The sequence below is a fragment of the Lysobacter changpingensis genome, from assembly GCF_017308985.1.
GTDB classification, from domain to species: Bacteria; Pseudomonadota; Gammaproteobacteria; order Xanthomonadales; family Xanthomonadaceae; genus Lysobacter_J; species Lysobacter_J changpingensis.
The window spans coordinates 1132100-1243627 of the sequence record NZ_JADWPE010000003.1; the positions used below are offsets into that span (position 1 = coordinate 1132100).

Sequence of the window (111528 nt, forward strand, 5' to 3'; positions counted from 1 at the left end):
CGCCTGCGCCAGCCCGTCCGGGCTCGGCTGCACGGCGTACTCGATGCGCATGCCCCACTGCGAACCATCGCCAAGCAGCGCGCGGAACAGAGGCTGCTCGTGCGGCGTGTTGATGATCAGCACTTCGCGGATGCCCGCCAGCATCAGCACGCTGAGCGGGTAATAGATCATCGGCTTGTCGTACACCGGCAGCAGCTGCTTGCTGATGCCCTGCGTGATCGGATACAGCCGCGTACCGCTTCCGCCGGCCAGGATGATTCCCTTGCGACTCATTTGCCTACCCTCATCCCTGACCGATGCGCTCAAGACGGTAACTGCCGTCCAGCACACGCTGCACCCACGGCTGGTTGTCCATGTACCAGCCGACGGTGAGCGCGATGCCCTCGTCGAACGTCACGGTCGGCGCCCACCGCAGTTCGTTCTTGAGCTTGGAAGCATCGATCGCGTACCGGCGATCGTGACCGGGACGATCGGCGACGAAGGTGATCAGCGACTCGCGGGAGCGACCATCCGCCAGCGGCGAACGCTCGTCGAGCAAGCGGCAGATCGCCTTCACGACCTCAAGATTCTGCCGTTCCGCGTCTCCGCCGACGTTGTAGGTCTCGCCGACGCGACCAGACTCAAGGACCCGCCGGATCGCGGCGCAGTGATCCCCCACGTAGAGCCAGTCGCGTACGTTGCGGCCGTCGCCGTACACCGGCAGCGGTTCGCCGGCCAACGCGCGGGCGATGATCAGCGGAATGAGCTTTTCCGGGAACTGGTACGGACCGTAGTTGTTCGAGCAGTTCGTGGTGAGCACCGGCAGGCCGTACGTGTGGTGGAACGCACGAACCAGATGATCCGATGCCGCCTTCGACGCCGAGTAGGGCGAGTTCGGCGCATACGGGGTTTCTTCGGTGAACTTGCCCGATTCGCCCAGCGTTCCGTACACCTCGTCCGTCGAAACGTGCAGGAAGCGGAACGCGTCGCGACCTGCGGCGTCCAGCGACTTCCAGTAATCGCGCGATTTTTCCAGCAGGTTCAGCGTACCCACCACGTTCGTCTGCACGAACGCGGCCGGCCCGTCGATGGAGCGGTCCACGTGGCTTTCGGCCGCGAAGTTGACGATCGCGTCAGGACGATGTTCGCGCAGCAGGCGCTCGATGAGTGCGGCGTCACCGATGTCGCCCTGCACCAACACGTGTCGGGGATCGTTCTCAAGCGACGCGAGCGTGTCGACGTTACCCGCATAGGTAAGCGCGTCGAGATTCACGACATTGATGTTGCGCTGTACAGCTTCCAGGACGAAGTTGCCGCCGATGAAGCCTGCACCTCCCGTCACGAGCCATGTCGTCACTGAAATTCCTTATCGACTCTTGAAATACGGAAATGACCTGGACGGACTCAGAACGGAATATCGTCGTCCGCGAAATCGTCGTTGAAGCTGCTCGACTTGGCCGGCGGGGCCTCGCGACGCGGGGCGGATTCCTGGCGCGCCGGGGGACGCGACGAACGCTCGCCGCCACCGCCGCGATATTCGCCACGGCTGCCGCCGCCGCCCTCGCCGCCCGGGCGACCGCCGAGCATCTGCATCTCGTCGGCGATGATGTCGGTGGAGTAGCGCTCCACGCCGTCCTGGCCGGTGTACTTGTCGTAGCGGATCGAGCCTTCGACGTAGACCTGGCTGCCCTTGCGCAGGTATTCGCCGGCGATCTCGCCGAGCTTGCCGAAGAAGGTCACCCGGTGCCACTCGGTGCGCTCCTGGGTATTGCCATCGCGGTCCTTGCGCACGCTGGTCGTGGCCAGGCGGGCCTTGGTCACCGCCATGCCGCCCTGGGTGTACTTGGTTTCGGGATCGTCGCCCAGGTTGCCGACCAGGATCACCTTGTTGATGCCGCGTGCCATGGGAGTGCGTTCCCCTCTTCGTATGTGTGCTTCGTCTGGAGGCCGGGCACGCGGGGCAAAGCCACCGTGCCGGCAGGGGAAGCATCATAACAGCCGTCCGTCGTCCGCCACCGGCGCGAACCGGCGGCGCGGACGTCGGCAATCACATGCGCGTGAGGTCTCCGAAACGGCAGGCGAAGGCCAGGAACATGCTTGCCCGGACGTCGGACTCGGCCTCACCGGTGCGTAGGGCATAGCGCTCGCAGGCGTGGCTGAACAGGTCGGCCAGGAGCGTGCCGAAGTCCGTGGGTCCGCCTTCGATGCACGGGCAGACGGTCATGGAGAGGCTGCGGTCGACGGCCCACAGCCGCAACAGTTCGAACGACGCCGGATCCTCCTGCGCCCCTTCGGGAATGGCGAGCGCCTCCCGGGCGAGGATACGGTCCTTGTCCTTGCCACGGGCGGCGCGACTTGCCATCAGGCGATCGCTCCTTCGACGGGCCGGGCCGCACCCGTCGGGCCGAGGCGCCGCAGGACTTCGTCCAGTTCGGCATCCAGGTCGATGCAGGCGGTGCCGGTCCGCTGGGTGGTGCCGGCGACGTAGCGATCCAGCGCGTGCGCGACCGCCTCCAGCAGCGCCTCGCGCCGCGCGCCGCCGAGCAGGCGCAGGCTGCGTTCGATCAGATCGGCGTGGCGCAGCCCCGGCCATTGCGGGATGGCGACCGGGGTAACCGCGGCGTCCGCGGCGGCATTGCATCGTGTGGTCATGAAGCGTTCGCTCCGGTGGCGGGTCTGGGCGATGCGGCGCATCGAAACCACAGGTTGTGTGCGCGACCCGGCGACGTACATCGGAACTGTCCGAAAAATCCTCGCAACGAGTGCGCCCCGTATAATCCAGAGCCCCTCACTCGCGGTTCGCCCATGCAACCCAGTCCGACGACGACCCCGGCCGTCCCCGACCTGGCCACCATCCAGGCCCTGGCCCGTCAGGACATGGCGGCGGTGGACGCGCTGATCCGGCGCCGGCTCGCATCGGACGTGGTGCTGATCAACCAGGTCGCCGAGTACATCGTCGGTGCCGGTGGCAAGCGCCTGCGGCCGATGCTGCTGCTGCTCGCCAACGGTGCGCTGGGCGGACGCGAAGGCCGCGGCATCGGCGAGGACGCCCACCAGCTCGCGGCGGTGGTCGAATTCATCCACACCGCGACGCTGCTGCACGACGACGTCGTCGACGAATCCGACCTGCGCCGTGGCCGCAAGACCGCCAACGCGGTGTGGGGCAACGCGGCCAGCGTGCTGGTCGGCGATTTCCTGTATTCGCGCAGCTTCCAGCTGATGGTCGAACTGGAACGCATGGCGGTGATGCAGATCCTCGCCGACACCACCAACCGCATCGCCGAAGGCGAAGTGCTGCAACTGCTGCACGTGCGCAACCCCGATACCGACGAGGCCGCCTACCTGCGCGTGATCGAGCGCAAGACCGCGGTGCTGTTCGCCGCCGCCACCCGCCTGGGCGCGCTGCTGGCGGATGCGGACGAAGCGACGTGCGATGCGCTGCACGACTACGGCCTGAACCTGGGCTACGCGTTCCAGATCGCCGACGACGTGCTCGATTACGCCTCCGACGCGGCGACGCTCGGCAAGAACCTCGGCGACGACCTCGCCGAAGGCAAGGCGACGCTGCCGCTGATCCACGCCATCGCGCACAGCGACGCGGCTACGCGCGAGGTCCTGCGCAACGCCGTCGAGCACGGCGACACCGACGCGATGCCCGACGTGCTGGCCGCGATCCACGCCACCGGCGGCCTCGATTACAGCCGCCGCCGCGCGCACGAATACGCGCAGGCCGCCGAGCGGGCGCTCGACGGCCTGGACGAGAACGACTACACGCTGGCGCTGCGTGGACTGGCGCGTTACGCGGTCAGTCGCGATCACTGACGCGATCGCGATCTTCCGCGACCTCGGGACTCAGGCGACGCCGAGTCCCGGAATCGTGCTGATCATCTCCGGATCGAAGCCCGCCAGTTCGGCGAAGTGGCGTCCGCGCGCCACGTAATCGCGATAGGGGCCGAAACTCGGCGCGCCGGGCGACAGCAGCACGACGCCCTCCCCGCCCAGCGCCGACTTCGCCTGCGCCATCGCATCGGCGAGATCGCCGGCTTCACCCAACACGAAGCCCGCCTGCGCGGCGAGCGGTGCGAGCAGCGCATGGATGCGCGGCCCGTTCTGACCCATCGTGACGATCGACAGCGGCGCATGCGTGTGCATCGCCTCGGCGAAGTCCTCCCACGGCAGGCCGCGATCGTGCCCGCCGATCAGGATCGCCACGCGACGCGAGGCGAAACACTCCAGCGCCGCGAGGCTCGCGTGTGGTGTGGTGCTGATCGAATCGTTGACGTAGGTGATGCCGTCACGCGTGCCGATCGTTTGCAGGCGGTGCGGCAGCGGGCGGAAGCTTGCGGCATGCGGCGCGAGCGGCGCCGCGTCCAGCCCCAGCGCTTCGATCGCCGTCAGCACCGCGCACAGGTTGCCGCGATTGTGGCGTCCCGGCAGCGGCAGTGCGCGTGTGTCCATCACGAATGCATCGCCGCGGTACAGGTCGTCCCCGCGCAGATGCCAGCCGTCGGCGCGCCCGAACCAGCGCACCTCGCTGTCGGTGAGCGACGCGCCCAGCTGCGCCAGTCGCGGATCGTTCGCGTTGAGTACGGCGGTGCGCGGCCGAGCCTGCGTGATCAGGCGGAGTTTGTCCTCGACGTAGCGCTCGTGCGAGCCGTGCCAGTCGAGGTGTTCGGGAAAAATGTTCAGCGCGATCGCCACCTGCGGCCGTACCCCGCTCCCGGCCACGTCGCCGGTCTGGTAACTGGACAGCTCGATCGCCCAGAATTCCGGCGCGATGTCCGGCTCCAGTGCTTCCAGCAGCGGCAGCCCGATGTTGCCGGCGAGCGCGGTGACATGGCCGCCGGCGCGCAGCAGATGGGCGAGCAGCGCCGTCGTCGTGCTTTTGCCCTTGGTGCCGGTGACGCAGATCGTGTTCGCGGCGACGCCATCGACGCCCGCGTGTTCGGCGAACCACAGCGCCGTGCCGCCGATGAAACGCGTGCCGGCCTGCGCGGCGGCGACGGCCTCGGGCTTGTACGGGCTGATGCCGGGCGATTTCACGACGATGTCGAACGCCGAGAGCGTCGGCGCGGACACGTCCGTTTCGGCGACGAGGTTCGCATCGTGCAGCGCCGTCGCTTCCACGGCTTCGGCTGTCGAGCAGAACAGCGTCAACGGCAGCGCCGGCAATCGCGCGCGGATCGCGCGATACGCCGCGCGTCCTTCGCGGCCCCAGCCCCAGAGCGCGACCTTGCGACCGTCGAGCGAGGCGATGTCAGGCGGCGAACTGCGCACGCAGGCGTTCCCACAGGACGGCCGGGATGCGGTGCTCGTCGTCGATGACGAGCAGCGGCTCGATGGCGAGTTCGCCCGCATCCAGCTGCGGGCGGATCTCGTGCGCGAAGCGGTCGACCAACGCGTCTTCACGCCATTCCGGGCGGTCGGCCAGCGCGGCCATCGCCGCACGCGATTCGCGCCCTTCGCCGACGCATTCGAACGGCTTGTGGTTCTGGTATTCCAGCAGCGCGTCGAAGCCGGGGATCTGCGCCGGATCGTCGAGCAGGTTGCGGCCGAAAATGCCCATCAGGCGCGGCTTCGGCATGAACGGTGCGAGTGCGAGGAACACGAAGTGGCACTTCGGGCACACGCCGCACCAGCGGCTCGCAGGACGTTCGCCGAGGATGTGGAAATTCCGGTTGCAGCTGCTGAAGTGCGCGTCGTAGCGATCGGTCTTCGCGAACTGGCGCGCGACGGCGAGTTCGCTCAGCGGACGCAGCAGCGAGTAGTAATGCAGATCCGCCGCGACGTGCCGCTGCACGTATTCGCCGAACGCGCGCTCGCACGCCCAGCCCTTCGACCACTGGTGATTCACCTCGCCCGTGCCTTCGATCACGCTGCCGTAGCTGGCGGAGCGTTCGTTCGAGAACACCACCTGGTCCACGCCCAGCAGCACCGCGGCGAACACCATGATCGCCGAGTTCAGCACCGTGACCGGGATGTGCCCGTTCCACGCGCCTTCGCGGTTGTAGTCGAACAGCTGCGGCGCCAGCGCGCGACCTAGGTTGAGCGTCGGCAGGCCGGTGCGTTCGGCGCAGGCGCGGATCAGCTGCGAGCCGCCGATCCACGTCACCGTCTGTTCGACGCCCAGCGTGCGCAGCGCTTCGATGCTGACCAGCGAATCCTTGCCGCCGCCGATGGCGACGAGGGCGTGATGGCGCAGGCCGAGGGTTTTGGCGCTACCCGGAACACCATCCCCACCCAACCCGCCCCTTGCCGGGGAAGGCTCACTCACCGGGAAGTTGATCTTCCCGTGCAGGTTCAGGCCGTTGCGATAGGCGAATTCGCCCAGGCCGTTGACGTAGATCAGCTCGATCAATGCGGCGGTGTCCGCATCGTTCGCGTACGAATCGATGCGGATTTCCGACGGCACCGCCGCTTTGTAATAGCTCACGCCGGCGATCAGGTGCAGCAGGCGCAGCGCGCGCTCGGCTGCCTCGGCGCGTTGCACGTCGAGGACGAACGGCGCACCCGGCACGGTGATCGTCTCGATCATTTCCGGGCCATCGTCGAAGGCGTACACCAGCTGCGCGACGCCCGTTTGCGCGTCGAACCCGCAACGCACGAAACGGAACGCGCGGATCGCGTCGCGGTTGAATTTCCACTCACTCATTCGATTGCTTCCTCGGCCGGAAGGGCCCGCAGGTTGTAGGTGTTGGCCATCGCCATGCCGTAGGCGCCGGCGTCGGCGACCAGGATCACGTCGCCTTCGGTCGTGTCGGCCGGCAACGTGCGCCCGCGGCCGATCACGTCGCTGCTTTCGCAGATCGGACCGACGACCTCGAACACCGCCGTGCCGTTCGCATCGTCACGGCTCAGGTTGAAAATGCCGTGGTAGGCCTCGTACATCGCCGGACGCATCAACGCGTTCATGCCGGCGTCGCAGCCCACGCGGCGCACGCCGTCCTTTTCCACGACCTGCGTCGCGGTCAGCAGCAGCGCGCCGCTTTCGGCGACGAGGTAGCGGCCCGGCTCGATCACCAGCCCGTAGCGCGGATACGCCGCCTTGATTTCCTCCAGCCCCGCGCGCCAAAGCGGCAGGTCGAACTGCGGCGCTTCGGGCGTGTACGGGATCGGCAACCCCCCGCCGATGTCGATGGTCTCGATCGTGCCGATGCTATCCGCCAGGCCCGCCAGATGCGCGTACACGCCGCGCCAGTGCTGCGGATCCTCGATGCCGCTGCCCAGGTGCGCGTGCAGGCCGCTGATGCGGATGCCGAGCCTGCGCGCCTCTTCGACGAACGCATCGAAGCGCGTCATCGGCAAACCGAACTTCGCCGCGACGCCGCCGGTCTTGACCTTCTCGTGATGCCCTTCGCCGTGGCCGAGGTCGATGCGCAGCCAGATCGTGCGGTTGCGAAACACCTCGGGCCAACGCTGCAGCGCTTCGATGTTGTCGAGCGTGACGATGATGCCGCGCTCGAAGGCCGCCTCGTACTCGCGACGCGGCGCGAAGCTCGGCGTGAACAACACGCGGCTCGGCGCGATGTGCGGCAGAGTCGCGAAGACGTGGTCGAACTCGCCCTGCGACACGCATTCCAGGCCGAAGCCTTCGCCGACCAGCGTGCGCAGGATGTCCGCGTTCGGATTGGCCTTGATCGCGTAGAAGCAGCGATCCACCGCATTCGTTGCACTGAGCGAACGCGCGCGGTCGCGCACGGTGGCGAGGTCGTAGACGTAGCGCGGCGTGCCCTTCGCGGCGAGCGAAAGCAGCTCGTCGCGGCGAGCGCGCCACCACGCCGGCACGCGCTGCGGCGCACCGAACGCGATCTCGCGCCAGCTCGGGCCGAACACCGTCGCATCGCGCACCGGCATCGCGCGCGAGCGGATGAGTTCGGCGTGCAGGTGCGGCAGCAGACCTTCGGCGTCGGCCTCGTCGATGACGAAGGTGAGGTTGAGGTCGTTGGACGACTGCGAGATCAGGTGCACGTGCTGGCGGCCGAACGTCGCCCAGATGTCGCTCAGGCGATGCAGCAGCGAACGCATGCCACGACCGACCAGCGTGATCGCCGCGCACGGCGCGATGACCTTCACGCGGCAGATCTCGGCGAGATCCGCACTCAGCGCTTCGAGCACGTTCGTCGTGACCAGGTTTTCGCTGGGATCGAGCGAGACGGTGACGTTGGTCTCCGACGAACCGATCAGGTCGATCGACAACCCGTGGCGCTTGAAGCGTTCGAACACGTCGGCGAGGAAGCCGACCTGCTGCCACATGCCGATGCTTTCCATCGACACCAGCACGATGCCGTTGCGGCGGCTGATCGCCTTCACGCCCGGCACCGTCGCGGCGGTCGCGTCGATGCGCGTGCCGGGTAGTTCCGCGCGTTCGGTGTCGAGGATCGCCATCGGCACGCCGGCGTCGCGGCAGGGCGCGATCGAGCGCGGATGCAGCACCTTCGCGCCGGTCGTCGCGATTTCCTGCGCTTCGGCGTAATGCAGGCGCGTGAGCAGGCGCGCCTCGGGCACGTCGCGCGGATTGGCGCTGAACATGCCGGGCACGTCGGTCCAGATTTCCACGCGCTGCGCCTTCAGCAGCGCGCCGAAATACGCAGCCGACGTATCCGAACCGCCACGGCCGAGGATCGCCGTGCCGCCGTCGCCGTGGCGCGAGATGAAACCCTGCGTGATCAGCGCGCGCGTCGGCTGCGTGGAGAAGCGCTCGCCGAAACCCTCGCCGTCGAGGCGGCAGTTCACCGACAACCGCTGCGACCACGCGCTGGCGTTGGGCAGCGACACCGCATCGAGCCAGTCGCGTGCATCGCACCAGCCGAAGTCCAGCCCCTGCGTGCGCAGGTACGCCGCGCCGAGCGTGGACGACAGCAGTTCGCCCTGCGCCAGCACTTCGGCCTGCCAGTCGAGGGGACGCGTCGCGGCGCGCGCGTCCGTGCCCAGCGCCTGCAACGCAGCCAGGCGCTCCCCGAGCACGGTGTCGGCGTCGAGGTCGAGTTCGCTGCAGAACGCGCGATGGCGTTCGACCAGCGCGGCGATGCGGTTGTCGACGTCCTCACCGTTCGCGATCGCCTGCAGCTCGTTGGTGACGCCCGACAGCGCGGACACCACGACCAGCACGCGAACGCCCTCTTCGGACATGCGTTTTCCGGCGAGGCGTCCGATGGTGTCCCAACGGTTCCGGCGGGACACCGAGGTGCCGCCGAACTTGAGTACTACCCAGCGATTCGCTTCCGCCACTGCAACGGTTCCTTTGATGAGGTTCTGGAGTGTGTAGATGAGGAGATGGAATGTGATTGCCGCCGAAACCATGCCGGCGCGGAGCCGTCACGGAAACTAGAATGGCGCGCTCGCCTGCGCAGGCGGAGACGTCGCCGTAAACTGCGCAATTCTAGTCGAATAATCCACTCGGACCCCCGCCCGGATGACGCTTCGCCGCTACCTGCAACTGGATGTGTTCGCCGACCGGCCCGGTGCCGGCAACCCGCTGGCCGTGGTGCTCGACGCGCAGGGCCTGGACGATGCCCGCATGCAGGCGATCGCCCGCTGGACGCGGCTTCCGGAAACCACCTTCGTCTTCCCGCCCACGCAGCCGGGCTCGGCGTACCGGGTGCGCATGTTCAGCCCGCGCCGCGAGGTGCCCTTCGCGGGACATCCCAGCGTCGGCACCGCGCACGTCGTGCTGGATGCGGGCCTGGCCGAGCTCGTCGACGGGCAGCTGGTGCAGGAAGGCGTGGTCGGCACGCTGCCGCTGGCCGTGGAAGGCAGCGGCGCGACGCGGACGATCGCGGTTCGCACGCCGCGCGCGCGGGTAGTCGAGGTGGCTGAAGCCGGCGATGCGCGCTTGGCGGCGGCGCTGGCGCCGCTCGAACCCGGTGCGCTGCCGGTCGCCCTGATGGACGGCGGTCGGCGCTGGTGGCTGGCCGAAGTCGCCAGCGAAGCGGCGCTGCGCGGCGCTGCGCCGGACTGGGATGCGATCGCGCAGCTGGCCGAATCGACCGAGACGATGGGGCTCTGCGCGTTCGCCCGCGCCGATGCCGGCCGCGATTACGACCTGGTCGTGCGCGCCTTCGTCGGTGCACCGGCGCGGTTCGAGGATGCCGCTTCCGGCGCGGCCAACGCGACGCTCGCCGCGTGGCTGAAGCACAACGATGCGCTGCCCGGCCGCGATGGCCGGTACGCCGTGAGCCAGGGTCGCGAAGTCGGGTTCGACGCGCGCCTGCAACTGCGCGTGGACGCGGACGGCGAGGTGTGGTCCGGCGGCCAGGTGTGCAACGTGGTGCGCGGGACGATCGACTGGGCGTGACGTTTTTGCAGCCCGGGCAGCCGAATCGCACCCGGGGATTCATGCGCCCGACCCGGGTTCGCTCCGCTTAGCCGGATTACGACAGCAGGCGATTACTCGGGCGTGACATCCACCCGCACGCGGATCCGGTCGCCCGGGTCGTAGTTCGTGCGCGTGGTATAGGTGCGCCCGGCGTATTCGTAGGTCACGTCGTAAGCGCTCGCGCTGCGCGCGCCGTTGCGCGAGGTGTAGTAACCGTCGCCTTCGTACACCGGATCGCACACGCGCACCGTGCCGACGCGTTCGCGCTGGCTCTGGTCGTAGATCTGGCGACCGGCCATGCCGCCGACCACCGAACCGATCGCCGAGGTCGCATAGCGCGCGCTGCCGCCGCCGATCTGGCTGCCGACCGCCGCGCCGACGATGGTGCCGACGATCGTCGAGACGGTGCGCCCGGCCTGGGTGCCGCCGGATGGATAACTGCTGCCATTGCCGTAGTAGCCATCGTCGCGATAACCGTCGTTGCGGTATCCGTCTCCACCCACATAGGCCGGGCGCTCGTAGCAGCGCTGCTGCGGCGCGGCGGTTTCGTAGCGGTCGAACACCGGATCAACGCGGACCACGCGCGCGTAGTCGCTGCTGCTGGTGGAGCCGTACGCCGGATAGGAGCGCGGGTAGGACTGGGCATGGACCGGGCCGCTCGCGGCGGCGGCCAGCGCGAGGGAAACGGCGATCAGGCGATTCATGGGGAGGCTCCGGCGCCGGGAGGGCGTGCCCGCATCGTCCGGCCCGTGCCGGCAATGGGTGCTGAATCCGGGTGTCCTTGCGGACCAAGGCGCGGCGGGGTTTACCGCGCCGACAGCCAGGCCGCGGCCTGCATCGCGACCGCCGCCGCATCGCGCCCGAGCAGCGGCCCGACGTGCCCGGTCGAGGCGACCCGCAACAGGTCCGCGTCCCAGGCACGCGCCAGTTCGGCGGTGAGGTCGGGTGGGACGTCCTCGTCCTGGCTCGATGCGATGCACAACGTCGGGCACGCCGGCGCATCCAGCACCAGGCCTGCGTGCGCATGGCGCAGCACCGCGCCGGACTCGTCGCGCCATCGGCGGAAGGCGAACAGCGCGGTGGCGTCGTCCGAATCCGGCAGCGCGCGGCGCGTCGAGGCGAGGCGCGCGTTCCGCCGCCAGGGCACGCTGTCGGGCCAGTCGCGCGCGGGGAGCCGGTCGGCCCACGGCGCCGGCGGCAAGGGATTCACCAGGACCAGCGCATCGGCCGCGTCGGCGCAGGCCAGGGCGAGCAGGCCGCCCAGGCTCGCACCGACCAGTGCGCGCGGGCCGGGCACGGCTTCGAGCGCGGCGCGTACCTGCGCGGCGTAGTCGTCGAACCCGGTCGCCGCGAGTCCCGCGGCGACCGGTTGCAGGTCGGGCGCGTGGACGTCCACTGCGACCGCGGCGAACACGCGCCGCCACACGTTCCATTCCCAACCGCCTCCGCCCGCGCCGTGCACCAGCACGGCGCGGCGGATCGCCCTGGACGTCATCGACCGCGATCAGCCCTGCAACGAGGCCTGCAGCGTCACCGGAACCGACAGCGCGCGCGAGATCACGCAGCCGGCCTTGGCCGCTTCGGCGTGCTGCCGGAAGCCGGCTTCGTCCACCCCGGGGACCTTCGCGGTGACCACCAGGTTCACGCCGGTGACCGTCGGGCCGGGGTCCATGCCGGGCTCCATCGTCACTTCGGCGCGGGTCTGGATGGTCTCCGGCGTGAGGCCGGCCTTGCCCAGCACCGCCGACAGCGCCATCGAGAAGCAGCCCGCGTGCGCGGCGGCCAGCAGTTCCTCGGGATTGGTGCCCTTCTCGTCGCCGAAGCGGGTCTTGAAGGAATAGTTCTGATCGGTGAACAGACCGCTCTGCGGTGTGCTCATGCTGCCCTTGCCGCCTTGCAGGTCGCCTTTCCAGACCGCTTCGGCAATACGCTTGAACGCCATGTCGCTGCTCCTTCGTGGGGTGAAAGAACCGGCAGCCTACCCTGCCGGGTGTTAGGCGCGCATGGGGGTGGGCCGCCAGCCGGTGGCCGGCGTGAATCCGTCGCCGCTTCGCAGTTCGCCCGGCGCCGGCTTGACCACCCTTCCCCCTTGCGCGAGGCTTTCGCTCCCGGCCTTCCGGCCGGCACCCGCCATGACCGCCCGCCGAGCGCCCACCGCGCAGGCGCAGCGCCGGACAGCCATGACGGCCTTCCCACCCTCACGGGAGAAGTCCGCTCATGTCCTACAGCACACAATCCATCCGCAACGTGGCCCTGGCAGGCCACCCCGGCGCCGGCAAAACAACGCTCTTCGAAGCCCTGCTGCAGGCCGGCGGCGCACTCCAGACGGCAGGCACGATCGAACGCGGCAACACCGTGTCCGACTTCGATCCGATAGAGAAACAACGCGGGCATTCCATCGACGCCGGCATCGCGTCGATCGACCACGAAGGCATGCACGTGAATTTGATCGACACCCCCGGGTACCCGGATTTCCGCGGCCCCGCGCTGTCGGCGCTGGGCGCGGTGGAGACGGTGGCGATCGTCGTCGATGCCGCCGCCGGCGTGGAATACGGCACGCGCCGCATGATGGAGTACGCCCGCGGCCGGAACCTGTGCCGGGCCATCGTCGTCAACAAGATCGACCATGACGGCGTCGCGCTCGACGGCGTGCTGGCCGATCTTCGCGACACCTTCGGCCCCGAATGCCTGCCGCTCAACCTGCCTGCCGATGGTGGAAAACGCGTGGTCGACTGCCTGATCAACCCGCAGGGCGACAGCGATTTCGGCCCGGTCGCGGACTGGCACCAGAAGATCATCGACCAGATCGTCGAAATCAACGAGACCGTGATGGAGCATTACCTCGACATGGGCGAGGAAGGCCTGTCCGGCGAGGAACTGCACGACGCGTTCGAGCAATGCCTGCGCGAAGGCCACCTGGTGCCGGTGTTGTTCTGTTCCGCGCGCACCGGCGTGGGCATCAACGAGCTGCTCGATGCCGCCGAACGCTGGTTCCCCAATCCGGCCGAGGCCAACGCACCACCATTCGAGAAAGGCCCGGAGCGTGCGCGCATCCAGGCCTCGCCCGATGCCAAGGCCCACGTCATCGCCGACGTGTTCAAGATCGTCAACGACCCCTTCGTCGGAAAGCTTGGCGTGTTCCGCGTGTACCAGGGCACGGTGAAGAAGGACACGCAGCTGTTCGTCGACGACGGCAAGAAGCCGTTCAAGGTCGGCCATCTGTTCAAGCTGCGCGGCAAGGACCACGTCGAGATCGAACAGGCGATCCCCGGCGACATCGCGGCCGTGGCGAAAGTCGAGGAACTGCACTTCGACGCGGTGCTGCACGACAGCCACGACGAGGACCAGATCCGCCTGTCGCCGCTGGATTTCCCGCGCCCGATGTTCGGCCTGGCGGTGGAAGCGGCGAGCAAGGGACAGGAACAGAAACTCGCGACCGCCCTGCACAAGCTGGCCGAAGAGGACCCCTGCTTCATCGTCGAGCACGAGGCGGAAACCAACGAAACCGTGATCCGCGGATTATCCGACCTGCACCTGCGCATCAACCTGGAACGGCTGAAGGAACGCTACGGCGTGGAAGTGACGTCGCGTCCGCCGCGCATCGCGTATCGCGAAACCGTCAGCGGCAAGGCCGAAGGCCATCATCGCCACAAGAAGCAGACCGGCGGCGCGGGCCAGTTCGGCGAAGTGTTCCTGCGCATCGAACCGTTGCCGCGCGGCACCGGCTTCGAATTCGTCGACGAGGTCAAGGGCGGCACGATTCCCGGCCAGTTCATGCCGGCGGTGGAGAAAGGCGTTCGCCAAGTGCTGCGCAGCGGTGCGGTGGCGGGCTATCCGATCCAGGACGTGCGCGTGATCGTGTACGACGGCAAGCATCATCCGGTGGACAGCAAGGAAGTCGCGTTCGTCGCCGCGGGCAAGAAGGCGTTCCTCGATGCGATCGGCAAGGCGCGTCCGCAGGTGCTGGAGCCCATCGTCGAACTGGAGGTCAACGCGCCCGAGCAGCACATGGGCGACGTCAGCGGCGGCCTGGCGAGCAAGCGCGCGCGCATCAGCGGCACCGACAGCGTGCGTGGCAACGAGATCGTGGTGAAGGCGCAGGTGCCGCTGTCGGAACTGGAGGGCTACGCGGCCGAACTCAAGTCGGTGACCGCCGGCCGCGGACGCTATTCGCTGGATTTCAGCCACTACGAACCGGTGCCGACGAACGTGCAGCAGAAGCTCGTCGAGGCGTACAAGCCCAGGCACGAAGAGGACTGAGGCCGCTTGCTGCGCACGATCTCGATTCGTGCGCAGCTCCAGTTTCAATTCGTCTACGTCAGACGGATTTGAGAATACGCCAGGTGACATCCTGTCCATCGACCTGCGGCATCGGCACGCCATAGGCGATGGTCTGGGTTCCCACTGGCCGCTCCACGCACTCCCATACGCCGGGATACGGGCAGTGCTCACCTGTCTTTGCGTACATGCCGGGACCGCTGCGTCGGGGCACTGACTTCGCCACAGGTTCGTTCGTGTCTTCGTACTCGCCTTCCAATAGTTCGACGTAGTACCACTTGCAGGGGCGGGTGGTCGTTCCTCCAGCCACGTTCGGGTCAAACACTCCTTCTCCATAAGAGGCGCCGCCAAGAAGCGCAACAGCATCGCTTTCGTCGCGAACCTCATTGCCTTCCCAGTCTTTGATTTCCTTGCGTCGCAGGAAATCCACCGCGCCCGCGCCATCGTCCCACGGCCAGATGTGCGAGCCGCCTACTGTTTCCATCGCTTCCAGGCCCATGGCATTGAAGGTTACGGCATCCCCCAGCCGGCCACCGTGCCAGCGGCTACCGTCCTTCCGGAGGCTGCCACCTGCCCACGCAAACTGCGGCGTGCCCCATGGATCATCCTGGGGTATGTACACGCCAGTGCGAGGCGGCACCTTGCCGCTTTCTCCCTCGACGTCGGTCCGCACGCGGAACCTGGGCAGGCGTGAGAACGCTTCTTTGTGTTCGTTCCAGATGACCCAAAAGGTGTAGTCGTCCATGGTGGAATCACGTTCCGTCACATCATCGATCCGGCTGGCGTACCGATACACCAGACCGAAGCGTTCCTTGAATTGCCGTTCCTGCTCCGGCGTCAGCCACATCAGGCTGTACTCGGCCAGCATGCGGGCGCACTGGTTGGCGCCGGTGATGCCGTACACATCGCGGGAACGGGCCTGGATATCCCATAAGGTCGTTTCGCGGAATTCCACCAGCGAAGGGAACCCATAGGTGCTCCAGTTCGCGCTGGTGTCACGAGCGCCCCAACGCTCGCTCATCAGGAATTTGTCCAGGTGCGCACGGCCATCCGCCAAGGCGCTGGCGTAGAGGATCAGATCTTCCACGCGGGGCAGCAGCCCTTTCAGATACTCCAGCGACGCGAAGTGGTACATCAGCGCCACCTGGCGTTTGCGGCGTGGGCTTAGATCGGTCGGGTTCGTGCTCATCGGGTGTTCCCAAGATGGGTCAATTGGCCGGGCAACGCCGGCAGGCCGAGCGTCACATCCGGCAATTGCGCGTCGAAGTCGGTGTAGCTCCAGCCGGTCTCGAACGGCCCGCTGATGCGGGGATTGATGATGCGGACGCGCACGGACTCATACCGCGCCCGTTCTCGCGGCGACAAGGCCAGGTATTCCTGACGAGACAGTCGCGTTGCGCGCATCTGGCCGGTATGCCGGTCCACTTCGTAATACTGCATCTCGTCATACAGTTGGCCGGTGCGCGGTTCGAAGCGGTAGCCGTCCTCCGGCGTGCGCGGCAGGGCGGCATCGAACTTGATCTGCTCGTAACCGCCTTCCAGATGCAATTCTCCCATTTCAAGCTTTTCAGGCTTGAACTGGCTGGACGCCGGGCCCGCCCACACCTTGATGGACTCGCCGGGTTGCAGGTCGAACACGACGAACTGGCCGTCCGGGTTCCAGTCCGGCCACACAGCGAGATGTCGGCGCCAAGCTGTTTTTGGATCGTCTGCCTGTTGCAACCGCCTGAAGACTTCTTCGCTCACCCAGTCCTTTGCCGCAGCCATATTTCCCGGGCCCACGACACGGTAAAGGCGCAGGGGCCCTTTCAGTTCCACCGCCCGAAGCCCCTCAGCAAACGTCTTGATCTCGTCATCAGTAAGCGTCGGCCATCCCAGGCTTCGGGCATGTTCGAGTTCCGGCTTGAACTTCGCGGGCTTCACCGGCTTGAACTCCGCCGCCCCATCACTCAACCACTTCGGCCTCGGCTTCGTCTCCCGCATCAACGTCACCGCGCGCGCCTCCGGTAAGCCGCCGCGGAAATGCACGTTCCGCGTGTTGAGGATGCCGCTGCGTTGCGCCAGGTCTTCCAGTTCCAGCCGGCGGATGATCGCGTCGAGCGCATCCTGCAGCGGTTTCAGCGCGTGCTGGAGGTACTCGTCCGCCTCGCGCCGGATGCGGGCCATCATCTCCACGGTTTCGGCCGCGCGCCTTCCGACGACGGGAATGTTCGCCACCATTCCCAGCAGATTCCGCAACAACGCCATCCCCCGATCGAACGCCTGCAGCAACGCCTGCAGGTTCAGTCGCTCGCGAACCTGTCGCACATATCGCGCCAGTTCTCCGAACAGGTCGTCCCACTTCAGCGCTTTCCAGTACTTCGCCACCTCGCGACGGCGCAGGAAGGCGATGACCCACGTCATCGCTTCGTCTACCGCTTTCGCCACGGCATTGCCGCCGCTGCGACGGATGAAGAGGAAGAAGATCTTCAGCACGCCCTTGACCAGCGAGCCAAGGCTGGGGAACAACCCGATCAGCGTCAGGCCCAGCGACACCCAGGCCCAGACGTTGGTCTTGTCCTCGTTGATCTGCTTGCCGTTGGCGATCAGGTCGCGCACGTCGCAGACCTGATCCACGCCGGGGATGATCGAAATGGCGGTATCGAAGGCGACCTGACCCAGCGAGCGTTCCTGGTTGAAGTCGCCTTGTATCGCCTCCCACAACCACACGAACACGCCCTGCGTACTGTCGGCCACGCGGCCGTACTGACGCGTCATGAAGGCCAGCGCCTCGCGCAACTGATCGACGTTCAGCAGCGGGGCTTCGTTCTGCCGGTCGGCTGCGTTCATCGGCCACCCCCGCTCTTTGTCCGCGCGAGGTCTTCAAGCTGGGGAATGGCCGGTTCATCATTCGCCTTGCGCGGCTTGTACAGCACCTTCTCCACACGCTTCGGATCGATATCGTCGTGCCGCGCTTGCCCTTGCGCGTCGAGCGTGCCTTCGAGCATCGAACCATCCTTGAAATGGATCTCGTAATCGGCACCGTCGATCGGTTCACCCGTCTCCTGATCCAGGTAGTGCAGGCCGATCCAGTAGCGCCGGTCGATGACTTCGGCCAATGCCGGAACGCCGTGAATGGAGAAGTCGTTGCCGAGGCCTTCCGCATCGGCTTTGATCTGCCCCTTGAGCTGGATCTGCACGCCTTCCAGCGTGACGCCATTGCGGTCGATTCTGATGGTGCCGCCTGGACCACGGATGGTGAGCGAACCGGCCGCGGCGAGCGCGTACTGACGTGTTCGCTGCGTGATGCGCTCACCGGCTTCGATGTCGTGCTTGCCAGCGACGTTGTGTTCGTAATGCCCGCCGGTTTCGACCTTGCGGTCGGCAGCGGTTGTCTCGGTGCGGGTATTTCCGACGTCTTCGATCAGGTCCTTGCCAATGGTGACCTGCCGCGTTCGTCCGATCTCCAGCGTGTGGTCGCGACCGATGGTTTCGCGCCGGTCCTGCCCGATGCCCAGCGTTTCATCATTGCCGACGGTTTCCTTGCGGTCGTGACCGATCTGGATGGTTTCGTCGTTGCCGACGTCTTCGCTGCGGTCGTGCCCGACACGCGTGGTCTCGTCGTTCCCGACGACGATGTTCCGGTCCTTCTGCGCGTGGACGAAGATCTCTTCCTGGCCGGCTTCGTCCTCGAACCGAAGTTCGTTGTAGCCCTTGCCTTTGTGGGTGTTCGTACGAAATACGGTCCTCGCCTTGTGCTGGGGAAGCGGGTACGGCGGCCTGTTCTCCGCATTGAACGCACAAGACGTGACGCACGGTTGATCGGGGTCGCCATCGAGGAAGCTGACGATCACTTCCATGCCGACGCGTGGAATGGCCATGAAGCCGTACATGGGCCCCGCCCAACCTTGCGCGACGCGAATCCAGCACGAGTCGTTTTCCTGCCGGGTGCCCTGGCGATCCCACGGGAAGTGCACCTTCACGCGCGCGTGCTCGTCTGGAAAAATCTCTTCCCCGGGCGGGCCCACGACGTGGGCAATCTGCGGCCCGTCGATGACCGGTCGCGGCAGCGGTTTCGGACGCCACTCCATATCGCCCGGCACGGCCCGTGCGGTGTACGAGTAGCGCGTTCCGTGTTCGCCGTTCGCACCGTCTTCTTCCTGCGATACCGACTGTTCGCCCACGTGATGCATGGCGACGACGCGCCAGTCGCGGTTGAGCGGCTCGGACGGATGGTCTTCGAGCAGGAAATTCAGCCCCGGCCAGAGCCGCGCGTCGTCGCCTTCGAGTGTGGCAACCAAGGCATCGCTGCGCAGCGCCCGCAGTTTCGTCGCAGTGAATGGCCGGCCAGATTCATCCCTTTTGAATCTCCCCGGGTAGTCGTAGTGCTCGTATCGGCCTACGGCATCGCGTGCGTCGCTGCGATGCTCGAGGGAGTACCTCGGATTTCTGAAGGTATGGTCCCGCTGCACCGCTGAAGCCGGCGCAAGCTGTTGGCGCAGCGCGAAGTGCCAGAGCCGCGGTTCGACCGCCGTACCGCCGGGAAGGGCCTGATAGATCACGGCGCCGATGTCGTCGGCCCCCGGCAACGCCGGCCCGGACGGGAGCGCATCCGTCAGCACGAGCTCCGAGCGGTGCCGCGGATCGAAGTAGTAGACGATGCCCTCCTCCGCAGCGAGCCGGGCGAAATGGGCGAGATCGGCTTCGCGGTACTGCGTGCAGTACTCCCGCGTTTCGTGCGGCCGGGACACATTGAAGCGTGCATGCAGGCCGCGCTCCTTGAGTCGCAACTTCAGAATGTCCGGCACCGAAAGTTGCTGATGAATCCGGCTCCCATGCCAGAACCCGAGCCTTGCGAGCGTGGGTTCGACGCTGGCGCTGTAGCGCGTGCGTCGGAAGCCCGTTTCGGACTGCTCGAACATCGTCACGATGCCGTGCACCGTGCGCACCGGCTCGCCGTCCCGTGCAATGGTGAAGGTGACTTCGGAGTCGAGCAGCGCGTCCAACTCGACGTTGGGCTCCGGGCTGCTGAGCTCCAGCTCCAGCCGGAATGGCTGCGACAGTCCTTCGATCAGTTCGAAACGGACGACATCGAATGTCGCTCCTCCCACTCCTTCGAACTGGAATGACAGATCCGATTGCGCTGCTGCCATGCTTCGCTCCGTGATGGGAAGCCGGCAAGGTCAGTTGCGATGGCCTCTTGCGTCCATGGGAACTTTTCTTTCCTCTGCGAATGCAGGCTTCACACCGCTGTGTTCATGCTGGCCAGGACCAAAGGAGAAGCCACAATGCGACCGTCACGAAAGGTTCCGCAGGCTCTGGGGTTTGCGTTCGGCCTGTCTCTGGCCGTGCTCGTGAGCTTGCCCGCGCTGGCGCAGACCGCCCCCGGCGCCAGCCGTTCGATCCTGGCATTCCCGCGCCCGGGCGGCTTTCCCAACCCGGCCTTCCGTGTGACCTACGCGCGCGCCGACGAGGCGCCGCCGTTGATGGTGCGCACCGGAGAGAACACGTTCGAGCCGCTGTACCGGCGCACGCCCGATGGCGGCTACGCACCGGCGCGTGCGGCGGGCTACCGCATCGCGATGACGTCGTGTCCGTCGATAACGACCAGCGCCGATTACCGCTCGCGCATGATCGACCTCGCCGCCGCGGAGTGGGCGTACTTCGGCCTGCCGATCCTCGACATGGCGGTGGAACCGGCGGCGATCGTGCCGCGCGTGCCGCAGCCGTCGGGCGTGGTGGAGATCATCTCACCACAGAAGAACGCGTCCATCGGCGATCGCGTGCTGCGCCAGGCGCCGCGCCTGGGACTGTCGGAAGACGACTACGAGGTGAGCGATGCCATCGCCGGCTACTGGGCGGCGACCGGCAGCGAGGAAGCGATGCGCGTGCAGAGCATCGTCGACTACGGCTGGGACGGGGCCGGCTGGGCGATGCCGTGGTCGGCGGCGTTCATTTCCTGGCTCGCGTGCGAAGCCGGGTTGTCGACCGCGCAGTTCCGTCGCAGCGGCGGCCACATCGACTACGTGCGCGCGGCGGTGCGCGCGCGCGACGGGCAGGATCCGGAGCACGCGTTCATCGCCTACGACCTCGGCGAAGCGACGCCGGAAGCCGGCGACCTGCTGTGCACCGCACGGAGCGACAGTACGTTCCGGTCCATCGCCGACGTGCGCAACGGCAACAGTTCGTCGAACGCGCTGCACTGCGATCTGGTCGTGAAGACCGACACGAAGCACAACCGGCTCTATGCGATCGGCGGGAACGTGAACCATGCGGTCACGATGTCGGTGATCGCCACCGATGCGAAGGGCCGGCCGCTGACCGACGCCGACGTCATCGGTGCGCACCGCTGGTTCGCGGTGCTCAAGGCGCGCGCCGGCGGCAACGTCGCGCACGACCTGGACGGCACGCCGACGGTGCAGATGCTCTACCGCGATTACGCGCGCTATGCAGGCGCACGACGCGGACAGGCGCCGGTGCCTTTGCAGTCGCGCGGAGGGCGGGCAAAAGCGGACGCGACTTCGCCGTAGGTGACGTTGCGGGCTCCGTTGGCAGGAATGAAGGCGCACGGATAGGGGCGCGCGCCACTGCAACAATCCGTCCCCGTCGCCGCACACCCGCAGGCGACGAACGCCGCGTAACCTGTGCGTCCCCCTACCGGACACCCGCACGATGCATCTGTTCGACCTCCAGACCCTGCTGGCCTATGCCGCCGCCGCGCTCGTGCTGGTGCTGCTGCCCGGGCCGGGCACGGCGTGGATCGTCGGGCAGAGCCTGGCCGGCGGCACGCGGCGCGGCATCCAGGCGGGGCTCGGGCTGGAAACGGCGACGCTGCTGCACGCGCTCGCCGCCGGGCTGGGGTTGTCTGCGCTGCTGGCGACCTCGGCGATGGCGTTCGAGTTCGTCAAATACCTCGGTGCCGCGTACCTGGTGTGGCTGGGCATCAAGGCCTGGCGCAACGGCGACGGCAACACGACGCCAGCCGATCCCGAAGCGCCGAAGCCGCGCGTGTCCGGCCGCAGCGTCTACCTGCGCTCGGTCGTCACCGGCGTGCTCAACCCGAAGGTGGCGCTGTTCTTCCTCGCGTTCCTGCCGCAGTTCGTGCATCCCGAACGCGGCTGGGTGTGGCTGCAGTTCCTCGTGCTGGGCGCGCTGCTGGCGGCGATCGGCTTCTGCAACGACCTCGTGCTGAGCTTCGCCGCGGGACGCTTCGGCCGACGCTTCGCCGGTGGCGGTGGACGCTGGACGCAGCGCGTCACCGGCACGCTCTTCATCGGGCTGGGCCTGCGACTGGCGATGCAGCAGCGCGGCTGATTCCCGCGCGGCGAGGTCCGCCCGTCGGATCGTCACCCCGCGTGGACGCGCCGGCGTTAGCATCGCTGCGCGCCGGTGAGTGGTGTTGTTCATGCGGCGCGGGTATCGTCCGGGCATCCCCGTGGAGCACGAGATGAACCCGCGCCGCAATCTCCGCATTCCGTTCGCCGCCTTCTTCGCCGCCGTCTCCCTCTCGTTGCTGGCCGCCTGTTCCACCGTGGGCGCGCTGCTGGGCGACGAGGTGCGGTTCACGCCGATGCAACTGCAGCGTTCGCTCGACCGCAATTTCCCCAGGCATTACGACAAGCTAGGCGGGCTGGTCTCGCTGACGCTGATGAACCCGCGCCTGACGATCCCGCAGAACGACGACCGCCTGCGCCTGGATTTCGACCTGGGCCTGGGCGCGCTGGGCAGCGACAGCGGCAAGCCGTCCGGCCATTTCGCGCTGACCAGCGCGCTGCGCTTCGATCCGTCCACGCGCGGGTTGCACCTGCTCGATCCCCGCATCGAACAGGTCGAAGTGCCGGCGCTCGGCGGCGCGATGAACACCAGCGCACGCGCCCTGCTCAATTCCTGGCTGGGCGAATACGCACGCGAAGAGCCCGTCTACCGTTTCGACAACAGCCTGCTCGACCGCCTGGGTTCACGCCGCATCGGCACGACCGCCATCGAGAATGGCAACGTGGTCGTCCATCTGGATCAATGACGATGCTGCCGTTGCGTTTTGCCTCGCTTCTCTCCCTGTGCATCGTGATGTCGGCCTGCGGCGGCGATGGATCGCGCGCGCCCGGCGCCACCGCCGACGACACCGAAGCCCTGCCCGCCCCGGCCGGCGCGCCCGGCAGCGTGACGGGCATGCCCGATGCGCCCGGCCCCGGCCCGATCGGTCCGCCGAAGCCCGAGGACGCCGTGCCGCTGGATGCCGAAGGCAATCCGGTGTTGCCGACGGGCGAGACCGTCATGGACCCGGCCGCGCCGCTGGATCCGGATGCGCCGGGTGATCCGAACGCCCCGGCCGATACCGCAGCGACCGAACCGACGCCGCAGGACGCCGTCGCCGTCATCCGCGAGTACTACGCCGCGATCAACCGCCGCGATTTCGCCCAGGCCTATGCGCTGTGGTCCGACGGCGGCCGGTCGAGCAACCAGACGCCGGAGCAGTTCGCCGCGGGATTCGCCGATACGACGGGCGTGTCGGTCGAGATCATGGCGCCGGGACGGGTCGATGCCGCGGCCGGTTCGCGCTACATTGAAGTGCCGGTGGCGTTGACCGCGACGCATGCGGACGGTCGCCAGCAGCGTTTCGTCGGCGCCTACACGCTGCGCCGCGCGATGGTCGATGGCGCCACCGCCGAACAGCGCGCGTGGCGCATCGGCACCGCGGATCTTCGCGAGGTGGCGCCGTGATGCGGGCGGCATGAAGTGAACGATGTCCGCGACGATGCCACGCCGCGCATCGTGCTCGATACCAACGTGTGCCTGGATCTGTTCGTGTTCGGCGATCCGGCCGTCGCCGTGTTGCGCGAGGCGCTGGCATCCGGCGCGGTCACCGGCATGACCAGCGATGCGTGCCGCAGCGAATGGGAGCGTGTGCTCGCCTATCCGGTGCTGCGGCTCGACGAAGCGGCGCGTGCGGCACGGCGGGTCGAATACGACGCCGCGATGCGTGAGGCCGACGGAGCCTGCCCTCCCCACATCGCCCTGCCCCGCTGTGCCGATCCGGACGACCAGAAATTCCTGGAGCTCGCCGCCGCGTGCGGCGCGCGGTGGCTGCTCAGCCGGGACGATGCGCTGTTGAAGCTGGCGCGAAGAATGAAGCGGGATGGTGCGTTCGACATCCTTGCGCCACGGGAATGGGTGGAAAACTGGCGGCGCTGACGGAATACGGTGAGGCGGGTGGGTTCGCCTCAAAGCTCGAACCGGTAACTCAACTTCACCAGCAACTGCTCGTCGTCGCGCAGTTCCAGGCTGTCGCGCAGCACGTCGTCCACCCGTTCGGTGAACGGATCCTGCCGATACCCGCCGCGCCCGTACACGACGTAGAGGTACGACAACGGCGCGATCTCGTAGCGGTAGCGCACCTGGAAACCCAGGTTGCGCACGCTGAAATCCTCGACGTCGTCGTTCGACGCGATCGATGCGCCACCCGGCATCACGCGATACGCCTGCTCGATGCTCGCGTCCAGGCCGATGGCCTGCATCTTCACGCGCAGTTCCTGCTTGTTGGTGATCGTCCAGTCCAGGCCGGCGTCGAGCTGCAGCATGCGTTCGTCGAACTCGCCGATCAGGTTGTCTTCCTGCCACACCAGCCAGCTCGGGATGCGCTCGTAGAAGCCGCCCAGGTACACGCTGAAGGCATCGCTGATGAAATACGTGGGCTGGATGCGCAGGTTGTAGCCGACCTTGTCGTTGCCGGCCAAGCCGCCTGAGAACACCTCCGACTCCATTTCCCAGCCCCAGTCGCCCTTGCGCGGCCGTTCGAACTCGAAGTACGCGTTGAAGTTCGCCGGCTTGTCGACCACGCCGTTGCCGCGCGTGAGCAGGTCGTCCACGCCGGAGCTGTTGATGTTGATCTGCGCGTATTCGTAGCTGCCGTTGCGCAGGTTGCTTTCGCGGCTGATGCGCAGCTGGCGCTGCAGCGTGTCGCCGTGGTCGTTGTCGGTGCCGCTGATGCGCGCGCGCCAGTCCTTGGATGCGTAGCGCGACTCCTTCGGCAGATCCGTGAAGCGGCGCATCACCTGCCAGTTGAGGTAGTTGGTGCTGGCACGCTGGAGGTAGCCGAAATCGTTGATCTCCAGCTCGTTGCCGAAGTGCATCGCCAGCCACTGCTGGCGCCAGCCATGGTCCATCTCGTAGTTCACCCACACCGTCGCACCGTTGTCGTCGGTGGTGCGGCCCTGCTCGTCGATCTGGCTGCCGATCACGCGCGTTTCCACGCTTACGCGCGCGGTGGGACGCCAGTTGTGGTCCACGCCCATCACGGTGGCGGTGCGATCCAGGAACGGGCGATCGACGTAGGTCACCATCGCGCCGAGGTTCTGCTTCGCCAGGTCGCGTACCACGCGCACCGCGCCGAACGTGCGGCCGACTTCATCGGCCTCGTCGGCGGCGAACACGCCGTACTTGGTCGCGCCGATGCTGCCGTTGAGCTTCACCGCCGCGGTGATGTCGCCGGCGCCGTCTTCGTCGTCGGCCGGGCCGCCGACGCGGCGCGTGTACAGCAGCTGGCTGTAATCCGAAGGCGTCGTGAACTCGAAGATGCCCTGGTTCTCGGTGAAGAACGGGCGCTTGTCGCTGATGAAGATCTCGGTCGCGTCGAAGTTGACGACGAGGTCGTCGCTCTCCACCTGGCCGAAATCCGGGTTGACCGTGGCCGACAGCTGGAACTGCCCGTTCGGCTTCCAGAACAGGTCCGCGCCGCCGTCGAACTCGTCGCCGCCGTTGGCGATGTCGTGCAGCCCCGACACGTACGGCGTGATCGCCAGCAGCGACTGGTCGTACTGCGGCATCTCCACCGGCGCGAAATCGGACAGGAAGCGCGGGCGCGTGTAGCTGGCGCCGGGCCAAGCCGAGCGTTCGCCGGTCGAGCCGATCACGCGGTCGAGGTAGATCCTCACCGTGCGCACGCCATTCCTGCCCTCGCGCATCGGCGCGATGTACCAGGGAACCAGCATCTCCACCGACCACGACGTGTCGTCCTCGCTGACGGCGTGGCGCCAGTTGCCGTCCCAGTCGTCGTTGAACTGGTTCTCGTTGGTGATCACCGCATCGGCGATGCCGTCGGTGGACGACACGGTGAAGTTGTAGCCCGTGCGCGCGTCGCCGTCGTAATCGATCATCAGGTTGACGCGGTCGACCTGCTCCTCGAAGTCGCGGCGGACGCGCTGGCGCGTGCGCGTGTCCAGCGGCTGCTGGTTGCGGAACGCGATGGCCAGGCCTTCGGGCGTGGCGAGGATCCAGGCTTCGGTCGGCAGCGTGCCTGGTTCCAGCGACAGAGGCTGGACCTTGCGGAAGTCGGTGACGTGGCGTGCGCCCTGCCATTCGGCGGGGTCGATGCGGCCGTCGATTTCCACCGCGAAGGTGGGCATCGAGAAAACGGCCAGGATGAGGAGCAGCGTTGCGCGCATGCGGAAGGTCTTCGCGGTCCATGTGGCCCAGCGCGTCGCCCCGGCTGCGCGTTGCGCGGCCACCGGCGTTCCGTGCTGGAGATTCGGCTTCGTGCCGGCCCGCGGCGTGTCCCCGGGCGAGGCGCAGACTAAGCGGCGCGGCGAACCCTACGCAGTGGCGTGAGTCATGGCAACCCTTTCGTTCCGCGGCGCATCAGGGGATGTGGAACCCCGTCATCACGGGGCGGGCGTTACTGCATGTGCCAGCCGTGGCTGACCACGAAGCTCTGGCCGGTGAAGACGGCGGTCGGGAATTCCGCGAGGAAGCGCACCGTGCGCGCGACGTCCTCCACGGTCGTGAAGATACCGTCCACGGTGTTGCCCAGCATCACGCGGCTGACCACTTCCCCTTCGCTGATGCCCAGTTCCTTCGCCTGCTCCGGGATCTGCTTGTCCACCAGCGGCGTCCGGACGAAGCCCGGGCACACGACGTGGCTGCGCACGCCATGCTTCGCGCCTTCCTTCGCCAGCGTGCGCGACAGGCCCAGCAGGCCGTGCTTGGCCGTCACGTAGGCGGATTTCAGCGGCGAGGCCAGGTGCGAATGCACCGAGCCCATGTAGATGACCGTGCCGCCCCGCTGCGTGCCGTCGGGCCGGGCGCCGTACATGTACGGAAGCACGGCCTTGGTCGTCAGGAACGCGCCGTCGAGGTGGATGGCGAGCATCTTCTTCCAGTCGGCGTAGGCGAACTGTTCGATCGGATTGACGATCTGGATGCCGGCGTTCGACACGAGGATGTCCACACCGCCGAAGGTTTCGTTAGCGCGCGCGACACCGGCCTCGACCGCGGCTTCGTCGGCGACGTCCATCGCGATGCCGAGCGCCTCGCCGCCCTGTCCTTCGATCTCGACAGCCACCGCCTGGGCGCCCTGCGCGTTGAGGTCGGCGATGACCACGCGTGCTCCGGCGCGCGCGAGTTCCAGCGCGATCTCCCGGCCGATGCCACTGGCGGCGCCGGTGACGAGGGCGGTCTTTCCGTCGAGGACGCGGGGGATGGCGGTCATGCGGGCTCCTGGTCGATGCGTGGGGTGCGCCGACGGCGCGGACGCAGTGTGGCCATGCGTCGGCGCGGGCGCCATTGTTCGATGGTACGGGATGGGGGATTGCGGGATTGTTTCGCAGCGCCGGGGCGCTGCGGCTTGCCGGCGTTGGGCGGCGACCCGTTTCCTTTCAGCGTTTGCAGCGCGGGTAAGCGAAGCGCACCCGGGATGGAGACGCGACCGCATTCCCGGGTGCGCTTCGCTTACCCGGGCTACAAGAGCCGCGAGGCTTACGCTGCCTTGCGTCCGGCCTTCTTCGCGCCGGTCTTCGTCGCCTTCTTGCCGGCGGCTTTCTTCGAGGAAGCCTTCTTCGAGGCAGCCTTCTTCGCCTTCGAAGCCTTCTTCTTCGGCGTCTTCGGCTGCAGCAGCGTGCCGGTGCAGTTGCGCGAGCCGCAGCGGCACTCCCAGATCTTCTTCAGCTCGGGCGTGTGCTTTTCCTCGAGCGTGATGCCGTAGTTGTACGACAGCTCCTGGCCCGGCTTGATGTCGCGGATCGCCTCGATGAACACGCGGTCCTTCGTGCGGTCGTCGCCGTCGGCCTCCTCCAGCACGGCCTCGCAGTTCGGCGAGCAACTGTGGTTGATCCAGCGCGCCACGCCGCCTTCGTAGTTGGCGTCGATCACGTATTCGTCGTTCAGCGTGAACAGGAACGTGTGGCCCGAATCGGGGTCGCCGGTGACATCGTTGTCCACTTCCTCGTGGGTCCGGCGGCGGCCCTTGTATTCGACGATGCGCTCGCCCTTTGCGATCGGGGCGACGGCGAAGACACCGTTGCCGTGGATGGCGGAACGACGGGCGACGATCTTGCGGGGCATGCGGAGGTCCGGTTGGGTGAAAGCGGCCATTCTGTACGGATCGGCGCGACATCGCCATCGCATGCCCATCACGGACGCGGCCGTTGCGGTTCGATGCCGGCACGTTCGCGGAATTCGGGCGCGCCGGGCCAGCTGAATCCCGCCGCGACCGCACCCTTGGCCCCGACGCCCGGAAACCGTACAATTCCGGTACGGATTGAAAGACCCCTGCCCCATGCTCCGCGTCACCAAGCTCACCGACTACGCAACGGTCGTCATGACCGTCCTGGCCCATGGCGATGCCGCCGTGCTCAGCGCCTCCGAACTGGCCGAGCGCTCGGGCCTGGAGGCCACCACCGTGGCCAAGGTCCTCAAACCGCTGGCGCAGGCCGGTCTGGTGGAGGGTTTCCGCGGCGCGAACGGCGGTTACCGCCTGGCGCGCCCGGCCGACGACATAGGCCTCATCGAGATCGTCGAAGCCATGGAAGGGCCGCTGGGCATGACCGAATGCAGTGTCCACACCGGCAACTGCGGGCTGGAGCAGTCCTGCGGCGTGCGCGCCAACTGGCGTCGCATCAACGACGTGGTGGTGGAGGCGCTGCGCGCGGTGACGCTCGCGCAGATGCTCGCCCCGCCGCCCAACGAACCACCCCGCAGGCGCATCGACCTGCACATGGCTTGATCAGTAGGCAGCCAATGGCCACCGAAATCCTTGAAAACCGCGAGATCCACGAGCAGCTCGGCCGCAAGTACGAGGCCGGCTTCGTCACGGACATCGAATCCGACAGCCTCCCGCCCGGCCTCAACGAGGACGTGATCCGCGCGCTCTCGGCCAAGAAGAACGAGCCGGAGTGGATGACCGACTGGCGCCTGGCCGCGTACCGGCACTTCCTGACGATGCCGATGCCGCACTGGGCCAAGCTCAACATCGCGCCGATCGACCTCCAGGCGGTGAGCTACTACTCCGCGCCGAAGGCCAAGTACGCCTCGCTGGACGACGTCCCGCAGGAACTGCTCGACACCTACGAGAAGCTCGGCGTGCCGCTGCACGAGCGTGCGAAGCTCGCCGGCGTCGCGGTCGATGCCGTGTTCGACTCGGTCTCCGTCGGCACCACGTTCCGCAAGGAACTGGCCGAGAAAGGCATCATCTTCTGCTCGCTGTCGGAGGCGCTGCACGACCATCCGGAGCTGGTGAAGAAGTACCTCGGCACCGTGGTCCCGACCGGCGACAACTACTTCGCCGCGCTGAACTCGGCGGTGTTTTCCGACGGCAGCTTCGTGTTCATTCCCAAGGGCGTGCGCTGCCCGATGGAACTGAGCACGTACTTCCGCATCAACGCGATGGGCACCGGCCAGTTCGAGCGCACGCTGATCATTGCCGAGGAAGGCAGCTACGTGTCGTACCTGGAAGGCTGCACCGCGCCGATGCGCGACGAGAACCAGCTGCACGCGGCGGTCGTCGAACTGGTCGCGCTGGACGACGCGGAGATCAAGTACTCCACGGTGCAGAACTGGTATCCGGGCGACGAGGAAGGTCGCGGCGGCATCTACAACTTCGTGACCAAGCGTGGCGAATGCCGCGGCGCGCGCAGCAAGATCAGCTGGACGCAGGTCGAAACCGGCTCGGCGATCACGTGGAAATACCCGTCGTGCGTGCTGGTCGGCGATGACTCGGTCGGCGAGTTCTATTCGGTCGCGCTCACGCATCATCGCCAGCAGGCCGACACCGGCACCAAGATGATCCACGTAGGCAAGCGCACCAAGAGCAAGATCATCAGCAAGGGCATCAGCGCCGGCCGCGGCCAGAACACCTATCGCGGCCTGGTGAAGGTGCTCGGCTCGGCCGAGGGCGCGCGCAACCACACGCAGTGCGACAGCCTGCTGATCGGCAAGAAGTGCGGCGCGCACACCTTCCCGTACATCGAAGTGAAGCACCCGGGCGCCACCGTCGAACACGAAGCGACCACCTCGAAGATCAGCGAGGACCAGCTGTTCTATTGCCGCTCGCGCGGCATCGGCGAGGAAGACGCCGTGTCGATGATCGTCGACGGCTTCTGCAAGAGCGTCTTCCGCGAACTGCCGATGGAGTTCGCGGTGGAAGCCAAGAAGCTGCTGGAAGTGTCGCTGGAAGGCAGCGTCGGCTGACGCGCGCTTCGAATCACAAATCACGAATCACGAATCACGCCCCCATGCTCAAGATCGAAAACCTCCACGTCTCCGTCGCCGGCAAGGAGATCCTCAAGGGCCTCACGCTGGAACTCACGCCCGGCCAGGTGCACGCGGTGATGGGTCCCAACGGCGCGGGCAAGTCCACGCTCGGCAACGTGCTCGCCGGCCGCGAAGGCTACGAGGTCACCGCAGGTACCGTCACGTTCGAAGGCCGCGACCTGCTCGCGCTGGAGCCGGAAGAGCGCGCCGCGACCGGCGTGTTCCTCGCGTTCCAGTACCCGGTCGAGATCCCGGGCGTGAACAACACCTACTTCCTGCGTTCGGCGCTCAACGCGCAGCGCAAGGCGCGCGGCGAGAGCGAACTGGATTCGATGCAGTTCCTCAAACTCGTGCGCGAGAAGCTGGCCGTGCTGCACCTGAAGGACGAGCTGCTGCATCGCGGCGTCAACGAAGGCTTCTCCGGCGGCGAGAAGAAGCGCAACGAGATCTTCCAGCTCGCGCTGCTCGAACCGAAGCTGGCGATCCTGGACGAAACCGATTCGGGCCTGGACATCGACGCGCTCAAGGCCGTCGCCGATGGCGTCAATGCGCTGCGCTCAGCGGAGCGCGCGTTCCTGGTGATCACGCATTACCAGCGCCTGCTCGACTACATCAAGCCCGACGTGGTGCACGTGCTGGCCGATGGCCGCATCGTCGAGACCGGCGGCCCGGAACTCGCGCTCGAGCTGGAACAGCACGGCTACGCGTGGGTGAAGGAACGCATCACGCCGGCAGCGAGCGCCTGACATGAGCGCCCTGCTCGATTCCTTCGCCACCGCGTTCCAGTCGCTGGACCTGCGCGACGCCGCCGGCCTGCGCGACACCCGCCGCGCCGCGCTCGACGACGCACTGCGCGATGGCATCCCGCACGCCCGCGTGGAAGCATGGAAATACACGCCCCTGCGTGCGCTGGAGCGCCGCGCGTTCGCTGCGCCCTCGCAGGCGGTTGCGACGTTCGACGTCGCGCTGCTCACCGAAATTCCGGCGCCGCGCATCGTGTTCGTCAACGGTCGTTTCGATGCGTCGCACAGCGATGTTTCGAGCCTCCCCACCGGCGTGACCCTGCAACCGCTCTCGCAGGTACTGATCGAAGGCGAACCGCGCGACGCGAGTTTCCTCGCACGCCGCTTCGATCGAAGCGATGAGATCTTCGCGCGCATCAACGCCGCGCTCGCCGACGACGGCATCGTGCTTCGCGCCGATGCCGGCGCGCGGTCGTCGCAGCCGGTCCATCTCGTGTTCGTGGGCGCGCCGGCCGGCACCGACCAGGCTTGGCATCTTCGCCACCTGATCGAACTGCGCGACGACGCATCGCTGGTCGTCGTCGAACATCACCTGGCGAGCGGCGCGCACACCCATCTCGCGAACCAGCTTACCCACGTGCACCTCGGCGCGAACGCAACGCTGCGTCACGCGCGCGTGCAGGACGACGCGACCGGCGCCACGCTGATGGCGCGTACCGACGCCGTGCTCGCGAAGGATGCAAATTACCGCCGCATCGATCTCGAACTCGGCGCCGGCCTGTCGCGCCACGAACTCAACGCCGCGCTGCACGGAAGCAACGCGCGCCTGCACGCGAACGGCGTGCTGCTCGCATCGGGCAAGCGCCATCTCGATACGCGGCTCGGCATCGATCACGTCGGCCGCGACACGTCGTGCGAACTCACCTGGCGTGGCATGGCGGCGGGTCGTTCCAAGGCCGCCTTCCACGGCGGCATCCTGATCCGCGAGGGCGCCGACGGCACCAACGCGCAGCTGTCGAACAAGAACCTGCTGCTGAGCGAAGGCGCCGAGATCGACACCCAGCCGGTGCTCGAAATCCACGCCGACGAAGTGCAGGCCGCGCATGGCGCGACCGTGGGCCAGCTCGATCCGACCGCGCTGTTCTACCTGCGCAGTCGCGGGCTGTCGTCCGACCAGGCGCGCGCCCTGCTGACCGCGGCGTTCTGCCGCGAAACGCTGTCCGTATTCGAACCGGGCGATCCGCTGCGCCGCGCGCTGGAAGCCCGCCTCGACGCCGCGCTCGAACGCCTGGGCGCGGCCTGACTGGAGCCACGATGAACCTTCCCGCCACCGATTCGACGAACGCCATCGACTGGGCCCGCGTACGCGCCGACTTCCCGCTGCTCACGCGGCAGGTGCACGGCAAGCCGCTGGTCTATTTCGATTCGGCCAATACCGGGCAGAAGCCCGATTCGGTGATCGACGCGGTCGACGACTTCTATCGTCGCCACAACGCCAACGTGAGCCGCGCCGTGCACGCGCTCGGCACGGAGGCGACGGAAGCCTACGAAGGCGCGCGTTCGAAGCTGGCGAAGTTCCTCAACGTGCGCGCCGACGAACTGGTGCTGTGCAGCGGTACCACGTTCGCGCTGAACCTGGTCGCGTATTCGTGGGCGCTGCCGCAACTCAAGCCGGGCGACGCGATCGTGCTCACCCGCATGGAGCACCACGCGAACATCGTGCCGTGGCAGCTCGTCGCGCAGCGCACGGGCGCGATCATCAAGGTCGCGGAGATCGACGAGCGCGGTGAGCTCGACCTGCCGCAGCTGTATTCCCTGCTCACGCCCGAGGTGAAGCTGCTCTCGCTCACGCACGTGTCCAACGTGCTCGGCACGGTGAACCCCGTGCGCGAGATCTGCCGCGAGGCGCGCAGGCGCGGCATCGTCACCGTGATCGATGGTTCGCAGGCCGTGCCGCATCGTGCCGTCGACATCGCGTCGATCGGCTGCGACTTCTACGCCTTCACCGGCCACAAGATGTCGGGGCCGACCGGCACCGGCGCGCTGTGGGCGCGCCGCGAACACCTCGCCGCGATGCCGCCCTTCATCGGCGGCGGCGAGATGATCAAGGAAGTGCGCTTCGAAGGCACGGTGTTCAACGAGGCGCCGCACAAGTTCGAAGCCGGCACGCCGAACATCGCCGGCTTCGTCGGGCTGGGCGCGGCGGTGGATTACCTGTCGTCGCTGGGCATGCACCACATCGAAGCGCGCGAGCAGGAACTGCTGGCGCACTTCAACGAAGCGCTCTCGACGGTAGAAGGCCTGCGCATCTTCGGCCAGGCGCGCGAGAAGGCCGCGGTGGTGAGCTTCCTCGTCGAAGGCGCGCATGCGCACGATCTGGCGACGCTGCTCGACCTGGAAGGCGTCGCGATCCGTTCCGGCCACCATTGCGCGCATCCGCTGATGCAGCACTTCGGCGTACCGGCGACCTGCCGCGCGTCCCTGGCGTTCTACAACACGCACGAGGAAATCGAGGCGTTCGTCGCGGCGCTGCGGAAGGTTCGCCGGCTGCTGGGATGATTTCCCGCGTCGCATCGGATGACAGCATCGCGACCAGGCCGGAAAATGGGCCTGCCTCCCACCGATCCGACCCCACGCCATGACCGCACAGCCCCTGCAATTCCGCCGCGCCACCCACGCCGACATCGACGCGCTCGTCGCGCTGATCGAATCGGCCTACCGCGGCGACACCAGCAAGCAGGGCTGGACCACCGAAGCCGACATGCTCGGCGGTCGCCGCACCGGGCCGGACGACGTGCAGGCCTGCATCGATCGCGCTCGCAGCGTGATCCTCATCGCCGAACGCGACGCGCAGCTGCTCGCCTGCGCGCACGTGGCCGACGAGGACGGCGCCGGTTATTTCGGCATGTTCTCGGTGAATCCCGCGCTGCAGGGCGGCGGCATCGGCAAGCAGGTCATCGCCGAGGCCGAACGCGTGGTCCGCGAGGAGTGGGCCCTGCCTGCGATGCGCATGGCGGTGATCGACATCCGCGATGAACTCATCGCCTTCTACGAACGCCGCGGTTACCACCGCACCGGCATCAAGAAGCCGTTCCCGTATGGCGACGAGCGCTTCGGCCTGCCCAAGCGCGACGACCTGCGTTTCGAGGTGCTGGAGAAGGCGCTGTGAGCGAGAAGCCGTGGGTGTTCGTCTGCGCGACCTCGCAGCTGTTGCCGGGTGAGCAGACTGTCGCCTGGGACGGCGACACCGCCATCCTGGTCGTCAATTACGACGGCGATTACTACGCGCTCGAGGACAAGTGCTCGCACGAGGACTTCGAGCTGTCCGCTGGCAACTACGACGGCGACGAGGCGACGATCGAATGCGTCCTGCACGGCGCGAAGTTCGACGTGCGCGACGGCCGGCCGCTGTGCGCGCCGGCTTACGAGCCGGTGCCCAAGTTCCCGGTGAAGGTCGACGACGTCGGCATCTGGACGCGGGACGATCGCGGCTGACTCCCGCGGCTGGCCCCTCTCCCACCGTCGATCCGCTTGTGTAGCCCGGGTAAGCGCAGCGCACCCGGTGCCCCTCACGCTTGGACCCGGGCATTGCCAATGGCCGCCCGTTCTTCCGCCGCAGGCGGATGGGTCTTGGAACCCTGCGGGTGAAGCCCCCGGGTGCGCTTCGCCTGCCCGCGCTAAGCGCCCTGCTTGTCGTCGCGCCGCTGCGCGCCAGGCGCCGTTCGGCCGCTCGCGTTCACTTTTCGTTGCAAATGAGAATATCTCTCATTAACATCTGACCCGAACCGCGGCCGCGCCGCACGCCTATTCGGGAAACCCATGTCCAACAGGAAGTTCGTCGTTTCGCCGCTCGCCGGCGCACTTGCACTCGCGGTGGCCGCGCCCGTCATGGCCGAGCCGGCGGGCGAGCCGGCCGATGCACGCAACCTCGACAAGATCGAGGTCCACGGCGAGTACGTCGAAAAGCCCTCCTCGGTGAAGTACACCGAGCCGCTGCTCGACACGCCCCAGACCATCACCGTCGTCACGCGCGACGTGATGGACCAGCAGAACCTGATCGGCCTGCGCGACGTGCTCAGCACGCTGCCGGGCATCACCTTCGGCGCCGGCGAAGGCGGCGGTGGTTACGGCGACAGCATCACCCTGCGCGGCTTCAACGCGAACAGCGACATCACCACCGACGGCGTGCGCGACAGCGCGCAGTACTCGCGCACCGACAACTTCAACCTCGACGCGGTCGAACTGGTCAACGGCGCCAACTCGGTGTACTCGGGCGCGGGCTCGGTGGGCGGCAACATCAACCTGGTGAGCAAGACCGCGCGCAGCGGCGACTTCACCGTGCTGCAGGCCGGCGCCGGCACCGACAGCTTCGGCCGCCTCACGGTCGACAGCAATACCGACCTCGACAACGGCGCGGCCTTCCGCATCAACGCGATGGTCCACCAGAACGACGTGCCGGGCCGCGACTACGAGAACTTCGAACGCTGGGGCATCGCGCCCTCGGTCGCGTTCGGCCTGGACGGCGACACGCGCTTCACCGCGAGCTATTTCCACCAGAGCGACGACAACATCCCGCAATACGGCGTGCCGTACTACCCCGCGTTCGGCGGCGGGCTGCCGGGCGTCGATCCGGAAAACTACTACGGCTACCACAACATCGATCGCCAGAAGATCGACGTGGACATGATCACCGGCGTGTTCGAGCACGATTTCAGCGAGAACACCACGCTGCGCAGCCTCGCCCGGTTCCAGCAGGTCGAACAGCTGAGCATCGTCGACCCGCCGCAGGGCACGTGGTGCCTGCCGGCCGGTTTCAACCCGTCCACCGGCCTTGCGTGCGACACGCCGGACACCTACCAGCCCAGCGGTCCGCGCGGCCTGAGCCGCGACACGAAGAACACGCTGGCGATCAGCCAGACGGATGTGGTCTCGCGCTTCGCCACCGGCTCGGTCGAGCATTCGCTGGTCGCCGGCGTGTCGTTCTCGCGCGAGGAATACGACCTCGACAGCGGCAACCTGTTCCGCACACCGGCCGGCGCGCCGGTGCCGCTGCCGCCGATGTCGGTGAGCGATCCGTTCTCGGTCTACACCGGCCCGATCAACTACCTGCGCGCGAGCATCGCCGAAGGTTCGCTCGACAACCAGGCGATCTACGCCTTCGACACGCTCGAATTCAACGATCGCTGGATGCTGAACCTCGGCGCGCGTTACGAGCACAACGAAGGCGAAACGGTCACCACCACCTTCAACACCGTCGCCGGCAGTCCGGAACTCGGCCAGCCCACCGCGTACACGGTCGCGCGCAACTCCGACGACCTGTTCTCGTACCGCGCCGGCCTGATCTTCAAGCCGGCGCAGAACGCGAGCCTGTACCTGGCCTATTCGAACAGCAAGACGCCGTCGAAGGCCTCGGTGAACGGCTCGTGCACCGCGACCAGCACCACCGGCACGGCGAACTGCAACGTCGATCCGGAAACGGCGGTGAACGTCGAGCTCGGCGCGAAGTGGGACATCAACAACCGCCTGGCGCTGACCGCGGCGGTGTTCCGCAACGAGCGCGAGGAATACAAGGTCGCCGATCCGGGCAATCCGGAGAACCCCAGCGGCGAACAGCAGCTCGACGGCACCGCGCGCGTGGACGGCGTCGCGCTCGGCGCGGCCGGGCGCATCACCGATGCGTGGTCGATCTTCGCCAACGTGACGTGGCTGGACAGCGAAGTGATCCAGGGCGTGTCCGACTTCTGCAAGGCGAATCCGGGCGGGGCGTGCAACAACACGCCGGAGAATCCGGACCCGCTCGCCGGCCTGCCGATCAGCGGCACGCCGGAGCGCTCGGGCAGCCTGTGGACGACCTACGACCTGGCCCAGTGGACGTTCGGCTACGGCCTGACCTACGTGGGCAGCTACGACGTCTACACCGGCAACGGCGCGAACATCGCCGAAGCCAAGGGCTACACGGCGCACCGCGCGATGGTGGGTTTCGACGTCAACGAACGCCTCGCCTTCCAGCTCAACGTCAACAACCTGTTCGACAAGACCTACTACACGCGCATCCGCAACAACGGCTGGGCGACGCCGGGCGAGGCGCGACAGGTGGTGTTGTCGGCGGTGTACAGGTTCTAATCGCGGTCCATCCAGGCAACGCGACGCCCGGCTGCCGGGCGATCGCATCGAAGGAACCCAGATGCTGCTCCAGGTCCCGCAAGTCCTCAGCGCCGAACAGGTCGCGCATTGCCGCGACCGCCTGCGGCAGGCCGGCTGGGCCGACGGTCGCATCACCGCCGGCCATCAGTCGGCGATGGCGAAGGACAACGCGCAGCTGCCGGAGAACGATCCGGCGGTGCGCGAACTCGGCGGGCTGATCCTCGATGCGCTCGCGCGCAACACGACGTTCTTCTCGGCCGCGCTGCCGCAGCGCATCTATCCGCCGTTGTTCAATCGCTACAGCGACGGGCAGTCGTTCGGCTTCCACGTCGACAACGCGATCCGCTACGACCGCAGCCGCGGCGGCGCGGATCCGGTGCGCACCGATCTTTCCGCGACGCTGTTCCTCAGCGCGCCGGAGGAATACGACGGCGGCGAGCTGATCATCGAGGACACCTTTGGAGTGCAGCGTGTGAAGCTGCAGGCCGGCGACATGGTGCTCTACCCCGGCACGAGCCTGCACAAGGTCACGCCGGTGACGCGCGGCGAACGTATCGCGTCGTTCTTCTGGATCCAGAGCCTGCTGCGCGAGGATGCGCAGCGCCGGCTGATGTTCGAGCTGGACGTGTCGATCCGCCGGCTCACGCAGGACGTGCCGGAACATCCCTCGCTCGTGCAGCTCACGGGCATCTACCACAACCTGCTTCGACGCTGGGCCGAGCCGTGAGTCGCGCGCGATGAACCGCATGCCCGCCACGCCGGACATCGCCGCGCAGCAGCAGCGTCGCGGCTTCTGGCTGCGCACGCTGCATTCCTGGCACTGGATCAGTTCGGCGATCTGCCTGGTCGGCATGCTGCTGTTCGCCATCACCGGCATCACGCTCAATCATTCGGCGGCGATCGAAGCCCAACCGGAAACGCTCACGCGCAAGGTCGAGATGCCCGCCTCCGTGCTGCGCGCGCTCGGCACGCGCGAGGACGGCAACGCACCGCTGCCCGCCACCGTGAGCGACTGGCTTGGCGACGTACTGCCCGTGTCGATCGGCACGCAGGAAGCGGAGTGGTCCGAGGACGAGGTGTACCTCGCGTTGCCGCGCCCTGGCGGCGACGCGTGGCTGAGCATCGATCGTGCAAGCGGCGCGGTGGAATACGAGCGCACCACGCGCGGCGCCATCGCCTATCTGAACGATCTCCACAAGGGCCGCAATGCGGGCGCGGCATGGCGCTGGTTCATCGACGTGTTCGCGCTGGCGTGCCTGGTGTTCTGCATCACCGGCCTGTTCCTGTTGCAGATGCACGCGCGGCAGCGGCGCATGACCTGGCCGTACGTCGCGCTGGGGCTCGCGTTGCCGCTGCTGCTTGCGCTGCTTTTCATCCACTGACGAACCTGTCCAAGAAGGGAGTTTCCATGCGCGTCCAACTGACCATCGCGTTGAGCGGGCTGCTCGCGCTGCCGGCGTACTCGGCGGAGATCGACGTGAGCGTGCAGATCCCGCAGCTCAACGTCGCCGAGTACCACCGCCCGTACGTGGCGATCTGGGTGGAAGGCGCGGACCAGAAGGCGCTCGCCAACCTGGCGGTGTGGTACCAGCAAAAATCCACCGCCGAAGGCCACGGCACCAAGTGGTTGCCCGACCTTCGCCAGTGGTGGCGGCGCAGCGGACGCACGCTGAAGGTGCCGGTGGACGGCGTGACCGGCCCGACGCGTCCCGTCGGCACGCATGCGCTCAGGTTCGACGCGAAGCATCCGGAACTGGCCGAGCTGCCGCCGGGCGACTACACGCTGGTGGTCGAAGCCGTGCGCGAAGTCGGCGGTCGCGAGCTGGTGAAGGTGCCGCTCAAGTGGGGCGGCGCGGCCGGCGGCAAGGCGCAGGGAACGAGCGAGCTGGGACTGGTGACGGTCGCCAGCAAGCCCTGAATCGCGATCCTGCGCACGAACGCCAGCCGGAACGCAGACACCACTTCGATACACGCAAACAGGAGCATGCCGTGAACAAGATCCCCAAGCTCGCCGCGCTCGCGCTGGCCCTCACCCTTCCCTTCGCCGCGCAGGCGCACAAGGCGTGGCTGCAGCCCTCGCAGACCGTGCTGGCCGGCAACAATCCGTGGGTGACGGTGGATGCGGCGGTGTCGAACGACCTGTTCTACTTCAACCATGTCCCGCTGAAGACCGACAACCTCACCATCACCGCGCCCGACGGCAGCGTGGTGGCCGCGCAGAATGCCGCCACGGGCAAGTACCGTTCGGTGTTCGACGTCGAACTGAAACAGACCGGCACCTATCGCATCGGCGTGGTGAACGATTACGTCACCGGCAGCTGGGAAGAGAACGGCAAGCCCAGGCGCTGGCGCGGCACCGAGGCGACCTTCGCCACGGAAGTGCCGAAGAACGCGAAGAACCTGCAGGTCGGCCAGTCGGTGAGCCGCGTGGAAACCTTCGTCACCAACGGTTCGCCCAACGAAACCGCGCTGAAGCCGAGCGGCGTCGGCCTGGAACTGGTGCCGGTGACGCATCCCAACGATCTGTTCGCGGGCGAGGAAGCGACGTTCCGTTTCCAGATCGACGGCAAGCCGGCGGCGAACCTCGAGGTGGAGATCGTTCGCGGCGGCACGCGTTATCGCAACGCGCAGGACGAGATCAAGGTGAAGACCGGTGCCGACGGCGAGTTCCGCGTGACCTGGCCGGAAGCGGGCATGTACTGGGTCGAAACGACGTCGCAGGACGGCAAGACCACGGTGCGGCAGGCCAAGCAGCGACGCCTGGGCTATGTCGCCACGCTGGAAGTGCTGCCGCAGTAATCGCGCTTCCGTGAACACTTTCGTTGTCGCAGCGCAGCCCGCGCGCGCCGTCGATGTCCTCGGCGGCGCGACGATGGGCACGACGTGGTCGGTGAAGCTCGTCGCGCCACGCGGCGCCGATCTGCATGCACTGCATGCGGGCATCCAGGCGCGGCTCGACGACGTCGTCGCGCAGATGAGCAACTGGGACGCGGGCTCCGACCTGAGCCGCTACAACGCGTCGGACGCGGGCTCGTGGCATGCGTTGCGCGCGGACTTCTTCGCGGTGCTGTCGTGCGCGCTCGACATCGCCCATGCCAGCGGCGGCGCGTTCGATCCGACCGTCGGCCCGCTGGTGGACGGCTGGGGCTTCGGGCCATCGGGCACGTCCGTCGAATGCTTCTCTCCCGATGTCGCGCGTACGCAGGTGCAATGGCGACGCGTGGTGCTCGATCGCGCTGCGCGTCGCGTGCTGCAACCGGGCGGAACGCGGCTGGATCTTTGCGCGATCGCGAAGGGATTCGCTGTCGATGCCGTCGCCGCACAGCTGCGCGCGCTGGGTGTCGAAGCGGCGCTTGTGGAAGTGGGCGGCGAGCTGTACGGCTACGGCCGAAAGCCGGATGACACGCCGTGGCGGGTGATCGTCGAAGGCTGGCAGGGCGACGAGAGCGATGCATCCGAACCGCGCGTGCTCGCGCTCGATGGCCTCGCGGTGGCGACGTCCGGCGATCGCTGGCACCGGCGCGAACACGAGGGTCGCGGCATCAGCCATACGATCGATCCACGCAGCGGGCGTCCCGCACTCGATGCGCCTGTCGCCGTGACCGTCGCCGCCGACGACGCGATGCGCGCCGATGCGTGGGCGACGGGGCTCACGGTGCTGGGAACGCGCGAAGGATTGCAGGTCGCACGGGCGAACGGACTGGCGGCGCGATTCGTCGATGTCGATGGGGTCCGCGTCGAGGAACGCATGACGTCTGCGTTCGAAGCGCTGTTGCAGGCAGGAGTGGGGCTGGCTTGAACGGCAACGGCTCGCTTCGTGTCTGGTTCGGCAACGGCGTCGTGCTGTCGCTGCTGCTCGCGTTGGCGGTCGCGTTCGGGCGCTGGCAGGCGGAACCGTGGTGGGTCGCTTCGCCACGCGCGGGCGGCTGGGTGCTTGCGGTGGTGGTCATGCTGGCGTTCGTCGGATTGTGCGCGGCAACGTGGCGACGGGCACGTCAGGATCGCGCCGACGCCGACGATGCCGACACGCCGGGCGACGACGCGATGCTGCTCGCCTGGGCCAGCCAGACCGGCTTCGGCCAGCAGCTCGCCGAACACACCGCGCGGGCGTTGCGCGACGCGGGAACCGCGGTGCGCGTACTGCCGCTGCATCGCGTCGACGCGGACGTGTTGCGCTCGCACCGGCGCGCGCTCTTCATCGCCAGCACCACGGGTGAAGGCGATCCGCCGGATCACGCGCTCGGATTCACGCGGCACGTGCTCGGCCAGCCGATGGCGCTCGCCGGATTGCAGTACGCGGTGCTCGCGCTGGGCGATCACGCATACGAACGTTTCTGCGGATTCGGCCGTCGCCTCGACCAGTGGCTGCATCACAACGGTGCGCAGCCGATGTTCGACCGCATCGACGTGGACGCCGGCGACGCGGGTGCGCTGCGCCACTGGCAGCACCGCCTCGGCCAGCTGGCGGGCCACACCGCCTTCGCAGACTGGAGCGCGCCGCAGTACCGTCCGTGGCGTTTGCGGGAACGGCGCTGGCTCAACCCGGGGAGCGTCGGCGGCCCCGCATATCACGTGGCGCTCGTTCCGGTGGATGCGCGCGATCTGCAATGGCAGGCGGGGGACATCGCCGAGATCGGGCCGCGCCATGCGCCGTCGGCGGTGATGGGATGGCTGGCCGCGTCCGGTCACGACGTAACGGCGCAAGTGGAGCACGCCGGCGAGACCGTCGAACTGGCGACGCTGTTGCAGCGCTCGCGCCTGCCGGAGCCGGACAGCGCGCGCGGCCAGTCGGCGCAAGCCATCGCCAATGCGCTGCAGCCCCTGCCGCATCGTGAATACTCCATCGCATCGCTGCCGGAGGACGGCTCGCTGCAGTTGCTCGTTCGCCAGATGCGCCATCCCGATGGTCGGCTGGGCAGTGGCAGCGGCTGGCTGACGGCGCATGCGGACGTCGGCACGACCCTCGACCTGCGCATCCGCCGCAACCTCGCGTTCCATCCGCCACAGGACGATCGGCCGATGATCCTCGTCGGCAATGGCACCGGCCTCGCCGGACTGCGCGCGCACCTGAAGGCGCGGCACGCGCAGGGTCATCGGCGCAACTGGCTGGTGTTCGGCGAACGGCAGCGCGAGCACGATTTCCACCATCAGGGTGAGATCGAAAGCTGGCTCCGCGACGGCCACCTGCAACACCTCGACCTCGCCTTCTCCCGCGACGGCACGCAGCGCGTGTACGTGCAGGACGTGCTGCGCGCGCGAGCCGGCCGACTTCGCGCGTGGATCGACCACGGCGCCGCCGTCTACGTCTGCGGCAGCCTGGAGGGCATGGCGCCAGCGGTGGATGCGGTGTTGCGTGACCTGGTTGGTTTGGATGCGCTGGAAGCGATGGCGGCCGACGGGCGATATCGCCGGGATGTTTACTGACGCGGCTGCTCCACCTGCACGTTACCGACGCGCTCTGGAGCACGCGCCGGAAGACGCTACGGACCCACCGGCTCGATCCGGATCAACAGCAACTCCCCGCCGCCGTCGAGCACATGCCGCAAACGCTCGCTTCCGGCTTCGAAGAACGCCGTGTCGCCGGCCGCCAGCGGCGGCAGTCCCGACTCGTCCGCGAACTCCGCCTGTCCCGCGATGAGGTGCGCCACCCATGTGGAGCCCGGCTCGGCGAACAGCACCATCGGGCCGACCAGCGGCCGATGCCACAACGCGGCACGTACGCGATCGCGACGCCACATCAGGTTGAAGTCGTGCGTCGGCCCGTCCAGCAGTTCGCCGGTCACCTTGCGTTCGCCGGCGAAGCGCAGGCGATCGTGAGGCGGATGCAGCTCATGCGCCTCGCCGTCGTCGAAGCGCAGGCGCACGCCGTTGCCGCTGAGCAGGACCAGTTCACGATCGATCCCCGGGAAGACGGAGAACTCCGAATCGCGCTCGATTTCCGCGATCGACAGCCGCCAGTCCCACGGCGCGTCCGCGGCGGCATCGGCGAGATGGCCGGCGTGGATCTCCCGCGTCCAGCCCAGTTGATTGCGCCAGCGTTCGCGGCGGTATTCGTTGGCGGGCATTACCCGCGAACGGCTGCGTTGCTCGGGAGCCATGCGCCATGTCCGGAAAGTCGACGACGAACAGTCTAGCGAGACAACGCGCCCACCATGCGGACGTCGTGCCACGCTTCCGTCTGCAAGCTGGTTCTGTCGTACGGTGCACCCCCACCCAACCGCAGCCATCGGGCACAGCCGATGGCGTTCGTCGGGACGCGCCTGTGGCGCGCGAAACGTCCCGTCTCACCCCTGCACGCAGGGCGGAGCAAGAGCAGCGGATTTCGCGGATTGACGCGTCGCCGGCCCGGCGCGCCGGATCGCGCCGGGCCGGCTCGCGCCCCTCCCCTAGCGCTTGACGGCCGGTTTCGTCGCGTTCGCCGTGCCGGCGGGCGGTGCGGGTTTCGCCGCTGCGGCAGGGCCGACCGGCGGCGCGCCGCCGCCGCCGAGGACGATCCGGTCCTTGTTCTTCTCCACCGTTTTCAGGCCGATGCCCGGCACCTGCGCAAGCTGGTCGGTGCTGCGGAACGGCCCGTTGGTCTTGCGATACGCGACGATCGCCTCGGCCTTGCTCGGGCCGATGTTGACCAGCACGCGGTCCAGCGTGGCCGCATCGGCGGTGTTGACGTTGACGGTCTCGGCAGCCATCGCCGTCCCGGTGAGGGCCAGCGACAGCAGCAGGGTCCGGGCGAACATGGCGAAGGACCGGACGGCGAGCGCCTTGGTCTGGAAGGATTTCATTGAGCGACTCCTTGGGCCCGCATGGGGCCCCGACGTGGATGAAGGTTTTCCTGCGTGGTTCCTGCCCGCCGGCGCGGTGCGTGGCGGCAGGCACAGTCTCCCCAGCCGGGCCGATCCGCCCCATCGGGCGATTCGCCAGCGAAGGCAAAGAAGGCCCCGCGACCGCGGGTAGGCGCGTTCCCAGCCGGTGTCGGAACACGCGGAGCGCGTGTCGGATCGTTCCGGGGCGACGGCGGCAGGTCCGGCGCAGTCGCACGTGGGCGTAAACTTGGCGTCCCCCGATACGAGGCGCAGCCGCCATGGACATCAGCAAGGTCGACCGCTACGTCGGCGACAAATGGGACGACGAGATCGTTCCCCAGCTCGTCGAGTACATCCGCATTCCCAACAAGTCCCCGATGTTCGACGCCGACTGGGTCAAGCACGGCTACATGGACGATGCGGTCAAGCTGATGGAAACCTGGGCGAAGGCCCAGCCGCTCCCCGGCATGCAGGTCGAGGTGGTGCGCCTGGAAGGCCGCACGCCGCTGATCTTCATCGACATCCCGGCAGCGAATGGCGGCAGCAACGACGATTGCGTGCTGCTGTACGGCCACCTCGACAAGCAGCCGGAAATGACCGGCTGGGATCCGGAATTCGGCCCGTGGAATCCGGTCATCAAGGGCGACCGCCTGTACGGTCGCGGCGGCGCCGATGACGGTTACGCGATCTTCGGTTCGCTCACCGCGGTGCTCGCGCTGCAGGAGCAGCAACTGCCGCATGCGCGCTGCGTGATCCTCATCGAAGCGTGCGAGGAGTCCGGCAGCTACGACCTCCCCGCGTACGTCGACCACCTCGCCGACCGCATCGGCAAGCCGTCGCTGGTGGTGTGCCTGGATTCGGGTTGCGGCAACTACGAGCAGCTGTGGTGCACGACCTCGCTGCGCGGCCTGGCCGGCGGCAATTTCACGGTGAAGGTGCTGGAGGAAGGCGTGCACTCGGGCGATGCGTCCGGCATCGTGCCGTCGAGCTTCCGCCTGCTGCGCCAGTTGCTCTCCCGCCTGGAGGACGAGAACACCGGCAAGATCCGCGTGGACGGCCTGTTCGCGGACATCCCCGCCGAGCGTCTTGCGCAGGCGCGCGAGGCGGCGAAGGTGCTCGACACGGCGGTGTTCGACAAGTTCCCGTTCCTGCCCGGCATGGCGCCGATGTTCAACGGCGATGGCGCGGACGACCTGGCCGAACTCGTGCTCAACCGCACCTGGCGTCCGGCGCTGTCGGTGACTGGCGTGGACGGCATGCCGGCGTTGGCGTCGGCCGGCAACGTGCTGCGTCCGCATACCTCGGTGAAGCTGTCGCTGCGCCTGCCGCCGACCCTGGACGGCAAAAAGGCCGGCGAACTGCTGCGCGAGGTGCTGACCAAGGATCCGCCGAACGGCGCGAAGGTGACGCTCGACCTGGAGAAGTCCTCGACCGGCTGGAACGCACCCGCGCAATCGCCGTGGCTGACCAGGGCGATCGATTCGGCGAGCCGCGAGTTCTTCGGCAAGCCGGCGATGTACATGGGCGAAGGCGGCTCGATCCCGTTCATGGGCATGCTCGGCGAGAAGTTCCCCGGCGCGCAGTTCATGATCACCGGCGTGCTCGGCCCGCACAGCAACGCGCACGGTCCGAACGAGTTCCTGCACATTCCGATGGGCAAGCGCGTGACCGCGTGCGTGTCGCGCGTGATCGCCGAACACCACCATGCGAGCCAGCGCGGCGAGACCAGCGGCGCTTCGGTCGCGCCGGACAGCGGCGATCGGCACGGCGGGCATGGGTGCTGCTGATCGCGGCGTGTGACTGACGTTTTGGGAGAGCCCCGCTTTGGCGGGGTTTTCTTTTTGTGCTGTTGCTTGTTGAGCCGCTCTTCCTTCGGGAGAGGGGTTGGGGTGAGGGGGCGTGCGTTGTAGTGATGCGGTCCGTGCTCGCGCGTTTCGTTGAGGACCGCAGCGATCTTCGTCCGCGCTACGGCGCTGCACTTCACCCTCCCCAACCGCAGCCATCGGGCACAGCCTGATGGCGTTCGTCGGGATGCGCGCCAGTGGCGCGCAAGCATCCCTCCTCACCCCTGCATTCGCAGGGGAGGGAGCGCCACCAGGTCCCGTCCGTCGGCACGACATCTTCGGGCTGCTGCCGCGCCGTTCGCCGCTGCTACGATGCGCCGGCACCCACCCCAAGGAGGACACCATGGGCAGTCTGCTCTACACGATCATCATCGGTGCGGTCATTGGTGTGCTGGCGCGGTTCTTCAAACCTGGAGCGGATCCGATGGGCTGGATCCTCACCATCGTGCTCGGCATCGTCGGCGCGTACATCGGCAGCCTGATCTACGCCGGTGGCGGCTTCATCGGATTCGTCGTCTCGATCCTGTGCGCCATCGTGCTGCTGTTCCTCTACGAAATCGTGCGCAGGAAGACGGTGCGAACGGCGTAGTCCCGGTTCCTTACGCACGAAAAAGAAAACCCCGGCTTTCGCCGGGGTTTTTTTCGTTGCGCGACCGATTGCTCCGACGTCATTCCGTCAGGAAATCGATCACCCGTTGCGCGAGTCGCTCGGCACTGTCCGACACCGTGTCGAGCGACAGCTCCGCGGCTTCCGGCACTTCGTACGGCGAATCGATACCGGTGAAGTTGCGCAACTGGCCGGCGCGCGCCTTCGCGTACAGACCCTTCACGTCACGCTTCTCGGCCACGGCCAGCGGCGTATCGACGAACACCTCGACGAACTCGCCCGGCGCGAACAGCTCGCGCGCCATGCGGCGTTCGGCGCGGAAGGGCGAGATGAAACTCACCAGCACGATCAGGCCTGCGTCGCTCATCAGTTTCGCGACTTCGGCGACGCGGCGGATGTTCTCCACGCGGTCCTCGTCGGTGAAGCCCAGGTCCTTGTTGAGCCCGTGGCGCACGTTGTCGCCGTCGAGGATGAAGGTGTGGTAGCCCAGCGCGTGCAGGCGTTTGTCGACGAGGTTGGCGATGGTCGACTTGCCCGAGCCCGACAGGCCCGTGAACCACAGCACGCGTGGCTGCTGCCCCTTGATGCGTGCACGCGCCACGCGATCCACGTCCAGATGCTGCCAGTGGATGTTGCCCGCGCGACGCAGCGCGAACTGCAACGTGCCGGCGGCGACGGTGGCATTCGTCTGCCGGTCGATGAGGATGAAACCGCCGAGCGTGCGGTTGTCCGCATACGCCTCGAACGGCACCGGCTGGTCGAGGTACAGATTGCAGAAGCCGACTTCGTTGAGTTCCAGGTGCTTCGCCGCGAGCGGCTCCTGCGTGTTCACGTCGGTCTTGTGCTTGATCTCGGTGACGCTGGCGCTGACGGTGCGCGTGCCGATCTTCAGCCAGTACGGACGGCCCGGCAGCAGCGGCTGCTCGCCCATCCACAGCAGGTGCGCCGCGAACTGGTCGGCGACCTGCGGCGGACGGTGCGCGTCGGCGATGACGTCGCCACGGCTCACGTCGAGTTCGTCGCGCAGGGTGAGCGTGATCGCCTGCCCTTCGCGCGCGACGTCGAGATCGCCATCGGCGGTGACGATGCGCGCCACGTGCGAACGACGGCCCGACGGCAACGCGACGATCTCGTCGCCCGGACGAATCCCGCCCGCCGCGACGGTGCCGGCGAAACCGCGGAAATCCTGGTTCGGCCGATTCACCCACTGCACCGGCAGGCGGAAGCCGACGTCCTGCGCGTCTCGCGAAACGTCCACGGTTTCCAGGTATTCGAGCACGCTCGGGCCGCCGTACCACGGCGTGCGCGCCGAACGCGCCATCAGGTTGTCGCCTTCCAGCGCGGACAGCGGCACGGCCTGCACGTGGTCGATGCCGAGCTTGTCGGCGAGTTCGCGATAACCTGCTTCGATCTCGTCGAACACCGCGCGATCGAAGCCGACCAGATCCATCTTGTTCACCGCCAGCAGCACATGGCGGATGCCGAGCAGCGACACGATGTAGCTGTGCCGCCGCGTCTGCGGCAGCAGGCCCTTGCGCGCGTCGACCAGCACCACCGCGACGTCCGCGGTCGATGCGCCGGTCGCCATGTTGCGCGTGTACTGCTCGTGGCCCGGGCAGTCGGCGACGATGAACTTGCGTTTTTCGGTGTTGAAGAAGCGGTACGCGACGTCGATCGTGATGCCCTGCTCGCGCTCGGCCGAGAGGCCGTCGAGCAGCAGCGCGTAGTCGATCGCCTCCCCCTGCGTGCCGTGGCGACGGCTGTCGGATTCCAGCGCGGCGAGCTGGTCGTCGAACAGCGCGCGGCTTTCGTACAGCAGGCGCCCGATGAGCGTGCTCTTGCCGTCGTCGACGCTGCCGCAGGTGATGAAGCGCAGCAGGCCGCGGGTTTCGTGCTGGGCAAGGTAGGCGGCGATCGTCGCGCCAGCGTCGTGTGCGCGCGTCATCAGAAATACCCCTCCTGCTTCTTCTTCTCCATCGACGCCGACGGATCGTGGTCGATCACGCGGCCCTGGCGCTCGGAGGTGGTGGAGACCAGCATCTCGGCGATGATCTTCTCCAGCGTGTCGGCGTCGGACTCGATCGCGCCGGTCAGCGGATAGCAGCCCAGCGTGCGGAAGCGCACCTGTTTCATCCGCGGCGATTCGCCCTCGCGCAGCGGCAGGCGTTCGTCGTCGACCATGATCAGCGCGCCATCGCGTTCGACCACCGGGCGCTGCGCGGCGAAATACAGCGACGGCACCGGAATTTTCTCACGGTAGATGTAGAGCCAGACGTCGAGTTCGGTCCAGTTCGACAGCGGGAACACGCGCACCGATTCGCCCTTGTGGATGCGCGTGTTGTACAGGCTCCAGAACTCCGGACGCTGGCTCTTCGGATCCCAGCGATGCTGCGCGTTGCGGAACGAGAAGATGCGTTCCTTCGCGCGCGATTTCTCCTCGTCGCGACGCGCGCCGCCGACGGCCGCATCGAAGCCGAACCTGTCGAGCGCCTGCTTCAGCGCCTGCGTCTTCATCACGTCGGTGTGCACGGTGGCGCCATGCGTGATCGGGCCGATGCCCTGCGCCACGCCCTCGGGATTGGTGTGCACGTGCAGCTGCACGCCGGTCTCGCTCGCACGCTGGTCGCGGAAGGCGATCATTTCGCGGAACTTCCAGCCGGTATCGACGTGCAGCAGCGGGATCGGGGGACGCGCCGGCGCGAACGCCTTCAGCAGCAGGTGCAGCAGCACCGAGCTGTCCTTGCCGATGGAATACAGCAGCACCGGATGGCGGAATTCGGCCGCGACCTCGCGCAGGATGTGGATGCTTTCCGCTTCGAGGCGGTCGAGATGGCTCAGGTCCAGGGGCAGCGTCATCGGATCTTGATCTTGCGGAATGGCCGAGGGTCCCATCGCCCGCGGCTAGTTGAGCACATTGTAGGAACGGCGGCGCTTGCCGGCGGAAATAAGCCACCGGCATGAGCGCATAACCCCTCATCCTTTCTGGTGGCGATGGCGCGGGCCTAGCCTGCGAGGGTCCCCTTCGTCCCGCCCAGTCCATGTCGGCCACCTCGACCAGCGTTTCCGCCGCGCTCGCCGCGCCCCTCACGGAGGACCGGCTGGCGGCGCTTGCGCGCGTCACCGACGGACTCGATACGAACGGCCTGTGGTGGCTGTCGGGTTACGCGGCAGGGCTGGCCTCGCGCGGCGTTGCGGGTGTGCAAACGGTTACAGCCCCCCTCGCCGACGCCACGCCGGCGGGTCGCCTCACGATCGTCTACGGCAGCCAGACCGGCAACGCCAGGCGCGTGGCCGAACGCCTCGCCCGCCAGAGCGAAGCCGCGGGCCTGCCCGTGCGGCTGCTGCGCGCCGATGCCTACCCCACGCGTGAGCTGAAGGACGAGCGCACGCTGTACCTTGTCATCAGCACGCAGGGCGACGGCGATCCGCCGGACGACGCGCGCGCACTGGTCGAATTCATCGCAGGCAAGCGCGCGCCCGAACTGAAACAACTTCGCTACGCGGTGCTGGGACTGGGCGATTCGAGCTACCCGCAGTTCTGCGCGATCGGCAACCGGCTCGATGCACGACTGGCCGAACTCGGCGCCACGCGCCTGCTGCCGCGCGCCGATGCCGACCTCGATCTGGACACCGTCGCCGAGCCCTGGCTCACGCAGGCGCTGGCGAAGGCGAAGGAATCGCTGAAGCCGGCCGCCCCGCTCGCCACGGTGACGCCGTTGCGTCCGCTCCAGGCGACGCCCGCGCACGGACGCGATGCGCCCTTCGCCGCCGAACTGCTCGCCAACCAGCGCCTCACCGCGCGCGGCAGCACGAAGGACGTGCGCCACGTCGAACTCTCTCTGGAAGGCTCCGGCCTGCATTACGAACCCGGCGACGCGCTGGGCCTGTGGCCGGTGAATCCGCCGGCGCTGGTCGAGGCGATCCTGCGTACGGCCGAGCTCGATGGCGACACCGTCGTCGAACACGGCGGCCAGAGCCGGCCGCTGCGGGACTGGCTGGGCGAGAAGCGCGAACTGACGAAGCTCGCGCGCCCGTTCGTCGCCAACCATGCCGCGCAATCGCGCAGCGAGGAACTCAACCGCCTGCTCGCGCCGGACCAGCAGCCCGCACTCGCCGCGCTGTTGAACGAAGCGCAGGTGCTGGACCTGCTGCGTCGCCATCCGGCGCACTGGAGCGCCGAGGAACTCGTTGCCGCGCTGCGCCCACTCACGCCGCGTCTGTATTCCATCGCGTCCAGCCAGAAGCACGTCGGCGACGAGGTGCACCTCACCGTCGCGCATGTCGAATACGACCATGGGGACGGCCTGCGCTGGGGCGCCGCGTCGAACCACTTCGCGCGCAGCGAGGAAGGCGCGCGTCTGCCGGTGTTCATCGAACACAACGAACGCTTCCGCCTGCCGGCCGATGCCGCGCGCGACGTGATCATGATCGGCCCCGGCACGGGCGTCGCGCCGTTCCGCGCATTCGTGCAGGAACGCGCCGCGACCGGCGCGGCGGGCCGCAACTGGCTGTTCTTCGGCAACCCGCATTTCCGCAGCGATTTCCTCTACCAGGTCGAATGGCAGCAGGCGTTGAAGGACGGCACGCTGCACCGCTTCGACCTCGCCTTCTCGCGCGACCAGGCGAACAAGATCTACGTGCAGGACCGTTTGCGCGAACGCGGTCGCGAACTCTTCGAATGGCTCGAAGGCGGCGCGCACCTGTACGTCTGCGGCGATGCGACACGCATGGCGAAGGACGTGCACGCGGCGCTGCGCGATGTCGTCGCCGAACGCGGCGGCAAGTCGGCGGAGGACGCCGAAGACTACCTCAACACCCTGCAGCAGCAGGGACGCTACGCCCGGGACGTGTACTGATGAGCAGCCATTCCGTCGAAGACATCAAGCAGCAAAGCGCGCGCCTGCGCGGCACGCTGCTGGAGTCGCTCGCCAATCCGGTCACCGGCGCGCTCGACGAGGACGACCAGACGCTGATCAAGTACCACGGCAGCTACCAGCAGGACGATCGCGACATCCGCGAGGAACGTCGCCTCGCGAAGCTGGAGCCGGCGTATGCGTTCATGATCCGCACGCGTACGCCTGGCGGCGTGGTCACGCCGGCGCAGTGGCTCAAGCTCGATGCGGTGGCGACGACGTTCGCCGAACGAGGCCTGCGCATCACCACGCGACAGGCGTTCCAGTTCCACGGCGTGATCAAGACCGAGCTGAAGGCGACCATGCAGGCGATCAACGCCGCGCTGATCGACACGCTCGCGGCCTGCGGCGACGTGAACCGCAACGTCGCGGTCGCGGCGAACCCGCTGCAGTCGCAACTGCATGCGCAGGTGCATGCGCAGGCGGCCGCGTTGTCCGAGTTCATGCTGCCGAACACGCGCGCGTACTACGAGATCTGGCTCGACGAGGAACGCGTCGCCGGCAGCGGCAGCGAGGACGAAGCCGTCTACGGCCCGACCTACCTGCCGCGCAAGTTCAAGATCGGCTTCGCGATCCCGCCGTACAACGACGTCGACGTGTTCGCGCAGGACCTGGGCTTCATCGCGATAGCCGATACCGACGGCCAGCTGCTCGGCTACAACGTCAGCGTCGGCGGCGGCATGGGCGCGACGCATGGCGATCCGGAGACGTATCCGCGCCTGGGCGACGTGATCGGCTTCGTCGCGCCGGACCAGCTGGCGCAGGTCGCCGTCGGCGTCGTCACGACGCAGCGCGATTTCGGCAACCGCGTGCTGCGCAAGCGCGCGCGGCTGAAGTACACCATCGACGACAACGGCCTGGACTGGTTCAAGGCCGAAGTCGAACGGCGCGCCGGCTTCGCGCTCTCCACGGCGCGTCCGTTCGACTTCGTCCACAACGGCGATCGCTTCGGCTGGGTCGAAGGCGCCGACGGTCGCGCGCACCTGACGTTGCGCATCGTCGCGGGCCGCATCTGGGATCGCGAAGGTCTCACCCATCTGACCGGTCTGCGCGAGATCGCGCGCGTGCTCGATGACGCCGACGCAGACGCGCAGTTCCGCCTCACGCCGAACCAGAACCTGGTGATCGCCGGCGTGCCCGCGGCACTGCGCGAGCGCGTGGATGCACTCGTCGCGCAGTACGGGCTGGACACGCACGTCGCCGCGACGCCGCTCAAGCGCAACGCGCTGGCCTGCGTCGCGCTGCCGACCTGCGGCCTGGCGATGGCCGAGGCCGAACGCTACCTCCCCGAGTTCACCGACAAGGTGCAGGCGCTGCTCGACACGCACGGCCTGCGCGATGCGCCGATCCACCTGCGCATCAGCGGCTGCCCGAACGGCTGCTCGCGCCCGTACCTGGGCGAGATCGCGCTGGTCGGCAAGGCGCCCGGTCGTTACAACCTGATGCTTGGCGCCGACCATCGCGGCCAGCGCCTGAACACCCTCTTCCGCGAGAACGTGGTCGAAGCGCAGATCCTCGACGCGCTCGATCCGGTGCTCGCGCGTTATGCAGGCGAGCGATACGCGGAAGAAGGCTTCGGCGATTTCCTCGTGCGCGCCGGCATCGTCGTTCCGCCGAAACCCGCCATTCCACTGCAGCTGCGCACCGAGAACGCCGCATGACTCCGCCCGATCCCATCACCGCCGCCGAATCGCCCCGCGCCCTGGCCGAGCTCAACGAGTGGCTCGGCGGGCTGAGCGCGCCCGATCGCATCGCCTGGGCGCTGGAACACACCGCCGGCGAGCACGCGCTGTCGTCGAGTTTCGGCGCGCAGGCGGCGGTGTCGCTGCACCTGGCGACGCAGCAGCGCGCGGACATTCCGGTGATCCTGATCGACACCGGCTACCTGTTCCCGGAAACCTACCGCTTCATCGACGAACTCACCGACCGGCTCGGCCTGAACCTGAAGGTGTACCGCCCGCAGATCGGCATCGCGTGGATGGAAGCGCGACTGGGCAAGCTGTGGGAGGGCGGGCTGGAAGGGATCGAGCGTTACAACCGCATGCGCAAGGTCGAACCGATGCAGCGCGCGCTCGACGAACTCGGCGTGCGCACGTGGATCGCCGGCCTGCGTCGCAGTCAGTCGCGCGGCCGCGCGGCGATCGACTTCCTGCAGCTGCGCGACGGCCGCTGGAAACTGCACCCGATCGCCGACTGGAGCGATCGCGACGTGTGGCAGTACCTGCAGCAGCACGATCTGCCGTACCACCCGCTGTGGCACCAGGGCTACGTGTCGATCGGCGACGTGCACACCACGCGCCGCCTCGAGCCCGGCATGAACGAGGAAGACACGCGTTTTTTCGGCCTCAAGCGTGAGTGCGGGCTGCATTTCGAGAGCGAACCCCACGCGGCCTGATCGCATCGCCGATGCGTGAACACGCGCCGCGGCAGGCGCGTGTTCCGACCGGTTTCCGACGCGTCCGCGCGCAGCATCGTGCGGATGCGATACGACGCGCTCGACTTCCTGCGATCCGTGGTCACCACCGTCCTGCTGGCCTGGTCGGTGTTCGCGGTGATGCGCTGGCAGCGACCGCTGATCGCGCGCGGCCACGGCTGGTGCTGGGTCGCGCTGGCCGGCGTCCTCTCGGTCGCGCAATGGCCGGTGAACGTGGCACTGCGCAATCCGATCAGCTGCCCGATCCTGGTGGCGCTGCTGTTCCTGATCTCGATGATCGGCCTGGCGCCGGACGATTCGGTGCTGACCTCCGCCGCGAGCGCGCAATCGCTGTGGTTCCGCCGCGGCGTGGCGTCGGCGGTGCTGGGCATGGCGGGCGGGATGGCGGCGTGGGTGATGTTGCTGTAGCGCAACGACGATCGCATCGGCCGCCAGCGCCACACCCCGGCGTCACGCCTGGTACGCCACCGCGATCAGGTCGTGATCGGCTGGCTCAACTCGCGCCACGACGGCGCCTGCGGCCATTGCGGCTCCAGGTTGCCTTCGAGCACACGGCGCAGGTCGCGACGATCCAGCTGCGGCGCGATCCCGTGCAGCAGCGCCAGTGCGTATTCGCGCAGCACGCGGGCGCGCGGGATCACCGCCCAGGTGATGCATTCCGGCAGCGCGTCCGGCGCGGGCAACGCGACCAGGTCTTCGTCGCGCGCGCCCACCGCCATCTCCGCGAGGATGCCGACGCCCAGGCCGGCGCGGACGTAGGTCTTGATGAGGTCGGCATCGCGCGCGGTCATCGCCAGTTGCGGCTCAAGGCCCGCTTCGACGAACGTGCGGCGCAGCGAGGATTCCGCGCGCGTGGACGACTCGTAGCTCACCAGCGGGTGCGAGGCCAGCTCCGCCAGCGTCGGCGCGCGCCTGAGCTTCGCCAGCGGATGCGGGCGCGGCACCAGCACCAGCCGGCGCCAGCGGTACAGCGGCACCGCGACGCCGCCATCGGGTTCGGCGCCCGCGGTGCTGATCACCGCGAGGTCGGCTTCGCCGCGCGCGAGCTGTTCGAGCACCTCGTCGCCCGCGACCGCCTGCAGGTGCATGCTCACCTGCGGGAATTCGCGCTTCACTGCGGCGATCGCCTCCGGCAGCACGAAGCGCGCCTGCGTGTGCGTGGTCGCCAGCACCAGCTGGCCGCTGTGCTGGCCGCGCTCGTTGGCGGCGTAGGCGCGGATGTTGCCGGCTTCCTCGAGGATGCGGCGCGCGTGCATCAGCACGCGTTCGCCTGCCGGTGCGACCGCTTCCAGACTGCGGCCCTTGCGCGTGAACAACTGGAATCCAAGCTCGTCCTCCAGCTGCTTGAGCTGCTTGGACAGGCCGGGCTGCGTGGCGTGCACGCGCTCGGCGGCCAGGGTGATGTTGAGGCCGGAATCGGCGATGGCGACGAGGTAGCGGAGCTGGACGAGGGTCATGTCGGGGCGTTTCGTGAAAGCGGCGGAATCGGGCCAGCCGGCGCTGGCGCGTGCAGGCGGGCGGTCGGTTTCAAGGCGTGCCGACAACACGTGGATCGACCGTGGGCCGCGTTCATGTATCGCTCAATACGAATAAAGGGATGAATAGAAGCTACCCCGCCCGGCGGACCGTGTCCAGCCGGCGCGTCGCCGGGAGCGGGTCATTCCGAAACGGCATGTCCGCAGGCGGCGGCGTCATTTCCGCACGCCGGGGTGCATGCGTAGCGTCACGGTACCGCCCCTTCCTGCCGGCTTCGAGTTCATGGCCAGTCCGCTGTTTCCTGTTTTTGCCGACCTTCGCGACCGCGAGGTGCTCGTCGTCGGCGGAGGCACGGTGGCGCTGCGCAAGACGATCGCGTTGCGCGAGGCCGGTGCGGCGGTTCGCGTCGGCGCGCCGGTGCTGAACGCGGAACTCTCGGCGATGGCCTCGCGCGGCGAGATCCACCACCTGCCCGGCCATTTCGCGCCGCACTGGCTCGATGGCGCGTGGTTCGTCGTCGCCGCGACGGACGACGACGCCGTCAATCGCGCGGTCGCCGACGAAGGCCAGGCGCGCCGCATCTGGGTGAACGTGGTCGACGACGCGCGGGCGTCCAGCGTGCAGATTCCCGCGCGCGTCGACCGCGGTCCGTTGCAGGTCGCGATTTCCAGCGGCGGCGCGGCGCCGATGCTCGCGCGCCACGTCCGCGAGATGCTCGAGACCGCACTGGACGCCTCGCTCGGCCAGCTCGCCGAACTGCTCGGGCGCGAGCGCGGCCGTATCCGCGCGCGCTTCCCGCAGCTCGGCGCGCGAAGGAAATTCTTCGAACGCCTGCTGCGCGGCCCCGTTCCCGCGCTGCTGTGCAGGCGCCAGCACCTCGCGGCCGAGCGCGAGTTCATCGCGCAACTGCATGCCGAAACCTCGGCGCCGCACGGCTCGGTCGCGCTCGTCGGCGCGGGGCCCGGCGATCCGGGACTGCTCACGCTGCGCGCGTTGCGCGTGCTCAACGAAGCCGACGTGATCCTGCACGATCGCCTGGTCAGCGACGAGGTCCTGCAACTCGTGCGCCGCGACGCGCAGCGCATCGAGGTCGGAAAGCAGGCCGGCAACCATCACGCGACGCAGGCGCAGATCCACGCGCTGATGCTCGAACACGCCCGCGCCGGCAAGCGCGTGGTGCGGCTGAAGGGCGGCGATCCGTTCGTGTTCGGCCGCGGCGGCGAGGAACTCGAAGTGCTGCGCGCGGCGGGCATCGACTTCGAAGTCGTGCCCGGCATCACCGCGGCGCTCGCCTGCGCCGCGTATGCCGGGGTTCCGCTCACGCATCGCGATCACGCGCAGTCGGTCCGCTTCGTCACCGCGCACCACAAGGAGCCGCACGACGGCGGCGATGCAGGCGAGCCGGACTGGCGCGCGCTCGCGCTGGAGCGGCAGACGCTCGCCGTCTACATGGGCGTGGCCGGACTCGAACGTTTCAGCACGCGCCTGATCGAACACGGCCGCGCGGCATCGACGCCGTTCGCCATCGTCGAGAACGGCTCACGCGCGAACCAGCGGGTGATCGTCGGCGCGCTGTCGGAACTGGCGCAGCGCGCGCGCGAACACGACGTGCAATCGCCGGCGCTGCTGATCGTCGGCGAAGTCGCGTCGCTGGCCGGATCGCTGCACTGGTACGGCGCGCCGCCGCTGCGCGACGCGTCCGCCGTCGCCGAGGCCGCGTGAACGCATTCCGGCACGGATCGTCCGTGCGACCACACCGAACGTCCCCTTGAACGAGAGACAACGCCATGGCCCTCCACGACAGCATCCTCGACACCATCGGCAGCACGCCCATCGTGAAGCTGCACCGCATCGCGCCGAAACACGTGACGCTTTACGCGAAGGTCGAGTCGTTCAATCCCGGCGGCTCGGTGAAGGACCGCCTCGCGCTCGCGATCGTGCTCGATGCCGAACGCAAGGGCCTGCTCAAGCCGGGCCAGACGATCGTGGAAGCGACCTCGGGCAACACCGGCATCGCGCTGGCGATGGTCGCGGCGGCGCGCGGGTATCCGTTCGTCGCGGTGATGACCGAAACCTTTTCGGTCGAGCGCCGCAAGCTGATGCGCGCGTACGGCGCGAAGGTGATCCTCACGCCCGCAGCCGAACGCGGCACCGGCATGGTGCGCCGCGCGAAGGAACTGGCGGACAAGCACGGCTGGTTCCTCGCGCGCCAGTTCGAGAACGAAGCGAACCCGGCGTATCACCGCAGCACCACCGGCCCGGAAATCCTGCGCGATTTCGCCGGCAAGCGGCTGGACTATTTCGTCAGCGGCTGGGGTACCGGCGGCACGATCACCGGCGCCGGCGAAGTGCTCAAGCTCGCGCGACCGGACCTGAAGGTGATCGCCAGCGAACCGGCCGGTGCCGCGCTGCTGTCGGGCAAGGAATGGCAGCCGCACAAGATCCAGGGCTGGACCCCGGACTTCCTGCCGGCCGTGCTCAGCCGCACCGTCGCCGACGAGGTGCTGCCGGTCGATGACGTGCTCGCGCGCGATACCGCGCGTCGCCTCGCATCGGAAGAAGGGCTGTTCGTCGGCATCTCCGCCGGCGCGACGGTCGCCGCCGCGCTGAAGGTCGCCGAGAGCGCGCCGGAAGGTTCGGTGCTGCTGGCCGTGCTGCCGGACACCGGCGAGCGGTATCTGTCGACGTTCCTATTCGAGGGCGTGGCCGAGGGCTCGGACGACGAATGGCTGGCATCGCTGGAGCGCGACGCGGTCGCGGCGTGAGGCGACGGCGCTCGCGCGCGAAGAACGCGTGAGCGTCGGACCCATCGGAGCGTCGTCCCGCAGAAAGCCGGGCCCTCCGCCATGGCGTGATCGCCATGCATTCCACCGTGCACGCCCCGCGGGCTAACCTGTGCGCCGCGGCCCTTGCCGCACGGAGCCTGCATGACGGTCGTACCCGGTTCGAATCCGCTTCCTGTCCACGACGCCGCCGAGCGCGAAGCCGCGCGCCTGGCCTGGGCGCGCGCCGCCACGGACGATCCCGCCCTGGAACCGGTGCGCGCGTCGATCGACGCGGGCCATCGCAGTTACTGGCGCGTGCTGACCTCCGGCGGCAGCCGCATCGTGATGGACTCGCCGCCGCAGCTGGAGGACGTGCGTCCGTGGCTGCGCATGCGCGCGCTGCTGGAAAGCGGCGGCGTGCGCGTGCCGCAGGTGCTGGTCGAGGACGTGGCGAACGGCTTCCTGCTGCTGGAAGACCTGGGCGGGCCGACGCTCGCGCAGGTGATCGGCGACGACACCGCCGACGCGCATTTCGACGCCGCCATCGAACAGCTGCTGCGCCTGCAGGCGATCCAGCCGCCGCTGGGCACGGGCGAGTTCGGCGAAGCGCTGCTGCAGCGCGATGCGGGGTTGTTCGAGGACTGGTTCCTGCGACGTCACCTCGGGCTGGAACTCGACTGCGACGACTACGACCGCCTCGAACTCGTGCAGCGCCGGCTGATGGACAACGCGCTGCGGCAGGCGCGCGTGCTCACGCATCGCGACTTCATGCCGCGCAACCTGATGCCCGTCGAAGGCGGGCCGGCGGTGCTGGATTTCCAGGACTGCGTGTGGGGCCCGGTCGCCTACGATCCGGTGAGCCTGTTCAAGGACGCGTTCCTGAGCTGGCCGCTGGAGCGCGTGGACGAATGGCTGGCGCGTTACCACGAACGCGCCGTGGCCGCGCGCATTCCCGTGCCGCCGCTGCCGGTGTTCCAGCGCGACGCGGACTGGCTCGGCGTGCAGCGGCACCTGAAGATCCTCGGCATCTTCGCGCGCCTGCATTACCGCGACGGCAAGAGCCGCTACCTGCCCGACGCGCCGCGTTTCATCCGCTACCTCGACGAAGTGCTGCCCCGTTATCGCGAACTCACGGCGCTGCGCGAAGTGCTGGACGTGCGCATCCGTCCGGCGATGGAACGCGTCGCCCTGCCTTCGCCCTGACAGGCCTGTTCCCGGAGCCGCCTTGAAAGCCCTGATCTTCGCCGCCGGCCTCGGCGAGCGCATGCGTCCGTTGACCGATCACACGCCCAAGCCGCTGCTGCGCGTGGGCGGCAAGCGCCTGATCGAATGGCACCTGGAGAAGCTCGCGGCGATCGGCGTGCGCGATGTGGTGATCAACACCAGTTGGCTCGCGGCGCAGTTCCCCGAGCAGCTGGGCGATGGCGGGCGCTGGGGATTGTCGATCCGCTATTCGTACGAAGACGAACGCCCGCTGGAGACCGGCGGCGGCATGCTGCACGCGCTGCCGCTGCTGGGCGATGCGCCGTTCCTGCTGGTCAACGGCGACGTGTGGACGGATGTCGATTTCGGGCGATTGCCGCGCGAGCCTTCGGGGCTCGCGCACCTGGTGATGGTCGATCGGCCGGCGCAGGCGACGCAGGGCGATTTCGCGCTGGACAAAGACGGGTTGGTGCGCAGCGACGGCGAGGATCGCCTCACCTACGCGGGCATCGGCGTGTATCGGCCGCAGTTGCTCGACGGCTGGCGTGCGCATGCGAGCGATGCGGGTGCGGATGAAACACCGCCGCGGTTCCGTCTCGCGCCGATCCTGCGCGCGCACATGGCGCGCGGGCGGGTCACCGGCGAGCACCATCGAGGGCGGTGGACGGATGTGGGGACGCCGGAGCGGTTGGCGGGGTTGGAGCGGGAGTTGGCGGTCCAGCCGCATTCGCTCCTGTAGCCCGGGCAAGCGAAGCGCACCCGGGGCTTCCGACCCCGGGTGCGCTTCGCTTACCCGGGCTACAAAGTCAGGGCTTCCGCGACGATTACGACAACGCCTCGCCACTCCCCAGCGTCTGCCGCAGGAACGGCACCGTGATCCGCCGCTGCGCCGCGAGCGAGGCGCGATCGAGTCGATCGAGCAGCGCCGTCAGGCCGCCCAGGTCGCGGCCGACGCGGCGGAGCAGCCAGTCCAGCGCCGCATCTTCCAGCACCAGTCCGCGACGCTGCGCGCGCTGCCGCAACACGTCGCGGCGACCTTCCTCGTCCAGCGGCGCGAGCGTGATGCGCGTGCACTGGCCCAGGCGCGAACGCAGGTCCGGAAGGCCGAGGCCGATCGCATCGGGGATGTCGCGCGCCGCGTACACCAGCGCGACGCCGGCGGCGCGGGCGCGGTTGTGCGCGTCGAACAGCGCGACTTCGTCCTCGCGGTTGCCCGCGATGACGTCCAGTCCGTCCAGCGCGATCACGTCGTTGCCTTCCAGCGCTTCCAGCGCATCGCGCAGGCGGCCGGCGGCGGCGATCAGTGGAAGGTACGCGGCGCGACGCCCGGCCGCCTCGGTGGCCGCGCAGGTCGCCAGCAGCAGGTGCGTCTTGCCGCCACCGGCGGGACCGGCGAGGTAGACGCTGTCGCGTCGCGCATCGGCGCGACCTTCGGCAAGCGCGCGCAGCTGTTCGATCGCGCCCTCGGGCGCGTGCACGAATGTGTCCAGGCGCTGGTCGGTCGGATAGCGCAAGGCCAGCGGCAACTGCGGAACGCTCACTGCGGGATTACTCGCTATGGATCACTCGGGCCTGTGGTCCGCCGGAGGCGGGAGGTGCGGGTCGGCGAGCGGATCGGCCAGCGCTTCCTCCGGCACCGGATGCGCGCCCACGTACAGGCGGCTGTGGCGGTAGCGCTCCTGCGCGTAGCGCAGCAGCACGTTCACCACCGCGGCCACCGGCAAGGCCAGCAGCATGCCGAGGAAGCCGAACAGCTGCCCGCCCGCAAGCACGGCGAAGATCACCGCCACCGGGTGCAGGCCGATGCGGTCGCCCACCAGCTTGGGCGTGAGCACGTAGCTCTCGATCACCTGGCCGATGCCGAACACGACCAGCACGCCGGCGACGTGCTGCCAGTCGCCGAACTGCACCAGCGCGGCGATCACGCCCAGGATGATGCCGCTGGCCGGCCCCAGGTACGGGACGAAGGTCAGCAGGCCGGCGATCAGGCCGATCAGGATGCCCAGGTCCAGCCCCACCGCCCACAGCCCCAGGCCGTACATCACGCCCAGCACCAGCATCACCAGGAACTGCCCGCGCAGGAACGCGCCGAGCACGTCGCTGGATTCGCGCGCCAGGCGGCTGACGATGTCGAGGTAGTCGCGCGGGATGAGCGAGGCGACGCGTTCGACCAGCAGGTCCCAGTCGCGCAGGAAGAAGAACGTGATCACCGGCAGCAGCGCGACGTTCGCCACCAGTCCGATCACCGCGAAGCCCGAACGCGACAGGTAGCCCAGCAGCGTCGTCGCGATGCCACCGGCCTGGTCCCAGTTGTCGCGGACGAGCTGGCTGATGTGGCCGAAATCCAGCCAGTCGGTGATTTCCACGCCGATGCGCTGCTCCACCCACGGCAGCGCGGTGAGCATGAACCAGTCGCGGTAGTGCGGCCAGGATGCCACCAGCGTCGAGATCTGGCGTTCGATCAGCGGCACCAGGATCAGCAGGCCGGCCAGCAGGATCAGCGCCATCGCGGTGAACACCAGCGTCACCGCGACGTTGCGCGAGCGCCCGGCGCGCTGCAGCCGGTCGACCAGCGGATCGCCGAGCCAGGCCAGCATCAGCGCGAACACGAACGGCGTCAGGATCGGCGCGAGCAGCCATACCAGCCAGCACACGCCCAGGGCGAGCGCCACCCACTGCAGGCGGCGCAGGAATCGTGCGATGTCGTCCAGTGCTGGCGATTGCATGTGGTTCCTTCGGGCGTGCGCCCGTCAACGCAGCCGGTAGACCGGCGGCTGGCCTTCCAGGCCTTCCAGTACATCGACGACGCCGTCGCGCGCGAGCAGGCGGTTCAGGCCCGGCATGCCGCTGACGAGGTCGAGTTCGTACTCCAGGCCTTGCGGCGTGGCGCGCACCGGCGCGATCCGGCGCACCACGGACAGCTTCTGCAGGTAGCCGGCCAGGCGGATGAAATCGTCGCTGCTGTCGATGCCGGTGAAGGTCACGCGGTACAGGCCCGGCTCGCCCGAGGGCGCGCGCTTGGCGTAGCGCTTCATCAGCGCGTCGGCCGCGCCGTCGGCGCCGCCGGCCATCAGCTGGCGGGCGTCGGGGCCGGTCTGGGACCAGTTCGCCAGCACCTTGCCGGCGTCGACGAAGGTCCAGTCGGCCTTCCAGCCGGCGGTGGTGTCGCGGTAGAGCTTGCCGATCAGCTGCATCGGCGGGCTGTAGCGGGCCGAGGCGCGCGCCACCGCGGCGCTGTCGCCGCGCCAGATCGCGCCGACCGCCGCCTGTTCGGCCGCGTTGCCGCTCGGCAGGCCGAGCTTGTAGCCACGCTCGACCGCGCGGTTGAGCGCCGGACGCGCCGCATTCACCTGCGGCAGGCCGACCAGGCGCGGGCCGCTGCCGTCGTCGATCGCCAGCCACAGCACGGGCTTGGGGCGCGGCTGCGGCCAGATCGGAATGCCCAGCGTCGCGGCGAGGTCGTTGACGGCCTCCTCGTCGAACTGGATCACCAGCAGCGTCCGGAAGGTCGGCGCCCCGGTCGGGCCCAGGCCCTCGTCCTGGCGGTAGTCGTACTGCTTCACGTAGATCTTCGCCTGGCGCAGCTCGTTGCCCACGCCCGGCTTGGACGCCGCGCCGCGATCGCCCGACAGCTTGCCCAGCACCTGCGCCAGGCCGCGTGCGAAGGCGGCGTTGCGCTCCGTCTCACCCTGGCCGTTGACCGTCACTTCGGTGGCGTAGATGCCCTCGGCGCGGGCGCGATCGCCCTCCACGCGCTGCGCGGAGGCGCCGAAACTCGCCGCCAGCAGGACCGCGGCCATGAACGCGGCCACCATCGGGAAGTGGATCTTCCGGAGGAACGTCATGCGCGGCGTTCCCGCGCGGATTGCCCGAACCATCGCTGTCCCTGAGTGCGTCATCAGCCGAAATGGTGCCGCAGCGCCCCCCGGCCCGTCCATTCGCGGAAGGCCGCCGGTCGCCGGCGACTGTTAAAATCGCGACTTCATCTCTCCGCGACCGACGAGGCCGCCCGTGTCGAATCCCCCCTCCGCTCCCACTCCGATCACCTACCGCGACGCCGGCGTCGACATCGACGCGGGCAACGAGGTGGTCGAACGCATCAAGCCGCTGGTCAAGCGCAGCTTCCGTCCCGAGGTGATGGGCGGCCTCGGCGGCTTCGGCGCGCTGTTCGACCTGTCGGGCAAGTACAGGGAGCCGGTGCTGGTGTCCGGCACCGATGGCGTCGGCACCAAGCTCAAGCTGGCGCAGCAGCTCAACCGCCACGACACCATCGGCATCGACCTGGTCGCGATGTGCGTCAACGACGTGCTCGTGCAGGGCGCCGAGCCGCTGTTCTTCCTCGACTATTTCGCCACCGGCAAGCTCGACGTGGACACCACGGTCGCCGTGGTCGGCGGCATCGCGAAGGGCTGCGAGCTGTCCGGCTGCGCGCTGATCGGCGGCGAAACCGCCGAGATGCCCGACATGTACCCGCCGGGCGAATACGACCTCGCCGGCTTCTGCGTCGCGGCGGTGGAAAAGTCCAAGCTGCTCGACGGCGCCAAGGTCCACGAGGGCGACGTGCTGATCGGCATCGCCTCCAGCGGCCCGCATTCGAACGGCTACTCGCTGGTGCGCAGGATCTACGATCGCGCCGGTCGCCCGGCCGATCTCGACGTCGGCGGCGTGAAGCTGATCGACGCGCTGATGGCGCCGACGCAGCTGTACGTGAAGCCGATCCTCGAACTGCTTGGCAAGCATGACCTGCATGCCATGGCGCACATCACCGGCGGCGGGCTGACCGAAAACATCATCCGCGTGATTCCGGACGGTCTGGGCCTCGACATCGAAGCGTCGGCCATCGTGCTGCCGCCGGTGTTCGACTGGCTGCAGCGCGAAGGCGCGGTGCCGTCGGAAGAGATGTGGCGCACGTTCAACTGCGGCGTCGGCTTCGTGCTGGTGGTCGCGCCGGGCGACGTCGCCGCGGTGAACGCCGACCTCGACCGCCTGGGCCTGCGTCATCGTCCGATCGGCCAGGTGGCGAAGGCTGCCGCCGGCGCCCCGCTCGAAAGCCGCGTGCGCATCGGTTGAGCGCGCCCTTGAGCGAGCCGGCGGACACATCGCGCCCGAACCGCATCGCCGTGCTGGTGTCGGGGCGCGGCAGCAACCTGCAGGCGATCCTCGATGCGATCGACGCCGGCTCGCTGCCGGCGCGCATCGTCGGCGTGTTCTCCGACAAGCCGGGCGCGGCGGCCCTGCAGCGCGTGGAACCGGCGCTGCGCTGGAGTGCGAGCCCGAAGGAGTATTCCTCTCGCGAAGCTTTCGACGCCGCGCTGGGCGATGCGATCGAGGCGGCGCGTCCGGACTGGATCGTCTGCGCCGGCTACCTGCGCATCCTGTGCGATGCCTTCGTCGAACGCTTCCGCGGCCGGCTCCTCAACATCCATCCGTCGCTGCTGCCGAAGTATCCGGGCCTGCGCACGCACGCGCGCGCCATCGCCGAGGGCGAAGCCGAGCACGGCGCCAGCGTGCATTTCGTGATCCCCGAACTCGACGCCGGCACCGTCGTCGCCCAGGCGCGCGTGCCGGTGCAGCCGGGCGACGACGCCGATGCGCTGGCCGCGCGCGTGCTCGACGTCGAGCATCCGCTGCTGGTCGCGGTGCTGCGCCTGGCGGTTTCCGGCCGGCTGGCTGAACAGGGAACAACCACGACACTGGATGGTCATGCCCTGTTTACGCCACTGCTCCTAGATTCCGCCGGTGCCCTGCGCGCCCCCGGCGCAGTTGCCCCCGTCTGACGGGGTCCTGCGGGAACTGGCATGCCTGCGCACCTCCCCTCCCCCGCCTTGTCGATGAAGCGTCTTACCCGCGTCCTGACCGCCACCCCGTTCCTGCTTTCGCTCGTGCTGGCGTCCTTTGCCGCGCCCGCGTCGGCGCTGGAGCCATTCGTGGCGAACTACCAGATCTTCAACGAAGGAAAACCGCTGGGCGAGGCGACGATGCAGGTCGTGCCCGACGCGAATCCCTCGCACTGGCGCATCGACCTGGACATGCGCGGCACGCGCGGCCTGATCGGCCTGGCCGGCGCCAACGCGCAGCAGAGCACCGTGTTCGACGTGGTCGGCACGGATACCTATCGCCCGCTGAGCCAGAGCACCGTGCGCAAGGCGATCTTCGTCGGCCGCAAGATCACCGGCACCTACGACTGGAATGCGCACACCGCGCGCTGGACCGGCGATGTGAAGAAGAACCGCCAGGCGCCCGTGCCGCTGAAGGACGGCGACATGAGCGGACTGCTGATCAACCTGGCGATCATCCGCGACGCGCAGCCGGGCCGGACGCTGCAGTACCGCTTCGTCGACAACGGCCGCGCGCGCGACCACCAGTACACCGTCGCGCAGGAGCTGGAAGGCGTCAGCGTCGACGGCATGGGATTCAACGCCATGCGCGTGAGCCGCGTTCAGGGCTCGGGCAAGGAGGAGACGGTAGTGTGGGTGGTCGAAGGCGTGCCCACGCCCGTGCGCATCCTGCAGCGCGAGAATGGCGAGGACACTTTCGACCTGCGCCTGGTCGACTACAAAGGAGCACCCTGATGGCCCACTTCACCACCCGACTGCTGCGCCCGGTCCTCGCCGCGGCGATGCTGGCCGCGGTCAGCGCGCCGGCGCTGGCGATCAAGCCATTCACCGCCGACTACCAGGCAAGCTACATGGGCATGCAGGGCCAGGGCCAGATGACGCTGGTCGCCGATGGCGCGAACCGCTGGAAGTACAGCCTCGCCGTCACCAGCCCGCTGGCGAACCTGCGCCAGACGACCGTGTTCGAGGAGGCCAACGGCCAGTGGCGCCCGGTTTCCGGCAAGGACACCTCGCAGGTGCTCACCAAGAAGCAGAACAAGAACGCGACCTACGACTGGTCCAAGGGCGTGGCGACGTGGACGGGCGACGTGAAGCCCGAGCGCGCCGGCCCGATCAAGCTGCAGCCGGGCGACATGGATGCGCTGCTGATCAACCTGGCGATCGTGCGCGACGTGCAGGCCGGCAAGTCCACGCAGTACCGCATGGTCGAGGACGGCCGCGTCAAGAATCTCGACTACACCATCGCCGGCAAGGAAGCGATCACCGTCGGCGGCCAGTCGAAGCAGGCGACCAAGGTCGTCAGCACGCAGGGCGACAAGCAGACCATCGCGTGGATCGTGGACGGCATGCCGGTCCCGGCGCGCATCCTGCAGCGCGACAAGGGGCAGGACGCGATCGATCTGCGGGTGCAGGACGTTCGCTGATCGTACCGGACTCCACGGGAACGATGGACGAAACGAAAGGCCCCGCATCGCGGGGCCTTTCGTTTTGAATCGTCACCGCCGACCGTATCGCAACGACGCCGACGCTCACTCGGCCGACGGCTTCACCATCGTCCGGCAATCCACCCGCAACGTCTCGCTGCTGCCGCGGAAGGCGAAGGCGCGGCATTCGCGCGCGCCGCCGTTCGTGGCGGTGATCGTCGTCTTGACGGTGACCGCGTAGAACGACTGCAGCATCTCGTGCATCGTCACGTTGCCGTCGCCGTTCCAGTCCATGTCCTTGCGTTCGATCCCGCGCGTGACGGCTGCGCCGGTGAAGTGCAGCCACGCGACGACGATCAACAGCACGACGAAGAACCCCAGCGTCGCGATGCGGCGCGCGGTGAACGGCGCGCGCTTTCCGGTCAGGTCGATCAGTGCCATGGTCAGCGCCTGCTCCTCAGCCCGCGATGCGCCGGATCTTCGCGCCGAGCCCCGAGAGCTTCTCCTCGATGTTCTCGTAACCGCGGTCCAGGTGGTAGATGCGGTCGATGGTCGTCGCGCCCTCCGCGACCAGGCCGGCGAGCACCAGCGACGCCGACGCGCGAAGGTCGGTCGCCATCACCGGCGCGCCGCTGAGCTTCTGCACGCCGCGCACGATCGCGGTGTGGCCTTCCACGCGGATGTCGGCGCCCAGGCGCTGCAGCTCCGAGACGTGCATGAAGCGGTTCTCGAAGATGGTCTCGTTGATCACGCCCACGCCCTCGGCGATGCAGTTGAGCGCCATGAACTGCGCCTGCATGTCGGTCGGGAAGGCCGGGTGCGGCGCGGTCGTCAGGTCGACGGATTTCGGACGGCGCCCGCCCATGTCGAGCGTGATGCGGTCGCCATCCACCGTGATCTGCGCGCCGGCCTGCTTGAGCTTGTCGATCACCGCGTCGAGCGTGTCGGGACGCGCGCTGCGCACGGTCACGCGGCCGCCGGTCATCGCCGCGGCGACCAGGAACGTGCCGGTCTCGATGCGGTCGGGCAGCACGTGGTGGCTGCCGCCCTGCAGGCGCTCCACGCCGTGCACGACGATGCGCCCGCTGCCGGCGTGCTCGATGTTGGCACCCAGCGCGTTGAGGCAGTCGGCCAGGTCGACGATCTCCGGCTCCATCGCGGCGTTTTCCAGCACGCTGGTGCCTTCGGCAAGCGCGGCGGCCATCAGCACGTTCTCGGTGCCGGTGACGGTGACCATGTCGAACACGAAGCGCGCGCCCTTCAGGCGGCCGTTGCGACGGGCCTTGATGTAACCGTTCTCGACGCTGATGTCCGCGCCCAGCGCCTGCAGGCCCTTGATGTGCTGGTCGACCGGACGCGAACCGATCGCGCAGCCGCCCGGCAGCGAGACTTCGGCCGCGCCGTACTTCGCCAGCAGCGGACCGAGCACGAGCACCGAAGCGCGCATCGTCTTGACCAGTTCATAGGGCGCGACGTGGCTGTGCACGGTGGTCGGGTCGACGATCATGCCGCGGCCCTTGCCAAGCGTGCCCTCGTCCACCGTGATGCCGGCGCCGAGTTCGCCCAGCAGCTTGGCGGTGGTCACCACGTCGTGCAGGTTCGGCACGTTGGTGATCGACACCGGGCCGTCGGCCAGCAGCGTCGCGCACAGGATCGGCAGGACGGCGTTCTTCGCACCGGAGATCTGCACCTCGCCGTTGAGCGCGGCGCCGCCTTCTACAACGATCTTTTGCATGTCGGGGGTTCGGGATTCGGGAGTGGGATTCGGAAATGCCGGGGTGCGTCAGGGCTCTTGCGAATCCCGGATCACGAATCCCGGATCCCGGCTTCTTCCGGCGTCAACGTCTTCAGCGCAAGCGCGTGGATCTCGCCGCCCATGCGCTCGCCGAGGGTCGCGTAGACCAGGCGATGGCGGGCGAGCGGCAGCTTGCCGCGGAAGGCTTCGGCCACGACGGTGGCCTCGAAATGCACGCCGTCGTCGCCGCGCACGTCGGCGCGTGCGCCGGGCAGGCCCTGTTCGATCAGCTGGCGGATGGTGTCGGGATTCAAGGGACGAACCTTTGGTTGCGAGCTCGGGGGGAAGCGGTTTCGCGCATCCTGCGCGCCGCGCGTGGCGGTGGTCCGCGATCGGGGCCGGCGTCGTGGGGCGCCCGTGACGGGCACATCCGGGCGCGACCGCCTAGAATGGACGGATTAGCCTAGCGGAAAGACCCCCGGTCCGAAATGGCGCGCCCCATGGCAAGCATTCCCATTCCCTCGCCCGTCCACGCTCCGGTCCATGCGGACGATCCCGCCACGCTCGCCGCGAGCGGCCGTCGCGTGTTCGAGATCGAAGCGCAGGCGCTGTCCGCGGTCGCCTCGCGCATCGATGGCGACTTCAGCGCGGCCTGCCGGCTGATCCTCGCCTCGCAGGGCCGCGTGGTCTGCACCGGCATGGGCAAGTCGGGCCACGTCGCGCGCAAGATCGCCGCGACCCTGGCCTCCACCGGCACCCCGGCCTTCTACGTGCACCCGGGCGAAGCCGGGCACGGCGACCTGGGCATGATCACCGACGTCGACATAGTCCTGGCGCTGTCGTACTCGGGCGAGAGCGACGAAGTGCTGATGCTGCTGCCGGGCCTCAAGCGCCAGGGCAACAAGCTGATCGCGATGACCGGCCGGCCGAATTCCTCGCTGGCGCGCGAGGCCGACGTGCACCTGGACGTCAGCGTCCCCGCCGAGGCCTGCCCGCTCGCGCTGGCGCCGACCTCCAGCACCACCGCCTCGCTGGCAATGGGCGACGCGCTCGCGGTCGCGCTGCTCGACGCGCGCGGCTTCACCGCCGACGATTTCGCGCGCTCGCATCCGGCCGGCGCGCTCGGCCGCCGCCTGCTGCTGCACATCGTCGACATCATGCATTCCGGCGACGACGTACCGCGCGTGGGCGCCGACGCCAGCATCAGCGAGGCGCTGGTCGAGATGAGCCGCAAGCGCCTGGGCATGACCGCCGTGGTCGACGCGGACGATCGCCTGCTCGGCCTGTACACCGACGGCGACCTGCGCCGCACGCTGGACGACGATCGCCTCGACCTGCGCAACACGCGCATCGTCGAGGTGATGACGCGTTCGCCCAAGACCATCGGCTCCGATGCGATGGCGGTGGAAGCGGCGCAGCTGATGGAAGCGCACAAGATCAGCGGCCTGCTGGTGGTGGATGGCAAAGGCCGCGTCGTCGGCGCGCTGAACATTCATGACCTGTTGCGGGCTCGCGTTGTCTAACGGCGGGGAACGGGTGGAAAGGAACGAGAACCGAGTGGGACCCTCCGGCTCGCCTTCGCTCTCCACTCCTTTCCCGATCCTCCTCACTCACCTCTAGCTCCATGCCCTACAGCCACCTCAACGACTACCCCGCCGACATCCGCGAACGCGCCTCGCGCATCCGCCTGGCGTGCTTCGACGTCGACGGCACGTTGACCGACGGGCGGCTGTACTTCGATGACGAGGGCAGCGAGCTGAAGGCCTTCCACGTGCACGACGGCCAGGGACTGACGCTGCTGCGCAAGGTCGGCATCTCGGTGGCCTTCATCACCGCGCGCGCCGGGCCGATCGCGAAGCGTCGCGGCGAGGACCTGGGTATCGACGAGGTGCACGTGGGCGTGAAGGACAAACTGGCGTGCGTGCATGACATCGCCGCGCGCATGGGCATCGCGATGGAACAGGCGTCCTTCATGGGCGACGACCTCGCCGATCTGCGCGTGATGCTGCAGACCGGCTTCGCCGTGGCGCCGGCCGACGCGCACCGCTGGGTCGGCGAACGCGTGCACTGGCGCACCACCGCGCGCGCCGGGCACGGCGCGGTGCGCGAGTTCTGCGACCTGCTGCTGGCCGCGCAGGGCCATGCCGAACGACTGCTCGCCGACCTGGTCCGCGTCGAAGGCGTGCGCGTGGAAGGCAACGCATGAACTGGCGCGCGATGAACTGGCGCGCGATCGGCACCCTCGCCCTCCTCGCCGGCGCACTGCTGAGCGGCTGGCTGCTGTGGCAGCAGCGCGATCGCGACACCGCGACGGGGCCGATCGGAAAACGGCCCGACTACGTGCTGCACGATTTCCAGGCGACCGTGCTCGATGAAGACGGACGCGAGTCCTTCACGCTCAACGCGCCGCGGCTGGAACGCGATCCGGACGTGCGCACGATGCAGATCGCCACGCCGCAATTCCATATCCCGCCGCGCCAGGGCAGCCAGGCATCGCCGTGGGACATCCGCTCGCAGACCGGATGGGTCAGCGAGAAGGGCGAGGAAGTGCGACTGCGCGGCGGCGTGAACGCCCGCAGCACGAACGCCGACGGAAAGCCCATCAAGGTCGTCACCGAGGAACTGAACGTTTTCCCCGACGCCCGGCGCGCCACGTCGGCCGCGCAGGTAACCCTCACGCAGCCGGGCCTTATACTGAACGGCCGCGGCCTGGAAGCCGACCTCGATGCGAAGCGCATCACCCTCAAGAATGACGTCAAGGCCCGATATGAACGTGCTGCGCCTTAGTGCAACGCTGGAAAAGTCCCTCGCGGGCTTCGCCGGCGCTGCGTTGCTGGTCCTGGCACTGATGCCGGCCGGCGCGCTCGCCCGCACGTCCGATCGCAACAAGCCGATGGACATCGATGCCGGCCGCAGCGACTACTCGATGGACGACAGCCGCCCCACCGTCCTCAGCGGCGGCGTGATCATCACCCAGGGCACGCTCGAGATCCGCGCCGAACAGGCGGTGATCACCACGCGCGACGGCGAACCCGCGCGCGCCGTGCTGACCGGGTCGCCGGTGACGCTGAAGCAGGAACTCGACGACGGCAAGCTGATGGACGCCGTCGCCAACAAGGTCGATTACGACCTCAAGACCGAGATCGTCGTCTTCACCGGCGGCGTGAACATCCGCCAGCCGTCCGGCTCCATCGCCGGCGAGCGCGTGGTCTATAACATGCGGACCGGCCAGGTGCAGGGCGGCGGACAGGGCGCGAACGATCGCGTGAAGATCCGCATCATGCCGAAGAACGCGCAGGGGGGCGGCTGATGCTGGTGGCCCAGGGCCTGCGCAAGGCCTACCGTTCGCGCGAAGTGGTCAAGGACTTCGGCCTCACGCTCGACGCCGGCGAAGTGGTGGGCCTGCTCGGCCCCAACGGCGCGGGCAAGACGACCTGCTTCTACATGATCGTCGGCCTCGTTCCGGCCGATGCCGGGCAGATCGTGCTCGACGGCAAGGACATCACCGCCGAGCCGATGTACGCGCGCGCCAAGTACGGCGTGGGCTACCTGCCGCAGGAGCCTTCGGTGTTCCGCAAACTCACCGTGGCCGACAACATCCGCCTGGTGCTCGAACTGCGCGAGGACCTGGACCGCGACGGCCGCGATCGCGAACTGGAAAGCCTGCTCGACGAACTGCAGGTCGGCCACGTCGCCGACCAGATCGGCGCCAGCCTTTCCGGCGGCGAGCGCCGTCGCGTGGAAATCGCACGCGCGCTGGCCGCGCGTCCGCGCCTGATGCTGCTCGACGAACCCTTCGCCGGCGTGGACCCGATTTCGGTCGGCGAGATCCAGCGGATCGTGCGCCACCTCAAGAATCGCGGAATCGGGGTGCTCATCACGGACCATAACGTCCGCGAAACCTTGGGCATTTGCGATCGGGCGTATATCCTCAACGAAGGCGGCGTTCTGGCGCAGGGTGCACCGGACGCGCTGCTTGCGAACCCCGACGTACGTCGCGTCTACCTGGGCGAAACCTTCCGGCTGTAAGGATGTGTCGAAGGTGCGGCTTCTCCGCACGCCCAACGCCACGCGGCCGTCGGATCCCCCTGGTCGCGTTGGCATTCGACGATGAAACCGCGTCTCCAAGCCGCTCTCGGACAACAGCTGGTGATGACACCGCAGTTGCGTCAGGCGATCCGCCTGCTGCAGCTGTCCGCGATCGAGCTCGAGGCTGAACTGGCCGCAGCGGTGGAGAGCAATCCGCTGCTGGACTGGACCGAAACCGCAATCAGCGTCGCCGACGCGGGCATCAACGGCGAATCCGGCGGCGAAGGCGCCGCCAGCAGCGCCGAACCCGAACACCTGCCACCGGAAGCCGAATGGAACACCGACGGCGAACCCTGGTACGAGCGCCTCGGGCCGGCCGACAGCGACGACGAAACGCCCATCGCCGAACAGGTGGCCGAATCGGACACGCTGCACGACCACCTGTTGTGGCAGTTGCACCTGAGCCCGCTCTCCGCGCGCGATCGATCGATCGGCGTGGCCCTGATCGAATCCATCGATGACGACGGCTACCTGCGCGAGCCGCTGGAGTCGATCGCCGCCACGCTCGCCTCGACGCTGGAATGCAGCCTCGAGGAACTCACCACGGTGCTGCACCAGATCCAGCAGTTCGACCCGGTGGGCGTGGGCGCGCGTTCTCTGGGCGAATGCCTGCGCCTGCAGCTCGCGCAGCTGCCTGCGGAGACCCCGGGCCGCGCATTGGCCCACCAGCTGGCCAATGGTCCGCTCGAACGCCTCCCGCGCGTGGGCGTGGCGGGGCTCGCGGCGGAACTCAAGCTAGACCTGGGCGAGGCGGAAACCGCGGTGCAGTTGCTGCGATCGCTCGATCCGCGCCCCGGCGCGCAGATCGGCGCGATCGCCAGCGACACCTACATCGCACCGGACGTGGTGATCTGGCGCCAGCACGGCCTGTGGCGCGTCGCGCTGGCCGATGGCATGCGTCCGCGCATTTCGATCCATCGTGGCTACGAGAACATGCTGCGCCACGCCAGCGGCGCGGATGCGAGCTACCTGCGCGGCCACCTGCAGGAGGCGCGCTGGCTGCTCAAGAGCCTGGAAGCGCGCGGCGAGACGCTGATCAAGGTGGCGCGCTGCCTGATCAAGCAGCAGGCGGCGTTCCTGGAATTCGGCGACAGCGCACTGCGTCCACTCACGCTGCGCGAAGTCGCGGCCGAGGTCGGGCTGCATGAATCCACGGTGTCGCGCGCGATCGCCCGCAAATACGCGCGCACGCCGCGGGGCACGGTGCCGCTGCGCGCGTTCTTCGCATCCGGCATCGAGACCGGCACCGGCGGCGAGGCGTCCAGCACGGCGATCCAGGCCATGATCCGCCGCCTCATCGAGGCTGAAAATCCGCGCAAGCCTCTCTCCGATGCCCGCCTGGCGGAGACGCTCAAGGCCACCGGCGTTCCCGTCGCGCGGCGTACCGTCGCCAAGTACCGCGAGGCGATGAGCATTCCGTCCTCGCAGGATCGCGTAAGGATCGGTTAGGAATTCGACATCGCGGCGTGAAGGCCGCGAACACAAAACCTTGCCGGATCAAAGCGTTCGGCGCGGAACCCCGAAACTGCGGATGCAGGCCCCTTGCGCAACGCGCCCGGCGTGCCATCCTGTCCTCCCGTCGCGACGTAAAGGAGGTCTCCGATGCGTATCGAAACCTACGGCCAGCAGATCGAGGTCACGCCCGCCCTGCGGGACTACGTGGAAAGCAAGCTCTCGCGACTGGAACGGCATTGCGAACAACCCTTCGACGTTCGCACCCAGCTGAGCCTTGAGAAACCCAACCACCGCGCCAAGGCCACCGTGAACCTCGCCGGCCGCACCCTGGTCGCCGACGCGCAGGCCCTGGACATGTACGCCGCCATCGACCTCCTGACCGACAAGCTCGACCGTCTGCTCCGCGAGCACCGCAGCAAGGTGGTCGACCATCACCGCGGCGAAAGCGCCGCCCGCAGCAACAGCTTCGGCTGATCATCGGACCCCACCGCCCGCACCATGCCGCTGCATGACCTGTTGTCACGCGCGCGTGTCGCCATCCTGGATGGCCACGCCATAGAGACGGGCGCGCCCGGGACGGGCGTGTCCGCGTTGCCGCGCGTGCTCGATGCGGCGGCATGGCTGCTGGCCGATGGTGGGAACACCGCATCCATCGCGCTCGCGCTGCGCGAACGCGAGGCCCGCGCGAGCACCGCGCTCGGCCACGGCGTCGCGCTTCCGCACGCGCGCGTCGCCGGCCTGGACGAGTGCCGCGCCGCGTTCCTGCGGTTGCAGCATCCGGTCGATTCCGGCGCGCCCGACGGCGAGCCCGTCGACCTCGTGCTCGCCCTGCTCGTGCCCGAGCACGAGGTCAGTGCACAGGTGCAGCGTCTGGCGGAGATCGCCGAACGCTTCGCCAATCCCGATTACCGCGCCGCGCTGCGCGAGGCGCGCGACGTCGGCGAGCTGCACGGAGTGTTGTGCGGCGCTTCCGATTTCCTTCCCTGCGCCGCCTGAGGGTCCGCATGAGCACCAGCATCAGCGCGGGAGAACTGTTCGAACAACAACGCGATCGCCTCGGCCTGCGCTGGCTGGCCGGGCAAAGCGGCGAGCGGCGCGTCCTGGAATCGGTCAACACTGTCGCGCGGCGTCCGTCGCTGGCCGGCTATCTCAACGCGATCTATCCCAACAAGGTGCAGATCCTGGGCACCGAGGAACTCGCGTGGCTCGACGCACTCGAACCGCGCCTGCGCTGGGAGACCATCGAGAAGATCATGCAGTTCCGGCCGCTCGCGCTGGTGATCAGCAAGGACCAGACCTGCCCGGAAGACCTGCGCATCGCCGCCGAGGAAAGCCACACGCCGCTGTGGGCCTCGCCGCGTCGCGGGCATGAGCTGCTCAACCACCTGCAATACCACCTCGCGCGGTCGCTCGCGCCGCGCGTGACGCTGCACGGCGTGTTCATGGAGATCTACTCCATCGGCGTGCTGATCACCGGCGAATCGGGATCGGGCAAGAGCGAGCTCGCGCTGGAACTGGTCACGCGCGGCCATCGCCTCGTCGCCGACGACGCACCGGAGTTCACCCAGATCGCGCCGGACGTGCTCGACGGCACCTGCCCGGAAATGCTCCAGGACCTGCTCGAAGTGCGCGGCCTGGGGGTGCTCAACATCCGCCAGATGTTCGGCGACACCGCGGTGAAGAACAACAAGTACCTGCGCCTGATCGTGCACCTGGGCAAGCCGATGACCGAGCCCAAGCCGATGGGCATGGAGCGGCTCACCGGCGACAGCGGCGTGCGTCGCGTGCTCGACCTGGACGTGCCGATGATCACCCTGCCCGTCATGCCCGGCCGCAACCTCGCCGTGCTGACCGAAGCGGCCACGCGCCTGCACAGCCTGCGCATGAAGGGGCTGGATCCGGCGGCGGCGTTCATCGCGCGGCACAGCAATTTCCTCGAACGCGGCGATGCCTGACCGCGCACCTCCCTCCACTTCGCCCGAGCCATGAGCGAATCGCCCAACTCCATTCTCGTCATCGTCAGCGGCATGTCCGGGTCGGGCAAGTCCGTCGCCCTGCGCACGTTCGAGGACCTGGGATATTTCTGCGTCGACAACCTGCCCGCCGACCTGCTGCCGCAGTTCGTCGCCAGCGTGATGCGCGCCGACGACGGCGCGCCGGCGAAGATGGCGGTGAGCATCGACGTGCGCAACCGGCACAGCGACCTGAGCAACATTCCCGAGTGGTTGTCGGCCGTCGGCAAGCTCGGGCTGGATCCGCGCCTGGTCTTCTTCGATGCGAACGAAGCCGCGCTGCTCAAGCGCTATGCCGACACGCGCCGGCGCCATCCGCTGAGCCATCTCGGACTGTCGCTGGCCGATGCGATCGCGCTGGAGCGGCAGGTGCTCAAGCCGCTGCGCTCCATCGCCGACGCGGTGGTCGACACCAGCACGCTCAACGTGCACCAGCTGCGCCGCCAGGTGCTGACCGAATTCGGCATCGGCGGCGACACCGGCATGTCGCTGCTGTTCGAATCCTTCGCCTACCGCCGTGGCGTGCCCCCGGACGCGGACTTCGTGTTCGATGCACGCGCGCTTCCCAATCCGCATTGGGACCCGGTACTGCGGCCGTTGTCCGGTCGCGATGCCGCGATCCGCGAGTACCTGGAATCGCAGGCCGACGTGAACCTGTTCTTCGAACAGATCCGCGCTTTCCTCGACACCTGGCTGCCGCGCCTGCACGTGGACAGCACGCGCAGCTACGCGACCATCGCCTTCGGCTGCACCGGCGGGCGGCATCGTTCCGTGTACCTGGCCGAACGCTTCGCCGAGCACGCCCGCTCGCAGGGCTGGGACGAGGTCGCGGTGCACCATCGCGAGCTGGACTGACACGACGTTCACGATCCGGGACCTTCCAGCCCCTTCCCGTGAACTCCAGCCCGCTTTTCCCAGCGTGCGCTGAACGGGCTCACGAAATTTTCGCATCACGCTTGCGCAAGCCTTGCGGTGCCAAGGCTACGGTCGGGTTGCGCTGCCCAATGGCGCCCACCCGCAGGAGAGTGCAATGCAGGACTCCACCCTCACGCAGACATCGATCCTGGCGACCGCGCTGGCCGTCGCGCTCGTGATGTCGCCCGCCTTCGCGCAGCGCACCGAACCACCGACGCCGACCACGCCACCGACCGGCAGCACCACCGACACCACGCCGCGGACCCTGAGTTTCGCGGACCTCGACGTCAACGCCGACGGCAAGGTGAGCAAGGACGAAGCGGCGGCCGACGCGCGACTGACCAGTCATTTCGCGCAGGTCGACCGCGATGGCGATGGCCAGGTCTCGGAGACCGAATTCGCGGCGGGCCATCAGCGCACCGATACCTCCACGCCGCAGTGAAGCACGACCGCTTGCGGCGACGCGGTTGCCAGGTCGCCGAACCCTTCCCCCTGAAAGGAGCATCGATCGAATGAACGCCCGACTCCATCGCCTGACCGGCGCGCTTGCGCTGGTCCTCGTGTCCTCGACGCTGGCCCTGGCCGGCTGCCAGAGGACCGAGACCGACACGGTCCCGCCGACCACGGAAACCCCGCCGGCCGACACCACCACGCCGCCTGCGGACACGACCACGCCGCCGCCGACCGATACCACGCCACCGACCGACAGCACGATGCCGCCGACGGATACCACCACTCCGCCGCCGACCACGCCGCCGCCGACCGAAGGCACGGACACCACCCCGCCGACGGACCAGACCACGCCGCAGGACCAGACCACCCCGCCGCGTTCGTGATCGCACGTCGGATTCCCACCCCGAACGGCCCGCGCAAGCGGGCCGTTTCCGTGTCCGGCCGGCGGCTTTCGTGACGGCGTTCCTGATGTCGCCGCGCGCCTCCTCCGACGCTACGCGAAGCGCGTGTCCCGGAAGTCGCAGGACGGCAGCATTCCCGCTTCCGGGCCGTCACCCGGACCTGTTAAGTTGGCGGCATGGCCGTCGGCATCCTGCTCATCACCCACGAAGGCATCGGCACCGCGCTGGTCGCGGTGGCGCGCCGGTTGCTGAGCCAGTTGCCGCTGCGCACCGAAGCGCTGGAGGTGCCGTTCGAAGGCGATCCCGACGCGCTGCTGCCGCAGGCCAGCGCGGCGTTGCGCCGGGTGGACGGTGGCGACGGCGTGCTGGTGCTGACCGACCTGTACGGCGCGACGCCCAGCAACCTCGCGGCGAAGGTCGCGCGACTGGGCACGCCGGTGCGGCGCGTCTCGGCGGTGAGCCTGCCGATGCTGCTGCGGGTGATGAACTACGCCGACCTGGGCCTGGACGAACTGCCGGCGGTCGCCGCCGCCGGTGCGCGCAACGGCGTGATCGTGGACGAAGCCTGACGCCGGTCGGGCGCAACGAAGCAGCTGGACGAAGCATGAGTGGAGCAGAACAAGGGCGGGACCGGCGACGGGCCCGGAGGACGCGACGATGATCGAGCACGATTTGACCGTCAGCAATCGACTCGGCCTGCATGCGCGGGCCACGGCCAAGCTCGTGCAGACGCTGTCGGGCTACCGCAGCAGCGCCACGCTCACGGCGAAAGGCCGCGAGGTGAACGCCAAGAGCATCATGGGCGTCATGCTGCTCGCCGCCGGCCAGGGCACGCAGGTGAAACTGCGCGTGGAAGGCGAGGACGAGGAGCACGCCGCGCAGGCGGTCGTGTCGCTGTTCGAACGCCGTTTCGACGAAGACAGCTGAGGCGCCGATGAGGCAGGAGTTCGCAGGACATGGGGCCTCGCGCGGAAGCGCGCTCGGCCGCGCCCGCGTCCGCCTGCCGCACGTACTGGAAGTCGTCGAGGAACACATTCCGGCCAAGCGCGTGGAACGCGAGATCGCGCGCCTGCGTGCCGCCATCGCCACCGTGCGCGGCGAGATGGTGTCCCTGCGCGAACGCCTGCACGGCGCGCTGGCGCACGAGGTCGGCGAATTCCTCGATCTGCACAGCCTGCTGCTGGACGACCCCGAACTGCTGCACGGCCTGGACGAACTGATCCGCACCGGCCGCTATTCGGCCGACTACGCGCTGCGCCTGCAACGCGACCGCATCGCCGCCGTCTTCCAGACCATGGACGACGCCTATTTCCGCAGCCGCGTGGACGACATCGACCAGGTGATCGGCCGCATCCACGCCGCGCTGCATCGTCGCGATGCCGGCATGCCCGGCGTGGCCGGCGAGATCCTCGTCACTGACAACGTCGCGCCGGCCGAAATCGCCCAGTTGCAGGCGCAGGGCGTGATGGCGATCGTCACCACCACCGGCAGCATCCTGTCGCACAGCGCGATCCTCGCGCGCAGCCTGCACCTGCCGCTGGTGGTCGGTACCGAGAAGGCGCTGCAGAAGATCAACGACGGCGACGTGCTCGCCGTGGACGGTGCCAGCGGTCGCGTGATCCTGGAACCCGACGCGGAGGACCTGCGCGCGCACCGTTCCCGCGTGCGCGAACTGGCGCGCGAGCGCAAGCAGTTGCACCGCCTGCGACGCGAACCCACGCGCACGCTCGACGGCGTGGACATCAAGCTGTACGCCAATGCCGAATCGCGCGAGGACGTGGCCGAGGCGCACGCGCTCGGCGCCGCCGGCGTGGGCCTGTACCGCACCGAATTCCTGTTCCTCCAGCGCAACGAGCTGCCGGACGAGGAGGAACAGTTCCGCGTCTACCGCGACGTGGTGCTCGGCATGACCGGGCGCGCGGTGACGATCCGCACCCTCGACCTGGGCGCGGACAAGGCCGACCGCACGGGCCTTGCGCTGCGCGACGAGCCCAACCCCGCGCTCGGCCTGCGCGGCGTGCGCCTGTCGCTGGCGCGCGCGAACCTGCTGGAAGCGCAGCTGCGCGCGCTGGTGCGCGCGTCGGGCTACGGGCCGCTGCGCATCCTGCTGCCGATGGTGTCCACGCGCGAGGAAGTGCGCGCGGTGCGCGCCACGCTCAACCGCGTCACCGCGCAGCTGCGCGAGGAAGGCTGCGAGATCGCCGAGCACATCCCGCTGGGCGCGATGATCGAAGTGCCGGCCGCGGCGATCGCGCTGCCGGCGTTCATCGGCGCGGTGGATTTCCTGTCGATCGGCACCAACGACCTGGTGCAGTACCTGCTCGCCGCCGATCGCAACAACGAGGCGTTGACGAGCCTCTACACACCGCTGCATCCGGCGGTGATCCGGCTGGTGCGCGACGTCATCCAGCTCGCCCGGAAGCGCGGCAAGCCGGTGGCGGTGTGCGGCGAAATGGCCGGCGACGCGCACTTCGCACCGATGCTGCTGGCGCTGGGGCTGATGGAATTCAGCCTGCATCCGGCCACGCTGCTGGAACTGCGCCGCACGATCCGCCATTGCGACCTGGCGCAGTTGCAGGCGCGCGCACCGGCGCTGCTGCGCGCACGCGATCGCGCGGGAATCGAGGAGTGGATCGCGGAGAGTGCGCCCCGGTTCTAGGAACGAGTGAAGGAGCGAGAGTGCCGGTGTGCTCCTGCCCGTTTTTCGTTCCTCTCCACTCGATCCTGGCTTAAACTGACGCCATGAACGCCTGACCCTGTCGTGCCCGAGCGGCCCGACGCGACCACGCTTCTCACGAAGCACGGGAAGCCCCGAATGGCCGAAGCCGTCCGCCACGACAAGACCGCGCGCCAACTGCGCCTGCTTTCCGACGCGCTGGACAGCGGTCGTCTGGGCCCCGTGCGCCGGCTGGTCAACACGCTTTCCCCCGCCGAGATCGGCAACCTCCTCGAATCGCTCCCGCCGGGCAAGCGCACGGTGGTGTGGGGCCTGGTCGATGCCGAGGACGACGGCGAGGTGCTGGTCCACGTCGGCGACGACGTGCGCGAAAGCCTGCTGGCCGAGATGGACCCGGACGAAATCGTCGCGGCCGTCGAGGACCTTGACATCGACGACCTCGCCGACCTGGTCGAGGACCTGCCGGACACCGTCATCGACGAAGTCCTCAAGTCGATGGACCGCGAGAACCGCGAGCGGCTCGAGCAGGTGCTGTCGTACCCGGAGGACACCGCCGGCCGACTGATGAACCCCGACGTGGTGACGGTGCGCACCGACACCACCATCGACGTGGTACTGCGTTACCTGCGCCTGCGCGGCGAGCTGCCCGAGCACACCGACCACCTGTACGTGGTCAGTCGCCGCCACCAGTACCTGGGCCGCATCGCGCTTGCGGCGCTGCTCACGCACGAGCCGGGCACGCCGATCAACAAGCTGATCGACGACGAGCAGCCGGCGATCGACGTGGAGGAATCGGCCAACGAGGTCGCGCGCAAGTTCTCCGACCACGACTGGATCAGCGCACCGGTCGTGGACGACAACAACATCCTGCTCGGCCGCATCACCATCGACGACGTCGTCGACATCATCCGCAACCAGGCCGAGCACCAGGCGCTGAGCGCCGCCGGCCTGGACGAGGACGAAGACCTCTTCAGCCCCGTCTGGCGCGCGATGCGCCGCCGGCTGATCTGGCTGTCGATCAACCTCGCGACCGCGTTCCTGGCCGCGAGCGTGGTCGGCGAATTCGCCGACACCATCGACAAGCTGGTCGCGCTGGCCGTGCTGATGCCCATCGTCGCCGGCATGGGCGGCAACGCCGGCACGCAGGTGCTGGCGCTGATGGTGCGCGGCCTCGCGCTCGGCCAGGTCGGCGCGGCGAACGTGCGCACGCTGCTGTGGAAGGAATCGCGCGTGGCGCTGCTCAACGGGCTGGTGCTCGGCACGCTGCTGGGCCTGATCGTGCTGCTGTGGTTCCACAGCGTGGGGTTGTCGATAGTGATCGCGACCGCGCTCACCGCGAACCTGCTGTTCGCGGCGGTGGCGGGCGTGCTGGTGCCGGTGACGATCAAGCGCTTCGGCTACGACCCGGCGCTGGCGTCGGGCATCTTCCTCACAACGGTGACGGACGTGATGGGGTTCTTCACCTTCCTCGGGCTGGCGACGGTCATCCTGCTGCACTGATCGCACCCATCGCCGCGATCTGCGACGCACGCCATTGCGGCGCGCCGCGGCTGCGCCAATGATGCGGGCCGACGCCAGGAGTCCCGCCATGCCCTCGCCTTTCCGCCTCGCGACCTTCGCCATCGCGCCGTTGATCCGTCTTGCCGCCATCGTCGCGGCGCTTGCGGTGGGCGCCTGCGCGACCACGCCGCGCGAGGCCGTGCCCGGGCAGTTCGTCGAACGCAGCGTGGTGGTGGACGGTTCCCCGCGCCGGTACCAGGTGTTCGTGCCCTCGCGGCAGGCGGGAGGAAAGAATCCTGCCACGGTGCTGTTCCTGCATGGCTCGGGCGAGCGCGGCACGGACAACCGCAAGCAGGTCGAAGTGGGGCTCGGACCGTTCGTGCGCGAACACGCGACGCGTTTTCCGGCGATCGTCGTCTTCCCGCAGTCGCCCGAAGGCACGTCGTGGACCGGTACGCAGGCGCGCGTGGCGCTGGCCGCATTGGATGCATCGATCGACGAGTTCGATGGCGACGAGGACCGCATCGTGCTCACCGGCATGTCGCGCGGCGGCTATGGCGTGTTCGAGCTGGCGATCATGGAGCCGCGCCGCTTCGCCGCGCTGGTGCCGGTGTGCGGCGGCATCACGCAGCCGCCGGCGTTGAAGGAACACCTGCAGGTCGAAAGCGTCGCGCTCGCGCCCGACCCGTTCCTCGCCGCCGCGCAGAAGCTGCAGAAGCTGCCAGTGTGGGCGTTCCATGGCGGCAAGGACGACGTGGTCACGCCCGACCAGTCGCGCCACATGGTCGAAGCGCTGCGCGGCGTGGGCGGCAACGTGCGTTACACGGAATTCGCCGACCTCGGCCACAACGCGTGGGATGCGGCGTATGCGACGCCGGAGCTATGGACCTGGGCGTTCTCACAGGAGCGCAAGGGCGGGTTGTTCTGAGCCCAGCGCGATGTCGGCGCTTCACCCCTCTCCCTGCGGGAGAGCGGTTGGGGTGAGGGTCGGCGGAGTGTCGCCGCTGGTGCTAGCAATGGGCTCTTGTAGCCCGGGTAAGCGAAGCGCACCCGGGGACCGTCACGCCCAACCCGGGTGCGCTTCGCTTACCCTGGCTACAAAGGCTGGATCCTTTTTCAGGGGTGACGATCAGGCGCGCAGCAACGCCTCCAGCACCGCCATCCGCACGGCGACGCCGTTGCTCACCTGCCGCAGGATTAGCGACTGTGGGCCGTCGGCCACTTCGTCGGTGATTTCCACGCCGCGATTGATCGGGCCCGGATGCATCACCACCGCATCGGGCGCGGCGTGCGTCAGGCGTTGCGCGGTGAGACCGAACTCGCGGTGGTAGTCGTCGAGCGAATCGATCAGCCCTTCCTCCATGCGCTCGCGTTGCAGGCGCAACATCATCGCCGCGTCCACGCCGTCCAGCGCGGCATCGAGATCGTGCGAGACGACGCAGCCGTCGAGCGTGCCATCGTTCGGCAGCAGCGAGGCCGGGCCACATACGCGGATCTCGCCGGTGCCGAGCGTGCGAAGCGCCTGCAGGTCCGAACGCGCGACACGCGAATGCTTCACGTCGCCGACGATCGCGACCTTCAGCTTCGAGAAATCCGAGCCCTTCGCCTGGCGCAGCGTGAGCATGTCCAGCAGGCCCTGCGTCGGATGCGCGCTGCGGCCGTCGCCGGCATTGACCAGTGCCGTGCCGTGTTCGACGTGCTGCGAGAGCGCGGCCACGGCGCCATCTTCGTGGTGGCGGATGACGAAGCCGCGCACGCCCATCGCTTCGAGGTTCTTCAACGTGTCCAGCGCGGTTTCGCCCTTGCGCGTGGACGAGGTGGACGCGTCGAAGTTCAGCACGTCCGCGCCCAGCCGCTGCGCGGCCAGCGTGAAGCTCATGCGCGTGCGCGTGGACGGTTCGAAGAACAACGTGCACACCGCGACGCCATCCAGCGCGCGGCGGTCGTAGTGCCCGTCGGCGAACGCCTGCGCGCGCGTGAGCAGCGCATCGAGCGCGTCGAAAGGCAGGCCATCGAGCGTGAGCAGGTGGCGCGGAAGGTGCATAGTCGATGCGTTCATGCGGTCGGCGGCGGGCTCGGCCGTGTCGGCCTTGCGGGATCGGAAAGGTCGGAAAGGTCCAGCGCGTCGTCGGGCGCGGCGAGCCAGCGTTCGATGATCACCGCGGCGGCGACCGCATCGAGCGCTTCCGCGTCGCGGCGGCGCTTGCGGCCTTCGGCGCGATCGGACGCGAAACGCTGCGCGGCCTCGATCGAACTCATGCGCTCGTCCACCAGCACCACCGGCAGGTTGTAGCGGTGCGCCAGTTCGCGCGCGAAGGCATGGGCGCGCTGGCGGATCGGCTGGTCGCCGCCGTCCAGCGACATCGGGTCGCCGACGATCAGTCCGTCGGGCCGCCACTCGCCGCGCAGCCGGTCGATCGACGCCCAGTCGGGCCCGTGCCCGTGTACGTCGATCACGGCAAGCGCGCGTGCGCCGTGCCCAAACGCGCTGCCGACCGCCACGCCGATGCGGCGCGCGCCGACGTCGAAGCCGAGCACGGTGCCGTCGCGGCGGATGCGGGGTTTGTCGGGCGAGGCCGCCATCAGGCGTGACCGGCGTAATCGGCCAGATGCGCGAAATCGACGCCGATGCGACCGGCGGCGGCCTGCCAGCGCGCGTCCAGCGGCAGCTCGAACAGCAGCTCGGCGTCGGCCGGCGCGGTGAGCCAGTCGTTCTCGGTCAGCTCGTGTTCGAGCTGGCCCGAACCCCAGCCGGCACAGCCCAGCGCGACGATCGCGTTGTCGGGGCCTTCGCCGCGCGCCATCGCTTCGAGGATGTCGCGCGAGGTGGTGAGGAACAGATGGTCGGTGATGGCCATCGTCGAATCCCACTGCATGCCGCCGTCGTGCAGCACGAAGCCGCGCTCCGGATGCACCGGGCCGCCGGCGAGCACCGGCTGGGCGCGCAGCGTTTCGTCGCCGCTCTCCAACCCCATCTGGCCGAGCACTTCGCCCAGCGTGTATTCGGATGCGCGGTTCACCACGATGCCCATGGCACCGTCGGCGTCGTGCTGGCAGATCAGCGCCACGCTGCGCGCGAAGTTCGAATCGGCCAGCGCGGGCAGCGCGATCAGCAGCTGGTTGGCCAGTGGCGTGGGCGTAACGGACATGGCCGCATTCTAGCCCGCCGGGCGTGACGCGTGCCGCATCGCGGCACGGCGTAGGATGGCGACTTTCCCTGCCGCGGCATCGCCGCCGAATCCCCGCCATGGCTTTCCCAACGCGCCCGCTCGTCCTGGCCTGCCTGGCCGTCCTCGTCCTCGCCGCCTGCCAGCGCTCGCCCGCGCCGGGAAGCGCGCCCGCGACCGCCACGCCCGCGCAGGACGCGGCCACGCCCTCCTACGCGGCGGCGCACGCCGGCGACTACGCGGTGGTCCCGCTCAAGGCGGATCTCTCCCGCTTCGACGAGAACACCCGGCGCATGATCGCCCGCCTGGTCGAAGCCAGCGAAGCGATGAACGCGATCTACTGGAAGCAGTCCTGGGCCGGCGATCACGCCGCGCTGCTGGCGCGCGCGCCGGATGCCGCGACGCGCGAGCTGGTCGAAATCAACTTCGGCCCGTGGGACCGCCTCAACGAGGACACGCCGATCCTCGACGGCATCGGCCCGCGCCCGCCGGGCGGCCCGTTCTATCCGGCCGACATGACGAAGGCCGAGTTCGAAGCCGCGCAGTTGCCCGACAAGACCTCCAACTACACCCTGCTCCGCCGCGAGAACGGCAAGCTGGTCACGGTGCCGTACCACGTCGCCTACAAGCCGGAGCTCGAACGCGCCGCCGCGCTCCTGCGCGAGGCCGCGACGCTCAGCGCCGACAAGTCGTTCGCCGATTACCTGAACCTGCGCGCCGACGCGCTGCTCGACGACGACTTCCGCCCCAGCGACATGGCGTGGATGGACATGAAGACCAATCCGGTCGACGTCGTCATCGGACCGATCGAAACCTACGAGGACCAGCTGTTCGGCTACAAGGCCGCGTACGAGGGCCTGGTGCTGGTGAAGGACGTGGAGTGGAGCGAGAAGCTCGCGCGCTTCGCGAGCTTCCTGCCGGCGCTGCAGAAGGGCCTGCCGGTGGACGCGAAGTACAAGGCGGAAATGCCGGGCTCGGACGCCGACCTCAACGCGTACCAGGTCGTCTATTACGGCGGCAACGCGAATGTCGGCGCCAAGACCATCGCGATCAACCTGCCCAACGACGAGGAAGTCCAGCTGAAGAAGGGCACGCGTCGCCTGCAGCTGGAGAACGTGATGAAGGCGAAGTTCGACACGATCCTGGTGCCGATCGCGAACGAGCTGATCGCGAAGGACCAGCTCAGGCACGTCACCTTCGACGCGTTCTTCGAGGATGTGATGTTCCATGAGGTCGCGCACGGCCTGGGCATCAAGAAAACCCTCGACGGCAAGGGCACGGTCGACGAAGCGCTGAAGGAGTACGCCTCCAGCTTCGAGGAAGGCAAGGCCGACATCCTGGGCCTGTACATGATCGACGCGCTGAGCCGGCAGGGCGAACTCGACGAAAGCAAGCTGATGGACGGCTACGTGACGTTCCTTGCCGGCATCCTGCGTTCGGTGCGCTTCGGCGCGAGCGACGCGCACGGCAAGGCGAACATGGTGCGCTTCAACTTCTTCGCCGAGCGCGGGGCGTTCACGCGCGATGCCGACGGCCGTTATCGCGTCGACTTCGACAAGATGCGCCAGGCGATGAACGCGCTCGGCGCGAAGCTGCTCACCGTTCAGGGCGATGGCGATTACGCGGAAGCCAGGCGCATGACCGAGACGATGGGCGTGATCAAGCCGGAACTCGCCGCGGACCTGGGGCGGTTGAAGGACGCGAAGATTCCGGTGGACATCCGCTTCGAGCAGGGACTGGAGACGCTGGGATTGCAGGAGTTCGCCAGCAAGAAGTAATCGTGCCTTCGTAGCCCGGTTAAGCGCAGCGCACCCGGGAACGCGATCAGCCCGGGGTGCGGCCGTCGGCCTTACCCGGGCTACACGAGCCTGCATTCTTGAAGCGGCCATTCTTTGGACCAATCGTTCCCCGGGTGCGCTCCGCTTTCCCGGGCTGCAAAACCTCTCCTTTCATTCGGAACCCCATGTCCGGCTACTGCGACCACGCCCCCGGCCACCCGCTCCACGGCCCCTACCACGACACCGAATACGGATTCCCGCAACGCGAGGAAGCCGTGCTGTTCGAACGCCTGATCCTGGAGATCAACCAGGCCGGCCTGAGCTGGGAAACCATGCTGCGCAAGCGCGAAGGCTTCCATCGCGCGTACCACGGTTTCGACGTCGACAAGGTCGCCAAGTACGGCGACCGGGACCGCGAGCGGCTACTCAACGACGCCGGCATCATCCGCAACCGCCTGAAGGTGGACGCGGCGATCCACAACGCGAACGTGATCCGCGGACTGCGCACCTCGCACGGCGGCTTCGCGCAATGGCTCGACGCGCACATCCTCGACGAGGCCGGCAAGCGTCGCGACAAGACCGGCTGGATCAGGCTGTTCAAGAAAACCTTCCGCTTCACCGGCGGCGAGATCACCAACGAATTCCTGATGAGCCTGGGCTACCTGCCCGGCGCGCACCGCGACGATTGCCCGGTGCAAAAGAAGATCCTCAAGCTCAAGCCGCCGCTCGATCCCGCCTGGCGCCGCAAGCTGTGATTCTTACGGCGCGCCACGCGGCGCCGCACGCGACGACAGGCGCAGCGACAGCAGTTCGGTGATCGCGCTGGGTTCGGCCGGCTTCACCAGGTGCAGGTCGAAGCCCGCCTCGCGGCTCGCCGCCTTCGCGTCCGCGCCGCCCCACCCGGTGAGCGCGATCGCGAGGAACGCGCGGCCCTCGGCATTGGCGCGCATCGCGCGGCAGGCCTCGAAGCCGTTGAGGTCGGGCATGCCGATGTCCATCACCACCGCGTCGGGATGCCACGCCTGCGCGCGCGCGACCGCCTGTCGTCCCTCATAGGCCACCGCGACCTGAAAGCCCGACAGCCGCAGCAGCAACGCCAGCGTATCGGCCGAGGCGCGGTTGTCGTCGACCACCAGCACGCGTTTCCATGCGTGGCCGGCGGCGGAGCGCTCGATGTCCAGCGGCTGCCCGGGAACCTCGACGGTGATGTGCACGAACGCCTGGTCCGCATCGTCCAGTGGCAGGCGCACCATGAATTCGCTGCCCTGCCCCAGTCCGTCGCTGCGCGCCTGGATGCGACCGCCGTGCATCGCCACCAGTTCCTTCGCCACCGCCAGTCCGAGGCCGAGCCCGCTCTGCGCGCGTTCGAGCGACGTGTCCACCTGCATGAAGCTGCCGAAGATCTGTTCCAGATGATCGGCCGCGATGCCGATGCCGTCGTCGCGCACGCACAGCACCGCCTCGTCGCCCTCGCGCGACAGGCACACGCGCACGTGGCCGCCTTCGCGGGTGAACTTGAGCGCATTGCTGAGCAGGTTGCCGAGCACCTGCATCACGCGCGTGGTATCGGCGAACACCGTCAGCGGCGACGACGCCAGATCGACACCCAGCGTGCGGTTCGCCGCCGCGTACGTCGCCTGCATCGCCTCCACCGCCACGCGCACTTCATGCGTGAGATCGACGCGACGCCGGTGCAGCTCCACCTTGCCGCGACTGATGCGGCTGATGTCGAGCAGGTCGTCGACCATGCGCACCAGGTGCCGCACCTGCCGCTCCATCATGCCGATGGTCGCGACGGCGTCCTCGCGCTCGTTCCACCGGTGCAGCAGCTCCAGGCCGGTGCGCAGCGGCGCCAGCGGATTGCGCAGTTCGTGCGCGAGCGTCGCCAGGAATTCGTCCTTGCGCCGGTCGGCCTGGCGCAGCGCGTGCTCCATGCGCCGACGGTCGGTGATGTCGGCGAACAGCACCGCCACCTTCGGAGCATCGTCCGGGCCGACGCGGAACGCGTACACGTCGAAGTCGCGCTCCAGCGCATCGGCGCGGCGTTCGAAGCGCAGCGGTTCGCCGGTTCGTGCCACCTCGCCGTAGATGTCGAACCAGTCCTGCTCCAGGTCCGGCGCGACCTCCAGCGCTGTGCGTCCGGCGGCGCCGACCAGGCCGGTCTGCCGTTCGAACGCGGGGTTGACCTCGCACAGGCGGTAATCCACCGCGCGTCCTTCCTCGAAGATCATTTCCAGCAGCGCGAATCCCTGGTCGATGGAATCGAACAGGTTGCGGTACTTCTCGTCCGACTGGCGCAGCAGGCCGGCGGCGATCTTTGCCTGGGTGATGTCCTGCGCCAGCCCGGTGACGGTGCGCACGCTGCCGTCCTCGCTGCGCGAGCCGACGGTGGCGCGGTCGTGGATCCAGCGCACGGCGCCGCTGTCGAGGACGATGCGGTATTCGGCGTCGAACGCAACCGCGTCGCCACGCGCGAACGCGTCGTGCAGCGCGCGCACGCGATGCGCGTCGTCGGCGTGGATGCGCTGGAACCACGCATCGCGATGCCGCACCGGTTCGATCGACCACAGGCGTTCGTGCGCGTCGTTGAGGTAGTGGACGCGATCGTGCACGAGGTCCACGACATAGAACGCCGCATCGAGGTTGCGCGCGACCTGCTGGAAACGCTCCTCGCTCTGGCGCAGCTCCGCCTCGGCGCGCGCGCGTTCGACGGCGGCCCAGGTGCGCTCGGCGGTCTCGCGCACCAGTTCGATTTCATGCGCGGTCCATTCGCGCGGACGCACGTCGTTCACGCCGAGCACCGCGATGAAACGCTGGTTCTTCACCAGCGGCACGTTGATGAGCGAGCGGATGCTCAGCGCGCGATAGCGCTCGCGTTCGGCCGGGGCGATGTCGGCGTCGGTTTCCGCGTCGGCCAGCACGAAATCGCGCGCCGCGCGCAGCATGCGCATTTTCTCCGGGCCGTAATCGTCCAGGCGATAACGGCCATCGAGGCTGTGCACGCCGCGGTTGTAGCTGTTGCGCACGCGGCACCAGGCGCCGTTGCGTTCGACCTCGCTGTAATAGCAGCGGTTGACGTCCAGATGCCCGGCGAGCATCGCCATCGCCACGCGCATGATCGCGCCGGCGTCCTCCAGCGGGCGCAACGCGTCGCCCAGCGCGACGAGAAAGCGCTGCGTGCGCGCGCCGTCGCGCAGCACGGCCTCGTCCTGCTTGCGCCCGGTGATGTCCATGACCACGCCGTCCATCCGCAGCGGCTGCGGCGGCGTGCCTTCGAACGAGGTGCGGCCATTCACGCTGATCCAGCGCTGCGATCCATCGGGCCGCAGGATGCGCACGTCCTCGCGCAGCAGCCCGTCGCCGTCGGGATCGAGCGCGCGCTCGACCGCGATGCGGTAGCCGTCGCGGTCGTCCGGATGGATCAGCGTCGCCAGCGCCTCGGCCTGGCTCATCGACGTGGCGGGCGGCAGGCCGAGCAGCGCGAGCAGGCGCGCGTCGAGCACGCCGTGGTCGCCCTGCGGATACCAGATGAAGCTGCCCAGCCCGGCGGCATCCAGCGCGAGCCGGATGCGCAGATCCTGGGCACGCGCCGGATCCTCCGATCGCTCCAGGCTGTGCGTGGTGACGGCCATCCGGCGGGTTCTCCTGCGAAACGCAGACGCCATCGTGTCCCATGGACGTAAGGGCGCTGTCAACGTGCGCGGCGGTTTCGTGTTGCGGATGGCGCTTGCGCTGTCAATCGTGAGCTGCACGCGAGAGTGCAGGAACTGCTCGAAGCGGTAGCCGTTCGAGCGTGTGACATGCAGCGCAGGCGAGTGCGAGCGCATCGCACGTCCTGACCCTCACCTCGGGAACTCCCTCCCATGCGAATGCAGGCGAGGATTGAAGAGGGGGGAAGTGTCCACCGATCACCTCGACGAAGGGCCGTCCCCACTTCGAATCGCCCGCCACTTGACTCATTTCGATATTTCCATAATCATCGAATCATGAACACCGAAGCCGCCCTCAGAGCCCTCACGGCCCTCGGCCATGAAGCCCGGCTCGCCGCCTTCCGCGAACTCGTGCAGGCCGGCCCCGATGGCCTCTCCGTCGGCGAACTGCGCGACCGCCTCGACCTGCCCGCCGCCACGCTCACCGCGCAGCTCAACCTGCTGCGCAATGCCGCGCTGGTCGCCGACGAGCGCGAGGGCCGCGTCATCCGCGTGCGCGCGAACTATCCGCAGATGAACGCACTGATCGCCTACCTCACCGAAAACTGCTGCGCCGGCGCGTCCGCCTGCGCGCCCGATCGCGGCTGCGCGCCGCAACCCCAAGGAGCCACGACGTGAACCGCTTCCACGTGCACCTGAACGTGTCCGACCTCGACCGCAGCATCCGCTTCTATTCGCAGCTCTTCGCCAGCGAGCCCGCCGTGGTGAAGGGCGATTACGCCAAGTGGATGCTCGAAGACCCGCGCGTCAACTTCGCCATTTCCACCACCGGCCGCACGCCGGGCATCGATCACCTGGGCATCCAGGTCGATAGCGGCGACGAGCTCGCCGCGCTCGGAAAGCGCCTGGACGCCGCCGGCGGCACGGTCGAGCCCGAACCGGACGCGACCTGCTGCTACGCACGCTCGGACAAGATGTGGACGGAAGACCCGCAGGGCACGCGCTGGGAAACCTTCCACACCTTCGGCGATGCGGTCACCTACCATGCCGCCGAGGCGACCTGCGCCACCGACGGCGCCGCATGCAGCCCGCGCGCGACACCGGCGCCCATCGCGACGGAACGCGCCGCCTCGCGCTGCACGCCCGCAGCGGGCTGCTGCTGAGGCGCGCCGTGAACCTGCGCCCCGCCACCGTCGCCGAACAGAACGCCATCCGCGCCCTCCTCGTCGAGGGCGCGCTGCCGGTCGACGATCTCGACGAAGCCGACGTGCGCTTCATCGTCGCCGAACGCGACGGGGCCGTGATCGGCGCGATCGGCCTGCAACCGTTCGATCGCGTCGGCCTGCTGCGCTCGCTGGTGGTGCGGGCGCAGGCGCGTGGCGAAGGCGTAGGCGCCGCGCTGGTGCAGGCGCTGGAAGCGCACGCGAGCGAACGCGGTCTGGAACGGCTCGTGCTGCTCACGCTCACCGCGGCGCCGTTCTTCGCCGCGCGCGGCTACGCCGTCATGGCCCGCGACGATGCGCCCGCCGTCGTGCAGGCCAGCGCCGAATTCCGTTCGCTGTGCCCGGCATCGGCCACGTGCATGTCGAAGATGCTTCCCCCCACCGGAAACTCCCGATGAAACGCATCCTGTTCGTCTGCATCGAAAACGCGAACCGCAGCCAGATGGCCGAAGCCTTCGCGCGCATCCACGGCGGCGATCGGGTGGAGGCGCTCAGTGCCGGCTCGAAGCCGTCGGGCCGCATCAACCCGAAGGCGATCCGCTTCATGTCGGAGCTCGGCTACGACCTGAGCGTGCACGAGTCCAAATCGCTGGACGACATCCACGGCGAGTTCGACGCCGTCGTCACCATGGGCTGCGGCGACGATTGCCCCTGGGTGCCGGCGCGCCGCCGCGAGGACTGGGCGCTGCCCGATCCGAAACACATGGACGACGACGGCTACCGCGCCGTGCGCGACGAGATCGCCGCACGCGTGAAAGCCCTGATCGCGGCGTTGTGATGCCACTGTCGCGGAAACTGCTGGCCGAGTTCATCGGCACCGCGCTGCTGCTGGCCGCCGTGGTCGGGTCCGGGATCATGGGCGAAACACTGTCGCGCGGGAACGCCGCGGTCGCGCTGCTGGCGAACGCCGCCGCCACCGCGGGCGCGCTGTACGTGCTGATCGTGCTGTTCGCGCCGATCTCCGGCGCCCACTTCAATCCGGCCGTCACCCTGGCGATGCGGCTGCGCGGCGAACTGGGCCGTGGCGAGTCGGCCGCCTACCTCGTCGTGCAGGCGATCGCCGCCGTCGCCGGCGTATTGCTGGCGCATGCGATGTTCGCGCAGCCGCTGCTGCAGCCCGGCACGCACGCGCGCACGGGCCTAGCGCAATGGGGCAGCGAAGCGGTGGCGACGTTCGGGCTGGTGCTGACCGTCCTGCTCGGCGCGCGACATCGTCCCGCCGCGCTGCCGGCGCTGGTGGCGAGCTACATCTTCGCCGCGTACTGGTTCACGGCGAGCACGTCGTTCGCGAATCCCGCCGTGACCCTCGCGCGCGCGCTGACGCAGACCTTCGCCGGGATCCGGCCGGTCGACGTCGCGGGATTCGTGATGGCGCAGGCGTTCGGGACCATTGGCGCGGTCGTCGCTGCGAAGGCGTTCCGGGTTCCCGCGACCGCCTGACGATCACGCGTCCGCCCAGCGGAAACGTTCGATCACGCGCGACAGCCGGTCGCATGCCGCGTCGAGCCGTGCCTCGTCGGTCGTCGCGACGCCGAGCAGCAATCCCGAATCGCGCGCGCCCGTCGGGTCGTACCACGCCGACAGCGGCACGGGCGCGAGGCCGAACGCCTGCGCTTCCCGGCAGATCGCGGCGTCGTCGGTGCCGTCGGGCAATCGCAACAGTACGGCCAACCCACCTGCCTGCACCGCATGCCCGCGCGCCCGCAACGCCGCCATCAAGGCGTCGCTGCGCGCGGCGTACAGCCGCTTCATGCGGCGCAGATGGCGCAGGTAATGCCCTTCGCGCATGAATCCGGCGACGGCCGTCTGCACCGCCGGCCCGGGCGCGGGCGCGAACGCCATCGCCGCTTCGGCGAAGCGCGGCGCCACCGCCGCGGGCACGACCAGGAATCCCAGCCGCAACGCCGGACTGATCGTCTTGCTGAAGGAGCCGATGTGGATCACGCGGCCGGCGCGATCCAGCGACGCCAGCGCGGGCGCCGCGCGGCGCTTGAGCTGCAGTTCGCCGAGATAGTCGTCCTCGAACACCCACGCCTGCGCGCGCGTGGCCCATTCGATCAGCTGCACGCGACGCGCGAGCGCGAGCGTCCCGCCCAGCGGCGCGTGCTGCCCGGGCGTGACCAGCGCGAGCGCCGCATCGGGCGCGCGCGCGATCGCCTGCGCCACGTCGAGCCCGTCCTCGTCCACGCGCATCGGCACCAGCGACATCCCGGCCAGTTCCAGCGCCATGCGGCCCTGGAAGAATCCGGGGTCCTCCATCCATGCGGTGCGCCCGTCCATGCGCAGCACGCGCAGCGCGAAGGCGAGCGCGCCGGCGTAACCGGTGGTGACGAACACCTGCGAGGGATGGCACTCCAGGCCGCGCGCGATGCGCAGGTGGGCGGCGATCGACTGGCGCAGCTCGAACGTGCCGCGCGGATCGGGATACACCGCCGGCTCGGCGACCTCGGCGCGCGCCGCGTTGGCGCGAAGTCGGGCGAACAGGGGAACCGGAAAGTGATCGGAAGCCGGAACGCCCATCTGGAAGATCGCCGGCCCGGAGAAGAACTCCTGGTACAGCGCGGGCGGCGGATCCGGCTCGGCGGGCGGCTTCGTCGACAGCGCCTTCGCCGCGTGATCCGACACGCGCGTGCCGCCGGCACGCGAAGTCACGACGATCTGGTCGTCGGCAAGCCGCTCGTAGGCCGCCTTCACCGTGCCGCGCGCGACGCCGAGCTGCGCCGCAAGGTCGAGCCACGACGGCAGCCGCGCGCCGGGCGCGAGGCTGCCGCTCTCGATCGCGGCCACGATGCCCTTGCGGATCTGCTCGGTGAGCGTGTCGCGGGCGGAGCGGTCGAGCCTGAATGTGAGCGACGGCGCCATGCCGCATGGTACAGCCGAACTTTCCGTTCCTGGTTCTTTCGACTGCACCGGGATGCGCGCAGGATGCGCTCACCGCCCCCACCGGAGCTTCCCGATGCAAGCCGTCCGTTCCCGCCTGATGCTGTTCGCCGCCGCGATGCTGGCGTTCGCCGGCGGCGCCGTCGCGCACGACGCCACGGGCGCATCGCGCGAATCGGTCGTCGTCGACTTCTCGCGGCCGATCCCCAACGTCCCCGGCAAATCGCTGGTCGCCGTCGAAGTCACGTATCCGCCGGGCGCCGCGTCGCCCGCGCACGTCCATGCCGCTTCGGCCTTCATCTATGCGCACGTGGTGTCCGGCGCGATCGAAAGCCGGATCGACGACGGGCCGGTACGCGTCTATCGCGCCGGCGATTCGTTCCATGAAGACCCCGGCTCGCGCCATTCTGTCAGCCGCAATGCCAGCCAGTCCGAACCGGCGAAGCTGCTCGCCGTGTTCGTCGTCGACACCGGCGATACCGATCTCACCACGCCCACCGAATGAGGAACACGACCATGACCCAGCGACTGGACTACACGAAGGCGGCGCCCGGCGGCGTCAAGGCGTTCGGCAGCGTCTACGGCTACATCATGCAGAGCGGGCTCGACGCGACGCTCGTCGACCTGGTCTACCTGCGCGTGAGCCAGATCAATGGCTGCGCCTACTGCCTGGACATGCACACACGCGAACTGCACGGCAGGGGCGTGCCGATCGAGAAGCTTGCGCTCGTGCAGGCCTGGCGCGAGGCCGGCGAGCTGTTCAGCGAGACCGAACGCGCGGCGCTCGCATGGAGCGAGACGGTGACGCTGGTCGCGCAGACCGGCGTGCCCGACGCCGAGTTCGCCGCCGCCTCGAAGGTGTTCGACGAGAAGCAGCTGTCCGACCTGACCATGGCGATCGGCCTGATGAACGCCTACAACCGCCTGGCGATCAGCTTCCGCCGACCGCCGGCCGCGGCGCTCACCGCGGGCGGCTGATCGTCGCGCCGGCCGACAGGATCAATGCCCCGCTGGCAGGCCGGTGCGCGCGTCGCGATAGGTGCCCAGCCGTTCCACCAGCGATTCGCTGGCGCGGTTGAGCCCGACCACCTCGACCTGCGCGCCGTGCCTGCGCAGCTTGAGCACCACGCGGTCCAGCGCCGCCACGGCGCTGGTGTCCCAGAAGTGCGCGTGGGTGAGGTCGATGACGACCCGCTCCGGCGCATGCAGGTAATCGAAGCTGTTGGCGAACTGGATCGCGCTGGCGAAGAACACCTCGCCGTGGACCTCGTACACGCGCGCGCCGTCCTCGCCGACGCGATCGTCCAGGCGGAGCATCGAACTGGCACGGCGCGCGAACGACAGCGCGGTCAGCAGCACGCCGGTGATGACGCCCTTGGCCAGGTCGTGCGTCGCCACGGTGACGATCACCGTGCCGATCATGATCAGGCTCGCGCTCTTCGGATGCGTCTTCAGCTCGACGAAGCTCTTCCAGTGGAACGTGCCGATGCTGACCATGATCATCACCGCCACCAGCGCGGCCATCGGGATGCGCGACACCCATTCCGACGCGTACACCACGAGCAGCAGCAGCACGACGCCGGCGACGAAGCACGACAGCCGTCCGCGCCCACCGGAGCTGACGTTGATCACCGACTGACCGATCATCGCGCAGCCGGCCATCCCGCCGAACAGGCCCGCGACGATGTTGCCCGCGCCCTGCCCCGCGCATTCGCGGCGGCGGTGGGTCGGCGTGTCGGTCGCGTCCTCGACGATCTGCGCGGTCATCAGCGATTCCAGCAGGCCAACCACCGCCAGCGTCGCCGACACCGGCAGCAGGATCTTCAGCGTGTCCAGCGTCCACGGCACGTCGGGGAACAGGAACGACGGCAGCGCGTCGGGCAGCTCGCCCATGTCGCCCACGGTGCGGATGTCCACGCCGAACCACATGCATGCGGCGGTGAGCACCACGATCGCCACCAGCGGCGACGGCACGGCGCGCGTCACCCGCGGCAGCAGGTAGATGATCGCCAGCGCCGCCGCGCACACCACGTACACCGGCCAGCGCACGCCGATGAGTTCGGGCAGCTGCGCGAGGAAGATCAGGATCGCCAGCGCGTTGACGAAGCCGATCACCACCGAGCGCGAGACGAAGCGCATCAGCGTGTTCAGCCGCAACGCGGCGGCGACGAGTTGCAGCACGCCGGCGACGATCGTCGCGGCGAACAGGTAGTGCAGGCCGTGGTCCTTCACCAGGTCGACCATCACCAGCGCCATCGCGCCGGTCGCGGCGGAGATCATGCCCGGCCGGCCACCGGCGATGGCGGTGATCACCGCGATGCAGAACGACGCGTAGAGGCCGACCTTCGGGTCCACGCCGGCGATGATCGAGAACGCGATGGCCTCGGGGATGAGCGCGAGCGCGACGAGCAGGCCGGACAGGATGTCGCCGCGGACATTGCCGAACCACTGCTCGCGCAGCGACCAGGTGACGGACATGGGATGAACTCCGACGCGCCTTCGCGGCGCGAAACGTGAATGGATGACGGACAGGCCCCTTCGTCCGCCGTGGCGACGGCGGAGCGATGCATCGTGTACGCGGGGGATCAGGGCGGCGTCATCACGCGGAGCGGCATCGGCGAAAGGCCGGCCATTCTACTCCGCCGGGCGCCGCGCTCAATGTCGGGCGATGGCGCGAACCGCGCGGGTGCTCACGCTGCCCCCCGCCGCGCACGAAGTGACCGCCGCCACATTCCTTCACATCGGAACGCGTGGTCGCGTCCACACATGCACGCGTGCGTTCCTGCGCATTCCTGCGTTTCCTAATGCGTTCGAACCCGACTGCGCAAAGCGTCGCGATCCACTCGGCAACATCGCCACGGCTATGGCACGCATGCGACGAAGGTCGCGTGCGATTGCAGCAAAACTGAAACGAACTCTTCCTAGCATCCCGGCCGCCACCGATCGGTGGCGTTTCCTTTTTCTGCCGGCAGGATCCGATGAAACGCACCCACGCACGCAGCCGCAACCGTCTTTCGCTCGCCGTATCGGCGATGCTCGTCCTCATCGCATCCGGCGCAGCAGCCGACGAGGTCAACGACCTCGACGCCGTGCAGGTGATCGCCGACTACGGGTTCCAGCCGGTGGACGTGAAGAAGGCCGCACCGACGATCGTCGATTCGGTGATGAACGACGACATCGAAGCGCCCACCGGCGACAACTCGATCGCCTCGATGGTGATCCAGGTGCCGGGCGTGAGCTTCGAAGGCGACGGCGACGAGCCGCGCTACATCACGGTGCGCGGCATTTCCTCCGACCTCAACGTCACCACCATCGACGGCCTCACCCTGGCGACCACCGGCGAGAACGGCGCCGGCACGCGCCGCGTGAACCTGCAGCTGGTGCCCAGCGACATCTCCGAACGCGTGGACGTGTACAAGGCGTTCACCGCCGAGCAGGACGCGGCGGCGATCGGCGGCGCGATCGACATCGTCACGCGTTCGGCGTTCAACAGCGCCAACCCGTACTTCATGGTCGATGGCTACGGCATCCATTCCAGCTTCGAAGGCCCGGAAGGCGAGAACGCCGGCGGCGCGGGCAAGTCGCACTGGGGCAAGGGCCTGAAGACCGCGTTCGCGCAGCGCTTCGGCAGCGAGGACCAGTTCGGCATCGTGTTCACCGCGCGCTACCAGGACCGCGTGCGCAACTCCAACAAGAACTGGACCGACGCGCGCACCTACTTCGACGCGGACGGCAATACGGTTCCCGCGCCCGATCCCGCGCTCGGCTGGGACGGGCGCAACTCGCTGACCAAGTTCGCCTATGGCGACTACAGCAACACCATCACCAACAAGGGCGCATCGCTGAAGCTGGAATGGCGCCCGCGCGACGACGTCCGCACCTCGCTGATGGGCTATTCGTACAACCGCCGCGAATCCTCGACGATGAATTCGACCGACCTCATCGGCAATCCGAACGAGGTCACCGACCGCACGCAGGACACCGGCCGGGTCGGCGTGGACTACATCCAGTCCACGCTGCGCTACAACCAGTGGGATCGCACCGCGAGCGGGCTGATCTCCGCGCTGGACTGGCGCATCGACGATCGGAACGAGCTGTCCTTCCGCGCCGGCTACACCAAGGAAACCTACGCGGACCTGGAACCCTACGCGCAGGTGCGCACCACGCCCGACGACCAGTCCTACACCTACTGGATGGGCCAGCTGCCGCAGATGACGTCGTACCTGGGCGACACGCTGTCGAACCCGTACCTGCTGCGCACCGCGCGCCTGACCGACAACCACGCCGAAGAGAACGTCCTCGACCTGCGCGCCGACTACGGCTTCAACGCGGGCCCGGGCGCGATGGGCTTCGGATTCAGGGCCGGTGTCGAATACCGCCGCCTGCGCCTGGGCAAGGACGTGGACAGCCTGCGCTACGTCGCCGGCGGCAGCATCGACGACTACATGTACGACCCGGGCTATTCGCATCACGGCAGCAACGGCCTGGTCGTGCCGTGGCTGAACTACGACCGCTTCTGGCCCGCCGTTCCCGGCATGCTGGCGGTCGACGAGGCCGCCACGCGCCAGTACAGTGCCATCAGCGACTACGCCTACGAGGAGGACGTCGCCAACGCCTATCTGTCGCTGCGCTACGCGACGGACGCGACGCAGTACATCGTCGGCCTGCGTTACGACGACACCTCGTTCGAGGGCCGCACGCCGCTCACGGTCGATGGCGTGCTGACCAGCGAATTCGCGCGCCCGCAGGGCGACTACAGGAGCTGGCTGCCGTCGTTCAACGTCGTCCATGACCTGAACGAGCACTGGAAGCTGCGCGGTTCCTTCAGCCGCACCATCGGCCGCCCGACACCGGGCGACATCGCGCAGGCCGAAAGCGAGACCTGCGGCGAGGACACCAGCGGCTGCACGATCACGCGCGGCAACCCGGACCTGAAGCCGCGCCGCGCGAAGAACTACGACGTCGCGCTGGAACGCTACTTCGACGGCGGCAATGCGCTCGTCGCGCTGACCGCGTTCCGCAAGGAGATCGCCGACGACATCTTCACGCTCACCACCGACGTGGAGAACAACGGCGTCGTCGACCGCATCCGCCAGCCGCTCAACGCCGACGAATCGATGGTGCGGGGCCTGGAGCTGTCGCTGGTGAACCGCAGCTTCGCCTTCCACGAGAACCTCGGCGCGTCGCTCAACGTGAGCCGCCTGGATGGCGAGATGCACTACGTCGCCGACGCCGGCCGCCGCACGCTCGACCGCATGCAGTACCAGCCCGACTGGATGGCGAACCTCACGCTCACCTACAACCTGCCGGCGATCCGCGGCGCGGCGCGCCTGTCGGCGAACTACCAGGACGACTACCTCGCCTCGATCGGCTCGACGCCATGGAACGACAAGTTCTTCCGCCACAAGACCACGGTGGACCTGTCGTTCTGGCACCAGGTCGCCGACCGCTGGACGTTCAAGTACGAGATCGACAACCTCCTCGACGCCAAGCCGCAGTGGTTCTACGGCCGCGACATGTACGGAACGCTGTCGCAGGAAGACGAGTACGGCCAGGGCGTGTACTTCCACGTCATCTATTCGCTCGACTGATCGCCACGCGCCGTCGCGTGGCGGCGCCCTTTCGCGGGAACACACCATGATCGATACACGACGCCGCCGCCTGCTGCAGGCCTTCGCCGCCGGTTCCGCCGGCCTGCTGCCCGGCCCCGCGTGGCTGCACGCGCAGGCGCTGCCGCGCAACGTGCTCGCCAGGCCCACGTTCGACCGCGATCCGTTCACGCTCGGCGTGGCATCGGGCGAGCCGGCCTCCGACGGCTTCGTGCTGTGGACGCGCCTGGCGCCGCAGCCGCTCGAACAGGGCGGCGGCATGGTGATGAAGCCCGTCGTGGTGACGTGGGAAATCGCGCAGGACGACGCGTTCCGCCTCATCGTGCGCACCGGCGAGACGCTTGCGCATCCGGAACTCGCGCATTCGGTGCACGTGGAAGTGGAAGGACTCGCGCCCGCGCGGCCGTACTGGTACCGCTTCGTGGTGGGCGATGCGGTGAGCCCGGTCGGCCGCAGCGCGACGCTCCCGGCGTCGGACGCGCGCGTGGATCGCGTGCGCTTCGCGGTCGCCGGCTGCCAGCATTACGAGGAAGGCCACTACACCGCGTGGCGCCGCATCGCCGAAGAGCCGCTCGATTTCGTCTTCCACTACGGCGACTACATCTACGAAGGTCCCGACCGTGGCTCCGGCGAGCGCCGCATGAACGGACGTCCGTTCACGCCGTTGCGCCGCCACGTCGGCGAGGAGATCTACTCGCTCGACGATTACCGCCGCCGCCACGCGCTGTATCGCGGCGACCGCGACCTTCAGGCCGCGCATGCGTCGGCGCCGTGGTTCGTCAGCTTCGACGACCACGAGATCGACAACAACTGGGCCGGCGACAGCGACCAGGACGGTACGCCGCGCGAGCTGTTCCTGTTGCGTCGCGCCGTCGGCATGCAGGCGTTCTACGAACACATGCCGCTGCGACGCGCGTCGCTTCCGGTCGACGGCGCGATGCGCATGCATCGACGCGCCGGTTTCGGCGACCTGCTGCAGGCGCACTTCCTCGACACGCGCCAGTACCGCAGCGACCAGGCCAACGGCGATCGCGACGCCGCGCAGGACGCCGTCGCGCGCGCGCCGGAACGCAGCATGCTCGGTCGCGAGCAGGAACGATGGCTGCACGACGGCCTGCGCCCCGATCACCACCGCTGGCACGTCATCGCGCAGCAGGTCGGCCTGGCCAACCTCGCCATGCAGCCGCGCGGCCCGGGCAGCGACGTGGTGTATTCGATGGACCAGTGGTCCGGCTACCTCGCCAATCGTCGCCGCCTGCTCGGCCACATCGAACAGTCGGGCATGAAGAACGTGGTGACGGTGTCGGGCGACGCGCACCGTCATTTCGCCAGCGACCTGCTGCAGGACGGCGAGGAATCGAAGGTGATCTCGAGCGAGTTCCTGGCGACTTCGATCACGTCCGGTTCCGACGGCATCGGCGAGGACGACGACTTCACCCGCACCACGCGCAGCCTCAACCCGCACCTGAAGGCGATGGTCGACAAGCGCGGCTACGCGCTTTGCGACGTGACGCGCGAGACGTGGACGGCGGAGCTGAAGGTACTCGACCGCGTGATGGTGCCCGACGAACCGGTGAAGGTGCATGCGCGGTTCGCGATCGAGCACGGGCGGCCGGGGATGCAGCGGGGCTGACGCTTGCGGGACCGGCGACCGGAGACCCGGACCCGTGAAAGCAGGAGGAAAGCCTTTGCGCTGGCTCTTCACCCGTCCCCGATTCCCGGTCCGAAAAGCAACGTCGTAACCAGGTGACGCCGTCGTGAAGCGACGGCATCGCACGTTGCATGCCACCTTGGAAAAATCGCCTGCGTGGCGCGCCATCGCCGCACGCACGGTGTATGTTCGCCGCATACCGAGGGCGAACGCGATGACGACACCATCCGGGCCTCAGGCCGCCCCAGACCGCACTGCACCGCCGCCGGGCGAGGACGAGGCAGCGGCGACGCAGTCGCAACTCGCAGGCATGATCCTGCTGCACCAGCTCAGCGAGGAACTGGTCGGCGCGGAAGACGAAAGTGCGCTCTACCAGAAGCTGGTGAACGCGGCGGTCGCGATCATGCGTTCGGACTTCGGCAGCCTGCAGGTGCTCGAAGCCGGCGGTCGCGGTCCGCAGTTGCGCCTGATCGCCGCGCACGGATTCACGCCGCACGCGCAGCACCACTGGGCCGTCGTCGACGCCGATTCGAACTGCATCTGCGGGCTCGCGTTGCGCAGGGGCGAGCGCGTGATCTCGTCGGATCTCGTACGCGACGCGCTCATCCCGCAGGATGACCTGGCCGTGTATCTGGACACCGGCATGCTCGCCGTGCAGAGCTCGCCGCTGATCACGCGCCACGGCCGCCTGCTCGGCATGCTCTCCACGCACTGGCGCCGCACGTACGCGCCCACGGCCGACCAGCTGCGGCTGTTCGACATCCTCGTGCGCCAGGCCGCGGAGCTGATCGAACGCAACCAGGTCGACGCCGCGCTGCGCGAACGCGAGGCCTGGCTCGCCGGACAGAAGGAAGCGATGCAGGCGGCGATGGACGGCGCGCCGCTGGAGGTCTCGCTCGGCGTGCTTGCGCGCACCGCGACGCAGCAGCTCGACGACGGCGTGCGCGCGGCGTTCTACCTGTCCGATGTGGACGGAAAGCAGCTGAACCACGTCGTCGGCATGGACGAGACCTACGCGCAGGCGGTGAACGGCTTCCTCATCGGGCCCGAATCGCTCACGTGTGGGCTTGCCACCGCCACCGGCGAGGCCGTGCTTACCAGCGACGTACGCGAGGATCCGCGCTGGCAGCCCTGGCTGTGGCTCGCCGAGCGTTTCGGCTATCGCGCCTGCTGGAGCTTCCCGATCCACACCTCGGCCGGTTCGTTCGTCGGCACCTTCGCGCTGTACTGGCCGCAGCCGCACGAAGCGACGCCGCGCCACATCGACCTGGCCGCGCGGCTCACCCAGACCGCCGCGATCATCATCTCGCGCGACATCGAAGCCACCGCGCGCCGCCGCACCGCCGCGGCCTTGCGCGAAAGCGAAGCGGCGCTGCGCGACGCCGGGCGGCGCAAGGACGAGTTCCTCGCAATGCTCGCGCACGAGCTGCGCAACCCGATCGCGGCGATCCGCAACGCCAGCTACCTGCTGCTCAACCATCCCGATTCGGTCGCCACCGCGCGGTGTTCGGCGCTGATCGACCGGCAGGTCGCGTTGCTGACCGAGCTGGTCGACGACCTGCTCGACGTCTCGCGCATCACGCGCGGCCTGGTCACGCTGCGGCGCGAGCCCTGCGAACTGCAGGCCATCGCGCGCAACGCGCTGTCGAGCCTGCAGCCGATGATCGCCGGCAAGGGCCACCGCCTGGAGTTCGCCGCGCCGGAGCTGCCCGTGCGCGTGATCGGCGATCCGGGACGCATCGAGCAGATCGTGGTGAACCTGGTCTGCAACGCGGTGAAGTACACCGATCCGGGCGGTCGCATCGGCGTGACGATCCAGGCGCACGACGGCGCGGCGGAACTGCGCGTGAGCGACGACGGCATCGGCATGTCGCCGGAAGTGACCGGGCGCGTGTTCGATCTGTTCGCGCAGGCCGAGCGCGGGCTGGCGCGCTCGCAGGGCGGGCTCGGCATCGGCCTGACCATCGTCAAGCAGCTGGTCGAACTGCACGGCGGCACGGTGCGGGCCTTCAGCGAAGGAACGGGGCGCGGCTCGGAATTCACCGTGCGCCTGCCGCTGGCCCAGGTTCCGTATGCGCACGTGGACGCGAGCCGCGAACCACAGCGCGCGAACCCGCTGGCCGCGCACCGCGTGCTGGTCGTCGACGACCGCGAGGACTGCGTGGATTCGATGGCCGCGCTGCTGGAGATCCACGGCGCGCAGGTGCGCACCGCGAGCAACGGCGTCCGCGCGCTGGAGCTGATCCGCGCGTGGAAGCCGGACATCGTGCTGCTCGACCTGGGCCTGCCCGACATCGACGGTTTCGAGGTCGCACGCCGCGTGCGCGCGGACCCCGATGGCCACGCCGTGCTGCTGGCCGCGGTGAGCGGCTACGGACAGCCGGACGATGTGGAGCGCGCGCTCGCCGCGGGCTTCGACCGGCACTTCATCAAGCCGGTGGACATTCCGGAGCTGGTGCGGTGGTTGCAGGAGGTGTCGCTTGCTGCGGCGGGCGCGACAGCGAAGGTCTGATCGCACCGCTGGAAACAGAAAGCCCCGCTTCCGCGGGGCTTTCCTGCATGCAGCGCGGTGGCGCGGCGATCACCGCACCTGCGCCAGCTCCACGCCGTCCAGCCCGGCCGCGAGCGTCTTCGCGTCGCCGCCCTGCGCCAGCTTGATGCGCAGGCGCACTTCGTTCTGCGAGTCGGCGTAGCGCAGCGCGTCCTCGTAGGAGATCTCGCCGGCCTGGTACAGCTCGAACAGGCTCTGGTCGAAGGTCTTCATGCCCAGCTGCACGGAGTCCTTCATCACTTCCTTGAGCTTGTGGATCTCGCCGTCGCGGATGTAGTCCTGCACCAGCGGCGTGCCCAGCAGGATTTCCATCGCCACGCGACGGCCCTTGCCGTCGGGCGTGGGGATCAGCTGCTGCGCGACCACGCCCTTGAGGTTCAAGGACAAGTCCATCAGCAACTGCTGGCGGCGGTCTTCCGGGAAGAAGTTGATGATGCGGTCCATCGCCTGGTTGGCGTTGTTCGCGTGCAGCGTGCACAGCACCAGGTGGCCGGTTTCGGCGAAGGCGATGGCGTGGTCCATGCCTTCGCGCGTGCGCACCTCGCCGATCATGATCACGTCCGGCGCCTGGCGCAGCGTGTTCTTCAGCGCCGCTTCCCAGCTGTCGGTGTCGATGCCGACCTCGCGCTGCGTGATGATGCAGCCCTCGTGCTTGTGCACGAATTCGATCGGGTCCTCGATGGTGATGATGTGGCCGGTCGAATTGAGGTTGCGGTAGCCGATCATCGCCGCCAGCGAGGTCGATTTACCGGTGCCGGTCGCGCCGACGAAGATGATGATGCCGCGCTTGGTCATCGCCAGTGTCTTGATCACCGGCGGCAGGTTCAGCTCTTCCACCGTCGGGATCTTGGTCTCGATGCGACGCAGCACCATGCCGACCTGGTTGCGCTGGTAGAAGCAGCTCACGCGGAAGCGGCCGACGCCGGCGACGCCGATGGCGAAGTTGCACTCGTGCGTCTTCTCGAATTCCTCGCGCTGCTGCGGGCTCATCACGTTGAGCACCATGTCGCGCGACTGCTGCGGCGTCAGCGGGTTCTGGGTGATCGGCGCGATCTTGCCGTGCACCTTCATCGACGGCGGCATGCCCGCGGTGATGAACAGGTCCGACGCCTTCTGGTGCGCCATCAGCTTCAGGAACGAAGTGAAGTCGATGGCGCCGGTGGCGGCGTTGACGGCGGGCGTGGCGCCTGGAGTGCTGGTGCTCATGTGTGTCCCCTTTGGGCAGGACTCGGGATTTGGGACTCGGGACGCGGCGAACCATCGCCCAACCCCGAACATCCCTCACCGCTTCCCGCAAACAGCTGATACTGACTAATCCCCAAGTGCATCCATCGAGCCCCGGTCCCGGGTCCCGGATGTCACTCGAACAACCGCTTGTCCTTGGCGTATTCCTTCGCCTGCGGACGCAGGATCAGGCCGCGCTTGACGAGGTCCTGCAGGTGCTGGTCGAGCGTCATCATTCCGTAGCTCTGGCCGGTCTGGATCGCCGAGTACATCTGCGCGACCTTGTCCTCGCGGATCAGGTTACGGATGGCCGGGATGCCGACCATGATTTCCCACGCCGCGGTGCGACCGCCCCCGACCTTCTTCAGCAGCGCCTGCGAGATCACCGCGCGCAGCGATTCGGACAGCATCGAGCGCACCATCGGCTTCTCGCCGGCGGGGAACACGTCGATGATGCGGTCGATGGTCTTGGCCGCCGACGAGGTGTGCAGCGTGCCGAACACCAGGTGGCCGGTTTCCGCGGCGGTCAGCGCCAGGCGGATGGTTTCCAGGTCGCGCAATTCGCCGACGAGGATGTAGTCCGGGTCTTCACGCAGCGCCGAACGCAGCGCCTCGTTGAAGCCGTGCGTGTCGCGGTGCACCTCGCGCTGGTTGATCAGGCACTTCTGCGAGGTGTGCACGAATTCGATCGGATCCTCGACCGAGAGGATGTGGCCGTATTCGCTCTTGTTGATGTGGTCGAGCATCGCCGCCAGCGTGGTCGACTTGCCCGAACCGGTCGGGCCGGTCACCAGGATCAGGCCCTGCGGCTGGTCGATCAGTTCGCGGAAGATCGGCGGGCAGCCCAGGTCGTCCAGCGTGAGCACTTCGGACGGAATCGTACGGAACACCGCACCGGCGCCGCGGTTCTGGTTGAACGCGTTGACGCGGAAGCGCGCCAGGCCCGGGATCTCGAACGAGAAGTCGACCTCGAGGAATTCCTCGTAATCGCGGCGCTGCTTGTCCGACATGATGTCGTACACCAGCGCGTGGACCTGCTTGTGGTCCAGCGCCGGGATGTTGATGCGCCGCACGTCGCCGTCCACGCGGATCATCGGCGGAAGGCCGGCGGACAGGTGCAGGTCGGATGCTTTGTTCTTGACCGAGAACGCCAGAAGTTCGGCGATATCCATGCGTGCTCCCCTGCACTGCCGGAGTGAAACTGTGGAACGGAAGGACCCCTGGAGGGCAGTATAGCCCCCACTCCTCGCCCCAAACCAAGCACCTTTTCCAGGAATTGAGACGTGCGCGCACGCGCCCTTGCGGACATCCTGCTCCAGCTCCAGAACGCCGCGACCGCGGCCGGCCGGCCGCAGCCGCGCCTGCTCGCAGTCAGCAAGACCCAGGATGCGACGGCCGTCGCGGAATTGGCCGACGCCGGACAGCGGGCCTTCGGCGAGAACTACGTCCAGGAGGCCATGGGCAAGGCTGCCGCGCTCGCCGACCGCGGGCTGGAATGGCACCTCATCGGCCATCTCCAGTCCAACAAGGCAAAGGAGGCGGCGGCGCTGTTCGACTGGGTGCAGACCGTGGACCGCCCCAGGCTGGTCGAGGCGCTGGCGCGGCACCGCTCCGACGACCGGACGCCGCTGAACGTGCTGATCCAGGTGAACATCGACGACGAGGCCAGCAAGCACGGCTGCCAGCCCGACGACGTGCCGGCGTTGGCGCGGGCCATCGCCGCGCAGCCGCGACTGTGCCTGCGCGGGCTGATGGTGATCCCCACCCCGCATCCCGACCCCGAACAGCGCCGCGACGCCTTCCGCCGCACGCACGCCCTGTTCGATGCGCTGCGTGCGGGGCATCCGTCCGTCGACACGCTGTCGATGGGGATGAGCGACGACTTCGCGGTCGCCATCGCCGAGGGGGCGACGATGGTGCGGATCGGGACGGCGTTGTTCGGGGCGCGGCCCAGGCGGGACCCGGAAAAGGCGAACTGACGCGCTTTGTTATCTTTCCGGCTGTTTCTTACCTGCAGCATTCCGATGGCACATCCGAGTCCCGAGTCCAAAGTTCCGAGTCCCGACCAGGTCGCCTTCATCGGCGGCGGCAACATGGCCCGCAGCCTGATCGGCGGACTGGTCGCGCGCGGCCAGGCACCGCAGGCGATCCGCGTCGCGGAACCCGTGGCGTCGCTGCGCGATGCCCTGCAGCGCGACTTCGGCGTGACGTGCGCCGGGCACGCCGTTGCGGCCGCCGACGGCGCCGACGTCTGGGTGCTCGCGGTCAAGCCGCAGGTGATGCGCGAGGTCTGCACCGCGCTCGCCGAGCTCGCGCAGAAACGCCGTCCGCTGGTGGTGTCCATCGCCGCGGGCATCACCACCGGCCAGCTCGATCGCTGGCTCGGCGGCGGCATGGCGATCGTGCGCGCGATGCCGAACACGCCCGCGCTGCTCGGCGTCGGCATCACCGGCCTGTTCGCGAACGCGCGCACCGACGACGCGCAGCGCGCGAACGCGACGGCGCTGCTCGAAGCGGTCGGCCCCGCCGTGTGGATCGACGACGAATCCACGATGGACGCGGTCACGGCGGTGTCCGGCAGCGGCCCGGCGTACGTGTTCCTGCTCGCCGAGGCGATGCAGGCCGCCGGCGTCGCGCAGGGCCTGTCGCCGGATGCGGCGCGTGCGCTGGTGCGGCAGACGCTGCTCGGTGCGGCGACGATGCTGGTCAGGCAGGACGAACCCGCCGACGTGCTGCGCGCGCGCGTGACCTCGCCCGGCGGCACCACGCAGGCGGCGATCGAAACCTTCGAAGCCGGCGGCTTCCGCGAACTGGTGGATCGGGCGATCGCCGCTGCAACGCAACGCGGTCGCCAGTTGTCCGCCGCGAACGACTGATCCCCTGACCGGAGCGAACATGCGCCACGCCTTCGCGATCTGCCTGCTGTGCACCGCCGCGCTCACCGCCTGTGGCGGAAACGCGCCGCCCGCGCCATCGTCCCGTGCCTCCGCCTCGCAGGAAGCGGTGAGCCGCATCGGCGACGTCACCATCCGCGCGAGCGCCGTTCCGACGAACGCGTTGGGCGAGCAGGTCGCACGCCAGTACGGCATCGCGCGCACCGACGACACGGTGATGTTGCTGATCGGCGTACGCCAGGGCGAAGGCGCGCAGGAAACCGCGCTGCCGGCGCGCATCGTCGCCACCGCGACCGACCTGCGCGGCCGGACGCGTCCGATCGAAATGCGCGAACTGCGCAGCGCGGACCCGGCCTCGGGCCAGCCGTTGCTCGATTACGTCGGCATCGCAGACATCGCCCCGCCGGACACGCTGCGCTTCGATGTGCAGATCGTCCGCGAAGGCGGCGCGACGTCGCAGATGCAGTTCAGCCGGGATTTTTATCCGCGGTGAGGTGAGCGCGCGCTTGCGTGCGTCTTGGCGAAGACAAAAGCCAAGCCGTAGCGCGCACTTCATGCTGTCGTTTGTGGCCTTTGTAGTTTTGTAGCCCGGGTAAGCAAAGCGCACCCGGGACCGCGGTCGCTCCTCCAACCCGGGTGCGCTTCGCTTACCCGGGCTACAGAAGCAACTCTCTTCCAAAGAAGACCGTCCCGGCGAACGGCGCAACACCTCACCGCCGCCCCGCCCACGCCCGTATCACCTTCGCAATCTCCCGGACCCCGTCCGTCAGCGCCGCAGGTCCCGGCTGCAGGATCATCGGCGACTTGATCTCGTGCAGCTCGCCATCGCGCACCGCGGGAATGGCATTCCAGCCAGCTCGCGCCGCGACCTTCTCGGGGCGGAACTTCTTCCCGCACCACGAGCCCAGCACGATGTCCGGCGCGCGCCGCACCACTTCGGACGGATCTTCGAGGATGCGCTGCTTCGCCAGCGATTCGGCGGCCCGCTCCGGAAAGATGTCGTCGCCGCCGGCGATGCCCACGAGTTCGGACACCCACCGGATCCCGCTGATCAGCGGCTCGTCCCATTCCTCGAAATACACCTTCGGCCGTTGCGGCAACGCGGCGGCTTCGCGCGCGATGTCGTCCAGCCCGCGCGCCAGATCATCCGCATACGCGTTCGCGCGATCGGCCGCGCCGACCAGCGCGCCAAGGCGGCGGACGTAGTCGAGGATGCCGTCCACGCTGCGGTGGTTGCTGATCCACACCTCGACGCCGTGGCGGATCAGCTCGCCCGCGATCTCCGCCTGGATGTCGGAAAACCCGACCACGAAATCCGGCTGCAGTTTCAGGATCTCGCCGATCTTCGCGCTGGTGAACGCGCTGACCTTCGGCTTCTCCCTGCGCGCGATCGCCGGGCGCACGGTGAAGCCGCTGATGCCGACGATGCGGTCCTGCTCGCCCAGCGCGTACAGCGTTTCCGTCGGTTCCTCGGTGAGGCAGACGATGCGGCGCGGACCGTGCGTCATGGCGTCACCGGCGTCGCGACGGGTTTGCGGAAATACACCACGCGTTCGGTCTCCTCGAAGCCGTACGACGCATGCGCGGCGTGGCTGGCGGTGTTGCCGATCAACGCATCCGACGCCAGTTCCGTGCAACCCTGCGCACGCGTCCAGTCCTCCACGGCCTGCACCAGCGCGCGGCCCACGCCGCTGCGACGATGGGCGTCCACCACGTAAAGCCCTTCGAGGAAGCCAACCGGCGAGGTCTGCGTGCCATTGACGTAATCGCTGCGGATCGTCGCCTCGGCGAAACCGATCGCGCGATCGGCCCCGTCGAACGCGAGGAACGCCGCCGCGCGCCAGTCGGGATCGAAGTACGCGCGCACTTCGGCCAGCGCACCCGCATCCTCGTCCGGCCACAGGCGAACGCGCATCGCGACCCACGCTTCGGTATCGCCCGGTGTCGCCAGGCGCACGCGCCAGCGCGGACCGCGCGGCGATGCACTCACGGGAACAGCATCCGCTGGTGCCAGTCGCCGGCGACGTCGCGTTCGTAGACCTGGCGTTCGTGCAGGCGGAAGTTCGCGCCGTACCAGAATTCGATCGTGTCCGGCTTCACGCGCAGGCCGGTCCAGCGCGGCGGGCGCGGGACGTCGCGGCCTTCGAATTCGCGCTCGGCCTGGGCCAGGCGCTCTTCGAAATGCCCGCGCGATTCCAGCGTCTCGGACTGTTTCGACGCCCACGCGCCGAGCTGGCTGCCGCGCGGACGCGTGGCGAAGTACGCGTCGGCTTCCTCGTCGCCCACGATCTCGACCGGGCCTTCGATGCGCACCTGCACGCCGTCGCGCACGCGCGGCCAGTGGAACAGCAGCGCGGCGTGTGGATTGGCCTGCAGTTCGCGACCCTTGCGACCGTCCAGGTGCGTGTAGAAGACGAAGCCGCGCGCATCGAACGCCTTGAGCAGCACCGTGCGCGCGGACGGTCGCGCGTCGAGGCTGGCGGTGGCGAGCGTCATCGCGGTGCGGTCGGGCTCGCCGGCGCGTAGCGCTTCTTCGAACAGCGCATCGAACGTGGCGAGGGCTTGCTTGAGCAGGTCGGGCGTGTCCATTGCGCTATTGTGGGCCGATGCCGCCCCGTGTGCACCCCGCCGCCGGATTCGACGCCGCGCTGGTCGAACGCGTGCTCGCCGATGCGCTCGCGCCGGGCGTGCGCGTGTACGGGATTTGCGGCCTGCAGGGTTGCGGCAAATCGACGCTGGCGGCGCAGGTCGCGGCACGGGCGCGTTCGCGCGGCCTGCGCGTGGCGGTGGTGTCGGTGGACGACGTCTACTTCGGCCGGCGCGAACGCCAGCGCCTGGCGCGGCGGGTTCATCCGCTGCTGGCCACGCGCGGTCCGCCCGGCACGCACGACGTGGCGCTGGGTCGCGCGACGCTGGATGCATTGCGCGAGGGCGCGCCGGTGGCGCTTCCGCGTTTCGACAAGCTCGCCGACACGCGCCTGCCGCCGTCGCGCTGGCATCGCGTCGACGCGGTGGATCTCACCCTGTTCGAAGGCTGGTTCCTGTGCACGCCGGCGCAGGACGAGGCCGCGCTGCGCGAGCCGCTGAACGCGATCGAACGCGAGCACGATGCCGACGGCCGCTGGCGCCATTACTGCAACGACGCATTGGCCCGCGAGTATCCCGCGCTGTGGTCGCGCATCGACCGCCTGCTGTTCCTGCAGCCGCCCGGCTTCGAAACCGTGCCCGCATGGCGCTGGGAGCAGGAGCGCGCCCTGCAGGCCCGACGTGCCGGCCCGCACGCCATGGACCGGGCCCGCGTGGCGCGCTTCGTGCAGTTGTTCGAACGCGTGAGCCGGCAGGCGCTGCGCACGCTGCCGGACATCGCCGACCTGACATTGCGGCTGGACGCGCAGCGGCGT

107 protein-coding genes and 1 pseudogene (2 of these 108 only partly in view) are annotated in these 111528 nt (G+C 68.5%); 69 read left to right on the plus strand and 39 right to left on the minus strand.

Annotated elements, in window-relative coordinates:
- The 5 genes from rfbA to I4U41_RS12230 form a co-directional block, all read right to left on the minus strand.
- Window positions 1-273, minus strand: the 5' portion of a protein-coding gene (rfbA, locus tag I4U41_RS12210; protein ID WP_206861362.1) for a glucose-1-phosphate thymidylyltransferase RfbA. It extends 612 nt beyond the left edge of the window; the window shows 273 of its 885 coding nt (coding positions 1-273); the start codon lies at window positions 271-273; its stop codon lies off the left edge, out of view.
- A gap of 10 nt (window positions 274-283) precedes the next feature.
- The gene (gene rfbB, locus I4U41_RS12215) at window positions 284-1336 is read right to left on the minus strand and encodes a dTDP-glucose 4,6-dehydratase (protein ID WP_206861363.1); all 1053 of its coding nucleotides are present in this window, start codon (window positions 1334-1336) and stop codon (window positions 284-286) included.
- A gap of 47 nt (window positions 1337-1383) precedes the next feature.
- Window positions 1384-1884 carry a single-stranded DNA-binding protein gene (gene ssb, locus I4U41_RS12220; RefSeq protein ID WP_206861364.1) on the minus strand — a complete coding sequence of 167 codons (501 nt, stop codon included), beginning with the start codon at window positions 1882-1884 and terminating at the stop codon, window positions 1384-1386.
- Window positions 1885-2026: 142 nt separating this feature from the next.
- On the minus strand, window positions 2027-2341 hold the full coding sequence (locus tag I4U41_RS12225; protein WP_206861365.1) for a DUF5076 domain-containing protein: 315 nt from the start codon (window positions 2339-2341) through the stop codon (window positions 2027-2029).
- Window positions 2341-2673 carry a hypothetical protein gene (locus I4U41_RS12230; RefSeq protein ID WP_206861366.1) on the minus strand — a complete coding sequence of 111 codons (333 nt, stop codon included), beginning with the start codon at window positions 2671-2673 and terminating at the stop codon, window positions 2341-2343. Before I4U41_RS12230 ends, I4U41_RS12225 begins: the two co-directional genes overlap by 1 nt.
- A gap of 111 nt (window positions 2674-2784) precedes the next feature.
- Between I4U41_RS12230 and I4U41_RS12235 the strand changes: the two genes are divergently transcribed.
- Entirely contained in the window at window positions 2785-3801 is a 1017-nt protein-coding gene (locus I4U41_RS12235) for a polyprenyl synthetase family protein (RefSeq protein WP_206861367.1), read from the plus strand.
- 30 nt (window positions 3802-3831) lie between these two features.
- Here I4U41_RS12235 and murD read toward each other — a convergent pair whose 3' ends face one another.
- Genes murD through I4U41_RS12250 form a run of 3 tightly spaced genes read right to left on the minus strand, consistent with a single transcriptional unit; the run spans window position 3832 to window position 9207 of the window.
- A complete protein-coding gene (murD, locus tag I4U41_RS12240; RefSeq protein ID WP_320415184.1) occupies window positions 3832-5256 on the minus strand; it encodes a UDP-N-acetylmuramoyl-L-alanine--D-glutamate ligase in 1425 nt (474 codons plus the stop codon).
- Complete coding sequence (gene murL, locus I4U41_RS12245) at window positions 5237-6631, minus strand: UDP-N-acetyl-alpha-D-muramoyl-L-alanyl-L-glutamate epimerase (RefSeq protein ID WP_206861369.1); 1395 nt, start codon at window positions 6629-6631, stop codon at window positions 5237-5239. Before murL ends, murD begins: the two co-directional genes overlap by 20 nt.
- Window positions 6628-9207, minus strand: a complete 2580-nt coding sequence (locus I4U41_RS12250) for a bifunctional aspartate kinase/diaminopimelate decarboxylase (RefSeq protein ID WP_320415185.1) — start codon at window positions 9205-9207, stop codon at window positions 6628-6630. The genes murL and I4U41_RS12250 overlap by 4 nt, the downstream gene beginning before the upstream one ends.
- A gap of 184 nt (window positions 9208-9391) precedes the next feature.
- Here I4U41_RS12250 and I4U41_RS12255 point away from each other — a divergent pair, with 184 nt between their 5' ends.
- On the plus strand, window positions 9392-10273 hold the full coding sequence (locus tag I4U41_RS12255; RefSeq protein ID WP_206861371.1) for a PhzF family phenazine biosynthesis protein: 882 nt from the start codon (window positions 9392-9394) through the stop codon (window positions 10271-10273).
- A 92-nt stretch (window positions 10274-10365) separates the two neighbouring features.
- Here I4U41_RS12255 and I4U41_RS12260 read toward each other — a convergent pair whose 3' ends face one another.
- The 3 genes from I4U41_RS12260 to I4U41_RS12270 all read right to left on the minus strand — a co-directional run bounded on the left by I4U41_RS12260 (window position 10366) and on the right by I4U41_RS12270 (window position 12236).
- Window positions 10366-10998, minus strand: coding sequence for a glycine zipper 2TM domain-containing protein (locus I4U41_RS12260; protein ID WP_206861372.1), 633 nt, complete (start codon window positions 10996-10998; stop codon window positions 10366-10368).
- 101 nt (window positions 10999-11099) lie between these two features.
- Entirely contained in the window at window positions 11100-11789 is a 690-nt protein-coding gene (locus I4U41_RS12265; protein WP_206861373.1) for an alpha/beta fold hydrolase, read from the minus strand.
- A gap of 9 nt (window positions 11790-11798) precedes the next feature.
- The gene (locus I4U41_RS12270) at window positions 11799-12236 is read right to left on the minus strand and encodes an OsmC family protein (RefSeq protein WP_206861374.1); all 438 of its coding nucleotides are present in this window, start codon (window positions 12234-12236) and stop codon (window positions 11799-11801) included.
- 275 nt (window positions 12237-12511) lie between these two features.
- Here I4U41_RS12270 and fusA point away from each other — a divergent pair, with 275 nt between their 5' ends.
- A complete protein-coding gene (gene fusA / locus I4U41_RS12275) occupies window positions 12512-14554 on the plus strand; it encodes an elongation factor G (protein ID WP_206861375.1) in 2043 nt (680 codons plus the stop codon).
- 58 nt (window positions 14555-14612) lie between these two features.
- On the opposite strand, the gene I4U41_RS12280 is transcribed toward fusA, so the two are convergent.
- The 3 genes from I4U41_RS12280 to I4U41_RS12290 are packed head-to-tail and all read right to left on the minus strand — an operon-like array spanning window position 14613 to window position 19704.
- On the minus strand, window positions 14613-15761 hold the full coding sequence (locus tag I4U41_RS12280) for a hypothetical protein (RefSeq protein WP_206861672.1): 1149 nt from the start codon (window positions 15759-15761) through the stop codon (window positions 14613-14615).
- Window positions 15758-17401, minus strand: a complete 1644-nt coding sequence (locus I4U41_RS12285; protein WP_206861376.1) for a hypothetical protein — start codon at window positions 17399-17401, stop codon at window positions 15758-15760. Before I4U41_RS12285 ends, I4U41_RS12280 begins: the two co-directional genes overlap by 4 nt.
- Window positions 17398-19704, minus strand: coding sequence for a type VI secretion system Vgr family protein (locus I4U41_RS12290; RefSeq protein ID WP_206861377.1), 2307 nt, complete (start codon window positions 19702-19704; stop codon window positions 17398-17400). Before I4U41_RS12290 ends, I4U41_RS12285 begins: the two co-directional genes overlap by 4 nt.
- A gap of 135 nt (window positions 19705-19839) precedes the next feature.
- On the opposite strand from I4U41_RS12290, the gene I4U41_RS12295 reads away from it, so the two are divergent.
- The 5 genes from I4U41_RS12295 to I4U41_RS12315 all read left to right on the plus strand — a co-directional run bounded on the left by I4U41_RS12295 (window position 19840) and on the right by I4U41_RS12315 (window position 23743).
- Complete coding sequence (locus tag I4U41_RS12295) at window positions 19840-21081, plus strand: DUF2272 domain-containing protein (RefSeq protein ID WP_206861378.1); 1242 nt, start codon at window positions 19840-19842, stop codon at window positions 21079-21081.
- Between the two features lie 142 nt (window positions 21082-21223).
- Window positions 21224-21865, plus strand: coding sequence for a LysE family translocator (locus I4U41_RS12300; protein ID WP_206861379.1), 642 nt, complete (start codon window positions 21224-21226; stop codon window positions 21863-21865).
- Between the two features lie 133 nt (window positions 21866-21998).
- The gene (locus I4U41_RS12305; protein ID WP_206861380.1) at window positions 21999-22571 is read left to right on the plus strand and encodes a YceB family lipoprotein; all 573 of its coding nucleotides are present in this window, start codon (window positions 21999-22001) and stop codon (window positions 22569-22571) included.
- Window positions 22572-22573: 2 nt separating this feature from the next.
- Window positions 22574-23272, plus strand: coding sequence for a hypothetical protein (locus I4U41_RS12310; protein ID WP_206861381.1), 699 nt, complete (start codon window positions 22574-22576; stop codon window positions 23270-23272).
- A gap of 15 nt (window positions 23273-23287) precedes the next feature.
- On the plus strand, window positions 23288-23743 hold the full coding sequence (locus tag I4U41_RS12315) for a putative toxin-antitoxin system toxin component, PIN family (RefSeq protein ID WP_320415186.1): 456 nt from the start codon (window positions 23288-23290) through the stop codon (window positions 23741-23743).
- 29 nt (window positions 23744-23772) lie between these two features.
- Here I4U41_RS12315 and I4U41_RS12320 read toward each other — a convergent pair whose 3' ends face one another.
- From I4U41_RS12320 to I4U41_RS12330, 3 genes and pseudogenes are all read right to left on the minus strand, one after another.
- Window positions 23773-25992 (minus strand): DUF5916 domain-containing protein, encoded by a 2220-nt coding sequence (locus I4U41_RS12320; RefSeq protein ID WP_206861382.1) that lies wholly within the window; start codon window positions 25990-25992, stop codon window positions 23773-23775.
- 230 nt (window positions 25993-26222) lie between these two features.
- On the minus strand, window positions 26223-27035 hold the full coding sequence (locus tag I4U41_RS12325; protein ID WP_206861383.1) for a 3-hydroxybutyrate dehydrogenase: 813 nt from the start codon (window positions 27033-27035) through the stop codon (window positions 26223-26225).
- A 389-nt stretch (window positions 27036-27424) separates the two neighbouring features.
- Window positions 27425-27886, minus strand: a pseudogene (locus I4U41_RS12330) (SET domain-containing protein); the annotation flags it as partial.
- 214 nt (window positions 27887-28100) lie between these two features.
- Between I4U41_RS12330 and I4U41_RS12335 the strand changes: the two are divergent.
- From I4U41_RS12335 to I4U41_RS12400, 14 genes are all read left to right on the plus strand, one after another.
- Complete coding sequence (locus I4U41_RS12335) at window positions 28101-28547, plus strand: SUF system Fe-S cluster assembly regulator (protein WP_206861385.1); 447 nt, start codon at window positions 28101-28103, stop codon at window positions 28545-28547.
- Between the two features lie 14 nt (window positions 28548-28561).
- The gene (sufB, locus tag I4U41_RS12340) at window positions 28562-30010 is read left to right on the plus strand and encodes a Fe-S cluster assembly protein SufB (protein ID WP_206861386.1); all 1449 of its coding nucleotides are present in this window, start codon (window positions 28562-28564) and stop codon (window positions 30008-30010) included.
- A gap of 44 nt (window positions 30011-30054) precedes the next feature.
- On the plus strand, window positions 30055-30819 hold the full coding sequence (sufC, locus tag I4U41_RS12345) for a Fe-S cluster assembly ATPase SufC (protein WP_206861387.1): 765 nt from the start codon (window positions 30055-30057) through the stop codon (window positions 30817-30819).
- Between the two features lies 1 nt (window position 30820).
- Entirely contained in the window at window positions 30821-32119 is a 1299-nt protein-coding gene (gene sufD / locus I4U41_RS12350) for a Fe-S cluster assembly protein SufD (RefSeq protein WP_206861388.1), read from the plus strand.
- Between the two features lie 11 nt (window positions 32120-32130).
- On the plus strand, window positions 32131-33375 hold the full coding sequence (locus I4U41_RS12355; protein WP_206861389.1) for a cysteine desulfurase: 1245 nt from the start codon (window positions 32131-32133) through the stop codon (window positions 33373-33375).
- A gap of 79 nt (window positions 33376-33454) precedes the next feature.
- The gene (locus I4U41_RS12360; protein WP_206861390.1) at window positions 33455-33985 is read left to right on the plus strand and encodes a GNAT family N-acetyltransferase; all 531 of its coding nucleotides are present in this window, start codon (window positions 33455-33457) and stop codon (window positions 33983-33985) included.
- Window positions 33982-34311, plus strand: a complete 330-nt coding sequence (locus tag I4U41_RS12365; protein ID WP_206861391.1) for a non-heme iron oxygenase ferredoxin subunit — start codon at window positions 33982-33984, stop codon at window positions 34309-34311. The genes I4U41_RS12360 and I4U41_RS12365 overlap by 4 nt, the downstream gene beginning before the upstream one ends.
- A 324-nt stretch (window positions 34312-34635) precedes the next feature.
- Window positions 34636-36939 (plus strand): TonB-dependent receptor, encoded by a 2304-nt coding sequence (locus tag I4U41_RS12370; RefSeq protein ID WP_206861392.1) that lies wholly within the window; start codon window positions 34636-34638, stop codon window positions 36937-36939.
- A 61-nt stretch (window positions 36940-37000) separates the two neighbouring features.
- Window positions 37001-37687, plus strand: coding sequence for a Fe2+-dependent dioxygenase (locus tag I4U41_RS12375; protein ID WP_206861393.1), 687 nt, complete (start codon window positions 37001-37003; stop codon window positions 37685-37687).
- A gap of 19 nt (window positions 37688-37706) precedes the next feature.
- Window positions 37707-38342, plus strand: a complete 636-nt coding sequence (locus I4U41_RS12380; RefSeq protein ID WP_425492577.1) for a PepSY-associated TM helix domain-containing protein — start codon at window positions 37707-37709, stop codon at window positions 38340-38342.
- 26 nt (window positions 38343-38368) lie between these two features.
- Window positions 38369-38878 (plus strand): DUF2271 domain-containing protein, encoded by a 510-nt coding sequence (locus I4U41_RS12385; RefSeq protein ID WP_206861395.1) that lies wholly within the window; start codon window positions 38369-38371, stop codon window positions 38876-38878.
- A gap of 80 nt (window positions 38879-38958) precedes the next feature.
- Window positions 38959-39759: a DUF4198 domain-containing protein gene (locus I4U41_RS12390; RefSeq protein ID WP_206861655.1), complete on the plus strand. Its 801-nt coding sequence runs from the start codon at window positions 38959-38961 to the stop codon at window positions 39757-39759.
- A gap of 73 nt (window positions 39760-39832) precedes the next feature.
- Window positions 39833-40759: an FAD:protein FMN transferase gene (locus I4U41_RS12395; RefSeq protein WP_242525231.1), complete on the plus strand. Its 927-nt coding sequence runs from the start codon at window positions 39833-39835 to the stop codon at window positions 40757-40759.
- Entirely contained in the window at window positions 40756-42384 is a 1629-nt protein-coding gene (locus I4U41_RS12400) for a sulfite reductase subunit alpha (RefSeq protein ID WP_206861397.1), read from the plus strand. The genes I4U41_RS12395 and I4U41_RS12400 overlap by 4 nt, the downstream gene beginning before the upstream one ends.
- A 56-nt stretch (window positions 42385-42440) precedes the next feature.
- Here I4U41_RS12400 and I4U41_RS12405 read toward each other — a convergent pair whose 3' ends face one another.
- Complete coding sequence (locus I4U41_RS12405; RefSeq protein ID WP_206861398.1) at window positions 42441-43058, minus strand: HutD/Ves family protein; 618 nt, start codon at window positions 43056-43058, stop codon at window positions 42441-42443.
- A gap of 288 nt (window positions 43059-43346) precedes the next feature.
- On the minus strand, window positions 43347-43739 hold the full coding sequence (locus tag I4U41_RS12410; protein ID WP_242525134.1) for a ComEA family DNA-binding protein: 393 nt from the start codon (window positions 43737-43739) through the stop codon (window positions 43347-43349).
- Between the two features lie 299 nt (window positions 43740-44038).
- On the opposite strand from I4U41_RS12410, the gene I4U41_RS12415 reads away from it, so the two are divergent.
- Window positions 44039-45547, plus strand: coding sequence for a M20 family metallopeptidase (locus tag I4U41_RS12415; RefSeq protein WP_206861399.1), 1509 nt, complete (start codon window positions 44039-44041; stop codon window positions 45545-45547).
- 400 nt (window positions 45548-45947) lie between these two features.
- Complete coding sequence (locus I4U41_RS12420; protein ID WP_206861400.1) at window positions 45948-46193, plus strand: GlsB/YeaQ/YmgE family stress response membrane protein; 246 nt, start codon at window positions 45948-45950, stop codon at window positions 46191-46193.
- 79 nt (window positions 46194-46272) lie between these two features.
- On the opposite strand, the gene cysN is transcribed toward I4U41_RS12420, so the two are convergent.
- Window positions 46273-48156, minus strand: coding sequence for a sulfate adenylyltransferase subunit CysN (gene cysN, locus I4U41_RS12425; protein WP_206861401.1), 1884 nt, complete (start codon window positions 48154-48156; stop codon window positions 46273-46275).
- Window positions 48156-49067 carry a sulfate adenylyltransferase subunit CysD gene (gene cysD / locus I4U41_RS12430; protein WP_206861402.1) on the minus strand — a complete coding sequence of 304 codons (912 nt, stop codon included), beginning with the start codon at window positions 49065-49067 and terminating at the stop codon, window positions 48156-48158. Before cysD ends, cysN begins: the two co-directional genes overlap by 1 nt.
- Before the next feature lie 182 nt (window positions 49068-49249).
- Here cysD and I4U41_RS12435 point away from each other — a divergent pair, with 182 nt between their 5' ends.
- The 4 genes from I4U41_RS12435 (at window position 49250) to I4U41_RS12450 (ending at window position 53966) form a co-directional block, all read left to right on the plus strand.
- Window positions 49250-51067: an assimilatory sulfite reductase (NADPH) flavoprotein subunit gene (locus I4U41_RS12435; RefSeq protein ID WP_206861403.1), complete on the plus strand. Its 1818-nt coding sequence runs from the start codon at window positions 49250-49252 to the stop codon at window positions 51065-51067.
- Window positions 51067-52785, plus strand: coding sequence for an assimilatory sulfite reductase (NADPH) hemoprotein subunit (gene cysI, locus I4U41_RS12440; protein WP_206861404.1), 1719 nt, complete (start codon window positions 51067-51069; stop codon window positions 52783-52785). The genes I4U41_RS12435 and cysI overlap by 1 nt, the downstream gene beginning before the upstream one ends.
- The gene (locus tag I4U41_RS12445; RefSeq protein WP_206861405.1) at window positions 52782-53519 is read left to right on the plus strand and encodes a phosphoadenylyl-sulfate reductase; all 738 of its coding nucleotides are present in this window, start codon (window positions 52782-52784) and stop codon (window positions 53517-53519) included. Before cysI ends, I4U41_RS12445 begins: the two co-directional genes overlap by 4 nt.
- Window positions 53520-53603: 84 nt before the next feature.
- On the plus strand, window positions 53604-53966 hold the full coding sequence (locus I4U41_RS12450; RefSeq protein ID WP_206861406.1) for a hypothetical protein: 363 nt from the start codon (window positions 53604-53606) through the stop codon (window positions 53964-53966).
- Between the two features lie 65 nt (window positions 53967-54031).
- Here I4U41_RS12450 and I4U41_RS12455 read toward each other — a convergent pair whose 3' ends face one another.
- On the minus strand, window positions 54032-55015 hold the full coding sequence (locus I4U41_RS12455) for a LysR family transcriptional regulator (RefSeq protein WP_206861407.1): 984 nt from the start codon (window positions 55013-55015) through the stop codon (window positions 54032-54034).
- 301 nt (window positions 55016-55316) lie between these two features.
- On the opposite strand from I4U41_RS12455, the gene cysG reads away from it, so the two are divergent.
- The 4 genes from cysG (at window position 55317) to murU (ending at window position 59741) form a co-directional block, all read left to right on the plus strand.
- Window positions 55317-56756 (plus strand): siroheme synthase CysG, encoded by a 1440-nt coding sequence (gene cysG / locus I4U41_RS12460; RefSeq protein ID WP_206861408.1) that lies wholly within the window; start codon window positions 55317-55319, stop codon window positions 56754-56756.
- Window positions 56757-56821: 65 nt separating this feature from the next.
- Window positions 56822-57799 carry a cysteine synthase A gene (gene cysK / locus I4U41_RS12465; RefSeq protein WP_206861409.1) on the plus strand — a complete coding sequence of 326 codons (978 nt, stop codon included), beginning with the start codon at window positions 56822-56824 and terminating at the stop codon, window positions 57797-57799.
- 162 nt (window positions 57800-57961) lie between these two features.
- On the plus strand, window positions 57962-59002 hold the full coding sequence (locus tag I4U41_RS12470) for an aminoglycoside phosphotransferase family protein (RefSeq protein WP_206861410.1): 1041 nt from the start codon (window positions 57962-57964) through the stop codon (window positions 59000-59002).
- Between the two features lie 22 nt (window positions 59003-59024).
- Window positions 59025-59741 carry an N-acetylmuramate alpha-1-phosphate uridylyltransferase MurU gene (gene murU / locus I4U41_RS12475; protein ID WP_206861411.1) on the plus strand — a complete coding sequence of 239 codons (717 nt, stop codon included), beginning with the start codon at window positions 59025-59027 and terminating at the stop codon, window positions 59739-59741.
- A gap of 85 nt (window positions 59742-59826) precedes the next feature.
- On the opposite strand, the gene hda is transcribed toward murU, so the two are convergent.
- Genes hda through I4U41_RS12490 form a run of 3 tightly spaced genes read right to left on the minus strand, consistent with a single transcriptional unit; the run spans window position 59827 to window position 62847 of the window.
- Window positions 59827-60543, minus strand: a complete 717-nt coding sequence (hda, locus tag I4U41_RS12480) for a DnaA regulatory inactivator Hda (protein ID WP_206861412.1) — start codon at window positions 60541-60543, stop codon at window positions 59827-59829.
- 21 nt (window positions 60544-60564) lie between these two features.
- Window positions 60565-61728 (minus strand): AI-2E family transporter, encoded by a 1164-nt coding sequence (locus I4U41_RS12485; protein ID WP_206861413.1) that lies wholly within the window; start codon window positions 61726-61728, stop codon window positions 60565-60567.
- A gap of 24 nt (window positions 61729-61752) precedes the next feature.
- On the minus strand, window positions 61753-62847 hold the full coding sequence (locus tag I4U41_RS12490; RefSeq protein WP_206861414.1) for a DUF2066 domain-containing protein: 1095 nt from the start codon (window positions 62845-62847) through the stop codon (window positions 61753-61755).
- A gap of 166 nt (window positions 62848-63013) precedes the next feature.
- Here I4U41_RS12490 and purM point away from each other — a divergent pair, with 166 nt between their 5' ends.
- Genes purM through I4U41_RS12510 form a run of 4 tightly spaced genes read left to right on the plus strand, consistent with a single transcriptional unit; the run spans window position 63014 to window position 66263 of the window.
- On the plus strand, window positions 63014-64072 hold the full coding sequence (purM, locus tag I4U41_RS12495; RefSeq protein ID WP_206861415.1) for a phosphoribosylformylglycinamidine cyclo-ligase: 1059 nt from the start codon (window positions 63014-63016) through the stop codon (window positions 64070-64072).
- An 8-nt stretch (window positions 64073-64080) separates the two neighbouring features.
- Window positions 64081-64779 (plus strand): phosphoribosylglycinamide formyltransferase, encoded by a 699-nt coding sequence (gene purN / locus I4U41_RS12500; RefSeq protein ID WP_206861416.1) that lies wholly within the window; start codon window positions 64081-64083, stop codon window positions 64777-64779.
- Between the two features lie 54 nt (window positions 64780-64833).
- The gene (locus I4U41_RS12505; protein WP_206861417.1) at window positions 64834-65574 is read left to right on the plus strand and encodes a DUF3108 domain-containing protein; all 741 of its coding nucleotides are present in this window, start codon (window positions 64834-64836) and stop codon (window positions 65572-65574) included.
- Complete coding sequence (locus tag I4U41_RS12510; protein ID WP_206861418.1) at window positions 65574-66263, plus strand: DUF3108 domain-containing protein; 690 nt, start codon at window positions 65574-65576, stop codon at window positions 66261-66263. The genes I4U41_RS12505 and I4U41_RS12510 overlap by 1 nt, the downstream gene beginning before the upstream one ends.
- 105 nt (window positions 66264-66368) lie before the next feature.
- On the opposite strand, the gene I4U41_RS12515 is transcribed toward I4U41_RS12510, so the two are convergent.
- From I4U41_RS12515 to I4U41_RS12525, 3 genes are all read right to left on the minus strand, one after another.
- Window positions 66369-66704 carry an EF-hand domain-containing protein gene (locus tag I4U41_RS12515; protein WP_242525135.1) on the minus strand — a complete coding sequence of 112 codons (336 nt, stop codon included), beginning with the start codon at window positions 66702-66704 and terminating at the stop codon, window positions 66369-66371.
- A gap of 16 nt (window positions 66705-66720) precedes the next feature.
- Entirely contained in the window at window positions 66721-67998 is a 1278-nt protein-coding gene (murA, locus tag I4U41_RS12520) for a UDP-N-acetylglucosamine 1-carboxyvinyltransferase (RefSeq protein ID WP_206861419.1), read from the minus strand.
- A 71-nt stretch (window positions 67999-68069) separates the two neighbouring features.
- Window positions 68070-68312 (minus strand): BolA family protein, encoded by a 243-nt coding sequence (locus I4U41_RS12525; RefSeq protein WP_206861420.1) that lies wholly within the window; start codon window positions 68310-68312, stop codon window positions 68070-68072.
- A gap of 186 nt (window positions 68313-68498) precedes the next feature.
- On the opposite strand from I4U41_RS12525, the gene I4U41_RS12530 reads away from it, so the two are divergent.
- The 17 genes from I4U41_RS12530 (at window position 68499) to I4U41_RS12610 (ending at window position 82428) form a co-directional block, all read left to right on the plus strand.
- Window positions 68499-69521: a KpsF/GutQ family sugar-phosphate isomerase gene (locus I4U41_RS12530; protein WP_206861421.1), complete on the plus strand. Its 1023-nt coding sequence runs from the start codon at window positions 68499-68501 to the stop codon at window positions 69519-69521.
- A gap of 101 nt (window positions 69522-69622) precedes the next feature.
- Complete coding sequence (locus tag I4U41_RS12535) at window positions 69623-70204, plus strand: KdsC family phosphatase (protein ID WP_206861422.1); 582 nt, start codon at window positions 69623-69625, stop codon at window positions 70202-70204.
- On the plus strand, window positions 70201-70785 hold the full coding sequence (lptC, locus tag I4U41_RS12540; RefSeq protein WP_206861423.1) for an LPS export ABC transporter periplasmic protein LptC: 585 nt from the start codon (window positions 70201-70203) through the stop codon (window positions 70783-70785). The genes I4U41_RS12535 and lptC overlap by 4 nt, the downstream gene beginning before the upstream one ends.
- On the plus strand, window positions 70766-71308 hold the full coding sequence (lptA, locus tag I4U41_RS12545) for a lipopolysaccharide transport periplasmic protein LptA (RefSeq protein WP_206861424.1): 543 nt from the start codon (window positions 70766-70768) through the stop codon (window positions 71306-71308). The genes lptC and lptA overlap by 20 nt, the downstream gene beginning before the upstream one ends.
- Entirely contained in the window at window positions 71308-72027 is a 720-nt protein-coding gene (gene lptB, locus I4U41_RS12550) for an LPS export ABC transporter ATP-binding protein (RefSeq protein WP_206861425.1), read from the plus strand. Before lptA ends, lptB begins: the two co-directional genes overlap by 1 nt.
- 81 nt (window positions 72028-72108) lie before the next feature.
- A complete protein-coding gene (locus I4U41_RS12555) occupies window positions 72109-73536 on the plus strand; it encodes an RNA polymerase factor sigma-54 (protein ID WP_206861426.1) in 1428 nt (475 codons plus the stop codon).
- Between the two features lie 153 nt (window positions 73537-73689).
- Window positions 73690-74016, plus strand: a complete 327-nt coding sequence (gene hpf / locus I4U41_RS12560) for a ribosome hibernation-promoting factor, HPF/YfiA family (RefSeq protein WP_115842550.1) — start codon at window positions 73690-73692, stop codon at window positions 74014-74016.
- Window positions 74017-74040: 24 nt separating this feature from the next.
- Entirely contained in the window at window positions 74041-74538 is a 498-nt protein-coding gene (locus tag I4U41_RS12565; protein ID WP_206861427.1) for a PTS sugar transporter subunit IIA, read from the plus strand.
- Between the two features lie 8 nt (window positions 74539-74546).
- A complete protein-coding gene (gene hprK, locus I4U41_RS12570) occupies window positions 74547-75497 on the plus strand; it encodes an HPr(Ser) kinase/phosphatase (protein WP_206861428.1) in 951 nt (316 codons plus the stop codon).
- A 30-nt stretch (window positions 75498-75527) separates the two neighbouring features.
- The gene (gene rapZ / locus I4U41_RS12575; RefSeq protein ID WP_206861429.1) at window positions 75528-76409 is read left to right on the plus strand and encodes an RNase adapter RapZ; all 882 of its coding nucleotides are present in this window, start codon (window positions 75528-75530) and stop codon (window positions 76407-76409) included.
- A 175-nt stretch (window positions 76410-76584) separates the two neighbouring features.
- Complete coding sequence (locus I4U41_RS12580) at window positions 76585-76911, plus strand: EF-hand domain-containing protein (RefSeq protein WP_206861658.1); 327 nt, start codon at window positions 76585-76587, stop codon at window positions 76909-76911.
- A 70-nt stretch (window positions 76912-76981) separates the two neighbouring features.
- A complete protein-coding gene (locus I4U41_RS12585) occupies window positions 76982-77305 on the plus strand; it encodes a hypothetical protein (RefSeq protein ID WP_206861430.1) in 324 nt (107 codons plus the stop codon).
- Window positions 77306-77499: 194 nt separating this feature from the next.
- Complete coding sequence (locus tag I4U41_RS12590; protein ID WP_206861431.1) at window positions 77500-77892, plus strand: PTS sugar transporter subunit IIA; 393 nt, start codon at window positions 77500-77502, stop codon at window positions 77890-77892.
- 88 nt (window positions 77893-77980) lie between these two features.
- Window positions 77981-78250, plus strand: a complete 270-nt coding sequence (locus I4U41_RS12595) for an HPr family phosphocarrier protein (RefSeq protein WP_206861432.1) — start codon at window positions 77981-77983, stop codon at window positions 78248-78250.
- Between the two features lie 7 nt (window positions 78251-78257).
- Entirely contained in the window at window positions 78258-79982 is a 1725-nt protein-coding gene (ptsP, locus tag I4U41_RS12600; RefSeq protein ID WP_206861433.1) for a phosphoenolpyruvate--protein phosphotransferase, read from the plus strand.
- Between the two features lie 156 nt (window positions 79983-80138).
- Window positions 80139-81500 (plus strand): magnesium transporter, encoded by a 1362-nt coding sequence (mgtE, locus tag I4U41_RS12605; protein ID WP_206861434.1) that lies wholly within the window; start codon window positions 80139-80141, stop codon window positions 81498-81500.
- An 88-nt stretch (window positions 81501-81588) separates the two neighbouring features.
- Window positions 81589-82428, plus strand: a complete 840-nt coding sequence (locus I4U41_RS12610) for a carboxylesterase family protein (RefSeq protein ID WP_206861435.1) — start codon at window positions 81589-81591, stop codon at window positions 82426-82428.
- Window positions 82429-82629: 201 nt separating this feature from the next.
- On the opposite strand, the gene I4U41_RS12615 is transcribed toward I4U41_RS12610, so the two are convergent.
- From I4U41_RS12615 to I4U41_RS12625, 3 genes are read right to left on the minus strand one after another with little or no spacing between them, the layout of a single operon-like run.
- On the minus strand, window positions 82630-83559 hold the full coding sequence (locus tag I4U41_RS12615; protein ID WP_206861436.1) for an aspartate carbamoyltransferase catalytic subunit: 930 nt from the start codon (window positions 83557-83559) through the stop codon (window positions 82630-82632).
- On the minus strand, window positions 83556-84083 hold the full coding sequence (gene ruvX / locus I4U41_RS12620; protein ID WP_206861437.1) for a Holliday junction resolvase RuvX: 528 nt from the start codon (window positions 84081-84083) through the stop codon (window positions 83556-83558). Before ruvX ends, I4U41_RS12615 begins: the two co-directional genes overlap by 4 nt.
- The gene (locus I4U41_RS12625; RefSeq protein WP_206861438.1) at window positions 84083-84649 is read right to left on the minus strand and encodes a YqgE/AlgH family protein; all 567 of its coding nucleotides are present in this window, start codon (window positions 84647-84649) and stop codon (window positions 84083-84085) included. Before I4U41_RS12625 ends, ruvX begins: the two co-directional genes overlap by 1 nt.
- A gap of 98 nt (window positions 84650-84747) precedes the next feature.
- Between I4U41_RS12625 and I4U41_RS12630 the strand changes: the two genes are divergently transcribed.
- A complete protein-coding gene (locus tag I4U41_RS12630) occupies window positions 84748-86445 on the plus strand; it encodes a dipeptidyl-peptidase 3 family protein (protein WP_206861439.1) in 1698 nt (565 codons plus the stop codon).
- Between the two features lie 185 nt (window positions 86446-86630).
- Window positions 86631-87200, plus strand: coding sequence for a DNA-3-methyladenine glycosylase I (locus I4U41_RS12635; protein ID WP_206861440.1), 570 nt, complete (start codon window positions 86631-86633; stop codon window positions 87198-87200).
- Window positions 87201-87203: 3 nt separating this feature from the next.
- On the opposite strand, the gene I4U41_RS12640 is transcribed toward I4U41_RS12635, so the two are convergent.
- Window positions 87204-90077 (minus strand): ATP-binding protein, encoded by a 2874-nt coding sequence (locus I4U41_RS12640; protein WP_206861441.1) that lies wholly within the window; start codon window positions 90075-90077, stop codon window positions 87204-87206.
- A gap of 354 nt (window positions 90078-90431) precedes the next feature.
- On the opposite strand from I4U41_RS12640, the gene I4U41_RS12645 reads away from it, so the two are divergent.
- The 5 genes from I4U41_RS12645 to I4U41_RS12665 are packed head-to-tail and all read left to right on the plus strand — an operon-like array spanning window position 90432 to window position 92758.
- Complete coding sequence (locus I4U41_RS12645; RefSeq protein WP_206861442.1) at window positions 90432-90773, plus strand: ArsR/SmtB family transcription factor; 342 nt, start codon at window positions 90432-90434, stop codon at window positions 90771-90773.
- A complete protein-coding gene (locus I4U41_RS12650; protein ID WP_206861443.1) occupies window positions 90770-91258 on the plus strand; it encodes an ArsI/CadI family heavy metal resistance metalloenzyme in 489 nt (162 codons plus the stop codon). The genes I4U41_RS12645 and I4U41_RS12650 overlap by 4 nt, the downstream gene beginning before the upstream one ends.
- On the plus strand, window positions 91177-91716 hold the full coding sequence (arsN2, locus tag I4U41_RS12655; RefSeq protein WP_206861444.1) for an arsenic resistance N-acetyltransferase ArsN2: 540 nt from the start codon (window positions 91177-91179) through the stop codon (window positions 91714-91716). Before I4U41_RS12650 ends, arsN2 begins: the two co-directional genes overlap by 82 nt.
- Complete coding sequence (locus tag I4U41_RS12660; protein ID WP_206861445.1) at window positions 91713-92096, plus strand: arsenate reductase ArsC; 384 nt, start codon at window positions 91713-91715, stop codon at window positions 92094-92096. Before arsN2 ends, I4U41_RS12660 begins: the two co-directional genes overlap by 4 nt.
- The gene (locus I4U41_RS12665) at window positions 92096-92758 is read left to right on the plus strand and encodes an aquaporin (protein WP_242525136.1); all 663 of its coding nucleotides are present in this window, start codon (window positions 92096-92098) and stop codon (window positions 92756-92758) included. Before I4U41_RS12660 ends, I4U41_RS12665 begins: the two co-directional genes overlap by 1 nt.
- 3 nt (window positions 92759-92761) lie before the next feature.
- Here the strand turns inward: I4U41_RS12665 and pdxR are convergent, their stop codons facing one another.
- Window positions 92762-94180: a MocR-like pyridoxine biosynthesis transcription factor PdxR gene (gene pdxR, locus I4U41_RS12670; RefSeq protein WP_206861447.1), complete on the minus strand. Its 1419-nt coding sequence runs from the start codon at window positions 94178-94180 to the stop codon at window positions 92762-92764.
- Window positions 94181-94274: 94 nt separating this feature from the next.
- On the opposite strand from pdxR, the gene I4U41_RS12675 reads away from it, so the two are divergent.
- Together I4U41_RS12675 and I4U41_RS12680 are read left to right on the plus strand one after the other, a co-directional pair.
- The gene (locus I4U41_RS12675) at window positions 94275-94703 is read left to right on the plus strand and encodes a cupin domain-containing protein (protein WP_242525137.1); all 429 of its coding nucleotides are present in this window, start codon (window positions 94275-94277) and stop codon (window positions 94701-94703) included.
- Between the two features lie 11 nt (window positions 94704-94714).
- A complete protein-coding gene (locus I4U41_RS12680) occupies window positions 94715-95176 on the plus strand; it encodes a carboxymuconolactone decarboxylase family protein (RefSeq protein WP_206861448.1) in 462 nt (153 codons plus the stop codon).
- 21 nt (window positions 95177-95197) lie between these two features.
- On the opposite strand, the gene I4U41_RS12685 is transcribed toward I4U41_RS12680, so the two are convergent.
- Entirely contained in the window at window positions 95198-96676 is a 1479-nt protein-coding gene (locus I4U41_RS12685) for a SulP family inorganic anion transporter (protein WP_242525138.1), read from the minus strand.
- A gap of 500 nt (window positions 96677-97176) precedes the next feature.
- Here I4U41_RS12685 and I4U41_RS12690 point away from each other — a divergent pair, with 500 nt between their 5' ends.
- The 3 genes from I4U41_RS12690 to I4U41_RS12700 all read left to right on the plus strand — a co-directional run bounded on the left by I4U41_RS12690 (window position 97177) and on the right by I4U41_RS12700 (window position 103970).
- A complete protein-coding gene (locus tag I4U41_RS12690; protein ID WP_206861449.1) occupies window positions 97177-99789 on the plus strand; it encodes a TonB-dependent receptor in 2613 nt (870 codons plus the stop codon).
- 46 nt (window positions 99790-99835) lie between these two features.
- On the plus strand, window positions 99836-101440 hold the full coding sequence (locus I4U41_RS12695; protein WP_206861450.1) for an alkaline phosphatase D family protein: 1605 nt from the start codon (window positions 99836-99838) through the stop codon (window positions 101438-101440).
- 232 nt (window positions 101441-101672) lie between these two features.
- Window positions 101673-103970 carry a hybrid sensor histidine kinase/response regulator gene (locus tag I4U41_RS12700; RefSeq protein ID WP_206861451.1) on the plus strand — a complete coding sequence of 766 codons (2298 nt, stop codon included), beginning with the start codon at window positions 101673-101675 and terminating at the stop codon, window positions 103968-103970.
- A 69-nt stretch (window positions 103971-104039) separates the two neighbouring features.
- Here the strand turns inward: I4U41_RS12700 and I4U41_RS12705 are convergent, their stop codons facing one another.
- On the minus strand, window positions 104040-105215 hold the full coding sequence (locus I4U41_RS12705; protein WP_206861452.1) for a PilT/PilU family type 4a pilus ATPase: 1176 nt from the start codon (window positions 105213-105215) through the stop codon (window positions 104040-104042).
- Window positions 105216-105367: 152 nt separating this feature from the next.
- Window positions 105368-106405: a type IV pilus twitching motility protein PilT gene (locus I4U41_RS12710; protein WP_206861453.1), complete on the minus strand. Its 1038-nt coding sequence runs from the start codon at window positions 106403-106405 to the stop codon at window positions 105368-105370.
- A gap of 111 nt (window positions 106406-106516) precedes the next feature.
- On the opposite strand from I4U41_RS12710, the gene I4U41_RS12715 reads away from it, so the two are divergent.
- Genes I4U41_RS12715 through I4U41_RS12725 form a run of 3 tightly spaced genes read left to right on the plus strand, consistent with a single transcriptional unit; the run spans window position 106517 to window position 108620 of the window.
- The gene (locus tag I4U41_RS12715; protein ID WP_206861454.1) at window positions 106517-107212 is read left to right on the plus strand and encodes a YggS family pyridoxal phosphate-dependent enzyme; all 696 of its coding nucleotides are present in this window, start codon (window positions 106517-106519) and stop codon (window positions 107210-107212) included.
- A 45-nt stretch (window positions 107213-107257) separates the two neighbouring features.
- Complete coding sequence (gene proC, locus I4U41_RS12720; RefSeq protein ID WP_206861455.1) at window positions 107258-108109, plus strand: pyrroline-5-carboxylate reductase; 852 nt, start codon at window positions 107258-107260, stop codon at window positions 108107-108109.
- A 19-nt stretch (window positions 108110-108128) separates the two neighbouring features.
- On the plus strand, window positions 108129-108620 hold the full coding sequence (locus I4U41_RS12725) for a DUF4426 domain-containing protein (RefSeq protein ID WP_206861456.1): 492 nt from the start codon (window positions 108129-108131) through the stop codon (window positions 108618-108620).
- 217 nt (window positions 108621-108837) lie between these two features.
- Here I4U41_RS12725 and I4U41_RS12730 read toward each other — a convergent pair whose 3' ends face one another.
- The 3 genes from I4U41_RS12730 to pdxH are packed head-to-tail and all read right to left on the minus strand — an operon-like array spanning window position 108838 to window position 110716.
- Window positions 108838-109635 (minus strand): cobalamin-binding protein, encoded by a 798-nt coding sequence (locus tag I4U41_RS12730; protein ID WP_206861457.1) that lies wholly within the window; start codon window positions 109633-109635, stop codon window positions 108838-108840.
- Window positions 109632-110084, minus strand: a complete 453-nt coding sequence (aac(6'), locus tag I4U41_RS12735; RefSeq protein WP_320415193.1) for an aminoglycoside 6'-N-acetyltransferase — start codon at window positions 110082-110084, stop codon at window positions 109632-109634. Before aac(6') ends, I4U41_RS12730 begins: the two co-directional genes overlap by 4 nt.
- Window positions 110085-110113: 29 nt before the next feature.
- The gene (pdxH, locus tag I4U41_RS12740) at window positions 110114-110716 is read right to left on the minus strand and encodes a pyridoxamine 5'-phosphate oxidase (RefSeq protein ID WP_206861458.1); all 603 of its coding nucleotides are present in this window, start codon (window positions 110714-110716) and stop codon (window positions 110114-110116) included.
- A 17-nt stretch (window positions 110717-110733) separates the two neighbouring features.
- Between pdxH and I4U41_RS12745 the strand changes: the two genes are divergently transcribed.
- Window positions 110734-111528 carry the 5' portion of a kinase gene (locus I4U41_RS12745; RefSeq protein WP_206861459.1) on the plus strand. It continues 24 nt past the right edge of the window, so 795 of the gene's 819 nt are visible here — the first part of the coding sequence; the start codon lies at window positions 110734-110736; the stop codon falls past the right edge of the window.

What these genes read in the sequence shown, in the direction of transcription:
- I4U41_RS12355 (WP_206861389.1), top strand. Translation starts at nt 32,131, where the DNA reads ATGAACCTTCCCGCCACCGATTCGACGAACGCCATCGACTGGGCCCGC.
- I4U41_RS12380 (WP_425492577.1), top strand. Translation starts at nt 37,707, where the DNA reads ATGCCCGCCACGCCGGACATCGCCGCGCAGCAGCAGCGTCGCGGCTTC.
- I4U41_RS12625 (WP_206861438.1), bottom strand. Translation starts at nt 84,649, where the DNA reads ATGTCCGTTACGCCCACGCCACTGGCCAACCAGCTGCTGATCGCGCTG.
- murA (WP_206861419.1), bottom strand. Translation starts at nt 67,998, where the DNA reads ATGCAAAAGATCGTTGTAGAAGGCGGCGCCGCGCTCAACGGCGAGGTG.
- I4U41_RS12230 (WP_206861366.1), bottom strand. Translation starts at nt 2,673, where the DNA reads ATGCGCCGCATCGCCCAGACCCGCCACCGGAGCGAACGCTTCATGACC.
- I4U41_RS12595 (WP_206861432.1), top strand. Translation starts at nt 77,981, where the DNA reads ATGATCGAGCACGATTTGACCGTCAGCAATCGACTCGGCCTGCATGCG.
- I4U41_RS12640 (WP_206861441.1), bottom strand. Translation starts at nt 90,077, where the DNA reads ATGGCCGTCACCACGCACAGCCTGGAGCGATCGGAGGATCCGGCGCGT.
- I4U41_RS12665 (WP_242525136.1), top strand. Translation starts at nt 92,096, where the DNA reads ATGCCACTGTCGCGGAAACTGCTGGCCGAGTTCATCGGCACCGCGCTG.
- I4U41_RS12660 (WP_206861445.1), top strand. Translation starts at nt 91,713, where the DNA reads ATGAAACGCATCCTGTTCGTCTGCATCGAAAACGCGAACCGCAGCCAG.
- ruvX (WP_206861437.1), bottom strand. Translation starts at nt 84,083, where the DNA reads ATGGCGGCCTCGCCCGACAAACCCCGCATCCGCCGCGACGGCACCGTG.
- pdxR (WP_206861447.1), bottom strand. Translation starts at nt 94,180, where the DNA reads ATGGCGCCGTCGCTCACATTCAGGCTCGACCGCTCCGCCCGCGACACG.
- I4U41_RS12265 (WP_206861373.1), bottom strand. Translation starts at nt 11,789, where the DNA reads ATGACGTCCAGGGCGATCCGCCGCGCCGTGCTGGTGCACGGCGCGGGC.
- I4U41_RS12325 (WP_206861383.1), bottom strand. Translation starts at nt 27,035, where the DNA reads ATGACCGCCATCCCCCGCGTCCTCGACGGAAAGACCGCCCTCGTCACC.
- I4U41_RS12260 (WP_206861372.1), bottom strand. Translation starts at nt 10,998, where the DNA reads ATGAATCGCCTGATCGCCGTTTCCCTCGCGCTGGCCGCCGCCGCGAGC.
- I4U41_RS12405 (WP_206861398.1), bottom strand. Translation starts at nt 43,058, where the DNA reads ATGGCTCCCGAGCAACGCAGCCGTTCGCGGGTAATGCCCGCCAACGAA.
- I4U41_RS12290 (WP_206861377.1), bottom strand. Translation starts at nt 19,704, where the DNA reads ATGGCAGCAGCGCAATCGGATCTGTCATTCCAGTTCGAAGGAGTGGGA.
- cysK (WP_206861409.1), top strand. Translation starts at nt 56,822, where the DNA reads ATGGCCCTCCACGACAGCATCCTCGACACCATCGGCAGCACGCCCATC.
- I4U41_RS12505 (WP_206861417.1), top strand. Translation starts at nt 64,834, where the DNA reads ATGAAGCGTCTTACCCGCGTCCTGACCGCCACCCCGTTCCTGCTTTCG.
- I4U41_RS12610 (WP_206861435.1), top strand. Translation starts at nt 81,589, where the DNA reads ATGCCCTCGCCTTTCCGCCTCGCGACCTTCGCCATCGCGCCGTTGATC.
- I4U41_RS12375 (WP_206861393.1), top strand. Translation starts at nt 37,001, where the DNA reads ATGCTGCTCCAGGTCCCGCAAGTCCTCAGCGCCGAACAGGTCGCGCAT.
- I4U41_RS12590 (WP_206861431.1), top strand. Translation starts at nt 77,500, where the DNA reads ATGGCCGTCGGCATCCTGCTCATCACCCACGAAGGCATCGGCACCGCG.
- I4U41_RS12515 (WP_242525135.1), bottom strand. Translation starts at nt 66,704, where the DNA reads ATGGCACTGATCGACCTGACCGGAAAGCGCGCGCCGTTCACCGCGCGC.
- I4U41_RS12285 (WP_206861376.1), bottom strand. Translation starts at nt 17,401, where the DNA reads ATGAACGCAGCCGACCGGCAGAACGAAGCCCCGCTGCTGAACGTCGAT.
- I4U41_RS12470 (WP_206861410.1), top strand. Translation starts at nt 57,962, where the DNA reads ATGACGGTCGTACCCGGTTCGAATCCGCTTCCTGTCCACGACGCCGCC.
- rapZ (WP_206861429.1), top strand. Translation starts at nt 75,528, where the DNA reads ATGAGCGAATCGCCCAACTCCATTCTCGTCATCGTCAGCGGCATGTCC.
- I4U41_RS12335 (WP_206861385.1), top strand. Translation starts at nt 28,101, where the DNA reads ATGCTCCGCGTCACCAAGCTCACCGACTACGCAACGGTCGTCATGACC.
- I4U41_RS12385 (WP_206861395.1), top strand. Translation starts at nt 38,369, where the DNA reads ATGCGCGTCCAACTGACCATCGCGTTGAGCGGGCTGCTCGCGCTGCCG.
- I4U41_RS12420 (WP_206861400.1), top strand. Translation starts at nt 45,948, where the DNA reads ATGGGCAGTCTGCTCTACACGATCATCATCGGTGCGGTCATTGGTGTG.
- I4U41_RS12310 (WP_206861381.1), top strand. Translation starts at nt 22,574, where the DNA reads ATGCTGCCGTTGCGTTTTGCCTCGCTTCTCTCCCTGTGCATCGTGATG.
- I4U41_RS12305 (WP_206861380.1), top strand. Translation starts at nt 21,999, where the DNA reads ATGAACCCGCGCCGCAATCTCCGCATTCCGTTCGCCGCCTTCTTCGCC.
- I4U41_RS12675 (WP_242525137.1), top strand. Translation starts at nt 94,275, where the DNA reads ATGCAAGCCGTCCGTTCCCGCCTGATGCTGTTCGCCGCCGCGATGCTG.
- sufB (WP_206861386.1), top strand. Translation starts at nt 28,562, where the DNA reads ATGGCCACCGAAATCCTTGAAAACCGCGAGATCCACGAGCAGCTCGGC.
- I4U41_RS12645 (WP_206861442.1), top strand. Translation starts at nt 90,432, where the DNA reads ATGAACACCGAAGCCGCCCTCAGAGCCCTCACGGCCCTCGGCCATGAA.
- I4U41_RS12455 (WP_206861407.1), bottom strand. Translation starts at nt 55,015, where the DNA reads ATGACCCTCGTCCAGCTCCGCTACCTCGTCGCCATCGCCGATTCCGGC.
- I4U41_RS12445 (WP_206861405.1), top strand. Translation starts at nt 52,782, where the DNA reads ATGACTCCGCCCGATCCCATCACCGCCGCCGAATCGCCCCGCGCCCTG.
- cysN (WP_206861401.1), bottom strand. Translation starts at nt 48,156, where the DNA reads ATGACGCGCGCACACGACGCTGGCGCGACGATCGCCGCCTACCTTGCC.
- I4U41_RS12725 (WP_206861456.1), top strand. Translation starts at nt 108,129, where the DNA reads ATGCGCCACGCCTTCGCGATCTGCCTGCTGTGCACCGCCGCGCTCACC.
- I4U41_RS12510 (WP_206861418.1), top strand. Translation starts at nt 65,574, where the DNA reads ATGGCCCACTTCACCACCCGACTGCTGCGCCCGGTCCTCGCCGCGGCG.
- I4U41_RS12395 (WP_242525231.1), top strand. Translation starts at nt 39,833, where the DNA reads ATGGGCACGACGTGGTCGGTGAAGCTCGTCGCGCCACGCGGCGCCGAT.
- I4U41_RS12435 (WP_206861403.1), top strand. Translation starts at nt 49,250, where the DNA reads ATGTCGGCCACCTCGACCAGCGTTTCCGCCGCGCTCGCCGCGCCCCTC.
- I4U41_RS12225 (WP_206861365.1), bottom strand. Translation starts at nt 2,341, where the DNA reads ATGGCAAGTCGCGCCGCCCGTGGCAAGGACAAGGACCGTATCCTCGCC.
- mgtE (WP_206861434.1), top strand. Translation starts at nt 80,139, where the DNA reads ATGGCCGAAGCCGTCCGCCACGACAAGACCGCGCGCCAACTGCGCCTG.
- I4U41_RS12730 (WP_206861457.1), bottom strand. Translation starts at nt 109,635, where the DNA reads ATGACGCACGGTCCGCGCCGCATCGTCTGCCTCACCGAGGAACCGACG.
- I4U41_RS12680 (WP_206861448.1), top strand. Translation starts at nt 94,715, where the DNA reads ATGACCCAGCGACTGGACTACACGAAGGCGGCGCCCGGCGGCGTCAAG.
- I4U41_RS12690 (WP_206861449.1), top strand. Translation starts at nt 97,177, where the DNA reads ATGAAACGCACCCACGCACGCAGCCGCAACCGTCTTTCGCTCGCCGTA.
- cysI (WP_206861404.1), top strand. Translation starts at nt 51,067, where the DNA reads ATGAGCAGCCATTCCGTCGAAGACATCAAGCAGCAAAGCGCGCGCCTG.
- I4U41_RS12615 (WP_206861436.1), bottom strand. Translation starts at nt 83,559, where the DNA reads ATGAACGCATCGACTATGCACCTTCCGCGCCACCTGCTCACGCTCGAT.
- sufD (WP_206861388.1), top strand. Translation starts at nt 30,821, where the DNA reads ATGAGCGCCCTGCTCGATTCCTTCGCCACCGCGTTCCAGTCGCTGGAC.
- I4U41_RS12280 (WP_206861672.1), bottom strand. Translation starts at nt 15,761, where the DNA reads ATGAGCACGAACCCGACCGATCTAAGCCCACGCCGCAAACGCCAGGTG.
- fusA (WP_206861375.1), top strand. Translation starts at nt 12,512, where the DNA reads ATGTCCTACAGCACACAATCCATCCGCAACGTGGCCCTGGCAGGCCAC.
- murL (WP_206861369.1), bottom strand. Translation starts at nt 6,631, where the DNA reads ATGAGTGAGTGGAAATTCAACCGCGACGCGATCCGCGCGTTCCGTTTC.
- I4U41_RS12270 (WP_206861374.1), bottom strand. Translation starts at nt 12,236, where the DNA reads ATGGCGTTCAAGCGTATTGCCGAAGCGGTCTGGAAAGGCGACCTGCAA.
- lptB (WP_206861425.1), top strand. Translation starts at nt 71,308, where the DNA reads ATGCTGGTGGCCCAGGGCCTGCGCAAGGCCTACCGTTCGCGCGAAGTG.
- cysG (WP_206861408.1), top strand. Translation starts at nt 55,317, where the DNA reads ATGGCCAGTCCGCTGTTTCCTGTTTTTGCCGACCTTCGCGACCGCGAG.
- I4U41_RS12585 (WP_206861430.1), top strand. Translation starts at nt 76,982, where the DNA reads ATGAACGCCCGACTCCATCGCCTGACCGGCGCGCTTGCGCTGGTCCTC.
- I4U41_RS12705 (WP_206861452.1), bottom strand. Translation starts at nt 105,215, where the DNA reads ATGAGCACCAGCACTCCAGGCGCCACGCCCGCCGTCAACGCCGCCACC.
- I4U41_RS12370 (WP_206861392.1), top strand. Translation starts at nt 34,636, where the DNA reads ATGTCCAACAGGAAGTTCGTCGTTTCGCCGCTCGCCGGCGCACTTGCA.
- I4U41_RS12235 (WP_206861367.1), top strand. Translation starts at nt 2,785, where the DNA reads ATGCAACCCAGTCCGACGACGACCCCGGCCGTCCCCGACCTGGCCACC.
- I4U41_RS12555 (WP_206861426.1), top strand. Translation starts at nt 72,109, where the DNA reads ATGAAACCGCGTCTCCAAGCCGCTCTCGGACAACAGCTGGTGATGACA.
- proC (WP_206861455.1), top strand. Translation starts at nt 107,258, where the DNA reads ATGGCACATCCGAGTCCCGAGTCCAAAGTTCCGAGTCCCGACCAGGTC.
- I4U41_RS12255 (WP_206861371.1), top strand. Translation starts at nt 9,392, where the DNA reads ATGACGCTTCGCCGCTACCTGCAACTGGATGTGTTCGCCGACCGGCCC.
- hpf (WP_115842550.1), top strand. Translation starts at nt 73,690, where the DNA reads ATGCGTATCGAAACCTACGGCCAGCAGATCGAGGTCACGCCCGCCCTG.
- hprK (WP_206861428.1), top strand. Translation starts at nt 74,547, where the DNA reads ATGAGCACCAGCATCAGCGCGGGAGAACTGTTCGAACAACAACGCGAT.
- I4U41_RS12360 (WP_206861390.1), top strand. Translation starts at nt 33,455, where the DNA reads ATGACCGCACAGCCCCTGCAATTCCGCCGCGCCACCCACGCCGACATC.
- sufC (WP_206861387.1), top strand. Translation starts at nt 30,055, where the DNA reads ATGCTCAAGATCGAAAACCTCCACGTCTCCGTCGCCGGCAAGGAGATC.
- I4U41_RS12565 (WP_206861427.1), top strand. Translation starts at nt 74,041, where the DNA reads ATGCCGCTGCATGACCTGTTGTCACGCGCGCGTGTCGCCATCCTGGAT.
- I4U41_RS12630 (WP_206861439.1), top strand. Translation starts at nt 84,748, where the DNA reads ATGGCTTTCCCAACGCGCCCGCTCGTCCTGGCCTGCCTGGCCGTCCTC.
- I4U41_RS12685 (WP_242525138.1), bottom strand. Translation starts at nt 96,676, where the DNA reads ATGTCCGTCACCTGGTCGCTGCGCGAGCAGTGGTTCGGCAATGTCCGC.
- I4U41_RS12320 (WP_206861382.1), bottom strand. Translation starts at nt 25,992, where the DNA reads ATGCGCGCAACGCTGCTCCTCATCCTGGCCGTTTTCTCGATGCCCACC.
- I4U41_RS12450 (WP_206861406.1), top strand. Translation starts at nt 53,604, where the DNA reads ATGCGATACGACGCGCTCGACTTCCTGCGATCCGTGGTCACCACCGTC.
- I4U41_RS12710 (WP_206861453.1), bottom strand. Translation starts at nt 106,405, where the DNA reads ATGGATATCGCCGAACTTCTGGCGTTCTCGGTCAAGAACAAAGCATCC.
- I4U41_RS12300 (WP_206861379.1), top strand. Translation starts at nt 21,224, where the DNA reads ATGCATCTGTTCGACCTCCAGACCCTGCTGGCCTATGCCGCCGCCGCG.
- I4U41_RS12415 (WP_206861399.1), top strand. Translation starts at nt 44,039, where the DNA reads ATGGACATCAGCAAGGTCGACCGCTACGTCGGCGACAAATGGGACGAC.
- lptA (WP_206861424.1), top strand. Translation starts at nt 70,766, where the DNA reads ATGAACGTGCTGCGCCTTAGTGCAACGCTGGAAAAGTCCCTCGCGGGC.
- arsN2 (WP_206861444.1), top strand. Translation starts at nt 91,177, where the DNA reads ATGCAGCCCGCGCGCGACACCGGCGCCCATCGCGACGGAACGCGCCGC.
- I4U41_RS12635 (WP_206861440.1), top strand. Translation starts at nt 86,631, where the DNA reads ATGTCCGGCTACTGCGACCACGCCCCCGGCCACCCGCTCCACGGCCCC.
- I4U41_RS12700 (WP_206861451.1), top strand. Translation starts at nt 101,673, where the DNA reads ATGACGACACCATCCGGGCCTCAGGCCGCCCCAGACCGCACTGCACCG.
- pdxH (WP_206861458.1), bottom strand. Translation starts at nt 110,716, where the DNA reads ATGGACACGCCCGACCTGCTCAAGCAAGCCCTCGCCACGTTCGATGCG.
- I4U41_RS12695 (WP_206861450.1), top strand. Translation starts at nt 99,836, where the DNA reads ATGATCGATACACGACGCCGCCGCCTGCTGCAGGCCTTCGCCGCCGGT.
- cysD (WP_206861402.1), bottom strand. Translation starts at nt 49,067, where the DNA reads ATGACGCTGCCCCTGGACCTGAGCCATCTCGACCGCCTCGAAGCGGAA.
- I4U41_RS12535 (WP_206861422.1), top strand. Translation starts at nt 69,623, where the DNA reads ATGCCCTACAGCCACCTCAACGACTACCCCGCCGACATCCGCGAACGC.
- I4U41_RS12490 (WP_206861414.1), bottom strand. Translation starts at nt 62,847, where the DNA reads ATGACGTTCCTCCGGAAGATCCACTTCCCGATGGTGGCCGCGTTCATG.
- I4U41_RS12580 (WP_206861658.1), top strand. Translation starts at nt 76,585, where the DNA reads ATGCAGGACTCCACCCTCACGCAGACATCGATCCTGGCGACCGCGCTG.
- ptsP (WP_206861433.1), top strand. Translation starts at nt 78,258, where the DNA reads ATGAGGCAGGAGTTCGCAGGACATGGGGCCTCGCGCGGAAGCGCGCTC.
- I4U41_RS12485 (WP_206861413.1), bottom strand. Translation starts at nt 61,728, where the DNA reads ATGCAATCGCCAGCACTGGACGACATCGCACGATTCCTGCGCCGCCTG.
- ssb (WP_206861364.1), bottom strand. Translation starts at nt 1,884, where the DNA reads ATGGCACGCGGCATCAACAAGGTGATCCTGGTCGGCAACCTGGGCGAC.
- I4U41_RS12295 (WP_206861378.1), top strand. Translation starts at nt 19,840, where the DNA reads ATGCGACCGTCACGAAAGGTTCCGCAGGCTCTGGGGTTTGCGTTCGGC.
- I4U41_RS12530 (WP_206861421.1), top strand. Translation starts at nt 68,499, where the DNA reads ATGGCAAGCATTCCCATTCCCTCGCCCGTCCACGCTCCGGTCCATGCG.
- lptC (WP_206861423.1), top strand. Translation starts at nt 70,201, where the DNA reads ATGAACTGGCGCGCGATGAACTGGCGCGCGATCGGCACCCTCGCCCTC.
- I4U41_RS12410 (WP_242525134.1), bottom strand. Translation starts at nt 43,739, where the DNA reads ATGAAATCCTTCCAGACCAAGGCGCTCGCCGTCCGGTCCTTCGCCATG.